We start from the raw sequence: 115,343 nt of genomic DNA, 5'->3' as shown, positions 1-115,343 counted from the left end.
TCCTGCTGGGTCCCGGCACCGCAGCGGCGCGCGGCGCCAGCCCACGCCGTGGACCGCGTGACGACGGACGGGAGGCGCGACACCGGCCGGCACCGCGCCTCCCGTCCGCCACCGCGCACGTCGCGGGCCGCACGCGCGACCGCGGGCAGCTAGCTGCCGACCCCCTCGACCACGCCCCACACGAGCGCGCCGACCGTCACCAGGGTGCCGAGCACCGAGACGATCGCCGCGACGACGCCGAGCCGTCGCCCGCGACCCGGCCGCACGATCGCGACCACGGCCAGGATCGACGCGATGAACTGGAACGGCCACCCGAGCACGAACACCGACGGCCAGCAGCTGCAGTACAGGCCGGTCAGGGCGAAGAACAGCGCGAGCAGGGCGATGCCGAGCCGGTTCGCGCCGGCGTCGTCCGGCTCGCCGCCCACGCTGTCGGCGCCGTCGTCGAGCGGGCCGCCCGGGTACGGGTTGTCGGGCCGGAGCGCCTGCAGTGCCCGGATCCGCTCGGCGTCGAGCGCACCGTCGCGGGCACGGGCGGCATCGGCCAGCGCGAGGACGTCGTTGCCGTGCCCCGCGGCCTCGTGCTGGGCGACGGCCCACGCGAAGAGCGCGCGCTGTCGGGGGTCCGATCGGGTCGCCGCGTCGACCGCCCAGCCGAACGTGGTGAGGAAGAGCAGGCCGCCGAACGCGGTCAGGAGCCCGCGTCCCGGTTCGTCGGGATCCGCCAGGAAGAGCACGACGCTGCACGCCACCATCCCGACGCCGAGCAGGGCCGTCGCCCAGATCTGGCCGCGCCAGTAGCCGTTGCCCGAACTCGCCCCCGCGGGTGTGGTCATGCAGCGACCCTAACGCCCCGGTGCGGATGCTCGAGGACTCTCACCCATTCCCAGTCCGTGCCGCGCCACGCGCGTGCTCGCCGCACCTACGCTCCGAGCGTCCGGTCATCCCCAGCGTCGAAAAGCGGCCCCGTGTCCTCGTACCTGCTCTGTTCACCGCCCGTCTACGGCCACCTCGCGCCCCTCGTCGACGTCGGACGTGCCCTCGCGGTGCGCGGCCACGACATCACCGTGCTGACCGGCACCAAGTACCGCGAGCTCGTCGTCGGCGCGGGGCTCCGGTCCGCTGCGCTGCCGGCCGACGTCGACTTCGACGACGCCGACCTGCAGGAGCGGCTCGCCGACGCCAGTGCGGCACGCGGGATCGCGGTCGTCCGCGAGGGCATCATCGCCATGTTCGTCCGGGCGATCCCGTCGCAGTACCGGGAGCTGACGGCGCTGCTGGCAGCGGGGCGCTTCGACGCGGTGCTCGGCGAAGCGTCGTTCACCGGGCTCGCGCCGTACCTGGCCCTGCCGCCCGCGGAGCGTCTGCCCGTGCTCGGGATCGCGACCACCCCGGTGACGCTCACCAGCGTCGACGCGGCACCCTTCGGCACCGCGCTCCCCCCGGGTCGCGGGCCGGTGGCTCGCGCGCGCAACCGACTGCTCACGGCGGCGCTCCACCCCGTCCTCACCCGGCCGCTGCGTCGCGCGGTGGACGCCGTGCTCGCCGAGGTGGGGGCACCGCCGTCGACGATCGACACCTTCGACTTCGCGTACCGCGCGTTCGACACCCTGTTCCAGATGAGCGTCCGGGAGCTCGAGTACCCGCGCCGCGAGCTCCCGGACACGGTCCGGTTCGTCGGTCCGGTCGTGGCCCGTTCCGCGCCGACCTCCGCGGCCGACCTGCCCGCGTGGTGGGACGACCTGGACACCGACACCCCGGTGGTGCTCGTCACCCAGGGGACCATCGACACCGTCGACCTCGGCCGGCTCCTCGCGCCGACCCTGCGCGCCCTGGCGGACGAGGACGTCCTCGTCGTCGCGACCACGGGAGGCCGCCCGGTCGACCAGCTCGAGCGCGCACTCGGCACCGCCCTGCCCGCGAACGCCCGGGTGGCGACCTTCCTGCCCTACGACCAGCTGCTGCCGCGGTGCAGCGTCGTCGTGACGAACGGTGGGTTCGGCGGGGTGCAGCGCGCCCTCGCGCACGGCGTCCCGCTCGTGGTGGCCGGGTCGACCGAGGACAAGCCGGAGGTCGCCGCCCGGGTGGCCTGGGCCGGGTGCGGGCGGAACCTGCGTTCCGGGACACCACGGCCTCGGGCGATCCGTCGGGCCGTCCTCGAGGTCCTCAGCACGTCGACCCACCGCGCCCGCAGCCGGCAGGTGGCGGCGTCGATCGCGGCCCTGCCGGACCCCGTCGACGTCATCGAGGCCGGGCTGGCGGCGGCCGTCGCCGCGGCCACCGCGGGCGGCACCCAGCGACGCTGACCCCGCCTGCCGGCCCACGTCGTGGGGCTGCACGGAGACGGACAGGAGGCGCGGTGCCGGCTGGCACCGCGCCTCCTGTCCGTCTCATCCCGCGTCGTCGGGCCCGGCGCCGACCCGCGGTGCCGCTGCGGACGCCGTCCGGATCCGGAGCGGCACCGTCCCGGCGACGTACCGGTCGTCGCCGGCCTCGAGCGGTCGGCCGTCCTCGGCGGTGCTCGACCGGCGGACCTGCAGGAGCGCCGCCCCGGGCCGCACCCCGAGGAGCGCGGCGTCGGCGTCGTCCGCCAGCAGCGCGTCCACGGTGGTGACGGCGGAGCCGACCCGGATGCCGAACCGGTCCTGCAGGGTCGCGGACACCGACGTCTGCCCGCCCGGGATCGTCCGGATGACCGCGGCGACCCACGGCGCGTAGGCGGTGCGCTCGAGCATGACGTCGACGCCGTCCAGGGAGCGCACCCGCGCGACGTGCAGGACGGGCTCGTCGGGCGCGGCGTGGAACAACCGCCGCTCGCTCATCGTGGCGGGGCGCTCCTCGACCGCCACCACCCGACCACCCGGCTCGTGTCCCCTGGCCCGAGCCAGCTGACCGAACGACTCGAGCGCGCCGGCGTCGTGGCCGAGCGTCGCGGTCCGGACACGCCAACGGGACCCCGGACGCGCCGTCAGCACCTGCCGGTCGCGGAGCAGACCGAGGGCATTCCGCACGGTGCCGCGCGCCACCCCGTAGTCGGCGGCCAGGTCGTGCTCGCCCGGCAGGAGCCCGGTGGCGTCGAACTCACCGCGGAGCACCCGGTCGGCGAGGTCCTCGGCGAGGTCCCGGAACAGTGGTCGCACCCCGTGATCCTCCCCCGCCCCAGCTCCACCTGTCCAGGTGCGTCGGAGTTCTGGTGGCAGCCACCCTGAGATGACAGGGTCCTGCCACGGCGCACCTGGACAGGTCGATCCCGATTCCACCGGACGCGTTCACCCCGCTGCCACGACCGGGCCAGGCACGGTTCAGCGCACCTCGTTGTCATGCTGACGGGTGCTCTTCCCCCGCAGCGCCCGCACTCCCCACCGATCTGGAAGGCCCGCGATGAGCACGAGGAAGCCCGAACACGGCGCACCCGACGTCAGCCTGGACGCCGCACCACCGCTGACCCCGGACGCCGCGTACACCGCAGCGGTCCGCCCCGGTCTGAGCCGCCGCACGGTCCTGGTCGGCGGCGCGGCGGCGATCATGGCCGGCGTCGCCGCAGGCTCCGCGTTCGGACCGGGCGCGGCCGACCGTGCCAGCGCCGCGACCGCCCGTGCCGTCCCCACCGGCACGATCGCCGACGTCAAGCACGTCGTCGTGCTCATGCAGGAGAACCGGTCCTTCGACCACTACTACGGCACGATGCCCGGGGTCCGAGGGTTCTCCGACAAGCAGGCGCTCGAGCTGCCGACCGGACACGACGTCTTCCACCAGCCGGCAGCGGCCCGCACCGACGGCGGCGCCATGCTGCCGTTCCGGCTCGACACCACGCGGTTCAACGCGCAGAACGCCGACGGCCTCGACCACTCCTGGGGTGGCGGGCACACCGCGTGGAACGGCGGGGCCTGGAACCGGTGGGTCGACGCGAAGAGCGCCCAGACGATGGGCTACTTCACGAGCGAGGACATCCCCTACCAGCGCGCACTCGCCGGCGCCTTCACGGTCTGCGACGACTACCACTGCTCGCTCAACGGGCCGACGACGCCGAACCGCCTGTACCAGTGGTCCGGCACGATCGACCCCCGCGGCACCCAGGGCGGACCGGCGACCGACAACCCGGCGGACTACGAACCGGTGTTCGCCTGGACCACCTACGCCGAACGCCTGCAGGCGGCCGGGGTCACCTGGAAGACCTACGCCAACGACGAGGTCGGCGACAGCTCCGCCGACCCCTACGTCGGCGACTACGGCGACAACCCGCTCTGGCTGTTCGAGCAGTACCACCGCGCCCTCGCATCCTCGGACCCCGCCCAGCAGGAGCTCGCCGCGCGTGCCGGGCTGCACGACGGGTGGAAGCCGAACTCCGGCAAGGGCCTCGACGTCACCCACCTGCTCAGCCAGTTCGGGCAGGACTGCGCGACCAACAGCCTGCCCACCGTGTCGTACGTCGTCGCCCCCTACGGCTGGAGCGAGCACCCCGCGGCCAGCCCGGACTACGGCGCCCACTACACGAACGCCGTCGTGCAGGCACTCTTCAGCAACCCGGACACCTGGGCCTCGACCGTCCTGCTCGTCAACTACGACGAGAACGACGGCTACTTCGACCACGTCGTCCCCCCGTTCGCCGAACCGGGCACCCCGGACGAGTACGTCGACGGCCTGCCGATCGGCATGGGTGCCCGCGTGCCGATGACCGTGGTGTCCCCCTGGAGTCGTGGCGGGTGGGTCAACTCGCAGGTGGCGGACCACACCTCCGTGATCCAGTTCCTCGAACACGTCACGGGGGTCCGCGAGCCGAACATCTCCGACTGGCGACGGACAGTCTCCGGCGACCTGACCAGCTGCTTCGACTTCAGTGCCCCCGACCCGAGCATCCCGGGCGCCGACGTCGTCCCCGGCATCGAGCAGACCCGCGCGCTGGTCGCTGCCGCCGACGCCGACCAGGCCAAGCCGCCCATCGAGGAACCCGCGATCGGCGCGCAGACGGTGCCCGTCGAGGAGCCCGGCACAGTCCGCCGTCGGCCCCTGCCCTACCGACAGCACGCGGACGCGACCGTCGACCACCGCACCGGTCGGGTCACCGTGGCGCTCGCGAACGACGGCCGCCAGGGCGTCAACTTCCTGGTGTACCCGAACACCGCGATGCCGTTCGCCGCCCACCCGAAGACCGTCCCCGTGGGAGCGAGCGCCGACTGGGTGTGGGACACCACGACGACCGGCGGCGCGTACGACGTCAGCGTCTACGGACCCGACCGGTTCCTCCGGCGCTTCGCCGGGACCGTCACGGTCGGCGGCCGGGCGACCGGTGGTGTCCCGCACGTCTCCGTCGTCCGGGACACCCGCGGCCGGCGAACCCTGCAGCTCCTGCTCGAGAACACCGGCACGGGCGAACTCCGCTTCGAACTCGTGGCCAACGACTTCGTCGAGCACCGCGAGACCGCGCACGTCCGTGGGTCCGGGCACAAGACGATGCACTGGCCGCTCGACGAGTGGGGCTACTACGACGTGGTCGTCACCGCGGACGGTGTGCCCGGGTTCCGGTACCGGTTCGCCGGGCGCGCGGAGCGCTGACGCGAGCCGACCCGTGGGGGTCGGCAGGGGCGGTCAGGCCGCGTCGACGACGAGACGGGAGGCCCGGTGCCAGCTGGCACCGGGCCTCCCGTCTCGTCTCGTGACCGTCTCACGTCCATCCCGCGTGCCGTCTCGCTTGCTGTCTCACGCGTCGGCGGCGGTCCCGGCGGGTGCGACCGGAGCGACCGGTGTCGCGGCTTCGGCGTCGGCTTGCGCCGCCTGCCGGGCGAGCACCCGGTCCAGGAAGCGTTCGACGAACGGCAACCCGATGACGACCGCACCGACGACGGCCGCGACGGGGACGATCACCGTCCAGCCGCGCAGGGTCGAGTAGATGGTGGCACCGAGGAAGGCCCACACCACGATCGTGAGCGGCCGGAGCGGGCCGACCGCCGCGTGCAGGTCCATCGCTTCGACGAGGGCAGGCAGGGCACGCCGTCCACGCAGCGTCAGCACGACCCCGATCACCAGGAGAGCAAGACTCCGGACGACACCGACCCACGCAACGTCACTGCCCGGATCCGCCAGCACGCGCTGGACGAACACCACCGACCCCAGGAGCCCGGCGGCGAACACGAAGACGATCACGAGGACGGTCAGCAGACGGAGGGAGCGGCGCACGAGGACTCAGCATAGGGACCCGTCGCGGCGGCCCGTCGCGGCGGCCCGTGCTCCGGTTCCGTTCCGGTTCCGGTCCCGTCCTAGGCGACGACCACCTTCGCGTTGATCAGGATGTCGTGCAGGTCCGGGCGGAGCGCCCCCTGCGACGTCGTCCGGACCTTCACGATGAGCGCGGCCCCGGGCTTCGCGAAGGCGCGCGCGACCGTCGCCGACCACGAACCGTCCGTGTTGTGCCCGGCGATCGACAGGAACTGCGCGGTCCCACCGGTCATCGTCGGCAGCAGCTGCTCCTCGAGTCGGTCGGCCGGGAGCCCCGCCGCCGTGAACAGCTGCTCGGTGGCGGCACGGTCCCCGATCGTCGGGTCGAGGTCGGTGAGCCGCTGCTGCGTGATGGTCGCCACGGAGCCGTCGGCGTTCGTGTACTCCCTGGACCCGCTGGTCGGGTCCTCGCCGGTCTGCTCCCAGCCGTCGAGTGCCGAGATCTCGAGCCCGAACGCGGGCAGGGTGCTCGACGAGAGCGCGGCGCCGTCCTCGAACGACAGGTCCTTCGTGGCAGCGTCGACGGTGGGTGCAGCCGACGGTGTCGGCGTCGGTGTCTGCGTGGGCGTCGACGACTGCGGTGCGGCCCGCTGCGTCCCCGGCGCCGTCGTGCCGGTGCCGGCGCAGCCGGAGAGTGCGAGCGCGACGATCGCCGCCGCTGTCCCCGCCGTGGTCATCCTGGATGTGATGGACATGTGGTTCCCCCTCGGATCCCGCCGTGCGCCCCGTGCACCGGTCGGTCCGACTCGGAGCCTACGGGTCCGATCGACGGCGCGCCGCTCGGGCTCGCGTATCAGCCGACCGGACCTGCGGTGTACATCGGTTCGGCGCCGGTCGTCACCGATGCCCGGACCCCGCCGCCGACCAGACGGACCGTCAGCGTCCCGCTGAGCGCCGTCGCCGACAGCGACACCCGTCCGTGCAGCGCCGCCCCGCGCGGCCAGCAGGCGCTCGTGCCCTCGAGTTGGTCGGCCGACGCGACGAGGCAGATCGTCGAACCGTCCCGACCGACCCCGGCCCAGACGTTCCACGGTGTCGCCGCGTCGTCGCCCGACAGCGATCGGTTCGTGAACACCAGACGGGTGCTCGAGCGTTCCATCGGCGTCGCGATCCCCGCTGGCGGCCGGTCGGTGACGGTCTGCGGCTGCTCGAACCGCCGGTCGATCGTCACCGCCCCGGCTGGCGGCGTGACGGTGTTCGTGGGGTCGACGGGGCGCGCCCCCAGCGACAGTCCGACCCCGGTCCCCGCGAAGAAACCGATCACGACGGCGGCTGCGCCGACGGTCCAGAGGACGCGGTGGTCGGAGCGTCGGATGCGAGCGGCTCGTCGGCGGACGCCGGCCAGGAGGCCCCTGCCGCGGTCGTCCGCATCCGTTCCGCGGTCGGCGGCTCGCGTTCCGTGCGCGTCGGCTGCGGGTGCGCGGTCGGCGGTTCGCGTTCCGTGCGCGTCGGCTCCGGGTGCGCGGTCGGCGCTGTGCGGGTCGGCGTTGTGCAGATCGGCGCCGGAGCGGGCGGCGAGGGCACTCCGCGCGTCGGCCGCGTCGGCCGGCGTGGACGCGGCTCCCCAGGCGATGCGTTCCAACCGCGCACGTTCGGCATCGGCGTCGGCGTCCTCGGTCGGGTTCATCGCGCTGGTCGCCCCGGCCCTGGACCGGTCACGAGTCCTTCCCTGCGTCCCGAGCACGCTTGCGGCTGTGCGCACGGGCAACGAGCACCGAGCCGATCTGCACGGCGACGAGGATGCCCCAGAGGACCGCCATCTCGGTGTGGAACCGGGACGGCTCCACGACGGCCAGCACCAGCCAGACCAGGGCGATCACCGCCCACCCCCAGACGAGCCACGGCAGGGGCTTGCCGATCAGCCGTTCGAGCAGAGTGCGTCGCTGCGTCTCGGTCATGGCGCTGACGCTACCGGACGCCGGGGTGATCGCCGAGGACCCGGGGTGCCGATCGGCTGGGTCCTACCGGATCTGGTGGCTGCCGATCCGGGAAGCGGGTCGAAGCGGTCAACCCGCCGACAGCTCGCGCCGTCAGGGTCAGCTCCGCACCGTGGACGGCCGCGATCATCGCGACGAGCGGCAGGCCGAGCCCGTGCCCGCTCCCGTCCGTCCGCGTGCGGTGGCGTCGTCGGAACGGCTCCGTCAACTCGTGCGCCTCGTCGGTCGGGATCACCTCGCCGTCGTTCTCGACCCGGAGCTCGGAGGACCGAGCGTCGAGCACCACCCGTAGGCTCCCGCCGGAGACGTTGTGGACCACGGCATTGAGGATCAGGTTGCCGACGAGTTGCCCGAGCAACGGTCGGTTGCCCAGCACGACGACGTCGTCGAGCTGCACCGACACGACGATCCGCCGGGCGAGGCGTTCTGCGTCCACCGCCAGCAGCGCGGCCGCGACCTCGTCGCGGAGCGACACCGGGCGTGCGTCGATGGGCTCGTCCCCACGTGCCAGGTCGAGCAGCGCCGTCGTCATGCGGATCATCTGGTCCGTGGTGACGAGCAGCCGTTGGAGGGTCTGCGTCCGGTTCGGCCCGTCGGGTGCGCGGAGGGCGACCTGGAGCATCGTCTTCATCGTGGCGAGCGGCGTCCGGAGTTCGTGCGAGGCGTTCGCCGCGAACCGCGACCGGCTGACGAAGGCGGTCTCCAGGCGGTCGAGCATCCGGTTCAGCGTCGCACCGACGTCGCGGATCTCGTCCGGTGGACCCGAGACGTCCACCCGGGCGTCCAGCGTGCCGGCACCGAGCCGGTCGGCGGTCGTGATGATGTCGCGCAGCGGGCGGAGGAGTCTGCCCGCGACGAGCCAACTGACGACACCACCGATGCCCCCGACCACGAGCAACGCCGGGACCGAGACGATGACGAAGAGGCGCAGGACGTCGTCGCGGCCGGTGATCTCGTACACGTCGTGGGTCGATCCGTAGGGGAACGGGCCCGCCGTGAACGCGTAGCCGGGCACGATGGCGAGGACTGCGAAGACGACCGCGAGCATGACGGCACTGGTCAGCAGGATCAGCGCCGTGTACGTCAGGGTGAGGCGCGCCCGGATCGACAGACGGCGCAGCGCGGCGATCCTCATGCTTCCGGACCCTCGTGCACAGGACCCGGCGCGACCGCGTACCCGACACCGGGCAGCGTCCGGATGGCGTCGGGACTGCCGAGCTTCTTCCGCAGCGTCGAGATGGTCAGCCGGACCGCGTTGGTGAACGGGTCAGCGTGCTCGTCCCACACCTGCTCGAGCAGCTGCTCAGCACTCACGAACCCGCCGTCGGCACGCAGCAGGACCTCGAGGACCGCGAACTCCTTGCGCCCCAGGCGCAGGTAGCGGCCGTCGCGGTAGGCCTCGCGTCGGAAGGGATCGAGCCGGAGACCAGCCGTCTCGAGGACCGGTGCGACCGCGCGACGTGCTCGACGGTTCAGCGCCCGGAGGCGTGCCACGAGCTCCTCGAAGTCGAAGGGCTTCCCGAGGTAGTCGTCGGCCCCGAGCTGGAGGCCGTGGACGCGCTCAGCGAGTGTCGTCGACGCCGTCAACATGAGGACGCTCGGTGCTTCCGGGTCAGCGACGATCCGGGCGCAGACGTCGTCCCCGTGCAGACCGGGGATGTCCCGGTCGAGCACGACCACGTCGTACGTGTGGACGGCCAGCTGATCGAGCGCGGCCAACCCGTCGCCCACCGTGTCGGCGGCGATCGCCTCGAGCCGCAGGCCCGCGCGGATCGCCTCCGCCAGGAACGGCTCGTCCTCCACCACCAGTACCCGCACGTCGCTCCTCGCTGCTCCGGCCGATCCGGACCCGGTCAGCACAGCAGATCGGATGTATGCGGAGCGTATGCGCTCGACCAGACGCCCGGCTGACGTGCCGACTGTTCCGATGAGGGCATGTCCAGAACCGACCCCGCGCTCGAGCACCCCGTCCTGCCGTCGTTGACCGGCCTGCGCTGGGTCGCGGCGTTCGGGGTGTTCGCCTACCACGTGCGGAACCTCCGGTACTTCGACGGGACCGCGCAGACGGCCCTGAGTGCCGTGGTCGGTAGCGGCGACACCGGCGTCTCGTTGTTCTTCATGCTCTCCGGCTTCGTCCTGGCCTGGTCGGACCGCGCGGACGACGACACCGCGGGACCGGTGCGAGCCGCACTGCGCTTCTGGGCCCGCCGTGCCGCGCGGATCTGGCCGCTCCACCTGGTCGCCGTCCTCGCCGCGATCATCGTGGCAGCGACACTTCTGCCGGGCATCCGGACGACGTCGCCGGCAGCCCTCGTGGCGAACGTCCTGCTCGTCAACGCCTGGCACGCCCCGTGGTGGCAAGCCGGGAACCCGGTGTCGTGGTCGCTGACCTGCGAAGCGTTCTTCTACCTGACGTTCCCGTTCCTCATCCAGCTGCTCCGTTCCGCGCACCCCGCCGTGCTCGCGGCCCTCGCCGCGCTGGCAGCCGTCCTCGTCCTGGTCGCGCCGGTGCTCGTGCCGCACCTGCCCGGTTCTCCGGTCCCGGCGAGCTGGCCACCGGCACGGTTCCCGGAGTTCCTGCTCGGTGCCCTCACCGCTGCCCTGGTGCGCTCGGGCGCCTGGCGCGGACCACGACTCGCGGTCCCCGTCCTGCTGACGGTCGCGGGCCTCCTCGCCGCAGACCTGCACCCCACGTCGCGCTTCGCACTGACCGGCTGCACGGTCGTGGGGTTCTCGCTGCTGCTGCCCGCGCTCGCCAGGGCGGACGTCGAAGGACGCACCACCGGCCTGTCGTCTCCGCTGCTCGTGCACCTGGGGACCAGGTCGTTCGCGTTCTACCTCGTCCATCTCCTGACGATCGACGCGGTGCTGGCCTTCCGACCCCCGGGCACGGCCGACGGAGACGTGACCAGCGTGCTCCTGACCCTGCTCGCCCTGGTGGCCGCACTCGCCGTCGCGTCCGTCCTGCACGACGCGGTGGAGGTCCCGGTGCGCCGGCTCCTGCTCCGCGGACTGCGGCCCGCTGCTCAACGTGGGCCGGAGGCCGGACGAACGGACCAGGGCTTCAGGCAGCTGATCCGCCCGACGGTCGCACGTTCCCGTCGGTGATCGACTGGCGGTACGCGTCGATCTTCCGTTCCAACGCGGCCAGGTGACGGAGCAGTTCACCCTGTCGCTCCAGCACGACCGCGTGGTGGCGCTCGAGGAGCGCGAGTCGTTCGGCGTCATCGGCACCGGCTCGGTACGCGGCCGCGTACTCACGCATCTCCCGCACGTTCATCCCCGTACCGCGGAGCATCACCGTCCCGGCGAGCCAGCGCAGCGCAGCCGTGTCGTACCGCCGCCATCCATCCGGACCACGCTCGGGCGCGGGCGCGATGCCTTCCTTCTCGTAGTAGCGGATCGTGTCGATGGTGATCCCGAGCACGTCCGCCGCGACGCCGATCGTCACCGGTTCGACGACGTGGACCTCGGGAAGCAGCACAGGGCGCAGTCTCGCACTTGACATGGTGTGCGCACCAGGGTGGATCGTCATCCTCGCCCGGGTCCTCCCCGGAGAAGAACGGAGCACTCCCGTGCAGCAACTCCCCCTCGGCTCGCAAGGCCTCGTCACGTCCGCACTCGGGCTCGGGTGCATGGGGATGAGTGCCTTCTACGGCGGTGCCACCGAAGCCGGGTCCGTCGAGACCATCCGCCGCGCACTCGACACGGGGATCACCCTGTTCGACACGGCAGAGGCGTACGGGCCGTTCGCGAACGAGGAGCTGCTCGGCCGGGTCCTCGGCGCCGACCGGGGCCGCGTGGTCGTCGCATCGAAGTTCGCCACCGACTTCGCCGACGACGGCACCCCGATCGGACTCGACGGGTCCCCCGAGCACGCCCGCCGCGCGATCGACCGCTCCCTCAGCCACCTCGGCACCGACCACGTCGACCTCTGGTACCTGCACCGCGCCGACCCGAACGTGCCGATCGAAGACACGATCGGTGCGATGGCTGAAGCCGTCACCGCCGGCAAGGCCCGTGCCATCGGCGTCTCGGAGACCTCCGCCGAGACCCTGCGCCGTGCGCACGCGACGTTCCCGATCACCGCGATCCAGTCGGAGTACAGCCTGTTCGAGCGTGACGCCGAACACAACGGCGTCCTCGACACCGCCAGGGAGCTCGGCATCGGGTTTGTGCCCTTCTCACCGCTCGGGCGGGGGTTCCTGTCCGGGAACATCACCAGGAAGGACGGCCTCCCCGCCGGCGACGCCCGACGGAACCTCCCCCGGTTCTCCGACGAAGCCATCGACGCGAACCTCCGCATCGTCGACGCACTCACGGTCATCGCAGACGAGAAGGGCGTCACCACGGCGCAGCTCGCCCTCGCGTGGCTGATCCGGGCCGGTACCGTGCCGATTCCCGGCACCACGAGGGCATCGCGTGTCGAGGAGAACGTCGCCGCTGCCGACGTGGTGCTCACCGACGGCGACCTGGATCGCATCGAGGCGGCCGCACCGCACGGTGTCGTCGTCGGCGCCCGCAACACCGAGGCCGGGATGGCGCGAGACCGCGGCTGACCGAGGTGCGTGGCGGGAGTGCTCACTGCACCCTGCTGCTCGGAGGTTCGTCGCGGATCAGGTCGACGGGTCGAACCGGTACATCCACGCCGCAGGTCCCCCACGGTCTCGCCGCGCCGTGAACGCTGCGCCGGGCAGGACGAACCGATCGCGGACGATGGATCCCACCCTGCCGAGCGTCTTGCTCGTGTCCAACAACTCCCCTTGGCGCGTGATGGCGCGCACACGCTGACCGCGTCGCTCGTGCATGTGGACCGCAAGGGTCGTTGCCGGCACGCCACTCGCCACCAGCGAACCGAGGATGACGGCGTCCTCGAGAGCGAGGGAAGCACCCTGCCCCGCCGTCGGAGGAATCGCGTGTGCCGCGTCCCCGACGAGGACCACCCGCCCGCATCCCCACCGCACCGGGCGCGGCGTGGTGCGCGACGCCCACACGTCCACGTCGGCCGAGCCCGCCAGCAGGGCAGGCGTCGGCAGGACGTCCCGCCCGACGAGACGCGGGAGCATCGCGACCCACTCGGCTCCGGTCATCCCGACTGCAGCTGAGGCGCCGCCGTCCACGGCGCTGAGCCGGGGGTTCGCGAACCACATGACGGTGGAAGCGTCGACCCGCAACGTGCAGACGAAGCAATCCCTGCCGAACCGGAACTGCAGGGTGCCTGCGGGACCGGTCTCGGATTCCGTGAGCCCGGTGCCGGAGGAACTGCCACCGATGTTGACGACGGGAGCCAGCACATCCGTCGGGGTTGCGCCACCGTGCTCGGGTCCGTGGCTCCCGAAGGTGCGTCGGACAGCGGAACCGATGCCGTCGGCGCCGACGACGATGTCTGCGGTGAACCGCTCGAGCGTCTCGGTGAGCACGCTCGCCCGGTCACCCTCGTCGACAGCGCTCAGCACCCGGGCGCCCTGGATGATCGTGATGCCCCGCTGTTCCGTGTCGGTCCGGAGGAGCCGGTGGAGATCGGCTCGTTGCAGCGAACGGGTCGCGCCCTCCTCCTGCTGGAGCCCGAGCGGGAGCTCCGCGGTCAGCCGCCCCTTCGGGTCGAAGGTCTGCAACCGCGGCGTCGGGACCCCGATCTTCGAGACGGCGGCGCCGAGACCGAGCGCACGGAGCGCTCCGACCCCGTTGCTGGCCACCTGCAACCAGGATCCGGCGTCGTCTGCAGCGCCGGTGCTCCGCTCGAGCACGATCGGGACGTGCCCTGCTCGGTGCAGCGCGATGGCTGTGGCGAGGCCTGCGACACCGCCCCCGACGACGATTGCGTGCATGCGATGAACCCGTTCGTCTCGTCACGGAAGTCGTCGCACTCGCGCCGGACCTGCCGGGGTTGCGCTCGTGAGACGATCGTATGACCGGACGCGACCAGGTGCGCTGAGAAGCGTTGCAGGCTCACTCGCTGGACAGCGCGCCGTCGGACTCCCGCGCCCTTCGATCGCCATCCGGCAAGGTGGATGCATGACCGACTCCGACCCGTCCACCGTCCACTTCCACCAGAAGCACCACGAAGCGATCATCAGCGGCGAGAAGGTCACCACCGTCCGGTGGAACGAATCCGTGCGGGTCGGCGATGCGACGTTCGTGTTCGACGACCACCCGGCTGCCGAACCGCTGGCCGGCACGATCACCGCCGTGCACCAGTACCGGCTCGACACCCTCACCGCAGAACAGGCGCGCCAGCCTCCTGAGACGGACATGCGGCTCTTCGGGCAGCAGCTCCGCGAGAACTACTACCCCGACATGCCGGACGATGCTGTCGTCGAGGTGGCCGAACTCTCGATCAAGCCCGCTCGATAGCCGTTCCGGCTGCGTGTCGTCGCGGTCCGCTGTCCGGGGATCGAGCGCGTGCGGAGCGCTGCGGGTCTCGGGAACCTGGCCAGCACCCCGACAACACGTCTCGCTCGCCGATCTGCTGGCGGCGGCCGGTAGCCGATCCGCTGCCGACACCGCGTCTCGATGTTCGGCGTGCCGGTTCGTCCTACGCTGGCGGTGTGGATGAGTGGTGGGATCTTGTGGACGCGGCCGGGGTGCCGACGGGTGGGACGTTCCGGCGCGGTGACGCGGGTTGGCCGGGTGGGTCGTTCCATCTGGTGGTCACGGTGTGCGTCCACCGGGCCGACGGAACCGTCCTGCTCACGCAGCGGGCGCCGACGAAGGAGTTCGCCTTCGGGTGGGAGTTCCCCGGTGGGAGCGCGTTCGCAGGCGAGACTGGTCGTGCAGCTGCGTGCCGAGAGCTGCTCGAGGAGACCAACGTCACCGTCGAGCCCGAGGCGCTGCGCCGCGTCGGCCGCTTCACGGAGGAGACGGCGCTCGTGGACCTCTTCGTCGTGCAGGAGCCGAGTGGGTCAGCGGTGCGAGCGGATCCTGCCGAGGTGATGGACTGGCGTTGGGTCTCCCTGTCGGAGGTCAGCACGCTTCGCACGAGCGGGGTGATGGCGGCCCCGTGGGGGCCGCGGCTGGATGCGCTGTGGCCCGCGGCGACGGCAACGATCCTGGCCGCCGACGACTCCCGAGAGCGCACGTCTCCGCCGCACGAGAGCTGGTGACACCCTTGCGCCAGGCCGGAGACCCTGATCGATCGACCTCGCCGCCTCACCGCCAGCTGACGAGAGACCGATCGACCACAGCTCGCGCACGCGCGATGTGACCACGCACGGTCGAGTGCGGCAGACCCAGCGCCTCGGCGATCTCGGCGTAGGACCGACGCTCGAGATGGCGCAACTCCCAACACCGTCGCTGCATCGGCGCCATACCGTCGATGACCCGCTGCGCGGCTGCGACCAGCAATGCTCGCTCCGCGACGGCTCCCGGGGCATTGTCGACAGATTCAGGAGCCGTCTCATCGAGTTGCGTCCGGTACCGCGTCGCAGCACTCCGGAGCCGATCGAAGCTCCGGCGTCGGACCGTGGTCACGAGCCACGCCGTGATCGCGTCAGCATCGCGCAGCGCTTCGAGATGGGTCCACGCGGCGATGAAGGTCTCCTGCACGACGTCGTCGGCTTCGCTGGACCCGCGCAGGATCCGCACGGCGATCGTTCGGAGCAGAGCAGCATTCCGCCCGACGATCATCGCGAACGCGCGATCGCCCACGGCGCCGGGAGCCACTCGCATCGGTGCCGCCGGCGGAGCGAATGCGTGCTGCTCCTTCACTGGGTTCCGTCGCCGGACCGGGGACTCGAGCACCCCGGTCGGGGCGGACGCGGTCTGCTGCAGTGTCGTCATCGACATACGGGTCCACTCCTCGGATCAATTGCGTGAGGATGTTTCGGACTCGTGGAGCAGGAGGGTGGGTGGGCGAAGGTCCCCAGTGCGAGGGCCAGGACGCCGGAACGACAACCGCTCGCTGCGGAAGCGCGGTCCGGAACCGGACGTTCTACCGAGGCAGAGAACGGGACCGCGGCGATCCGGTCGGCGACGCGGTGGATGCGGCGGCGATCGTCTACGAGCCGACGAGCCCCGTTGCCAAGGCGACGATCACACCGACGCCGGCGAACACTGCAACCAGACCCCCGACGATCGCGGCGAGCTGCTGGTCCTTGTTCATCCCCATGGTCGGAGCATACGAGTTCCGACCGCTCGGTCGTGGCCTTCGGTCTCTGTAACGGACCCTGCAGCACCGTGGTCCCGAGCCGGACTGCATGCGGTGTGGCGCAGCCCCAGCACGTTCTGGTCCGGCCTCGTGAGTGGGCCCTGCCGGGATCGAACCGACGACATCCACGGTGTAAACGTGGCGCTCTACCAGCTGAGCTAAAGGCCCTCACCACGATCCTAGAGTGTCAGCGCTCGATCGTCGTCGAACCGAGCAGGCACGTCACGACGTCCCGCACCGGGGTCGATCGCACCGGATCACGAGGCCAGGCACGTCGTCGTCCCGGTCGTCCGTCGCACCACCGGACAGCACGATCGGGGTGTCGTCGGCGGTCAGGCCGATCGCCAGGGTGCCGGTGCTCGACCGTGCGTCCTGCAGCGGCGGGAACCGGGCGATCGTCGTCTGCTCGGAACCGGTGCACCGCGCATCACGGCACGACAGGAGTCCCAGGGTGCCGCGTTCCTCGTCACGGACCGCGACGAGTGGCCGCCCCGATCGATCGATGACGAACGCCGGGAGCAGGTTCGTCGGCCCGTTCGGCGTGATGTCCGTGTGTGACGAAGACGAGCACGACGCATCCGCGCAGAACGTCAGCCGTTGGGTCGCGATCCCGTTCGACCGCGCGAGCACGACCGGGTTCCCGTCGCCGCCGATCGCCACCCGTGCGTCGTACGCCTCGTCCCACGCCCGGACCGGCTTGCCCGGCGGGATCGCGTGCGACAGGTCGCGGACGACGGGCTGGCCGCCGTCCGGGCGGAACGACACCAGCCGCAGGGCGGAGAAGGTCGGTGAACCAGCGTCGGTCTCGGACACCAGCGAGACCACGGCGGTGCCGTCCGGCGCGACGGCGACGTCCACGCCCTGGTGGTCCAGCGGCGGGATCCACGGCAGCGCCACCTGCCGAACCGTGTGTTCGACGCAGGACACGTCCTCGCAGAACACGGCGACCAGGTGCGAGCGTCCTTCCGGTTCACCGCCGCGGGCGATCCCGACCACGACCGGCCGGTCGCCGGAACTCGCGACTGCCACGTCGGTCATCCAGTAGCTGACGCGCCCCTGATCGGTGTCCACGATGTCGACGGCGGCGACCGTGGTGCGGCGACCTTCCGGGCGGTCCACGGCCGGCGCCTCGTCGGCGGAGTCACGCTTCTCCGCCCGTCTCCCCGCGGGCCAGGCGGCACCGTCCGACTTCGGTGCCACATCGAGTTGGTCCGCGCGTGAGTGCACGACTTCGAGCTCGTACTGCTGCGCGACCTCGCCGTCGAACCGCACCTTCCACTGGGCGGTGAGCAACCCGCCGTCACCCGCACTGCCGACCGCGGAACCGAGCGTCAGGCCGGGCATCTCGACGGGGGTGTCGCACGACGCGTCCCCACACATCCGCAGACGGCTGGGCGGCGTGTACGGCGCGCTCACGACAGCGGTCTGCCCTGCGACGTCGGCGATGTCTCCGCCGGAGATGGAGCGTGCGTCGACCGACGCGGCGTCGTACTGCACGACGCCGAGCGGATTGCTCGAGACGATCACCGCGAACACCACCGCCGGGACGAGCACCACGCCCGCTCCGACGAGTCCAGGCCGCGCCCGTCGTCCCCCGGCCACCGGGTCCGTCGTCAGCGGTGACCGAAGCCGACCGCCGTCGTTCCGTGTTGCGGCCCCGCGCACCGCGATCGCGACGACGACCAGGACCAGACCGGTCGCGGCGATGCAGCACCAGGCCACGACGACGCTGCTCCGGAGCGCCGACGGCGGCAACAGGCGCAGCAGCAGCAGGACGCCGACCCCGAGCACCGTCACCAGTGTCGCTCCCCCGACGAGCGCACGACGTGGCGTCGCCGTCGCCTCGTGTCCACCACGGACGATGACCCGACCAGATCCCCCGGCGCGACGGTAGGCCGATCGACGGGGCACACCGGCCACGACCAGCGCCCAGCCGAGCAGCAGCGGCGCCACGATGACGGCACCGACCGCCAGCAGCACGACGATCACGACGGTGCCCCATCCACCTCCCCGCCACCACACAGCGGTGGCCGTCACCACCGCCACCGCCACCAACGCGACGAGAGCGGCCTCGACGACGAGCCGCCAGTGGTGGACCGACCACCGCCAGGCGTCGCGCGGCCCCGCCACCGCATCGTCTGCGGCCGCGAGCACGACCACGGTGGCTGCGGTCACCCCGAAACCGATCCCGAGCGCCGCGATGACCGCGCCCACGGCGAAGAGGGGCGCAGGCACCCCGGTCCCGTCGAGGGCCGCGAACGCACCGTTCACCAGGGCGACCCGACCACCCGGTACGCCGAGCAACAGCACCACCCCGGCCAGCAACAGCCCGGCAGCGAACGGCACCCCGAAGGCGAACACCGCACGGCCACCGCTCCAGGCGATCAGCGGCACGGGTGGTGGGCCGTACTGCCGCCGCACCGCGGTCCCCGTCGATCCGGCGCCTGCGACACCCGTCCCCGGTCGTGCATCATCCATCTGCTCGTCCCCCTCCGACAGCGTCCGCCCATGCTGTCAGGTTCGACGGCACACGTCCAGAAGGTGACATTTCAGCCGTCAGCCCGCCCCGGTGCACGAGCGACCGACCCGAATGGTTTAGCCCAAACCTTACTTTCAACGATATGAAGCTCTACGCTTAACCCATGCAGCCCGAGCCCGTGTTCGCCGTGATCGTCGACCTGGTCGACTCCCGCACGCTCGCGGACCGCTCCGCAGCCCAGCACGACGTCGAGCGCGCGTTCGACAGTACCGCTGACGTCACCGCCCTCGATCCCATGCGCGCCACCGTCGGCGACGAGTTCCAGGTCATCTACGGCACGCTCACCGACGCGCTGCTGGCGACCACGGCAGCGACCCTCGCGCTCCCCCAGACGGTGCAGATCCGGCTCGGCATCGGCCGCGGACAGGTCCGGACGATCGGTACCGGCGGCGGCGGCCCCCTGCAGGACGGCCCCGGCTGGTGGTCGGCGCGGGACGCCATCAACGAGACCCACCGCCGCGAGGACGGCCGGACCGCGTTCCTCCGGTCCTGGTACCACGACGCGGACGACCGCCACGGAACGACGGAGCGCCTCGTGAACGCCTACTTCCTCGGTCGCGACCACGTCGTCTCGCGGCTCGCACCCCGCGCCCGCCGGATCGCACTCGGGCTCGTGCAGGGCCGGACGCAGGCGCAGATCGCCGCGGACGAGGGGATCAGCCCGTCGGCGGTGTCCCAGACCGTGCAGAAGTCGGGCGTGGCAGCCGTGGTCGAGGGCCTCCGCGTCCTCGGGGACGGGGGCCGCTGATGCTCGCCGGTGTCCTCCTCGCCCTCGTCGGGCTGGCCGACGTCGTCCGAGCACGGACCGGGACGGACGCGGCACCACGGCGCGTGCTGACCACCACCGTGATCGTCCTGCTCTGGGCCGCCGTGACGACGACGACGGTGCTCGGCCTCGGCCTCGCCGTCTGGTCGGCGCTCGTCACGGTCGTCCTCGCAGCCCTGTGGGTCGCGACCACGATCCCGGTGCGCTCCGGCGGAACCCCCGGCGGTCGGGATCGACCACTCCCCTGGCTCCGCCGCTCGGGGTCCTGGCCGGCCGTCCTGCTCGCGGTCGCCGTCGCCGTGCTGCTGCTCTGGGCGCCGGGCCCGGACGCGCCCGGCTTCGTGGCCGACTGGCACCGCGACGCCGGCCCGACGTTCGTCGGAGCCGTCCCGCTCGCAGCGATCGTCGCCGGCGTCGGCTCGGCGCTGTTCCTGGTCGACTCGGCCAACGTGGTCGTCGCCCAGGCGCTGCCACCGGGGCTGTCGTCCGACGCACGGCCCGACGCGGCGGCAGCGGCCGAGCAGACCCGCCGCAAGCGCTTCGGCTGGCGCCGCACCGCCAAGGCACCCGCGGCCGACGCAGCCGCAGCCGCAGCCGCGGACAGCACGGTCACCCTCAAGGGCGGACGCATGATCGGCCCAATCGAGCGGCTGCTGCTGGCCGGGTTCTCGTTGGCCGGCGCCTTCCCCGTCGTCGCCGCCCTGATCGCCGCGAAGGGGATCGTCCGGTTCCCCGAGATCCGCCGCGAGACGACCGGGTACCAGGCCGAGTACTTCCTGATCGGCAGCCTGGTGAGCTGGGCGATGGCCTTCTCCGCCGCCGGCATGTGCTGGTTGCTGGCACTGGGCTGACGAACGCACCCGGCCCCCGATGTCCGCAGGTACGCTCTCCTGCGTGAACGGTGTCGGAGTCGGTGTGCTCGACGAAGCCGGGCGGCTCCGCCTGCTCGGTGCAGGTGTGACGGGTGCCGCCTTCGCCGTCGTGCTGGTCATGCTGGTCCTGTCGTCGTGGACCGAGGCGACGACCACCGTCCTGGTCTCGGTCGGCATCCCGACCGCGACGGCCGGAGCCGCGATCGCCGTCGTCCTGCAGCGCCGAGCCTGGCGCGCCGAGGGCGGCTACGAACGGTCGATCGTCGTCCGCGAGTGGATCGCCGACGGCCAGGTGCCCGCCGGGGTGCCGGCAGACCAGTGGATCCCGCTCGTGCAGGCCCAGGCCGACCGCGAAGGCGCCGGCTGGGGCAAGGTCGTCCTCGGCGTGCTGTGGATCGCGATGACGTGGTCGATGCGCGACCAGCACGGCACGCTCATCACGACGATGCTCATCGTGCTCTGGAGCGCGATGGCCCTGTGGGCGGCCGTCTGGGTCATCCCCCGTGCCCGGGCAGCGCGAGCGCTCCTGCGTCGCGGCGTCTCCACGATCGGCTGAACCCCGCTCGGCTGAACCCCGCTCGTGCGCGCCTGACTACGCTCGGACCCATGCAGAGTCGCACCCTCGGCCGCACCGGCCGCTCCGTCTCCCCCATCGGCCTCGGCACCTGGCAGTTCGGCGGTGACTGGGGTCCGGTCTCCGAAGCCGACGCGAACGCCGTCATGGACGCCTCCGTCGAGTCGGGCGTCACCCTGTTCGACACCGCCGACGTCTACGGTGACGGCCGGAGCGAGCAGCTCATCGGCGCGTGGCGTGCCGCGAACCCCGACGTGCCGCTGACGATCACCACGAAGATGGGCCGTCGCGCCGACCAGGTCCCCGAGAACTACGTCGCCGCGAACTTCCGCGAGTGGGTCGACCGCTCCCGCCGGAACCTCGGTCAGGACACGCTCGACCTCGTGCAGCTGCACTGCCCGCCGACCCCGGTCTACGAGGACGACGCCGTCTACGATGCCCTCGACGCCCTGGTCGCCGACGGCTCGGTCGCCGCCTACGGCGTCAGCGTCGAGACCGCCGACCAGGCGCTCACCGCGATCGCCCGGCCCGGCGTCGCGAGCGTCCAGATCATCCTCAACGCGTTCCGGCTCAAGCCGCTCGACCGCGTGTTGCCGGCCGCTCTGGAGGCAGGGGTCGGGATCCTCGCGCGCGTCCCGTTGGCCTCGGGGCTGCTCTCCGGCAAGTACACGACCGACACGTCGTTCGCCGAGGGCGACCACCGCAACTACAACCGCCACGGCGAGGCCTTCGACCAGGGCGAGACATTCAGCGGCGTCGACTACGATGACGGCGTGCGCGCCGCCCAGACCTTCGCGGCGTCCCTGCCGGACGCCGTCTCCGTCCCGCAGGCAGCGCTCGCATGGATCATCGCGCAGGACGGCGTCACGGCGGCGATCCCGGGCGCACGCAACCCGGAGCAGGCGCGTTCGAACGCCGCTGCCGGCGACCTGCCGCCGATCGAGGGGCTCGACGCCACCGTCCGCGACCTGTACGACACGTGGTTCCGCGCGAGCGTCCACGACCGCTGGTGAACCTGCGGAGCGTCGCGGTCGCGGTGGCCGCACTCCTGCTGCTGTCCGGGTGCGCGGCGCCCGGAGCGGTGACCACCCGTGACGCTCCGCCGTGGCCACGCCCGACGGACCTGACGGCCCGCGCGGAGTCCGCCGGGCTGCACAACGTCTGGGGCGAACGGCTGGCCGAGCACGTGCACTCGCACCTGACGATCCTGGACGGCGACGAACCGGTGACCGTCCCGGCGAACATCGGTCACTCCGACGACCGCGAGTTCGCCGCCGAGATCCACACGCACGACACCTCGGGCATCGTGCACGTCGAGTCCCCGACGAAGCAGACGTTCACGCTCGGGCAGTTCTTCGACGAGTGGGGTGTCTCGCTCGGCCCGGAGCACGTCGGTGGCCTGCGCGGCGAACTGACCGTGTGGGTCGACGGGCACCGACGGATCGGCAACCCGCGATCGATCGAGCTGACGGACCTGCGGCAGGTCGTCCTCATCGTCACGACCGTGGGCGAGGTCCCCCGCCTGCCAGCTCCCTTCGACTGGCCGCCGCAGTACGACTAGCGCCGGAACCGGCTCGCTTCAGGCCTCCTTCGCAGCGACCCACGACAGGTCGAGGTCCCACTGCTCGACCGAGCCGGCCGGCAGCTGCCACACGTACTCGTTCTTGAGCTTCTTGCCGTCCTCACGGAACGGCCCCGTCCGGTACGGGTAGAACGCGACCGTCGGCAGTGTGCCGGGCGGGGCCGTGCGGATCGCGTTCGAGAAGTCCTTGTTCAACCGGCGGAGCTCGGCGATCACGGCGCCGCGAGCGGCATCGGCGTCGAACCCACCGGCGCCCGAGGCGAGCTGGAACGCGATGTGCAGCTGCCGGTCCCCGTGGTCGTCCTCGTAGCTGATCAGCCGGTGGTTCTCGACGGCTTCGAGCAGCTCCGGGTCGCCGTACACGACGTCCCGCACCACGTCGGGCGCGACGACGGCCCCGTTGTAGTCGACGGACAGGTCGGACCGGCCGTAGTGGAACAGCAGCGGCAGGTCGAGCTCGGCCTCGGCGGCGAGCGCCGCGTGCCCCGTCGCCCGCAGCACGGAGCGGAGTTCCTTCATCCGCACCACGTGTCCGCGGTCGTGGATGTTGTACCGGATGCGGGGGCTGATGTTCTCGGAGCGGGCGATCGTCACCACGAGTTCGCCGAGGTCGTTCGTCTCGATCAGGTAGCCGAACGGGTTGAACTGGAACACCATCGGGAGCACCCCGTACTCGCCCTGCTTGGTCAGGGCGGCGGAGAGTTCCGGTGAGGCGGCGATCGCCCGGCGGAGCTGCACGCTGAACGGTGTCTCGATGCCGAGGTTGATCTCGAGGTCGCTCGCCCCGTAGGAGCCGAGGACGGCCTGCGCGTACTGCTCGATGTGGGCGCGCATGTTCTCGCTGATGCCCTCGCCCCCGAACGCGGCGACGATCGTGTACTGGCTCCAGTCGAGCCGGTCGTCCTCGAACAGGGCCTTCAGGAACGGTGGGTAGCTGCAGATGATGTAGGTGAAGTCGGTGCCGAACTCGCGCATCGTCTGCACGATCTTGTCGCGGTCCGGGCCGATCGACTTGATCATGGAGGACTCGGTGAGCGAGGCGGTGACGTTCATCCCGGTGGCCCAGGCCCCGAGCGAGAAGGCGTTGAGCACGAACGGCTGTTTGGACAGGTCCTTCGCGGTGCGGGAGAACCCGAGCTGCAGCAGCTGTCGGGTGGCCTGGCGTTCGTCGGGGCCGCGCACCCAGCTGGTCGGGGTGCCGCTCGATCCGCTGGACTCGTCGACGACGACGCCGCGTCGGGGCAGGCGTCCGTCGATGCAGCGTTCGGGGATGCTCCAGCGCTTGACGTAGGAGTCCTTGTCCATCTCGGGCAGTCCGGAGATCGCCGCGGCGATCCCGCCGCGGGTGTCGAGCCTGGAGGCGCGTCCGGACTCCGCCAGGAACGCGCGGTAGGCGGGGACCCGCTTGGCGGCCCGTTCGGCGGTCCGCCAGGCGCGCCAGCGTCCGAGGGTCCAGCGGAGCGGCTCGATGCCGGGCGTGAGCAGGAGCTTGTGGGTGCCGACGCGGGGCATGAACAGTGCGACGAAGGTCTCGACCACCCACACCACCGTGAACACCGCTGCGCGCTTCACCGGGTCCCCCCGACGGTCATCGCTGCTGCGGGGCGGCGGTGTGCCAGGGGTGGTGGGTCGCTGTGTCCGAAGCGGAACAGCATCCAGGCCATCCGCCCGTCGGACTCGTCGACGCCCGCGCGTTCCACGAACGCGGCGTGTGACCGCGGGTTGGTGATCACGGTGCCGAAGGGGTGCATCGCGATGCCGCGTGCGGAGAACTCGAGCCAGATGCGCATGAAGACCCGGCCGGCCTCGACGTACTCGGCCGGGGTGCTGAACGGTCCTTCGAGCCAGGCGAGCTGTCGGACGCCCCGCATGGTGGACAGGTACACCCTGCGGAAGACCCCGCCGATGCCCGGTGCCTGCCAGAGTCCGCGGTGCTCCATGGCGAACCGGAGCACCGGGCCGGGCATGAGCATCGTCTCGGCGGACAGTCCGTCGCCGGTGGCCGCTGCCTGTCGCTTCGAGAACCGCAGCCAGTGCAGGATCTCGTCGTGCACGGCGTCGTGCTGCAGGTCGTCGAACAGGGTCTCCTGGTTGACGCGGACGATCTCGTCGACGGTGGCACGGTCGTCGGTGGTGCGGAAGCGTTGCCCGGCCGCCGAGGCGATGGCGGCTGCGGCCTCGATCGCGGTGGCGTCCACCAGGGTCGAGTCGTAGGGCCTGCGTGAGGTGCGCCGGGCGAGGAAGCCGGCCAGGGCCTCCCGGTCGTCGGCGGTGACCACGTGCGGACGCAACGTCACGGTGCCCAGCCGGTGCAGGTGGTCCTCGGCACCAGCGCCGAGCCGACCGAAGTCCATCTCGGCGTGGTCGAGCTGTTCCTGCACGGTGAACCCGTGCGCCCGTGCCACCACGTCGAGCCCGGCCAGGAACACCCCGGCGCAGACGTGCCCGAACGGGATGCCGAACGATTCCGCCGGCAGCCCCCGTCGCAGGTCGTAGAACACGGTCGCGGTGTGGTCGTCCTCGACGCGCACGACGATCGGTTGCGAGTTGTGCGGCGACGGGTAGTGCCGCGCGTCCTCGATGATGCCCGTCCACGGTGATGCCATCGTTCCCCCTCGGTGGTCCCTGGCGACGATCATACGAACCCCTGCCGTCCGCCATGCCCGTCGGGGCATGCACGGTGGAGGACTCCTGCGTACCCTGCTCCTCGTGCAGACCATCCGGACCGGGACCGACCTCGCCGCGGTCGAGGACGTCGTCGACGCCGTCGCGGCCCACGGCGAGCGGTACCTGGACCGCGTGTTCACCGTCCGGGAGCGCGCCGACACCGGTGACGACCCGGAGCGCCTGGCGGCTCGGTTCGCCGGCAAGGAGGCCGTGGTGAAGCTGCTCCGGCCGGCCCCGGACCAGGCGATCCCGCTGCGTGACGTCGCCGTCGTGCTCGACGCCGCCGGCGCCCCCACGGTCACGCTCTCCGGGGCGGCGGCAGCGCTGGCGGAGTCGATCGGGTGCGGCCCGATCGCGATCTCGCTGGCGCACGAACGGGGGCTTGCGGTGGCGACGGCGGTGGCCCTTTCCGAGTGGTGACCCGGGGCGCGTGACAGGGGTGCGGTTTCCCGCATCCGCACGGCGGTTTCCCGAGGGCTGTTCCTCCTTATGGTTGCCGTCATGGAACAGGACCCGAACCCCTCCAGCGCCACCGCGACGATCGCCGGACCGGCCACCGACCAGGCTGTCCGCCGCGCCCTCGCCGAGCACGGCCGGCTGACGGTCGACGCGTGGGACGTCGCGCCGATCGCCGACCTCTACGTCCTCGGCCTGACCTCGCACGCGACCGTCAACGTGATGCTCGCGGTGGAGTCCGAGCTCGACGTCGAGTTCCCCGACTCCGTGCTCAACCGGTCCACCTTCGCCAGCGTCGAGTCGATCACCGCCGCCGCGGAGCTCGCCGCGGAGCTCGCCTCGTGACCCTGGTCCTGCCGGCACCGTCGGTCGTCGACCGGTTCGACGAGCGTGCGAGCGCGGTGGCCGAGGTCGCCGCGCAGTTCGCCGACGAGGTCGACCGCGACGCCCGGCCCCCGCGTGAGGCCATCGCCGCGATGCGGGAGTACGGCCTGCTCGCGGCAGCGGTGCCGACCGAGCACGGTGGCGAGGGCGCCTCCGTGGCCGAGCTCTCGGCGATCGCGACCGAGCTCGGCCGGGCCTGTGCCGCGACCGGCATGGTGTTCGCGATGCACCAGGGCCAGGTCATGGCGCTCTGGCGGCACGGCGGCGACGGTGCCGGCGTGCTCGAGACCATCGAGGCCGTCCGGGGCGGGGCACTCGTCGCGTCGGCAACGAGCGAGCGCGGCGTCGGCGGCGACGCCCGGCGTTCCACCTGCTCCATCGAGCCGACCGACGACGGCCGGATCCGCCTGCGCAAGGACGCGCCGGTGATCTCCTACGCCACCGAGGCCGACGCGGTGTTCGTCACCGCGCGACGCGACCCGGACGCCCCGGCGTCGGACCAGCGACTGCTCATCTGCCGCACCGACACGATGGTCCTGTCGCAGACGTCGACCTGGGACACCTTGGGGCTCCGCGGCACCTGCAGCAACGGGTGGATCCTCGACACCGAGACGACGACCGACCGGGTGTTCCGCGACGACTACGCCGCGATCTCCGCCCAGACCGTCCTGCCGGTGTCGCACGTGCTGTGGGCCTCGGTCTGGCTCGGCATCGCCGTGTCGTCCGCCGAACGTGCCCGCAGCGCCGTCCGCAAGCAGGCCCGGGCAGCCGTCGGCACGACCCCGCCCGGTGCCCTCCGGCTCGCCGAGCTCCTGGTCGACCTGCAGGCGCTGGCCGACTCGGTGCGCCACGCCGCCGAACGGTTCGACGCCGCCGCCGACGACCCGGACGTGCTGGCCTCGAGCGCGTACGCCCTCGCCGCGAACGCCCTGAAGATCGGTGCGTCCGAGCGCGTCACAGACATCGTCACGAAGGCGCTGCGCATCGTCGGGATCGCCGGCTACGCCGCATCGGGTCCGATGAGCATCGCCCGCCACCTCCGAGACGCCCACGGTGCCGCCGTCATGGTGAGCAACGACCGTCTCCTGGGGAACGACGCCGACCTGGCCATCATGACGGGAGTGATCCTGTGACCACCACGGACACCACCACGCACACCACCGACGCCTCCACCGCGGACACCGCGGACACCGCGGACACCGCGGACACCGCCGGCACGGACACCGCCACGGCGCTCGACGCCGCCCGCGCCGCCCTCCGCGCCCGCCTGCTCACCGACGGCGTGCTCCTCGACCTCGGCACGCCCGGCCTCTACGGCCGCACCGGGGTGTTCGAGCGCGTCTCCGCCGCGGTCGACGCCGCAGCGGTCCGCAGCCAGCAGCACCTCGGCGCCGAGGTCCTGCGTTTCCCGCCGGTCGAGCCGCTCGCGTCGTTCGAGCGCACCGACTACATCGCGTCGTTCCCGGACCTCGCCGCGTCGATCTCCGGGTTCACCGGCGACGACCGCACCCACCGCGCGCTGCTCGCCGCCCGCGAGCGCGGGGAGCGCTGGGAGGGCTTCCTCGAGCCGGCCGACCTCATGCTCACCCCCGCTGTCTGCCACCCCGTCTACGGCCTCATCGGCGACACCGTGCCGCAGCAGGGCCGGTTCCTCGACGTCCTGGGCGACTCCTTCCGCCGGGAGCCCTCGCTCGACCCGATGCGCCTGCAGGCCTTCCACATGCACGAGTTCGTGCACGTCGGCACCCCCGCGTCCGCAGCGGCCCACCGCGACGGCAGCATCCCGGTGATGCGCGCCCTGCTCGAGTCGTTCGGGCTCGAGATCGACGTCGTCCCCGCCAACGACCCCTTCTTCGGCCGCGTCGGGCAGATGCTCGCCCGCAACCAGGTCGAGCAGGCCCTGAAGTTCGAGTTCGTGACGAAGGTCTACGGCGCCGACCACGACGCCACCGCGATCAGCTCCGCGAACCTGCACGAGGACCACTTCGGTACCTCGTTCGGCCTGCGCACCGAGGACGGGCAGGTGGCGCACAGCGCCTGCATCGCGTTCGGCCTGGAACGCATCACCATCGCCCTGTTCGCCGCCCACGGCACGGACCTCGACGCCTGGCCGGCGTCCGCCAGCGCCGCCCTGGCACTGTGACCACGCTGCACGGCTGGTCCGGATCGCCGGCGATCCGCGCCGCGGTCCAGCTCCCCGCCGCCGCGCGCGCCGGTGTCGTCATCTGCCCGCCGCTCGGGCAGGAGGGCGTCATCGCGTACCGCACGCTCCGCCTGCTGGCCGACCGTCTGGAGGCCCGTGGCATCGCCTCGGTGCGCTACGACCCGTCCGGACGTGGTGACGGCGCACCCGACACCACGTCCGACGCGCAGGTCCGGTCCGCGCGCCACGCCGCTGCGCTGCTCCGGTCGACGGGCATCCGGGACGTCGCGTTCGTCGGGCTGGCGTCCGCCGCACTCGTCGCCGCCGCTGCCGCCCAGACGACCGACGGCCTGCTCGTCTGGGACGCCCCGGCGTCCGGCAGGGGCTGGCTCCGCCGACAGCGTGCCCTGGCGACGATCACCATCGGGGCCGATCGGGTCGTCGACGGTGTCGAGAGCCTCATCGGCATCGAGGTCGACACCGACGAGGCCGCCGCACTGTCCGCCCTGGCGTTCGCTCCGCGCACCGGACCGACCGTCGCCCTCGTCCGTCCGGGTACCCGTGCGCCGAAGCCCCTCGGTGGCGTCGAGGTGACCGAGGTCACCGGCAGCCCGGAGCTGCTCGACGGCACGAGCATCCACGCCCGGATCCCCGGCACCGCCATCGACACCGCCGTCGCCTGGCTCGGTGCCTGGGCACCCACCGCTGCGGCACCCGTCGCCCCGCCCGAGCTCGACGAGGTCCTCGACGTGGACGGCCGCGTCTCGGAACGGATCGTCCGCCTGGGCCCCGAGCGGCTGTTCGCCGTCGAGACCGTGTCGTCCGCGCAGCACCACGACGCCCCGCTCGTCGTCCTGCACAACGGCGCCGCGGAGCACCGCGTCGGCGCCACCGACTACCAGGTCGGACTCGCTCGGGCCCTGGCACGCGACGGCGCTCGGGTGGTCCGCGTCGACCGCCGCGGCACGGGCGAGAGCAGCGCCGTGCACGAGGACGAGCGCAGCTTCCTGTTCGCCCAGGAGTGGGTCGAGGACCAGTCCGCCGTCGTCACCGCCCTCGGCGAACCCTCGGACCGTCTGGTGCTCGTCGGCATGTGCGCCGGTGCCTGGCTCGCGGGCCGCTCGGCCGAGGAGGCCCCACGCCTCGTGGTCGAGATCAGCCCGAACGACTACCGGCGGCATCCCGCGGCCCCCGGGAGCTACGAGGACGCCGTCCGCGCGATCGACGCCCCCTCACCGACGCGACTCTGGATCCGGCACCGCTACAACGCCCTGGTGCCGAAGGCCCTCCGCGACCGCATCGCCCGACGCGACCGGGTCGGCGGCGTCGTCGAGCACGTGCGCCCCCTCGTCGAGCACGGCACCGACGTGGTCGTGATCGTGGCCCCGGACGACGCCGCACTGTTCGACCGTCTCGGCGGGCAGAAGGCCGTGCGTCGCTACACCGGCACCGGCCGCCGTGGCGCCCTGTCGGTCGTGCGGGTCGAGGCCGGCGACCACTCGCTGTTCTCGCCCGTGATGCGGCAGGCGGTGCAGGCCGAGGTGCGCTCCCGCGTCGCGGCGACGTTCCCCGTGCCCGCCTGACGGCTGCCGACCGTGCGGCAGGCCGGCGTGCAGGAGCTCAGACGAACCCGAGCTCGTGCGCGACCGCGTCGGGACGCTCGACGTGGGCGAAGTGCCCGCACGCCTCCAGCAGCACCGTGCGGGTCTGCGGCACGAGCGCCCGCAGTGCGGCCAGGTCCGAGACGCGAGCGAACACGTCGTCGCGGCCCGCGATCGCCGTCACCGGGCAGGTGATCGCGCGCCACCGGTCGACGTCGTACGCCGCCGCCGACCGTGCCGCCTCGGTGAACTGCTCCGGCCGGAGCTCGTCCACGAAGGCTGCCAGGACGCTCGGGTCCAGGCGTCGCACGTGCGTGAACACCGGCGCCGCGACGAGTGGCAGCAGGCCGATCCGGGCGATCCCCCGGAGCAGCGGACGAGCGGCGCCACCGGTCACCGTCAGGCCGGCTCGCAGCAGGGTGAACGCCGGCAGGGTGCCGAGCGCCCGGACGGGGTGCCGAGCCGCACCGGCCGTCGCGACCGTCGTGCCGGACACCAGCGCGAGCGACCGGACCCGCTCGGGCGCCACCACGGCCAGGTGCAACCCGACGAACGCGCCCATGGAGTGCCCGACGACGTCGACCGCACCGAGGTCCAGTGCTCCGAGGACCGCGGTCACGGCAGCCGTGACGGCGTCGAGCCCGGGCGGACCGTCGGGGGCCGGCGAGGACCCCCAGCCGGGCAGGTCGACGAGCACCAGTCCGCGGGCACCGATGCCGTCCGCGGCGCGCAGCAGCGGGGTCCACGTCGACCAGGAGCCGGCGATGCCGTGCAGCAGCAGGAGCGGATCCGGGCCGACGCGGTGGTGCACCACCACTGGCCCGGTCGGGGTGTCGACGACCGTGCGGGTCAGGCCCCAGGCGCCGGGCGTGACGCGCACCGGGTACGGGGCGTAGCCGTCGGAGGCGACCCCGCGACCACGCGGGTCGGTGTCGATGGCGTGCACCGGGCCTCCTGTCCGACCGTCGACGCGGATGCGTCCGTCAGCAGGGATTCGGAACGCTAGCCGACGGGGACGGGTGCCGAGCAGGCGGCGAGCCGGTCGAGGGCCGCCTTGTACTCGGCCACGTCGCGCTGCAGGCCGGGCTCGGTGATGATCGAGGCCTTGATGCGGCCCTGCACGTCGATGACGAAGGTCGCGCGGGTGGCGAAGCCCTTGTGCTCGAGGAAGACGCCGTACTCCTTCGAGACCGCGCCGTGCGGCCAGAAGTCGGCGAGCAGCTCGAAGTCGTAGCCGTTCGTCTCGGCGAACGACCGCAGCGTCGCCTTCGAGTCGACCGAGATGCCGAGGAGCTCGATGCGCTGGTCCTGGAACATCGTGATGTTGTCCTGCAGGGTGCAGAGCTCGTTCGTGCACCCGGACGAGAACGCCAGCGGGAAGAAGACGAGTGCGACCGGGCGGTTGCCGCGGAAGTCGCTGAGTCGGACGTGCTCACCGAACTGGTTCGGGAGCTCGAAGTCCGGCGCGAGTGAGCCGATCTCCAGTGCCATCGCTACGTGTGCTTCTTCCTCGGGCGTGGGGTGTGCCCGTCGGGTCCGTGCGCCGCGGATCGCGTGTGCACGATCGGCCATGCTACGCCGACGACACGCGAATGCAAGCACCCGTCCACCTGCACGTCACCATCAGCATCAGCGTCGGTCCTGGGGCCTAGAGTGGACGGGGCCCCAGCCGGTCGCGACCCGACCACCGGAGCCACCATGTCCACCACCACGAGAACGAACGAGGTCAAGGGTGACGGTGAACGACCAGGACCCGTACAGCACCGGGGCGAACGACCAGGATCCGCAGGAGACCGCCGAATGGCGTGAGTCCCTGGACGGGCTGGTCCAGACCCACGGACACCAGCGCGGTCGCGAGATCATGCTGAGCCTGCTCAAGCGGTCCAAGGAACTGCACCTCGGTGTGCCGATGGTCCCGACGACGGACTACGTGAACACCATCGCGCCGGAGAACGAGCCGGAGTTCCCCGGCGACGAAGAGCTGGAGCGCCGGTACCGCCGCTGGATCCGCTGGAACGCGGCCATCACGGTGCACCGCGCGCAGCGTCCGGGCATCGCGGTCGGCGGGCACATCTCGACGTACGCGTCGAGCGCCGCGATGTACGAGGTCGGCTACAACCACTTCTTCCGCGCGCAGGACCACCCCTCCGGTGGCGACCAGGTCTTCTTCCAGGGCCACGCCTCCCCCGGCATGTACGCCCGCGCCTACATGGAAGGGCGCCTGTCCGAGGACCAGCTCGACGGGTTCCGGCAGGAGAAGTCGCACGCCGGCGGCGGCCTGTCCTCGTACCCGCACCCGCGCCTCATGCCGCACTTCTGGCAGTTCCCGACCGTGTCGATGGGCATCGGCCCGATCAACGCGATCTACCAGGCGCAGCAGGCCAAGTACCTGTCGAACCGCGGCATCAAGGACGCCATGGACCAGCAGGTCTGGGCGTTCCTGGGTGACGGCGAGATGGACGAGGTCGAGTCCCGCGGCCAGCTCCAGGTCGCTGCGAACGACGGCCTCGACAACCTGAACTTCGTCATCAACTGCAACCTGCAGCGACTCGACGGTCCGGTCCGTGGCAACGGCAAGATCATCCAGGAGCTCGAGGCGTTCTTCCGCGGTGCGGGCTGGAACGTCATCAAGGTCGTCTGGGGCCGCGAGTGGGACGACCTGCTCGCCCGCGACACCGAGGGCGCGCTCCTCAACCTGATGAACCAGACGCCGGACGGCGACTACCAGACGTACAAGGCCGAGAACGGTGCCTACGTGCGCGAGAACTTCTTCGGGCGCGACCCGAAGGCGCTCGAGCTCGTCCAGGACTACACCGACGACCAGATCTGGAACCTCAAGCGCGGTGGCCACGACTACCGCAAGGTCTACGCCGCGTTCAAGGCCGCGACCGAGCACAAGGGCCAGCCGACCGTCATCCTGGCGAAGACGGTCAAGGGCTACGGCCTCGGCCCGAGCTTCGAGGGGCGCAACGCGACCCACCAGATGAAGAAGCTCACGCTCGACAACCTCAAGCAGTTCCGCGACGAGATGCGCATCCCGATCTCCGACGCGCAGCTGGAAGAGAACCCCTACACGCCGCCGTACTACCACCCGGGCAACGACGACGAGGCGATCCAGTACATGCACGAGCGCCGTCGCGCGCTCGGTGGCTACGTGCCGGAACGTCGCACGAAGTACACGCAGTTCACGCTGCCGGACGACTCGAAGTACCAGGTCGTGAAGAAGGGCTCCGGCAAGCAGGAGGTCGCCACCACCATGGCGTTCGCCCGCCTGCTGAAGGACCTGCTGCGCTCGCCCGACTTCGGCGACCGCGTGGTCCCGATCATCCCGGACGAAGCACGCACGTTCGGCATGGACGCCTACTTCCCGTCGGCGAAGATCTACAACCCGAACGGCCAGCACTACACGTCCGTCGACCGCGAACTCCTCCTCGCCTACAAGGAGAGCCCGCAGGGCCAGATCATCCACGTCGGCATCAACGAGGCGGGCGCCCTGGCGGCGTTCACCGCGGTCGGTACCTCGTACTCGACGCAGGGCGAGCCGCTCATCCCGGTCTACGTCTTCTACTCGATGTTCGGGTTCCAGCGCACCGGCGACGCCATCTGGGCCGCCGGCGACCAGATGACCCGTGGCTTCATGATCGGCGCGACCGCCGGCCGCACCACGCTGACGGGCGAAGGCCTGCAGCACGCGGACGGCCACTCGCCGCTCCTCGCCACGACGAACCCGGCCGTCGTCTCGTACGACCCGGCGTACGGCTACGAGATCGGCCACATCGTCAAGGCCGGCCTCGACCGCATGTACGGCACGAACGAGGACGGCTCGCCGAAGCACGCCGACCCGAACGTCATGTACTACCTGACGGTCTACAACGAGCCGCTGGTGCAGCCGGCCGAGCCCGAGGGCGTCGACGTCGAGGGCATCCTCAAGGGCATGTACCTGCTCAAGCCGAGCGAGCACGACGGCCCGAAGGCCCAGCTGCTCGCGTCCGGTGTCGCCGTGCCGTGGATCCTCGAGGCGCAGCAGCTCCTCGCCGAGGACTGGGGCGTGTCGGCCGACGTGTGGAGCGTCACGAGCTGGGGTGAGCTGTACCGCGACGGTGTGGCCGCCGAGCAGCAAGCGTTCCTCAACCCGAACGAGCCGGCCCGCACGCCGTTCGTCACCGAGCGTCTGCTCGGCACCGAAGGACCGGTCGTCGCCGTGAGCGACTTCATGCACCTGGTGCAGGAGCAGATCCGTCCGTTCGTGCCGACCGACTACGCCACCCTCGGTGCCGACGGCTTCGGTTTCTCGGACACCCGTCCGGCCGCTCGCCGCTTCTTCCACATCGACGGCCCCTCGGTCGTCGTGCGGACGCTGCAGCAGCTCGCCCGCCAGGGCAAGGTCGACGGCGCGCTCGTCCAGCAGGCGATCGACAAGTACCGCCTGCACGACGTGACCGCCGGCACCACCGGCAGCGCGGGCGGCGAGAGCTGATCACCCCGTGACGACGGTCCGCCCGGACCACGAGAGCCAGGAGAGCGCGCGTGAGCGTGCGCTCTCCTGGCTCCGTCAGGTGTCCGGAGAACTCTCCACCGCGACCATCAAGCGGCTCGAGGACACCCTCCCCTGGTACAGCGAGATGCCACCGGGGCGCCGCTCCGCCGTGGGCCTCGTCGCCCAGGCCGGCATCACGTCGTTCATCAGCTGGCTCGAGGGCACTGCGTCGACGCCGTGGATCGCCGCGGCCGACGTCTTCGGGTCCGCCCCACGGGAGCTCCTGCGCTCGGTGAGCCTGCAGCAGACCCTGCAGCTCATCCGCGTCGTCGTCACCGTGGTCGAGGAACGCGCCGCCGACGACGAGATGCTGCAGGAGGCGATCCTCAAGTACTCCCGTGACATCGCGTTCGCGGCCGCCGACGTCTACGCCCGCGCGGCCGAGGCCCGGGGCCTGTGGGACGCCCGGCTCGAAGCCCTCGTGGTCGACTCGATCCTCTCGGGCGAGTACGACGACGAACTGCCGTCCCGCATCGCCGCCCTCGGGTGGCACGGGCACGGCGAGGTCGCGGTGCTCGTCGGCACCGCGCCGAAGCAGCTCGAGGTCGACCAGGTCCGTCGCACCGCACGGCACATGGACGCCGACGTGCTCGTCGGGGTCCAGGGATCGCGGCTCGTCGTGGTCATCGGTCGCGCCACCCCGCGTGACGACGTGCCCGAGGGCGAGGAGCCCGTCTCCTTCACGACCATCGCGCAGGCCCTCGAACCGCTGTTCGGCGACGGCCACCTGGTCCTCGGCAACGAGGTCCCCGGGGTCGTCGACGCCTCGACCAGCGCGAAGGCCGCCTTGGCCGGGTTCGCCGTCGCGCGTGCCTGGCGCGGTGTCCCCCGTCCGGCCCTCGCCGACGACCTGCTCCCTGAGCGCGCCCTGGCCGGTGACCCGCTGGCCCGCTCGGCCCTGGTCCAGCGCATCTACGTCCCGCTCAAGGACCAGTCGACCGAGCTCCTGCAGACGCTGTGGTGCTACCTGGACACCGGCCGCTCGCTCGAGGCCACCGCCAGGGAGCTCTTCGTGCACCCGAACACCGTGCGCTACCGCCTGCGCCGCGTCGCCGACATCATCGGCTGGGACGCCACGAACGCCCGGGACGCCCTGATCGTGCAGTCGGCGCTCATCCTCGGCGCGATGTCGGAGTCCGCGACCGGCCGTCGCCGCATCACACCCCGACGCTGACGCGCCGGGGCGTAGAGAACCGACAATGTCCCACCGGGATTCGTGTGGGAAGTCCACACGTGCCCTGCGGGGCGAGAACGCGAGGATTGTCCGGTGATCGTCGTCGTCGCGCCCGGACAGGGCTCCCAGACCCCCGGCTTCCTCGCCCCCTGGCTCGAGGACGCCACCGTTCGTGAACGCGTCGGGCAATGGTCGGAGTCGATCGGCGTCGACCTCGCCGAGCACGGCACGAACTCCGACGCGGACACCATCAAGGACACCGCGCTCGCACAGCCCCTCATCGTGGCCGCCGGCCTGGTGACCGCCGACGCACTGCTCGCCGAGGGCCGTCGTGCCCTGGTGGGCGGGGTCGCCGGACACTCGGTGGGCGAGTTCACCGCCGCCGCGGTCGCCGGGATCCTCGAGCCGACCGACGCCGTCGCCCTGGTCGCCGAGCGCGGCCGGGCCATGGCCGACGCCGCAGCGCTCGAACCGACCTCGATGGCCGCCGTCCTCGGTGGCGACGCCGATGCGGTCGCTGCCGCCCTCGCCGAGCACGGCCTGGTGCCCGCGAACCACAACGGTGGCGGCCAGACCGTCGTCGCCGGCGCCGCGGACGCCATCGCCGCCCTCGCCGCGGCTCCGCCCGCCAAGGCCCGGGTCATCCCCCTCGCCGTCGCCGGCGCGTTCCACACCCGCTACATGGCGCCCGCCGTCGAGCGGGTCGCACCGGTGGCGGCCGCCGCGGCCGTGCAGGACCCGACCCTGCCGATCTGGACCAACGCCGACGGCTCCCGGGTGGACGACGGCCGACGCTTCGTCGACCTGATGGTCCAGCAGATCGCGAACCCCGTGCACTGGGACGCGGTCATGGAGTCCTTCTCCGCCGCCGGCGTGACCGGCATCATCGAGCTCGCACCCGCCGGTGCCCTCGTCGGCCTGGCGAAGCGCGGCCTCCGCGGCACGCCGACCGTCGCCATCAAGACCCCCGACGACCTGCCTGCAGCGATCGACCTGCTGCAGCGCGCGGGCCAGGAAGCAGACGCAACCGCATGACCGACCCGACCACCCCGACGGACGCCCCCACGGGCCTCCCGACCGGATCCGCGCGCCCGCTGCTCCAGCAGCGCCGCGGCCACGAGTTCACCCGGATCCTGGCGTTCGGCGCCGCCCGCGGCGAGAACGTCGTGCCGAACGACGACCTCGTCGGCCCGATCGACTCGTCCGACGAGTGGATCCGCCAGCGCACCGGCATCATCACCCGCAAGCGTGCCGGCGAGGACGTCGAAGCCGTCGACCTCGCCGAGACCGCCGCACGCGAGGCGATCGAGAAGGCCGGCATCGAGCCGTCCCAGATCGGCGTCGTGCTCGTGAGCACCGTCACGCACACCGTCGCCACCCCGTCGATGGCGTCGCTGCTCGCCGAACGCATCGGTGCCACCCCGGCCGCCGCGTACGACATCAGCGCCGCCTGCGCCGGGTACGCCTACGGCATCGCCCAGGCCGACTCGTTCATCAAGTCCGGGCTCGCCGACCACGTGCTGGTCGTCGGGGCCGAGAAGCTCAGCGACGTCGTCGACCCGACCGACCGCTCGATCTCGTTCCTGCTCGGGGACGGTGCCGGCGCCGCCGTGATCGGCCCGAGCGACTTCCCGGGCATCGCCCCCACCATCTGGGGCTCGGACGGCTCGAAGTGGGACGCCATCGGCATGACCGCGACCTACAACGAGTGGGAGGCCGGTGCACCCCGCCCGACCATGCGCCAAGCCGGCCAGACGGTGTTCCGCTGGGCCGTCTGGGAGATGGTCAAGGTCGCCCGACAGGCGCTCGAGACCGCCGGGGTCCGCCCCGAGGACCTCGCAGCCTTCGTGCCGCACCAGGCGAACATCCGCATCATCGACGAGTTCGCCAAGCAGCTCGGCCTGCCCGAGACGGTGACGATCGCCCGCGACATCACCACCACCGGCAACACCTCCGCCGCGAGCATCCCGCTCGCCACGCACCGCCTGCTCGAGGAGCACCCGGACCTGTCGGGCGGTCTCGCCCTGCAGATCGGCTTCGGCGCTGGACTCGTGTTCGGCGCCCAGGTGGTCGTCCTCCCCTGATCCCACCCCGGTCGCGCACCCGCGCGACCGGTCCCCATCCCGACGAGCCTCCGCGCACCCGGACCCCGCGTGCCCTAGGCTGGTCAACGGTCAAACGACACCCCCCTTCAAGGAGAACACTCATGGCCCTGTCCAACGAAGAAGTCCTCGCCGGCCTGGCCGAGCTGATCAACGACGAGACCGGTATCGCCACCGACACCGTCGCCGCCGACAAGTCCTTCACGGACGACCTCGACATCGACTCCATCTCGATGATGACCATCGTGGTCAACGCCGAGGAGAAGTTCGACGTGAAGATCCCGGACGAAGAGGTCAAGAACCTCAAGACCGTCGGCAACGCGGTCGACTACATCGTCAAGGCCCAGGCCTGACACGAGCTTCCTGAGCGCCGCGGCCCGCGGACCCCTGCGGGCCGCGGCGCTCATCTTGTTCACCCCAACGAAAGAACACGTCGTCCCATGACCAAGAAGACCGTCGTCGTCACCGGGATCGGTGCGATCTCACCCCTCGCCGCGACCGCCCCGGACACCTGGGACGCGCTGCTCGCCGGCAAGTCCGGCATCACCCGCATCGAGGACCCCCGCTACGCCGACCTCGAACTCCCCGTGGAGTTCGCCGGCCAGGCGCGCACCTTCCTCACCGACCAGCTCACCCGCCCCGAGTCGAAGCGCCTCGACCCCTCGTCGCAGCTGTCGCTCGTCGCAGCGCGCGAAGCATGGGCCGACGCCGGCATCGACGACGAGTCGGTCGTCCCCGAGCGCTTGATCGTCGACTGGGCAACGGGCATCGGTGGCGTGAACACGCTGCTCGACGCCTGGGACACCCTGCGCGAGAAGGGCCCGCGTCGCGTCCTGCCGATGACGGTCCCGATGCTCATGGCGAACGGTCCCGCCGCCGCCATCGAGATGGAGTTCGGCGCCCGTGGCGGCGCCCGCACCTACCTGTCGGCGTGTGCCTCGTCGACCGAGTCGCTGGCCGAGGCCTACCGGCACATCGCCGACGGCGACGCCGACATCGTCATCACCGGTGGCGCCGAGGCCGCGCTGCACCCGCTCCCGCTGGCCGCGTTCGCCGCCATGCAGGCCCTGTCGCGCCGCAACGACTCCCCCGAGACCGCGTCGCGTCCCTACGACGTCACGCGTGACGGCTTCGTCCTCGGTGACGGCGCCGCGGCGCTCATCCTCGAGTCGAAGGAGCACGCCGAGGCCCGCGGCGCGACCATCTACGCCGAGGTCGCCGGCTCCGGCATCACCTCGGACGCCTTCCACATCACCGCGCCGGACCCCGAGGGCAGCGCCGCCGCCCGTGCGGTCCTGCAGGCCCTCGAGCACGCCGACGCGAGCATCGAGGACGTCGTGCACGTCAACGCGCACGCCACCTCGACCCCCGTCGGGGACGTCGCCGAGTACCACGCGATGCGTCGGGTCTTCGGCGACCACCTGGACAACGTCGTGGTGTCGGCCACCAAGGCGTCCACGGGCCACCTGCTCGGTGGTGCCGGTGCGATCGAGGCGGTCTTCACCGTCCTCGCGCTGCACAACCGCGTCGCGCCGCCGACGATCAACCTGCACGACCAGGACCCGGAGATCGTCATGGACGTCGCCCGCGAACCGCGTGCGCTGCCCGAAGGCGACCTGCTCGCCGTCAGCAACTCGTTCGGCTTCGGCGGACACAACGCCGTGGTCGCGTTCCGCAGCGTCTAGTCACGGCAGCACCTGCCAGGAGGCCCGTCCCGCGTCGTCGGGGCGGGCTTCCGTCGTTCCGGTGCCCGGGTCAGCCCCCCGTCCACACGCCGTCGTGTCGCTGCCGCGCCCTGGGAACGACGAGACGCCGCCGTATTCGGCGGCGTCTCGAGTCTGTGGCGGTGTCCGGGCGACACGCCGGCGTCCGGCGCACCCGACACGCCGGCGTGTGGCGAGTCCGGGTCAGCCGACGCGGTGCAGCCAGACGACCGGGTTGCCCTCGGCGGCGTGGCGGAAGGGCTCGAGCTCGTCGTCCCAGGCCTGCCCGAGGGCCAGTCGCAACTCACGGTGCAGTTCGAGGGCGTTGCTGCCCGCGACCTCCATCGCGTAGCGCACCCGGTCCTCGGGGATGACCATGTTGCCCGTGACGTCGGTCTGCGCGTAGAACACCCCGAGGTCGGGCGTGTGCATCCAGCGACCACCGTCCGAGGCGCTCGTCGGCTCCTCGGTGACCTCGTACCGCAGGTGCTCCCACCCGCGCAGGGCAGAGGCGATCGCGGCACCGGCACCGACCGCACCGGTCCACGTGAACTCGGTCCGACGCGCACCGTCCTGCGCGGGCTGGTCGAGCCACGAGAAGTTCACGGCGCGGTTCATCGCGCGACCTGCTGCCCATTCGACGTGCGGGCAGAGCGCGCGGGGTGAGGAGTGCACGTAGAGCACTCCTGTCGTCGTTCCGTTCACGGTTCCTCCGATACGTCAGGTGCGACTTCCCCATCGACCTGGTGCGGAGGATCCTGACCCGAGGGGCCACGGAACCATCGGTATGCGATTGTGATGTCCCGGCGGGACACGCCCATTATGCAGCGCCACGCCTGGGAACGGCAAGGACCCGACCGGGTTCAGTGCAGGACGGCACCGCTCGCGTCGACGGGGTGCCGCTCCCCCGCCGTGATCGGCACGGGGACACGGTTCTCCTCCGGAGGGATCGGGCAGGCGTACTGGTACGAGAACGCGCACGGCGGCAGGACCAGCAGGTTCCAGTCGAGCTCGACCGTGGACTCGGCGCCGGGGTCGTCGAGGTACAGGAACCGACCCATCGAGTAGCTGCTGCTCGGGTCGTCCTCGGCCAGGGCACTCGTGGCGTCCTGCACGATGAGCTGCAGTCTCGCGACTCCGCGGAACGCGGCCGACCGGACAGCGACGAACCGCACCGTGGCGCCATCAACGACGGTCTCGACGTGTCCGGCAACCGGCAGGGCGTCGCCGGCGGCGTCGCGGACGCTGCCACGGGCCTCCTGGCCGTCGTCCACCAGCGGGACGTACGTGCCGGACGTCACCCGGTCGCCGGACCGCGCGAAGCGGGCGATGTGCGCGAAGCGGGCGATCGCCTCGGACGACGGGTCCCAGACACGCAGGGTGTCGCCGGTGACGGTGCCGGCGAAGCCGTCCGGCAGCGCGACAGTGGACGGGACGACGGCGGTGTCCCCCGCGACCAGCACCGTCCCGTCGACCGGCACGCCGTCCACGACGATGCCGTCGGACGCCTCGGCCGTGACGGTGAGTCCGCCGGGCGCCGGAGCCCAGGTGCCGGGGACCGGCCAGACCGGCTGCGGGTGGTCGACGTGTTGCGCGTTCACCAGGGCGAGCGGTCCGCGAGCACTGCGCGCCCAGCGGTCACGTTCGTCGACGTGCTCGGCGAAGGCGGCGACCGCGGCGCTCGCGCCGTCGCCGCGCGTCACGACTGTTCCTGGCGGGGGTAGATGACCTTCTGCACGATGATGATGACCGACGCCGCGACGGGCAGGGCCACGAGTGCGCCGAGCACACCGCCGATGGTGCCGCCCGCGACGGCGGCGATGACCACGAGCGCACCGGGTACCTGGACCGCTCGCGACATGATGCGCGGCGAGATCAAGTAGGCCTCGACCTGCATGTACACCAGGTAGTAGATCGCCGCGGCGAGGGCGGTCGCCGGTGACGCGAAGAAGCAGAGCAACGAGATCACGATCGCGGCGGCCAACGTTCCGACGAGCGGGATGAGCGAACCGAGGAACGCGAACGACGCGAGCAGCACCGGCAGCGGCGCCCCGATGATGAGCAGGAAGAAGAAGCTGAGGATGCCGTTGATGAGCGCCTGGGACACCTGCCCGACGACGTAGCGACCGACCGCCTGCGTGATCTGCTCGCTCACGTCGATGAAGTTCTGACGACGCGACGCCGGGACGAACCGGTACGCCGCACGCTTCATGCCCCGCATCGACGCGAGGAAGTAGAGCATCAGGATGATGACGATGAGCGCCCCGGTGACCCCGGACAGGATCCCGCTGCCGACCGCCAGGATCCCGCCGCCGACACTGAGCAGGTTGCCCGGCTTCTCGACGAAGGACTGCAGCGACTGCAGCGCGTGGTCGATGTCGAACGACCCGGCGAACTGCTTCGACAGGTCCTGCACCCACTGCTGCTGCGAGATGTCCTGCACGATCTCGGGGAAGTTCTGGATCAGGTTCGACGCCTGGTCCACCAGGATCGGCACCACCGCGAACACGATGCCGGCGAAGGCCCCGAGCACCCCGACCACGACGATCGTGATGGCCGCCCACCGCGGGATGATCCGCTCGAGGAACGACACGAGCGGGTCGATGCCGAGCGCCAGGAACAGCGCGACCCCGATGTAGACCAGGACCGTGCTCAGCTCGTTGATGATCGACCCGGCGAGCAGGGCGACGAGGACCCCGATGGCGCCCATGAACCCCAGCCGGAACGCGTTCACGCGCACGCCGGTACCGCCACGGGTCACCTCGAAGGTGACGTTCGGTGTCGGTGCGTGGTCGTCCTGCGACGTGTCGCGCTTCCTTGGCATGTGCACGTAGGGCGGGCGGGACTCGAACCCGCGGATCGTTCGGTTATGAGCCGACTGCCTTGACCAGCTTGGCTACCGCCCCTCGCCGGAGGCCCTCAAGCCACCGGCTCACCACGATACAGCGACTCGAACGTCGACAGCGTGCGGTTGATGTCGTGTGCCTCGATCATGGCCAGACTGCGTTCCCGCATCGCGACGTAGTCGGACTCCGGGGCGGTGAGCACCGTCGTGAGCTTCGCTGCCAGGTCGTCCACGTCGCCCGGGGTGAACAGGTACCCGTTGCCGTCGATCAGGTGCGGGAGCGCCATCGAGTCGGCTGCGACCACGGGGAGCCCGGACGCCATCCCCTCGAGCGAGGAGATGCTCTGCAGCTCGGCCGTCGACGGCATCGCGAACACCGTCGCGTTGGTCAGGGCCTCCTGCTTGCGCTCGTCCGAGACGAAGCCCAGGAACCGCACGCGGTCCTCGAGCCCGAGCTCCTTCGCCAGTGCGGTGAGCTTCGGGATCATCTCGCCGTCGCCGACGATGGTCAGGGTCGTGGCCAGCTCGGCCGGCAGCAGCGCCACGGCACGGACCAGGACGTCGAGGTTCTTCTCCGGGGCGACCCGGCCCACGAAGACGATGTCGTTGTTCACCGGGCGCCCCTCGCGCGCGACGTAGCGGGACGCGTCGATGCCGCACGAGATCGCCAGGACCTGCTGGCCGGCGATGGCCTTCCGCAGGTAGTCGGCGGCCAGGTTGGTCGGCGTCGTGATCGTGTCGGCCAGCCGGTAGGTCTTGGCGGCGTCGCTCCACGCGATCTTCAGCGCGAGGGGCAGTGTCCACTTGCCGAACGGCGTGTACTCGAGCAGGTTCTCCGGCATGAAGTGGTTCGTCGCGATGACCCGGATGCCGCGGTCGTTCGCCTCGTGCACGATGCCACGACCGATGACCACGTGCGACTGGATGTGCAGCACGTCGGGCTTGACCGCGTCGAGGATCGGGGCGGTCCACTTCCGGACGCTCCACGGCCACACGAAGCGCAGCCACGGGTGCAGCGGCCACTTGTACGACTTCAGGCGGTGCACGACGAGGGTGACGCCGTGGTGCTCCTCGTCGAAGGTGCCGTAGTGGCGGCTCGACGCCGGGGCCACGATGTGCACCTCGTGCCCGCGCTCGGCCAGTCCGACGGCGAGCTGCTCGGCGAAGGTCGCGGCGCCGTTGACGTCGGGGGCGAAGGTGTCCGCTGCGATCAGCACGCGCAGCGGTCGGTGACCGCCCGTCGCACCCGTCGGTCCGGCGGTGGCGGTGGTGGCGTCTCCTGACACGGCTGAGTTCGTCCTCTCGTGGGCGATGGCTGGTCGGCTGTGACGCTATCGCACCGGGATCGACGGTCGCGTCAGCCGCGCGGATGAGCGCCGCGACCACCGGGCGCCGAGCGCCGAGCGCGCCGCGGCCGTCAGGTCCGGGTCTGGGGGTGGTGCTTGGCGAGCAGGAACACCCCGGTGATGGCGATGCCCGCGGCGACCACGAACCCCGCCACCGCGAACCACGGCGCCCCCGTTGCCTCGCCGAGCACGATCACGCCGATGCCGACCGCGACGATCGGGTCGATGACGGTCAGCCCCGCGATCACCAGGTCGGCCGAGCCGCTGGAGTACGCGTTCTGCACGAAGTACCCGCCGAGCGACGCCGCGACGACCACGCCGACGATGGCGAGCACGGTCAACCAGTCGAAGGTGTGGTTCACGAACCGGTTCAGCACCACCTTGGCCAGCGTCGCCACGAAGCCGTAGAGCACGCCGGCGCCGACGATGTAGTACAGGGCGTTCCGGCGCTTGGCGACCAGGCGGAACGACACGAGCACCAGCACCAGCACGACCGCCAGGATCACCAGCACGGTGACGAGCTGCTGGCGGGTGATCGCGCTCTCGTGCCCGACGAACGCCGCGATCCCGACGAAGATGCCGACACCGATGATGCACGTCCACACGGCACGACGAGCACGACGGCCGAGCGGGATCCCCGACGCACGCGACGAGAACCACGTCGTGATCACCAGCGCCACGGCACCCAGCGGCTGCACGACGATCAGCGGCGCGAACGTGATGCTGATGAGCTGCAGCACCACCGCGATGCCGAGCATGAGCGTGCCGAGCACCCAGTAGCCGCTCGAGACGAGCCCCACCACGTGGCGGACGCTCAGCCCCTTCGACTGCCGACCGAGACGCGCTTCGACCCGCTGCACCCCACGGCTCTGGAACTGCGCCCCGAGCGACAAGAACACGGCACCGACCAGGGCCACCGGGATCATCAGCGCCTGGAACGGCGTGAGGTTGCTCACGGCGTCGGGCAGCTGGAGGTCCGTCGTCACGCGTCGAGGCTACCGTCCCCCGCCGGATAACCTGGGTGAATGGCCGTTCTCCCGATCCGCATCACCGGCGAACCCGTCCTGCACGAGCGTGCAGCCGAGGTCACCGCGTTCGATGACGACCTCCGTTCCCTCGTCGCCGACATGCTCGAGACCATGGACCTGGCACCGGGCGTCGGCCTGGCCGGACCGCAGGTGGGCGTCGGCAAGCGCCTGTTCGTGTACTCCTACACCGACGACGACGACGTGCTGCACCGGGGCGCCGCCGCGAACCCCGTCCTGTGGACCACGCCCCCGGTCCCCGAGTCCGTCGAGGAGCTCGACGAGGACGAGGAGTCCGAGGGCTGCCTGTCGATACCGGGCGAGCGCTTCCCGCTCCGCCGCTCCGAGGGCGCCCTGCTGCGCGCCTCCGACGAGCACGGCACCCCGTTCGAGGTCGAGGCGCACGGCTGGCTGGCCCGCATCTTCCAGCACGAGTACGACCACCTGGACGGCTGGCTCTACGCCGACCGTCTCGTGCACCCCTACGGCAAGCAGGTCGCCAAGGCGATCCGCAAGAGCAGCTGGGGCGGCCCCGGCCAGTCCTGGCTGCCCGGTCGCGACCACCCCGAGGGCTGACGCCCGTCCCGCGGCCGTCGGTCGGTCGTGGGTCAGGCGGTCGGTCTGGAGGCCCGGGTCAGCCCCGGTACGCCGCCAGCGCGTCCCGCAGGCGGTCGGTCTCCGGGTGGCCCGGGCAGTACCGCAGGAGCCCCTCGGCCACGTGGGCACCGCGCTCGTCGGCGACCGCCGACGTCCACGGCGCCGAGTCGCGCACCGCGCAGGCGCTCGCGAGCTCGACCAGGGTCGCGTCACCGCGCGCCGCCGTCACCGCGGACTGCTGCTGGCTCGACGGCACCGAGCCGGTCAGCCGCTTCGCCGAGCAGTCGGCACGCGCGGCTTCCCACACCGCTGCGTAGGTCGTGTAGCTCGCGCGGTCAGCGCCGTCCCCGCCGCAGACGAACGCGAAGACGACCGGTGACGCGCCTGAACCCAGCCCGGTGTCCGAGCTCGTCGGGTCCTCGGACGCATCGGTGTCCGGACCGACGCTGCTGCAGCCGGTGAGCACCGCCGTCACCGCCACGACGACGCCCAGCAGGGCGGATCGAGGGGAACGAGAACGGTGCACCTGTGAACGCTAACAGCATCCGCCGGGTACCAGCCGCACGAGCGACGTCGGTCAGGGTGTCGGGCCGGTGACCGTGATCGTCGCGCGCTGGTCGAGCCGACCACCGCGGTCGGCATCGGTGCTCATCCGGCAGCGCACCTGGGTGGTGCCGACCGGAGCCTGCACGTCCTGTCGGACGCAGCTCGTCGACGACACCCCGCGCGGCAGGTCGAGCCGGATGGGCACGGTCACCGGCTTGCCGTCGGGGCTCTGCAGCGTCCGGTCGGCGAGTTCCAGTGGCGTCCCCGTGACGGTCAGACCGGCCAGCTTCGCCTTGCTCAAGTCGATGCCGTCGATCTGCGCCCCGCTGATGTCGGCGACCGTCAGGTCCGCGCTGCCCAGGTCGGCGTCACGCAGGTCCGCCCCCCGCAGGTCCGCGCTGTACAGGTCGACACCACGCAGGTCCGCTCCGCGCAGGTTCGCCCCCTGCAGGTCGGCGCCGTAGAGCACGCTGTCACGCAGGTCCGAACCGCGCAGGTCCGCGCCGTGCAGGTCGGCCAGACGCAGGTCGACGGTGGCGAAGCGCACACCGGCGAGGTCCTGTTCCGGGCAGGTCGTCACGGCACCCGGCTCGGGCGCCGTGCGGACCGTGCACGAACCGATCTGGCGTTCCCCGGCGCTGGTCCCCCCGGTTCGCGCGAAGGCCGCGACGCCGATGACGACGAAGAACAGGATGGTCAGGGCAGCCACGACGACGCCGCGGAACCGTGCGGCGCGGTTCACGAGCGCACCCCCGTGAGCCACTGGGGCAGGACGTCGCGGGCCCAGCTCGAGTACCAGGCCGCCGAGTTGGCGTACGGGAAGAAGGCGCTGATCGGGTTGTAGAAGACGAAGAGCACGACACCCACCACGATCACGACGACCCACGCCACGGTGGCTGCGCGCCCGTGCAGCCGTCGGATCCACGAGGCGAGACCGAGCAGCACCACGGCCGCGATCATCGGCAGCACCGGCAACAGGTAGCGGCCCGAGAACGCGAAGTCCTGCCGGAGGTTCACCGCGGTCGCGGCGTTGAAGCACAGCACCGCCACCGTGTAGGCGACGGGGACGGCTGCCAGCCACCACATGGCCGCGTTCCGGAGCACCCGGCGCATCTGGGTCATCGCGATCGCCACGGCACCGACGCTGGCGACGGCGCCGAACAGCACGACGGCGGTGTTCGGGCGCCAGGGCAGCGACGGACCCCAGAAGAAGAAGAGCGACCGGAAGTAGGTGGTGATCCACATCCAGAGGAAGGAGACCGGCCGGAACGGTTCGAGCGTGCCGGCGGCGACCTCGAGGTCGTGGGTCCGGACCGCGTTGTAGTTCCGACGGAAGATGCCGAAGTTCATGCACGCGTCGCGGCTGTGGATCTCGGCGCAGTCGGGGTTGAGTGCCCGGTAGACGAGCAGGTTCACACCGAAGCGCTCGAGCACCAGGGCGAGCAACGCGCCGCCGATCACCACCAGGACGACGGACCGCCACGGCCGTTCGCGGAAGCCCGAGACGGCTCGACGCACGGGGTGCCGGAGCCACGAGAAACCGTCGACGCGGTACCGGAACAGCACGGCGAAGAAGGCTCCGGCCAGCACGAGCGGCGCCTGGGAGTACTTGAACATGAGCGCCAGCATCGCGGTGACGACCAGCCACGCGAGCGTTCGCAGTCCACCGCCACGGGCGACCTTGACCGCGACGGCGGCGAAGAGGAAGAAGGCGGCCATCGACGGCGCGTCGTAACTGATGGTGGCGGCCTGCCAGGCGTAGCGGCCGGTGGAAGCGGTCACCACGGTGGCGAGCAGGCCGATCGCCGTCGGGACCCCGGCGTTCCGGAACATCGCACGGAGGGCGTACAGACCGGCCCCGGCAGCCAGGACGTCGATGCTCCGCAGCACCATCACGGTCTGTTCCAGGTGGAGCCCGAGCGCCTGCGTCCCCTTCGCCGGGAACGACATCAGGTAGTAGTAGAGGTACGCCGGGAAGCGCGTGACCTCGCCGAGCCACAGCTTCGACGCGTCGACGTCCTGCAGGAACGGGCCGGCGTTCCACGGGCGAGCCGCGTAGAGCATGATGTTGCCGATGTGCCGACGCTCGTCCGGGGCCGCCGAAGCAGGGACGTGGATCGTGACGGCGAACAGGAAGCCGACGAGCAGGAACGCCACGAGCACGACCACGAACGCGGTGCGTGAGGAGAGCACGCGGTTGGCCCGGTCCAGCAGACCCGTGGACCGGTCACCGGTCACACGTCCGGTGGCGGACTCGTGGGTCAACGACATCGAACAGTGGCCTTCCGTGGTTCTGGGTGCGCCCGCCCAGGCTAGCAGCGCGCCCCGCTGGGCCCGACGAGGGCATTCGGACCGTCGAGAACACAAAAGGTCCTCACCCCGAGGGGTGAGGACCTGTCGCTCCCCGAGTTGGACTCGAACCAACAACCTGCCGGTTAACAGCCGGCTGCTCTGCCAATTGAGCTATCGAGGATCACTGTCCGCTGGCGAAAGACGTGCGAACAACGGGTAACAGCATAGCAGGACCCTGAGGCCCGCCACCGCATCGGACACGCCGCCCGGGCGCGCCGCGCGGTGGGCGCCCGGAGTCAGTACCCGGCGACCGGGTCGACGACGCCGACGAAGCCCTCGCCGGCACCCCCGAGGAAGGCGGTGGTGTTGAGCCGGACGCGCTCGGCGAGCAGGGGCGCGACCATCTCCGGGGTGTCGGCCTGGTGCGGGGTGATGACCGCGCCGGGCTCGGACCAGAGCGGGTGGCCGTCGGGCAGCGGCTCCGGGTCGGTGACGTCGAGTCCCGCCGCAGCGATCTCCCCGGCACGCAACGCGGCGACCAGGGCATCGGTGTCGACGAGTCCGCCGCGCGCGATGTTCACGAGCCGAGCGGACGGCTTCATGAGCCGGAACTGCCGCTCGCCGAAGAGCTTCGCGGTGCCCGAGGTCATCGCCGCCGCGATCATCACGACGTCGGCGTCGGGCAGGACCTGGTCGAGTTCGTCGGTGGTGACGGTCCGAGCGGCTCCCGGGACGGGGTCGGGCGAGCGACGCACCACGGTGGCCTCGACGTCGAACGGCGCGAGCAGCCGGAGGTACTCGAGCGCGATCCCGCCGGCACCGATGACGACGACGTTCCGCCCGTACAGCGACACGCCCTCGGGCTCGGTCGCCCACGACGACGCACGGGCGCGCTGCTGCAGGACCCGGAGCGTGCCGAGGGTCAGTGCCAGTGCGTGCTCGGCGACGGGCTCCGCGTAGGCGCCCTTCGCCGAGGTGAACAGCACGCGGTCGCCGTGCTCCTGGATCAGGTGCGCGAAGGCGTCGACGCCGGCGAACGGCAGCTGGACCCAACCGACGCCGGGCACGGACGACAGGGCGTCGGCCAGGCCGGACGGGTCGTGGGGGTCGAGCCAGACGATCCCGCGGGTGTCGGCGTCGAGCGGCGCGACGGTCCCACCGGCCGCGGTGACGGCGTCCACGTGCAGGTCGGTCGGCTCGGGCAGCACGGCGACGGGACCGGCCTGCGGGGCCTCGACCGGCAGCGGCGCACCCGAGGTGGGGACGACGGCACGGTGGCCGCGCGGGCCCTGGGTCGGGGTGCTCATGCGTTCTCCTGACGGTCGGTGCGCGGGCCGGTGCCGGCGGCGAGCGGACGGCGCGGCGCGGACGAGCGGCGGGCCGTCGTCGGCGCCGGACGGCGCTTCACACCACGCGCCGCGGTCGACGCGAGGGTCTTCACGTAGGGGTCGACGGGGTTGTCGAGGACCTCGTCGAAGGTGCCGAGCCCGACGAGCCGGGCATCGGCCATCACGGCGACGCGGTCGGCCAGCGCACGGGCCTCGCGCAGGTCGCTCGACACGACGACGGCGGAGAACTGTCGTCCGCGCTGCAGGGTCGCCAGGGCCTCGAGCACCGACTGCCGCACCAGGACGTCGACGCCGCGCGCGGGCTCGTCCGCGACCAGCAGCTGGGGTTCGAGCACGAGCGCCTTCGCCAGGGCCACCCGCTGGCGCTGGCCGCTCGAGAGCTCCCACGTGTTCAGGCGCATCGTCCCGAGCGGCAGGTGCACGGCGTCGAGCAGCCGAGCCACGATGAGCCCTGCTTCACGCCGGTCGAACCGGCGGTCGCGTGCGTAGATCGGTTCGGCGACGGCCTCGCCGACGGTGAGGTCCGGGCTGAGCCGGTCTGCGCCGTCCTGCGGCAGGTAGCCGATCCGGCCGCTCAGCCGTTCGAGCTTGCGCGACGAGGGACGCAGGCCCCGGGTCTTCTGCCCGAGCACGGTCAGCTCGCCGCCGACGATGTGTCGGCGCAGCGCACCCTCGCCCTCGCCGTGGGATCCGAGCTGACCGGCGATGGCGGCGGCGAAGGTCGACTTGCCCGACCCCGACTCGCCGAGCAGGGCGAGGATCTCCCCCTGCCGCACCGACAGGCTCACGCCGTCGACGGCCCGGATGGACTCGCCCCCGCGTCCGCCCCGGTACTCGATCGACACGTCGTCCGCGACGACCGCCGGTCCGTTGACCGCGATCATGGGTCCCCTTCCACGCCGCCCCCTGGCGACGGTTCGCGACGGGCCGCCCTGGCAGGCCCGTCGTGCGTACAGCAGTGGAGGTGACCACCCTGGAGGCACGGCGTGCGTCGACGACGTCAGCCGGGCCTCCGGGGTGGGTCACGTCGGGTCAGGACCCGACGTTCTCCAGTCGCTCCAGCGTACGCCGTCGCTCCGCCTGCTCCGCTGGGTCGGGCACCGGCAGCGACGCGAGGAGTCGCTGCGTGTACGGGTGCTGCGGGGCGCCGAGGACCTCGGCCGTCGTGCCCGTCTCGACAAGGTCACCGCGGTAGAGCACGGCGATCCGGTCGGACAGCGCGCCCACGACCGCGAGGTCGTGGCTGATGAACAGCGACGCGAAGCCGAGGTCCTGCTGCAGTTCGAGGAAGAGCTCGAGCACCCGAGCCTGCACCGAGACGTCGAGCGCGCTCGTCGGCTCGTCGGCGATGAGCAGCTTCGGCCGGAGCGCCAGCGACCGGGCGAGCGACGCGCGCTGGCGCTGCCCACCGGAGAGCTCGTGCGGGTAGCGGTCGCCGTACGCTGCCGGCAGCTGGACGGCCTCGAGCAGCTCGTCGACCCGCTTGCGCGCGGCGCGGGGGCTCGAGACCTCCTTGTGCACGACCAGCGGCTCGGCGACGCACTCGGCGATCGTCAGCAGCGGGTTGAACGAGGTCGCCGGGTCCTGGAACACGAACCCGATGTCCTTGCGCAGGTGCTTGAAGTCGCGTTCGCGGTACCCGAGCATCTCCGCGCCGAGGACCGTGAGCGAGCCGCCCGTGACCTTCGTCAGACCGGCCATGGCGCGGCCGATGGTGGTCTTGCCCGAGCCGGACTCCCCCACCAGGCCGAGGACCTCACCGGGACGGATCGCCAGGTCGACGCCCTTGACGGCCTTGAACGCCGGCGAGCCGAGCCGGCCGGGGTACTCGATCTCGAGCCCCTTCGCCTCGACCAGGGGCGTGACGTCCTCGGCGATCGCGGCACGCCGGGCCATCCCGGTCGACGCTTCGAGCCGCGGCACCGCTGCGAGCAGCCGCTTGGTGTAGTCGGCCTGCGGCGTCGCGAAGAGCGCCGTCGCCGTCGCCTCCTCGACGATCTCGCCCTGGTACATCACGGCGACGCGGTCGGCCAGGTCGGCGACGACGCCCATGTTGTGCGTGATGACGACGATCGCCGTGCCGAACTCGTCGCGGCACCGGCGCAGCAGGTCGAGGATCTCGGCCTGCACCGTGACGTCGAGCGCGGTCGTGGGCTCGTCGGCGATGATGACGCTCGGCTCCAGGGCAAGGGCGCTCGCGATCACCACGCGCTGCTTCTGCCCACCGGAGAACTGGTGCGGGTAGTGGTCGACGCGGGTCTCGGGGTCGGGGATCCCGACGCGACCGAGGTAGTCGATGGCCTTCGCCCGTGCTTCCTTCCTGGACACGCCGCCGTGGGCACGGAGCCCCTCGGCGATCTGCCACCCGACGGTGAAGACCGGGTTGAGCGCGGTCGACGGCTCCTGGAACACCATCGCCCCGGCCGTTCCGCGCAGGCTGCGGAGCTTCTGCGCGCCGACGCTCACCACGTCGGTGCCGTCGAGCAGCACCGCGCCGCCGAGTGTCGCCGTCTCCGGCATGAGCCGCAGCATGCTGCGGGCAGTGACGGACTTGCCGGAGCCGGACTCGCCGACCAGGGCGAGGACCTCGCCGGGGCGGACGTCGAGGCTGACGCCCTTGACCGCGTCGACGGCGCCGCCGTCGGTCGCGAAGGTGACCGTCAGGTCGTCGACGACGACGACGGGTTCGGTGGTGGTGTCGCCCGGTTGCAGGCGGGTGGTCGGGGTCATGCGCCCGTCCCTTCCGTGTCGTTCCGCGTGTCGGGCGCTGCGTCGGCGTCGGGCGATGCCTTGCCGTCGGGGGTGTGGCGCGCGTCGCGCGCTGCCTCGGTGCCGCGCGCGTCGCTCGTCGACACCAGCTGCTTCAGCCGTCGGCGTGCACGCAGGCGGGGGTCGGAGATGTCGTTCAGGCTCTCGCCGATGAAGGTCACGCCGAGCACGAGCACCACGATCGCGACACCCGGGTACACCCCGGTCCACCAGACGCCGCTCGCGACGTCGGAGAGCGCGCGGCTGAGGTCGTAGCCCCACTCGGCGCCGGACGTCGGGCCGATGCCGAACCCCAGGAAGCCGAGCCCGGCCAGGGTCAGGATCGCGTCGCTCGCGTTGAGCGTCAGGATGAGCGGCAGGGAACGCGTCGAGTTCCGCAGGACGTGGCGCGTCATGATGCGCCACGGGTTCGTGCCCATCACGCGCGCCGACTCGACGAAGGCGTCGTTCTTCAGCCGGACGGCCTCGGCACGGACCACGCGGAAGTACTGCGGCACGTAGACGACGGTGATCGAGATCGCCGCGGCGATGATGCCGCCCGAGTAGCTCGAGTTGCCGCCGGAGATCACGATGGACACGATGATCGCGAGCAGCAGCGACGGGAACGCGTAGATGGCGTCGGCCACGACCACCAGGACGCGGTCGAGCCAGCCGCCCAGGTACCCGGAGACCATGCCGAGCAGGACGCCGACGATGATCGAGACGATCACGGCGACGATGACGACGAGTACGGCCGTGCGGGCGCCGTAGAGCACGCGGCTGAACACGTCGAAGCCGCCGACCGTGGTGCCCCAGATGTGCTCGGCGCTCGGTTCGCCAGTGCGGGGGAAGCTCTCGCCGTCCGCGCCCTGCAGCTGGCCGAAGCCGTACGGGGCGAGGAGCGGGGCGAACACCGCGACGAGCAGGTACAGGGCGCAGATGACGACGCCGACGATGAGCATCGCGCGCTGCCAACCGGTGCTCTTGCGGAGCTGGACCACCACCGGGAGCCGCTTCCAGAGCGGCTCGTGGCGGTCGACGAGGGTGGTGTCGGCCATCGTCAGAACCTCACTCTCGGGTCGATCAGGGCGGCGACGACGTCGACGATGAAGTTGGTCACCGCGACGATCACCGCCAGCATCGCGACGATGCCCTGCACCGCGACGAAGTCACGGGCCGACAGGTACTGGTTGAGTTCGAAGCCCAGGCCGCGCCACCCGAAGGTCGTCTCGGTGAGCACCGAGCCGCCCAGGAGCATCGCGATCTGCAGCCCCATCACGGTGATGATCGGCACGAGCGCCGGACGGAACGCGTGGGTGCGCACCAAGCGCGACTCGCGCACACCGCGGGACCGGGCGGCGTCGACGTACTCGGAGCCGAGCGACCCGATCATGTTCGCGCGCACCAGGCGCAGGAAGATGCCGGCGGTGAGCAGGCCGAGCGTCAGCGCGGGCAGGACGGCGTGCTGGAGCACGTCACCGATGACCTCGGCGTTGCCGGTGCGGAGCGCGTCGACGATGTAGATCCCGCTCGCGCCGGGGATGCCGTCGAGGATGAGCGACACCCGGGTCGACGCGCGGTCGCCCAGGGGCAACCAGTCGAGCCACACCGAGAAGACGAGCTTGAGCAGCAGGCCGCCGAAGAACACCGGGGTGGCGTAGGTCAGGATCGCCAGCGCACGGAGCAGCACGTCCGGCCACTTGTCGCGGGTGTACGCGGCGAGCATGCCGAGCGGGATGCCGAGCACCAGCGCGACGATGAGCGCGTAGAACACGAGCTCCGCGGTCGCGCCGCCGTACGTGACGATGATGTCGGTGATCGGACGGTTGTCCGTCGACGAGGTGCCGAAGTCACCGCGCAGGATGTTGCCGAGGTACTCGAAGTACTGCACGAGCACCGGTCGGTCGTACCCGGCGGCGTGCAGGCGTTCCTGCAGCTGGCTCGGCGTGAGCCGGCCGCCGACCGACGCGGTGATCGGGTTCCCGATGACGCGCATCAGGAAGAACACGAGCGTCACCAGGATGAAGACGGTCGGGATGATGAGGAGGAACCTGACGAGGATGTACCGGCCGAGTCCGCCGCCACTGTTCTTGGCACTGCGTTGTGCCTGTGGCTTGGTGGGATCGGTGCCGTTCACGTCCTGCGTTGCCTCGGGAGCGCTGAGGGTCACGGGGTGGGTGCCTTTCGTCGCCGTTGCACAGGCACGCGGGCGTCCCTCGTGGGAACGCCCGCGGCCTGCACGTGGGGCTTGGTGCTACTTGCTCAGGGTGGCGTACCGGAACTTGAACGAGGCGTCGAGGGTCAGGCCCTTGACGTCCTTGCCGGCGACCGCGACGGACTTGCCCTGCAGCAGCGGCAGCGTCGAGATCTGGGTGGCCTCGCGTTCCTGGGCCTGCTCGATCAGGTCAGCACGCTTGTCCGGGTCGGACTCGGCCTGCTCCTTCGCGATGAGGTCCTGGATCTCCGGGTCGTCGTAGTGGTTCTGGACGAAGTTCTCCTTGGTGAAGAACGGCGACAGGTAGTTGTCGGCGTCGGAGAAGTCCGGGAACCAGCCGAGCTGGTAGACGGGGTAGGCGTCCTTGGTGCGCTCCTGGGCGTAGGTCGTGTAGACCGTCGACTGGATGTTGACGGTGAACAGGCCGGAGTCCTCGAGCTGCTGCTTGAGCAGCGCGTACTCGTCGTCCGACGCCGAACCGTAGTGGTCGGGCGCGTACTGGATGTCGAGCTGCACCTTGCCCGTGACGCCGGCGTCCGACAGCGTCTTCTTCGCCTTGGACACGTCTGCGCCGCCGTCGCCGTCGCCGTACATCTCCTTGAACGGCTGGACTGCGCCGGTCAGGCCGTCCGGGACCATCGAGTACAGCGGGGTGAAGGTGTCGTTGTAGACCTCCTTCGCGAGCTGGGCACGGTCGACGACGTCGGCAGCGGCCTGACGCACGGCCAGGGCCTTCGCCTCGTCGGCGTCGTCCTGCCCGGTGCCGAACGGCTGCGTCTTGAAGTTGAAGACCACGTAGCGGATCTCGCCGCCGGGGCCGTCGGTGACCTTGAGGGAGTCGTCTCCCCGCAGGTCAGAGATGTCGGTCGGCGTCAGGGAGCGGTACGCCACGTCGACGTCGCCCTTCTGCACGGCGAGCTTGAGGTCGGTCTCCTTGGTGTAGTAGCTGGCGGTGACCTCGTCGGTCTTCGCCTTGCCGAGCAGGCCGTCGTACTTCGGGTTCGTCTTGTACTGGATCGTGTCGTTCTCCTTGTAGGAGCTGATCTGGTACTGCCCGGCGAAGGCCTTGCCCTTGACGATGTCGTCGGCACTGGTGAGCTTCGTGGCGCTGAAGACGTCCTCGTCGACGATCGGACCCGCGGGGCTCGAGAGCACCTGCGGCCAGGTCTGGTCGGCGTGGTCGAGGTTGAACACCACGGTGGTGTCGTCCGGGGTGTCGATGCTCTTGAGGTTGGCCAGCAGCGACTGCGGACCGTTCTCGTTGTTGATCTTCAGTTCGCGGTCGAACGAGAACTTCACGTCGCTCGACGTGAGCTTGTTGCCGTTGGCGAACTCGAGCCCGTCCTTGAGGGTGACCTCGTAGGTGGTCGGGTTCGTGAACTCCGCCTTCGTGGCGATGTCCGGCTCGACGTCCGGGCTCCCCACGGGTGTGTTCATCAGGAACGGGAACACCTGGTTCTGCACGGCGAAGGAGCCGTTGTCGTAGGAACCGGCCGGGTCGAGGGACGTGATCTTGTCCGTCGTCCCGATGCTCAGGCCGTTCAGTTCGGTGTCACTCACGCTGCTGCTCGCGCAGCCGGTCAGCACCAGCGCCGTCGCTGCTGCACCGGCGCCGAGCGCGATGCCGCGCTTGCCCCACTTGGTCACGGATGCCATGTCCGCTGCCTCTCTGGTCATGATTGCAAGAGTCCTGTGCCGGAGGGTGGAACGTCTGTGTGCCCGGCCAGGAACGCTCATTGGTATCACCCTGTCACGGAACAGAACGAACCGGGGGCGATTTGTTTACACCGCTGTAATGCACGGGCTGATCGCGTGATGCATGATTCCGCCGGAGTCGAGCGGCGCGTCACGCACGAAAGTTGCGTGGTGCAACCTGGGTGTTCGGGCGCTCGAGGTCGCACGGACTGCCGGTTGTTGGTCCGTCGTGCACCGGTTCCCGCGACCTCGTCGAGGTGCACGCCCGCCCGGAGGCTCGTCCCCCTCCCGCCACGCCCCGCACCCCCGCCGACCGGTCACGACTCCCCGCCCGCCCCACCCCGCGCGGTCACATCCCGTCGGCCGGACCCCGACCAGCCGACGGTCTGCGACCACTCGACGCCTCACGCACGGCACGTCCTGACCACGCGCGGACCCCCCGGGGCCGCACGGACCGCCGCCCGCGGGCCCGCCACGCGACAGTTCACGCGCCCCCGGCGACGCACGCGCGCGTGTCGTGACCTCGCCCCGCCCGCACACCCCGCGCACCCCGGCCGGGAGGCCCGTCCCGGCGCCGCCGATTCCTCCCACCCCCGCCCACTGGTCACGACTCCCCGCCCGCCCCACCCCGCGCGGTCACGTCCCGTCGGCCGGACCCCGCCCAGCCGACGGTCTGCGACCACTCGACGCACCACGAGCGGCACGTCCTGACCACGCCCCGCACCCCCGCCGACCGGTCACGACTCGCCGCCCGCCCCGCCCCGCGCGGTCAGGTCCCGTCGGCCGGACCCCGCCCAGCCGACGTCCTGCGACCACTCGACGCCTCACAAGCGGCACGTCCTGACCACGCAAGAACCCCCGGGGCCGCACGGACCGCCGCACGCAGGCCCGCCGCGCGACAGTTCGTGCGACCACGGCGACGCACGCGCGGCGTGTCGTGCGATCGGACGCGGGCACGTCGGCTCGCCCCGGCCACAAGCCGCGCGACGAGCGGCTAGGACGCCTCGGCGTCGGCGCGCAACCGCATCCGCTGCCCGTCGATGTCGACGAGCTGCCGCTGGATCTCGGCGCGACGCTCGGCCTGCTCGTGCGGGTCGGCCCGCTGCAGCTGCCCCAGCAACGAGGCCTTGCGGGCGAGCAGGTCGCGCTCGACCAGGGCCACGACGATGCTCCGGCAGTACGCCGCCAGGTCCTCCGCGTTGCGCGCTGGGATCGGCGCGAGAGCGAGCTCGTGGGTCAGGGTGCGCAGCGGCGCGGGCACGTCGGCGAGCAGCCGGTCGAGCCAGTCCCCCGCACCGATGACGTCGACGTTCGCGACGACGGCGTCCCGCACCGCGGCGAGCATCGGGGTCGAGAACGTGGCCGACGCAGCGAGTCCGAGCATCGGTGCCCCGACGGACGTGGGCTGCTGCACCATCGCCATCACCGCGTCGCGCTCCATGCGGCTGATGGGGTCGTTCGGCAGCGAGCGGATCCCGGCGACGGGCTCGTCGGGGGTGTCGGCTGCGTCGGTGCCGGTTCCGGCACGGCCGTCGCGCCCCGAGCCTGCGGACCGATCGTCCTGCCCGGACCCCGCACGGCGTCGAGCGGTCTCGACCGACCGACGGACCTCGGGGATCTCCATGCCGAGCCACCCGGCGAGTTCGCGCACGTAGCCCTGCGTCAGCGAGCGGTCACGGATACCGGCGAGCACGGGCGCGGCCGCACGCAGGGCACCGACGCGCCCCTCGACGGTCTCGAGGTCGTGGCCGTCCAGAGTGCGGCGGATCATGAACTCGAACATCGGGCGCTTGTTCGTGACCAGTCGGCGGATGGCGTCGTCACCGCGCGCCAACCGGAGGTCGCACGGGTCGAGTCCGCCGGGCGCGACGGCGACGTAGGTCTGCGCCGCGAAGCGCTGTTCCTCCGCGAAGGCACGCGAGGCGGCACGCTGCCCGGCTTCGTCCGGGTCGAACGTGAACACGACCTCGCCGTTGGCGTTCGGGTCGGCGCCCGCCAGGTCACCGAGCATCGGCCGCAGCACCTTGATGTGGTCGACCCCGAACGACGTGCCGCAGGTGGCGACCGCGGTCGTGACGCCCGCGACGTGGCAGGCCATCACGTCGGTGTAGCCCTCGACGATGACGACCTGCTTCTGCTTCGAGATGTCGCGGCGGGCGAGGTCGAGGCCGTAGAGGACTTGGCTCTTGTGGTAGATCGGGGTCTCGGGCGTGTTGAGGTACTTGGGGCCTTTGTCGTCCTCGAGCAGGCGGCGCGCGCCGAACCCGATGGTGGCTCCGGTGACGTCCCGGATCGGCCACATCAGGCGCCCGCGGAACCGGTCGTACGGCGAGCGGTCGCCCTGGCTGACGAGACCGGCGGACACGAGTTCTTCCATCGTGAAGCCGCGCCCGCGCAGGTGGTCCTTGAGCATGTCGTAGGACTTCGGGGCGAAGCCGACGCCGAAGTGCTGGGCGGCCGAAGGGTCGAACCCGCGCTCCCCCAGGAACCGGCGGGCGGGGTCGGCGGCAGCCGTGGTGAGCTGCCCCGTGAAGTACTCGAGCGCGGCTTCGTTCGCGGAGATCAGCCGTGCGCGGGTGTTGTAGTCGGTGCGCGGCCCGTCGCCCTCTTCGTAGTGCAGGGTGTAGCCGATCTTCGCGGCCATGCGCTCGACGGCCTCGGCGAAGGTGGTGTGGTCCTGCGCCATGATGAAGCTGAAGACGTCGCCGTCCTCGCCACAGCCGAAGCAGTGGTAGCGGCCGACCTGGGGCCGGACGTGGAACGACGGGGAGCGTTCGTCGTGGAAAGGGCAGAGGCCCTTCATCGACCCGACGCCCGCGTGCTTCAGCGTGACGTAGTCGCCCACGACGTCGGCGATGTTGACACGCGAGCGGACCTCGTCGATGTCGTTCCGCGCGATCCTGCCAGCCACCCCTCGATCCTAGTTCGTGGGACCGACGTCGGCGGACCGGTCAGACGGCGATGTGGACCGGTTCACGGTCACCCACCACCAGACGTCGGTGCCAGGCGAAGGCGCCCTGGTCGGTCAGGCTCGCGACCTGGTCGACGACGGCGCGCAGTCGGCCGGCGTCGTCGTCCGCGGCGTGCCAGTCGGCGGCGAAGCCCGGCTCGAGGTCGGACGCACCGGTCGCCGCCAGCGCGTCGAGGAGTTCGGTGAGCACGCGGCGCTGGTCCTCGTACACGGGCTGACGGTCGCCCTGGGTCATCACGAAGGCCGCGACGATGCCCTTGAGCACCGCGATCTCCCCGATGATCTCGGGTGGGGTGACGACCGACGCGGCGAAGCGCACGAGCGACCCCGAGGCGTAGGACTCGCGGGTGGCGGCCGTCGCGGTGCGCGCGAAGCGTCCGATCAGCTGCGACGTCAGGTTCTTCAGGCGTGCGGCGTCACGGCGGGAGCCGTCGTACGCGGTCATCCACAGGGGCAACGCACGCAGGCGGTCGAACGCCTCGAGCAGCTCGTCGCGGCTCAGGTCGTCGCCGACCCACGCGTGCATGGCGGTCACGATGTCGTTCTCGCCGACGCGGTCCCCCAGGGCCGCGACGTCGATGAACCCGGCGACGACGGCGTCCTCGAAGTCGTGCACGGAGTACGCGATGTCGTCGGCGAGGTCCATGACCTGCGCCTCGATGCACCGCTGACGACGCGGAGCACCGGCGCGGAGCCACTCGAAGGCGTCGTGGTCGTCGTCGTAGAAGCCGAACTTGGTGCGCCCGGACGACGACTCCGACACCCCCTGCGCAGCGGGCCACGGGTACTTGCAGCTGGCGTCCAACGATGCGCGGGTCAGGTTGAGCCCGAACGGACGGTCGACGTCCGCGCCGGGCCGGACGCCGTAGACCTTCGGCTCGAGCCGCGTGAGCAACCGGAGCGTCTGCGCGTTGCCCTCGAACCCACCGATGCCGCTCGCCCAGGCGTTCACCGCGGTCTCGCCGTTGTGCCCGAAGGGCGGGTGTCCGATGTCGTGCGCCAGGCAGGCGGTGTCGACCACGTCGGGGTCGAGCCCGAGCGAGTCGGCGAGCTCGCGACCGACCTGCGCGACCTCGAGCGAGTGGGTCAGCCGGTTGCGGGCGAAGTCGAGCCCCGCGGTCGGGCTGAGCACCTGGGTCTTGGCGGCCAGACGCCGGAGCGCGCTGGAGTGCAGCAGTCGGGCGCGGTCACGGGCGAAGTCCGAGCGGCGGTTGCCGTGCTCCTCGGGGAGCCAGCGCTCCGCGTCGGCCGGGCCGTACGAGGCGGTGGCGCTCATCCGCCGCTGTGGTGCAGTTCGGCGGCGGCCAGGACCTTGCGGAACTCGGAGTCGACGTCGCGGCTCTCGAGCCAGCGGTCGGGCAGGGCGGTGCGCTTGGGGTGACCGGCACGACCGCGCGGCCCCTCGGCGTCGGCACCCGGGTACGGCGCGTCGTGGTCGAGCTGGCCGAGGAAGTCGTCGATCTCCTGCAGGCTCGACGCCATCGCCAGGCCGGACCGGACGTCGCTGCCGATCGGGTACCCCTTGAAGTACCAGGCCACGTGCTTGCGGATGTCGCGGCAGGCGTGTTCTTCGTCGCCGAAGAACTCGACGAGCAGCTCGGCGTGCCGGCGGAACCCGTCGGCGACCTCGCCCAGGGACGGCATGTAGCGCAGGCCCTCGCCACGGAACGCCGCGGCCAGGTCGCCGAACAGCCACGGGCGGCCGAGGCAGCCACGCCCGACGACCACGCCGTCGGCGCCGGTCTCGTCGATCATCCGGAGGGCGTCGGCGGCCGACCAGATGTCCCCGTTGCCGAGGATCGGGATGTCGGTCACCGTCTCCTTCAGCGTGGCGATCGCCGACCAGTCGGCGTGCCCGGAGTAGTGCTCGTTCGCGGTGCGGGCGTGCAGCGAGACCGCGGCGACCCCGGCGTCACGCGCGATGCGGGCGGCGTCGAGGTAGGTCAGGTGGTCCTCGTCGATGCCCTTGCGCATCTTGACGGTGACGGGGACGTCGCCCGCGGCGCGCACGGTCTTGGTGACGAGTTCGCGGAACAGGTCGAGCTTCCAGGGCAGGGCCGCGCCGCCGCCCTTGCGGGTGACCTTGGGCACCGGGCACCCGAAGTTCAGGTCGATGTGGTCGGCACGGTCCTCGCCCACCAGGATCGACGCCGCTTCGGCCACGGTGTTCGGCTCGACGCCGTACAGCTGGATCGACCGCGGGGTCTCGGACTCGTGGTGCTGGATGAGCTGCATCGACACGGGGGTCCGTTCGACGAGCGCCCGCGAGGTGATCATCTCGCACACATAGAGCCCGGCGCCGTACTCGCGGCAAAGCCGGCGGTACGCCATGTTCGTGATCCCGGCCATCGGCGCGAGCACGACCGGCACGTCGACCTCGATCGGGCCGATGCGCAGGGGGCCGCCGACTCGCGAGGCGGGTGCTTGTGTGATCGTCATACCTGACCCATCTTCCCACGTCGGTGCACGCCGGTAGCGTTCTCCACATGACGACCGACGCCAGCACCCGGTTCGACGCCGACGCCCAGGCCCGCGGCCTGCCGGTCGAGGTGGTCGAGCGACCGGCCGCGGACTCCCTGCACCAGGCCGCCGAACTGCTCGGCATCGAACCCGGTGACATCGTCAAGACCCTGGTGGTGAAGCGCCACGACGGCGGCTTCCTGCTCGCCCTGGTGCCGGGCGGGCGCAGCATCGCCTGGAAGAAGCTGCGCACCGTCGTCGGGGTCAACAAGCTCTCGATGCCCGACGCTGCCACCGCGCTCGGCGCGTCCGGCTACGAACGCGGGACCATCACGCCGATCGGCGCCACGGGTGACCTGCCGGTGTACGCCGACGAGCGCATCGTCGGACGCAGGGTCGCCCTGGGCGCCGGACGCCACGGCGCGAGCGCCTTCGTGGACGCGGACGCACTCGTCGCCGCCTACGGCGCGACCGTCGCGGACATCACCGACGAAGAACCGCAGCGCGACTGATCGGCCTGGCGACCGACGGATCGCGCCCCCGCACAGCCGTCGCGCCCCGCAGGGTCGGGGCGCAACGACCGCACGGGGGCGCGGGACCACCAGCGCGCGACGCGCGACCGACGGAAGCGTCAGTCCGGCACCTCGGTCCAGTCGCCCTCGGCACCGGCGAACGATCCGGCGTCGATCAGGCACGAATCACCATCGCAGACCGGCGCACCGCCGGCCGTGACCAGCGTGAGCAGGCCGGGGCGCGCCTCCAGACCGGAGATCGCACCCGGGACCGACGGGGCGGACGGGAGGCCCGCCCCACCCCCGACGGTGGCCGTCGCGTCCGTCATCGGGTCGCCGCCACGTCCGCGCTCGCGTCGTCCGCAGCGCGCTCGGCCGCCGAGGCGACCTCGTCCGGCGTGGTCTCGCGGAGCGCGACCACCTGGCGGAGCACCTGCTCGAACGCCGAGGGGTCCTGGGCACCGGAGACGCCGTACTTACCGTCGATCACGAAGAACGGCACGCCGTTGATCCCGTAGGCCTGCGCCTGGGCCTGGTCGGCACGGACGGCGGCGAGCTGGGCGTCGTCGCGCAGGGTGCTGAGGACCTCGTCGCGGTCCAGGCCGATCTCCGCCGCCAGGTCGGCCAGCGAGGACTCCTGGCCGACGTGCTCGCCGCGCTCGAAGTAGGCGGTGAACAGGCGCTCGACCATCTCGAGCTGCTTGCCGTGCTGCTTGGCGAGGTGGATGACCTGGTGGGCCTTCACGGTGTTGGTGTGGTGCATCGCCTCGAAGTCGTAGTCGAGCCCGACGCCCGCGGCGATCGCCGTGACCTGGTCGAGCATCTGCTGCGCCTGGTCGACGGGCATGCCCTTGTGGCCGGACAGGAACTCGGCCTCGGTCCCCTCGAAGTCGACGGGGGTGTCCGGACTCAGCTCGAAGGAGTGGTACTCGACCTCGACGGGACGGCCCTCGGTCGAGGCGCCGAACGCGGCCACACCGGCCTCGAACTTGCGCTTGCCGATGTAGCACCAGGGGCAGGCGATGTCCGACCAGACATCGACCTTCACGGAGTCGTTCATGCTGACCCCAACGCGCTCGTGCGCCGCGCATTCCCGTCGCCGGCAGCAGAACACCGGTGTTCGCAGGTCGAACACCCGATTGCGGGTGTGCAACGCACGAACACCGGTGTCTTGCGGAGCCGCGGAACCCCTACGCGCCGAGCAACCGCTGCGCGAGGTACCCCTGCAGCTGGTCGAGCGAGACGCGCTCCTGGCCCATGGTGTCGCGCTCGCGCACCGTGACGGCCTTGTCCTCGAGCGTGTCGAAGTCGACCGTGATGCAGAACGGCGTGCCGATCTCGTCGTGGCGACGGTAGCGACGGCCGATCGCGCCGGCGTCGTCGAAGTCCACGTTCCAGTTCTTGCGCAGGTCGTCGGCCAGGCCGCGGGCGACGGGCGAGAGCTGCTCGTTGCGCGACAGCGGCAGGACGGCGGCCTTCACCGGGGCCAGGCGCGGGTCGAGCCGCAGGACGGTGCGCTTGTCGACGCCGCCCTTCGCGTTGGGCGCTTCGTCCTCGTGGTAGGAGTCGAGCAGGAACGCCATGAGCGCACGGGTCAGGCCGAACGACGGCTCGATGACGTAGGGCACGTACTTCTCGTTGGCGGCCTGGTCGAAGAACCGGAGGTCCTGGCCGGACGACTCGATGTGGTTGTTCAGGTCGAAGTCGGTGCGGTTCGCGACGCCCATCAGCTCGCCCCACTCCGAGCCGGTGAAGCCGAAGCGGTACTCGATGTCGGCGGTGGCGTCGGAGTAGTGCGCCCGCTCGCCGTCCGGCACGTCGAAGCGACGCAGGTTCTCGGGGTCGATGCCGAGGTCGGTGTAGAACGCGACCGAGTCGGCGATCCACTGCTCGTAGTGCTCCCCCGCCTCGGCCGGCGGCACGAAGTACTCGATCTCCATCTGCTCGAACTCGCGGGTGCGGAAGATGAAGTTGCCGGGCGTGATCTCGTTGCGGAACGCCTTGCCGACCTGGCCGATGCCGAACGGGGGCTTCATGCGGCTGGTCGTCACGACCTGCTCGAAGTCGACGAAGATGCCCTGCGCGGTCTCGGGGCGCAGGAAGTTCAGGCCCTCTTCGGACTCGACCGGGCCGAGGTACGTCTTGAGCATCCCGGAGAACTCGCGGGGCTCGGTCCACTCGCCGCGGGTGCCGCAGTTCGGGCAGGCGATCTCGGCCATGCGGCCCTCGGGGTCGCGGCCCTTCTTGGCGACGAACGCCTCGATCAGGTGGTCCTCGCGGAAGCGGTGGTGGCAGTGCAGGCACTCCACGAGCGGGTCGGTGAAGGTCGCGACGTGGCCGGAGGCCTCCCACACCTTGCGGGGCAGGATCACCGCGGAGTCAAGGCCGACCATGTCCCCGCGGCCTCGGACGAACCGCTGCCACCACTGGCGCTTGATGTTCTCCTTGAGCTCCACACCGAGGGGCCCGTAGTCCCACGCGGAGCGGGAGCCTCCGTAGATCTCACCCGACTGGAAGACGAAGCCGCGGCGCTTGGCCAGGGCGATGACGCTGTCGAGACGGGAGGGCTGTGCCAAAGGGTGCTCCAGAGGTCGCCGAGCTGGGTGCTCGGTGCGGAAACGGTCCGGGCAAGACTACCGGCGATCGTCGGCCGGGAGGCCCGCCCCGCGTCCGCCCGCCGCGCTCACCTGGCCGACGTGGTCGGCCCCACCCCGCCGAGCGCGGCCGCGACGTCGGTCACGTCCGACTCGTCGTTCCACAGGTGGAACGCGATGCGCAGCCGACCGGCACGCCCCGAGGCGGTGAGCCCGGCGGCGGTGAGGGCCCGCAGGGCCGAACCGTCGGCGTCCGCGAACGTCACGATCGCCTGCCCGTCGCCCTGCCCGTCGCCCTGCCGAGGCGACCCCAGGGCGTCGCACAGCCGGTCCGCGAGACCGGTGGCGTGCCTCCAGACCGCATGCTGGTCGAGCGCGACCGCGTGCTCGAGCGCGGCCACGGCGCCGGGCCACGCCTGCCAGGCCGGGGAGACGTCGAAGCGGCGGGCGTCGTCGGCCAGGTGCATGGCGGGTCCGTAGCAGGAGGACCACACGTCCGCTCCCGCGTACCAGCCGGCCTGCACCGGGCGGAGCCGGCCGAGGGCGGTGTCGGAGAGCGTCATGAAGGCGACGCCGCGCGGTGCGCAGAGCCACTTGTAGGTGTGCGTGAGCGTCACGTCGAACGGTGCGGCGTCGACGGGCAGGACGCCGGCGGCCTGCGTGAGGTCGCAGAGGGTCAGGGCACCGACGCGTCGCGCGGCGGCGACGACCGGGTCGGGGTCTGTGACCACACCGGTGGCGGACTGCACCGCGGACCACGCGACCAGGGCCGTGTCGGGTCCGACCGAGGCGGCGAGCCGGTCCAGCGGGACGCTCCGGACCCGGATGCCGCGGTGCGCCTGCGCGAGGAACGGGAAGACGACCGAGCTGAAGTCGCCGTCGGGGACGACCACCTCGGCACCGTCCGGCAGCGCGTCGGCGACGACGGCGGCCATCACCGAGGTCTGCGAACCGGTCGCGACACGCTCCGCGGGGACGCCGACCAGCGCGGCGAAGAGCGTGCGGCCTTCCTCGACCAGGGCCCCGTACCGGGCCGGTGAGGTCTCCGCACGGGACCACGCGTCGAGGTCGGCTCGCTGGGCGGCGAGGGTGCCGCGGGTCGGCAGGCCAGCGGTGCACGCCGCCAGGTAGCCACGGCCGGCCGGGAAGGAGTCCATGCGGACAGCGTCCCGGTTCCCACCCCATCACACCAGGGCCGGCTCGTTGTGCCACCGATAACATTGCGTGATGGACGAGATCGATCCCCAGCTGCTCCGGGTCCTGCGCGCCGTGGCCGACGGCGGGTCGATCACCCGCGCCGCCGCCGCGATCGGGTCGAGCCAGCCCGCCGTCAGCCAGCTGGTGGCCCGGGCCGAGCAGCGCCTCGGGCACGCGCTGGTGCTGCGGGGCGGACGCGGGGCCACACTCACCCACGCCGGCCAGGTGCTCGCGGACCACGCCCTGCACGTCCAGGCCGCACTCACCGCCGCGCGCGAGGACCTGGACGCCGTCGGCGGGCTCAGCCGCGGTCGGGTGCGCCTCGCCGGGTTCCCGAGCGCGTCCTCGGCGCTCGTGCCCGCCGTGCTCGCCCGGCTGGCGGCGACGGCACCGGGCGTGACGACCTCGTACGTCGAGGTCGAACCGCCCGAGGCGCTCGACCTGCTGCGCGGCGGTGCGGTCGACGTCGCCCTCACGTTCACCTACGTCGGGGACGAGATCGGGTCGGCACCGGACCCCGGGCTCGTCACCCGTGCGCTCGGGCGCGATCCGCTCGCCCTGGTGACGCCGGTCGAGCCGGGAGGCGCGGAACGACTCCGCCCCGTCGGCTCCACCGTCGTGGACCTCGCGTCCCACCACGACGCCCGGTGGATCGGAGGCTGCCCGCGCTGCCGAGGCCACCTGCTCGCCTCGTGTGCGAGCGCGGGGTTCACGCCGGACATCGTGCTCGAGACGGACAACGCGGCCGCGGTGGTGGGACTCGTCGCCGCGGGGCTCGGGGTGGCGCTGCTCCCCCGGCTGGCACTCGCGACGACGGTCATCCCCGCGGGTGTCGCGATCGATCCGGTGGACGACGACCTGGCCCGACGCGTCGAGGTCGTCGTGGCGCGCGGGGCCGAGCGGGTCCCCAGCGTGCTGGCCGCGCTGGACGCCGTGCGGTCGGCGGCGCACCTGCTCGACGGGGCGCTGCCGGGCTGAGGTGTGGCGCGCAGCCGAGTCTCGGCTGCGCGGACATTCCGCGCCGCTCAGACGGCGCAGCCTGTCCGCGGATCCGAGACTCGGCCCCGGCCCGGCGTCCGCCTCGGCTCGGGCTACGCCGTCGGGGTGTCGACCGCGCCGCCGTAGCGACGGTCGCGGCTGGCGTACTCCTCGATCGCACCCCACAGGTCGGTGCGGCGGAAGTCCGGCCAGAGCCGGTCGAGGAACACCATCTCGGCGTAGGCGGACTGCCAGAGCAGGAAGTTGCTCGTGCGCTGCTCGCCGGAGCTCCGGAGGAACAGGTCGACGTCGGGCATCTCCGGCACGTACAACCGCTTCGCCAGGGCCTTCTCGGTGACCTGGCTCGGCTTCAGGCGACCGGCTGCGACGTCCTCGGCCATGCCCTGCACCGCGTCGACGATCTCGTTCCGGCCACCGTAGTTCACGCACATCGTCAGCGTGAGGACATCGTTGCCCGCCGTCATGCGCTCCGCGGTCTCGAGCTCGTCGATGACGCTCCGCCACAGCCGCGGACGCCGGCCCGCCCACCGCACCTTGACGCCCCACTGGTGCAGTTGGTCGCGGCGCCGACGGATGACGTCGCGGTTGAAGCCCATCAGGAACCGGACCTCTTCCGGGGAGCGCTTCCAGTTCTCCGTCGAGAACGCGTACGCCGACACGTGCCCGACGCCGATCTGGATCGCGCCCGCGACGACGTCGAGCAACGACGCCTCGCCCGCCTTGTGCCCCTCGATCCGGGTCAGACCGCGGCCGTTCGCCCACCGGCCGTTGCCGTCCATGACGATCGCCACGTGCTCCGGCACGAACCGGGCCGGGATCGCCGGGGGCGTCTCGCCGGTCCAGTCGATCGGGCGGAACGGTTCGACGTCGTCGGGGCGGCGGGGGCTCATGCGGTGGGGGCTCCTTCGACAGCGGGATCGGGGTCGGGCACGGCGGGTGCCGGGGTCGAGGCCACCGCGCGCGCTGTCGCCTCGGGTCCGCCGTGGGTCTGGGGCACGGGCATCGGGTGCTCGGAGCGGTCGACGTGCGGCAGGGACCGGAGCGATCGTTCCAGGTGCCACTGGGCGTAGGCCGCGACCACGCCGGAGGCCCGCGAACGCGTCCGCTCGTCGGTGGCGTCCACCGTCGCCCAGTCACCCGCCAGCAGGGAGCCGAGCACACCGAGCGTCGCCGGGTCGAGCCGGGGAGTCCCCGGGGGCGCCGCACGGTCGGCGACGACACCACCGAGCTGCACCACGAAGGCCGAGTGCGGGCCGGGCTCCCCCGTCACCGCGCAGTCGCTGAACGAGGGCGCCCACCCTGCGATGCTCATCGCGCGGAGCAGGTACGAGTCGAGGGTCGCGCTGGACTGGTGTTCGCCGCGGGACAACGAGCGGAGCGCCCCGACGAGCAACAGGTACTGCTGGAGCCCGGCGTCGGCCTCGCTCAGTCGGTCGGCGGTCTCGACCATGGCGCTGGCCGCCGTGTACGCGCCGTAGTCGGCGACGATCTGGGCCCCGTACGCACCGAGGGACTCCGCCTGGGTGACGATGTCGAGCGACCGGCCCTCGTAGAACTGGGCGTCCACGACCATGAACGGCTCGAGCCGGCTGCCGAACTTCGACGCCGTCCGCCGCACGCCCTTGGCCACCGCGCGGATCTTGCCGTGCTGCCGCGAGAGCATCGTGACGATGCGGTCGGCTTCACCGAGCTTGTGGGTGCGCAACACGACGCACTCGTCCCGGTACAGCGGCATGACCCCAGTATCCCCCGCCCCGCCGACAGCCGCGTGCGGTGCGGGGCGGGGCGGGGCACTGCGACAAGACGCCGTCGTCTTCGCCGGACGCCGCGCACTCGTCGAGACGCCGCGACTTCCGGAGGCGCCTCGGCAACACGACGGCGTCTTGCGTCAGGCAGTGAACGTGCGCACAGACGGGAGGCGCGGTGCGGGACGGACCCACACCTGGGCCCACACCGGCCGGTACCTGGTCGACGCGCCAGCGGCGATCAGGCCGTGCCCGGTGGGGAGCCTCCTGTCTGGTTGCGTCTCAGGCGGAGACGAGCTCCGGCGCGTCTGCTCCGGCCGCGGCACCCGCGCGCACCGCGCGGTTCACCGCGGACACGATCGCCTTGAGCGACGCCGTCGAGATGTCGGCGTCGATGCCGACGCCCCACAGGCGCACGCCGTCGACGTCGAGCTCGACGTAGGACGCGGCCTTGGCGTCACCGGAGGCGCTCATCGTGTGCTCGGAGTAGTCGTACAGGGTGACCTGGACGCCCTGCTCGGCGAGCACCTTCAGGAACGCGTCGATGGGACCGGTGCCGACGGCCTCGGCCGTGACCGCGCCCTCGTCGACCCGGAGAGCCACGGACAGCGAGGTCGTGCCCTCGAAGTCGCTCGACGTCGCCGTCTTGGTGAGCTCGTAGCGGCCCCACTTCTCGTCGTCGATCGACGCGGGCAGGTACTCGTCCTGGAACACGTCCCAGATGCGCTGCGACGAGAACTCGCCACCCTCGGTGTCGGTGTGCCGCTGGACGACGCCGGAGAACTCGATCTGCAGCTTGCGGGGCAGGTCGAGGGCGTGGTCGGTCTTGAGCAGGTACGCCACACCGCCCTTGCCGGACTGCGAGTTGACGCGGATGACGGCCTCGTACGACCGGCCGATGTCCTTCGGGTCGACGGGCAGGTACGGCACCGCCCACGCGATCTCGTCGATGTCCTTGCCCGCGGCGGCGGCCTTCGCCTTCATCGCCTCGAAGCCCTTGTTGATGGCGTCCTGGTGCGAGCCGCTGAACGCCGTGTACACCAGGTCACCCGCCCACGGCTGGCGCTCGGGCACCGGCAGCTGGTTGCAGTACTCGACGGTGCGCTTCACCTGGTCGATGTCGGCGAACGAGATCTCCGGGTCGATGCCCTGCGTGAACAGGTTCATCCCGAGGGCGACCAGGTCCACGTTGCCGGTGCGCTCACCGTTGCCGAACAGGCAGCCCTCGATGCGGTCGGCGCCGGCCAGGTAGCCGAGCTCGGCGGCGGCGACCGCGGTGCCGCGGTCGTTGTGCGGGTGCAGCGACAGGATGACGTCCTGGCGGTGGGCGAGGCGGCGCGACATCCACTCGATCGAGTCCGCGTAGACGTTCGGCGTGGCCATCTCGACGGTGGCGGGCAGGTTGATGATGACCTTGCGCTCGGGCGTCGGCTCGAAGACCTCGAGCACGGCGTTGCAGATCTCCAGCGCGACCTCGAGCTCGGTGCCCGTGTAGGACTCCGGCGAGTACTCGTAGTAGATCGTCGTGTCGTGCTGCAGCGTCGCCTCGGCAGCCTTGCACAGCTTCGCGCCGGTGACCGCGATGTCCACCACGCCCTGCACGTCGGTGCGGAAAACGACCTCGCGCTGGACGATGCTCGTGGAGTTGTACAGGTGGACGATGGCCTGCTTCGCGCCGTCGATCGCTTCGTAGGTGCGCTGGATGAGGTGCTCACGCGCCTGGGTCAGCACCTGGATCGTGACGTCGTCGGGGATCGCGCCCTCGTCGATCAGCGACCGGACGAAGTCGAAGTCGGTCTGCGAGGCGCTCGGGAACCCGACCTCGATCTCCTTGTAGCCCATCCGGACGAGGAGGTCGAACATCGCGCGCTTCCGCTCGGCGTCCATCGGGTCGATGAGGGCCTGGTTGCCGTCACGCAGGTCGACGGCACACCAGCGCGGGGCCTTGTCGATGCGCTTCGTGGGCCACGTGCGGTCCGGCAGCTCGACGGCGATCTGCTCGTGGAAGGGGACGTACTTGTGGATCGGCATCCCGGAGGGCTGCTGCGTGTTCTGCATCGTTCTTCGCTTTCGTCGCGGGTTCGTGAGCCGGTGTTCGTGGGCTCTGGTCAGTGCGGCCACGACGGACTCCGCGACGAGGTGGGCCGGAGTGTCAGGCCTCGTCGCGGCAGCGAAGGAGGAGCAGTGCGGAGTACATCGGGACCCACGGTAGCACCGGAGCAGCGGGCTGGCGCAAGCGTGTGACGCAGGACCTCGGCGCGCTCGAGCGGGGATGCAGGCTGGCGTGCCGAGCGGGTTGCCGAGTGGCTCCGAGCAGCTCCGAGCGGTCACGACATGCCGCGGGTCGGTCGCCGAGTGGTCACGTTCTGTCGCCCGGACCGCGTCCAGACGACAGTTCGAGACCACTCGGCGGACGTGAGCGGCGTGGCCGCGCCGTGCAGAGGACGTCGGCGTGACGCCACGACGAGACGGGAGGCCCGGTGCCAGCTGGCACCGGGCCTCCCGTCTCGTCGTGTGGTGCGCCGACGGCGCCGGGTCAGTCGACCGCGAGCGCCTCGGTCGGCGGGACGCGCATCGCGCGGCGCACCGGGGCGATGGTCGCGACGACCGCCAGGACCAGCGCGCCGACCACCACGATGCCGATCGTCAGCGGTGGGAGCACCGGCGACACGGGAGTCCCGAGCGAGCCGAGGAGCGTCTGCCCGCCGACCCAGCCGTACAGGGTGCCGAGCGCGAGACCCGAGACGACGGCCGCGACGACCATCTGCACCGCCTCGGTGACGATCATCCGGCGCACCTGGGCACCGGTCAGGCCGAGCACGCGGAGCAGCCCGAGTTCGCGTCGACGCTGGAGCACCCCGAGTGCCAGGGCGTTCACGACCCCGACGGCGGCGATCACGGCGGAGAACCCGACGATCACGCTGACGACGGCGTTGATCTGCACGAACAGGTCACGCTGCGCCTCGATCATCGCCGGTGTGGCACTCCCCTCGCTCAACGCGCGCATCTGGGTCTCGAGCACGTGCTGCATGATCCCGAGCGCCACCGCGAAGGTGACGAGCAGGGTGACACCGATGACGAGCCCGATGGTCGCCCGCGAGGACCGCCCCGGCGCCCGCATCGCGTTGCGCCCGGCGAGCAGGACCACCGGGTCGTGCGAGCCGATGCGCCCGATGAGCTGCAGCACGGGCGGCATCACGATCGTCGCCCCGACCGCGACCCCGGCGAAGGAGACGAACCCGCCCAGCGCCGCCGGCAGGACCGCGACCGGGGACACCGAGCTGACGGCGAGCCCGAGCGCCATCAGCAGCGCACCGCCGGCCATGAGCACGATCGCCCAGACCTTGCGGGCGGTACCGGACCGGACGTCGTCGTGGCTGGGCTCGACGGACGACGAGAGCGCTTCGAGCGGGGTGACGGTGAGCACGCGACGCGACCCGGAGGCGAAGGCGCACCAGGTGGCGAGGACGACGGCAACGACCGGCAGGACGAGCTCCCACGGCACGTACGTGTACTCGGTGTCGGGCAGGACACCGTTGCCCCGCAGGACGACGACGAAGAGTGCCGAGAGTGCGGTCCCGACGACGGCACCGATGACCCCGCCGAGCACGCCGACGACCAGACCTGTCCGGGTGATCCGCGCACGGAGCGTGGCTCCGGTCGCCCCGATGAGCCGCTGCAGCGCGATGATCCGGGTCTGCCCGGCGATCAGGGTGGCGCAGGTGTTCGCCGTGACGATCGCGCCGACGTAGAGCGCGATGCCGAGGAACAACCACCCGACCACGGACAGGATCGCCTTGATCGGCCCGAGGTCGGCGACGCCGGCTGCTCGGAGCGCTTCGGTGACGATGCCCGGTGCGATGACCAGGGCGGAACCGAACGTGGTGCCGAGGGCGGCGACCAGGACGGTGGGGGCGAAGGAGCGGACGCCGTTCACGCTGCCGCCTCCATCCCGAGCATCGTGGTGGAGATCGCGCCGGCGTCCATCGCCGGGCGGTCGGCGACGATCCGGCCGTCGGCCAGGAACAGGATGCGGTCGGCGTTCGCGGCGGCCACCGGGTCGTGCGTGACCATGACGACGCTCTGGCCCCATTCCTGCACGGCACCGCGCAGGATCGACAGGACGTCGCGACCCGTGCGGGAGTCGAGGGCACCGGTCGGCTCGTCGGCGACGACCACCGCCGGTCGCGAGGCGAGGGCCCGCGCGATGGCGACGCGCTGCTGCTGCCCGCCGGAGAGCTGGTGCGGCCGGTGGGTCAGCCGGTTGCCGAGTCCGAGCATCTCGACCAGACGGTCGATCCAGGCGGTCTCTTCGCGCGAGGGCTTGTGCCCACCGAGCAGGAACGGCAGCCGGATGTTCTCGCTGACATCGAGCGTCGGGACGAGGTTGAACGACTGGAAGACGAAGCCCAGTCGGCGACGGCGCAGCTCGGTGAGGTCCTTGTCGCCCAGCGCCGTGATGTCGACGCCGTCGATGTGGATCCGGCCGGTGGTCACGGCGTCGAGGCCGGCCGCGACGTGCATGAGCGTCGACTTGCCGGACCCGGACGGCCCCATCACCGCGGTGAACTCCCCCGCGCCGATGTCGACGCTGACGTCGTCGAGCGCGGTGACGCGTCGGGCGGCGTCGCCGTAGTGCTTGGACACGTGGTCGAGGCGGATGATCGGAGCGTGGCTGGTGGTCATGCATCCACGATGGCCGCCGCCGGCCCCGTCACGCGTCGCTCGGACGGCTCCTGTGGATCGTCCGCTCGGCTCGGTTGTCTGTGGAGGGGTCATCCGTCGGGATGACCCGGCGTCAGTCGGCCTTGGTGACGAGCCCGTGTTCGTGGGCGAAGACGACGAGACGGACCCGGTCGCGGAGCTCGAGCTTCGTCAGGACCCGCGAGATGTGCGTCTTCACGGTCGCCTCGCTGACGTACTCGTGCTGGGCGATCTCGCTGTTGCTGAAGCCGCGGGCGGCCAGGTCGAAGATCTCGCGCTCACGCGGGGTGAGGTCGGAGAAGGCCGCGGGCACCGCAGCGGCGCGTCCGACCGAGTCGTCGTACCGTCGCAGGAGCTCACGGGTCGCCGAGGCGGCGAACACCGCGGTGCCGGCGTGCACGGTGCGGACCGCGGCGAGCAGGAACTCGGGGTCGGCGTCCTTGAGCACGAACCCGCTCGCTCCGGCACGGATGGCCTTGGCGGCGGCCTCGTCGAAGTCGAACGTCGTCAGCACGAGGACCTTCGCGCCGTCGGTGCCGGACTGCTCGACGATGTGGCCGGTCGCCGTGATGCCGTCCATCACGGGCATCCGGACGTCCATCAGCACCACGTCGGGGCGGGTCCGGCGGACGAGCTCGACCCCCTCGGCCCCGTCGCCGGCCTCGCCGACGAACCGCAGGTCGGGCTGCGAGTCGATGAGCATCCGGATGCCGGTGCGGAAGAGCGCTTGGTCGTCGACGAGGGCAACGCGGATCGCGTGCTCGTCGGTCGGGGTCGTGGTCATCGGGCGCTGCGCTCCTGCTCGGTGGGGGTGATGCGACCGCGGGGCATCTGCCCACTGGCCGGGACGGTCGGCATCCGGACGGCGACCGCGAAGTCGTCGCCCCGGGCTCCTGCGGTCATCGTGCCACCGGTCATCACGGCGCGCTCGCGCATGCCGACCAGTCCGTGGCCCGTGCCCGGGCCGCGGACGCCGTCGTCGGCTCGGCGGTTCACGACGGCGATCTCGACCGTGTCCGGTCGGTAGGTAAGAGCGGCGTGCACCGGACTGCCCGGCTCGCCGTGCTTGTACGCGTTCGTCAGGCTCTCCTGCACGATCCGGTACACCGCGAGCTGCGTGGTGGTCGGCAGCCCGCCGGGGTCGCCCTCGCGCTCCACCCGGACGTCGAGCCCGAGCTGGCGCATCTCGTCGACGAGCCGGTCGATGTCGTCGATCTCGGGCGTCGGCGCGGTCCCCTGCTCGTGCCGGAGCGCGCCGAGGAGTTCACGGACATCACCGAGCGCCCGCCGGGCGGTGGTCGAGATGGTGCTGAGCGCTTGATCGGCGACGGCGGGGTCGGCCTTCAGCGCGTACCGGGCACCGTCGGACTGCGCGATGACGACCGCGAGCGAGTGGGCGACGATGTCGTGCATGTCGCGGGCGATCCGGACACGCTCCTGCTCGACGGCCACGGCCCGGTCGGCCCGCGCGGCGTCACGCTCGGCGAGCAGCTGGGCTTCGCGGCTCATGCTCGCCGACCGACGGGTCCGGACCACGAGCCCGGCGAGCCAGGGCAACAGGAGCAGGAGCAGGACGACGGCGAAGAACGAGAACGTGACCTGCAGCGACTCCTGCAGCGGGGTCGAGGCGGTCTCGTACGTGAGCCGGTTCTGGTAGTCGTCGAAGCCCAGGTAGGCCGCCGCGGTCACCGAACCGACGATCGCCGACACGAGTCCGGCCAGCCGCACACGACGGCTGCCGTACGCACTCGTGGTGTACATCACGCCGGCGATGAACGCGTTCGAGACGTCCGGCACCTGCAGGGTGACCATCTCGAAGACCGCGAACACCCACGCCACGGTCAGTGCCAGCCCCGGTGACGACCGACGGAGCGCCAGGGCGGCGGTCATGCCGACGACCGTGATCACCGACAGCGGACCGTCGATGCCGCGCCCGCTGGCGATCAGCACGAGGCCGCCGAGCAGCACGGCGATCACCAGGTCGGTGATGACCTGCGCACGGAGCATAGGACGGAACACCCGTCCACGGTACGGCGGACCGCTCACCAGCGCGTCCCTCGCCCGGATGACCCGGGCTGCAGGGGTCCGACGATCAGAAGCCGAGGCGTCCGAGCTGCTTCGGGTCACGCTGCCACTCCTTGGCCACCTTCACGCGGATGTTCAGGTAGACGTGCCGGCCACCGAGCAGCGACTCGATCTCGACGCGGGCCCGCGAGCCGACGTCCTTGAGACGCTCGCCCTTGTGCCCGATGACGATCGCCTTCTGACTGTCGCGCTCGACGAACAGGTTCGCGAAGATGCGCAGTGGCCCGTCGGCGTCGTCGTCCTCGTCGGGTTCGACGATGTCCTCGATGACGACGGCCAGCGAGTGCGGCAGCTCGTCACGGACACCTTCGAGCGCCGCCTCACGGATGAGTTCGCCGATGCGCTCCTCGTCGGTCTCCTCGGTCACCGCGCTCGAGTCGTACAGCTGCGGAGACTCGGGCAAGAGGCTCGTGACGACGCCCAGCAGGTCTTCGAGCTGCATGCCCCGTGTGCCCGAGGTCGGCACCACGGCGTCCCAGTCGCGGAGCTTCGAGACGGCCAGCAGCTGCTCGCCGACGCGGTCCTTCGAGGTGCTGTCGATCTTGGTGACGATCGCGATCTTCTTGGCGCGCGGGTACTGGTCGAGCGTGTCGTTGATGAACCGGTCGCCGGGACCGACGGGTTCGTTCGCCGGCACGCAGAACCCGATCACGTCGACGTCGCCCAGCGTGGACTGGACGAGGTCGTTCAGCCGTTCGCCGAGCAGCGTGCGCGGACGGTGCACGCCCGGCGTGTCCACGATGATGACCTGCCCGTCGGGCCGGTGCACGATCCCGCGGATGGCACGCCTGGTGGTCTGCGGCTTCGACGACGTGATCGCGACCTTCTCGCCCACCAGGGCGTTGGTCAGCGTCGACTTGCCGACGTTCGGACGGCCGACGAACGAGACGAAGCCCGCGCGGTAGGGCTTGTCCGAGCCGGCTGGGGTGGTGTCGGGGTCGGTCATGCGTGCGTGGTTCCCGTCGTGGTGGTTTCGGCGTCGTCGAAGGCGTCCTCGACGTCGGCCAGGGCATGGGTGCGCTCGGCGAGCACGGTGATCAGGTGGCGGCGCTTGCCCTCGACACGGTCGGCGGTCAGGACGACGCCGGACACGGTGACGGTCTCGCCGGACACGGCAAGGTGTCCGAGCTCCTTGGTGAGCAGCCCACCGGCGGTGTCGACGTCGTCGTCGTCGAGCTCGATGCCGAACAGGTCGCCGAGCTCGTCGACCGGCAGTCGTGCGGAGATCCGCCACACACCCGGCTCGACCTCGGTGCGGTCGACGACGGCGCGGTCGTACTCGTCGGAGATGTCGCCGACGAGCTCCTCGATGAGGTCCTCCATGGTCACGAGTCCGGCGACTCCGCCGTACTCATCGACCACCAGCACCAGGTGGTTCTTGGCGAGCTGCATGTGCCGCAGGGTGTCGTCGGCGTGCTTCGACTCCGGCACGAACTCGGCGGGGCGGAGCAGCCGGCTGACCCGCTCACCACGGGACGCCGGCCGCTCGTACAGCGACCGCGCGACGTCGCGGAGGTACAGGACACCGCGCACGTCGTCGCTGTCCTTGCCCGTGACCGGCATGCGGGAGACACCGGCGGCGAGGAACTGCTCCATGGCCACGCCGAGGGTGTCCGCGCCGTCGACGGTGAGCATGTCCGTCCGCGGCACCATGACCTCACGCACCAGGGTGTCGCTGAACTCGAACACCGAGTGGATGAGCTCGCGGTCCTCGTCCTCGAGCACGTTGCTCTCGGTGGCCTCGTCGACCAGGGAGAGCAGCTGTTCCTCGCTCGACACCGTGGACGCGCTCCGGCCGCGGCCGGGGGTGACCCGGTCGCCGATGTGGACGAGCAGCCCGGCGAGCGGTCCGAGAACGATGCGCACCCCGCGGACGATGCCGCCGGTGGCACCGATGAGCCGCTCGGCGTGGGCCCGCCCGACACTCCGCGGGCTCGACCCGACCAGCACGAACGACACCGCGGTCATGATCGCGGCGGAGACGACGAGCGCCACCCACCAGCTGTCGAAGGCACGCACCAGGGCGATCGTGACGAGCACAGCAGCGGCCGTCTCGGCCAGCACCCGGAAGAAGTTCAGCGCGTTCACGTGCGCGCCGACGTCGTCCGCGATCGCCTCGATCGACCGACGGCGCTTGTTGCCCCTGGCGATCTCCTCGAGGTCGGCTCGGGACACCACGGAGAGCGCGGCGTCGCTCGCGGCGAGGAGCCCGCCGAGCACGACGAGTCCCAGCGCCACCGCGAGGAGTCCGGCGACGACGACCATCGGCTACCGCCCTCGGTGCTGGGCGGCGAAGGCGGTCAGGATCTCGCCCTGGATGCCGAACATCTCGGCCTTCTCGTCGGGTTCGGCGTGGTCGAAGCCGAGCAGGTGCAGGATGCCGTGGCAGGTGAGCAGGAGCATCTCGTCGGTGCTCGAGTGCCCGGCGGTCTTCGCCTGCTCCTCGGCCACCTGCGGGCAGAGCACGATGTCGCCGAGCAGTCCGGCCGGCGTCGGGTCGTCCTCGGTGCCGGGCCGCAGTTCGTCCATCGGGAAGCTCAGGACGTCCGTCGGGCCGGGCTCGTCCATCCACCGCACGTGCAACTGCTCCATCGCGCCCTCGTCGACCAGCACGATCGCGAGCTCAGCGTCGGCGTGGACGTGCATGGCGTCCAGGGCGAACGCGGCGAGCCGCTGGATCGCGGCCTCGTCCACCTCGACGCCGGACTCGTTGTTGAGCTCGATGCTCACCGGTTGCCTCCTCGGGCGTCGTTCTGGGGGTACGGGGGCCGTGCGCGGTCCTGCGGCGGGCGCCCACGACGCTCGGCGCGGTTGGCGCCGTCGGGGTTGCCGACCGGAGCGGTTCCGCGGCCGCCGGGGCGCTGGCCGGCCTGCTCGGCGAGGCGCTCTTCGTCGTAGACCGTGTAGGCGTCGACGATCCGACCGACGAGGGTGTGGCGGACCACGTCCTCGCTGCCGAGACGGGCGAAGTGGATGTCCTCGACCTGGTCGAGGATGCGGGTCACGAGCCGGAGACCGGACACGTTGCCCGGCAGGTCGACCTGGGTGATGTCACCCGTGATGACCATCTTCGAACCGAACCCGAGACGGGTCAGGAACATCTTCATCTGCTCGGGCGTGGTGTTCTGCGCCTCGTCGAGCACGACGAACGAGTCGTTCAGGGTCCGACCACGCATGTACGCCAGCGGGGCGACCTCGACGGTGCCGGCCGCCAGGAGCTTCGGGACGAGCTCCGGGTCCATCATCTCGTTCAGGGCATCGTAGAGCGGCCGCAGGTAGGGGTCGATCTTGTCGGTGAGCGTGCCCGGCAGGAAGCCGAGCCGCTCGCCGGCTTCAACCGCGGGACGCGTCAGGATGATCCGGTTGACCTCGCGCCGCTGCAGCGCCTGCACGGCCTTCGCCATCGCCAGGTAGGTCTTGCCGGTCCCGGCCGGGCCGATGCCGAACGTGATCGTGTGCTCGTCGATGGCGTCGACGTAGGCACGCTGCCCGTCGGTCTTCGGCCGGACGGACTTGCCGCGGCTCGAGACGATGGGGGTGCCGAAGGTGTCGGACGGCTTGCGGTCGTCGTCGAGGATCCGTGCGGACATCGGGATGTCGGACGGGCCGATCTCCTGCCCGCGCTTGACCATGCCGACGAGCTCGTCGACGAGCGCCTTCGCGCGGGCGACGTCGCGTTCGGGGCCGGTCAGCGTGACCTCGTTGCCACGGACGACCACCCGGACACCCGGGTACTGGCGCTCGACGGTCTTGAGCAGTCGGTCCTGGGGGCCGAGCAGCTGCACCATGGCGATGCCGTCGACCTGGAGCGAGACGGAGACGGGCTGTTCGTCGGCGGCGGTGGGCTGTGCTGGTTCGTTATCCGGCAAGGGTGCCTTCCTGCAGTTCACCTGCGAGTACGTGCGCGTGCACGTGGAACACGGTCTGACCGGCGGCTTCGCCGGTGTTGAAGACGAGTCGGAACTGGCCGTCGGCGCGCTCGTCGGCGATGCGCTGCGCCGTGGCGACCACGTGGGCCAGGAGGTCGGGGTCCCCCGCGGCGAGCTCCGCGACGTTCGCGTACTGCTCCGTCTTGGGCACGACGAGCACGTGGACGGGGGCCTTGGGCGCGATGTCCTCGATCGCGATGACACGGTCGTCCTCGGCGACGATGGTCGCCGGGATCTCGCGCGCGATGATCTTGGAGAAGACGCTGGGCGTGCTGGTGCTCATGGCTCCATCGTAGGACGCGTCCGACGGCGGGGTCCGGCTCACCAGCGGCCCAGTCGCGCCTGCAGGACAGCGAGTGCCGCCGGTCCTGCGGTGGAGGTGCGGAGCACGCTGTCGCCGAGTCGGACACGCACCGCACCGGCGGCCTCGAGCCGGTCGAGCTCGGCACCGTCGATGCCGCCTTCGGGTCCGACGACGAGCGCGATGTCCTCGGCGTCCGTCGGTGGTTCCCAGGTGGCGAGCCGCACGGTCGCGGTGGGGTCGAGCAGGACGAGTGCGGTCCCTGCTCCGAGGGCCGACACGAGCTGGCCCGTCGTCGCGAGCGGTGCCACCGCAGGGACGCGCGGACGGATTGCCTGCTTCGCCGCCTCGTGCGCGATGGCGGCCCACCGCGCACGACCCTTCTCGACCTTCGCGCCGTCCCACCGGGAGACACTGCGCACAGCCGACCACGGCACCACCCGGTCGACACCGATCTCGGTCGCCGCCTGCACGGCCATCTCGTCGCGGCCGCCCTTCGCCAGTGCCTGCACCAGCGTCAGCGACGGACGCGGTGCGTCCTGGTGCTCGAGGGTCTCGACCGCGAGCTCCAGCGTGTCCTTGCCGAGTGCCGTGACCGGTCCGGACACCACGGTGCCCCGACCGTCGGCGATCCGCAGGACCTCGCCGACCCGGACCCGCGCGACGGAGACCGCGTGCCGGCCCTCGGCGCCGTCGAGCGACACCGTGTCGCCGACGACGACGTCGAGCGAGTCGACGAGGTACAGCGACGCCATCAGTGGTTGAAGAAACGGTCGCGGAGCTTGCCGAACATGCCCTGCTGGAACCGGGCGAGCTGCGGAGCCGTCGTCTTGTGCGACTTCGCCAGCTGCTCGACCAGCTGCCGTTCCTTGTGGGACAGCTTGGTCGGGGTGACGACCTGCACGCCGACCCGCAGGTCACCGCGGCCGTTCCCGCGCAGCTTCGTGATGCCGCGGTCCTTGATGACGAGGACGTCGGCGCTCTGCACACCGGGTCGGATCTCGAGCTCGACCGGACCGTCGAGGCCGTCGATGGTGGTGGTCGTGCCGAGGACGGCGTCGGTCATGCCGACCTCGAGCGTGGCCAGCAGGTCGTCACCGTCGCGGCTGAAGACGTCGTCGTGGCGCACGCGGATCTCGAGGTACAGGTCACCGGACGGGCCACCGGCCGGACCGACCTCGCCCTGGCCCGGCATCTGCAGCCGCAGTCCGGAGTCGACGCCGGCGGGGACGTCCACCGGTACGGTGCGACGGGCGCGGACGCGGCCCTGGCCCTGGCAGGTCGGGCAGGGGCTCGGGATGACGGTGCCGTACCCGCGGCAGGTGCCGCACGGGGCGCTCGTCACGACGTTGCCGAGGAGCGACCGGACCTGGCGCTGGATGTGCCCGGAACCGCCGCAGATGTCGCACGTGCGCGGGCTGGTGCCCGGTGCGCAGCAGGAGCCGTGGCAGGTCTCGCACAGCACGGCCGTGTCGACCTCGACGTCCTTGTGGGTGCCGAAGACGACCTCGTCGAGGTCGACCTCGATGCGGAGCAGGGCGTCCTGCCCCCGTTCGGCACGGCTGCGGGGGCCGGAGCCACGTCCGCCGCCACCGCCACCACCGAAGAAGGCGTCGAAGATGTCGCTGAAGCCGCCAGCACCGCCTCCGAAGGGGCTGTCGGCCTGCGGTCCGGCGTCGTACCGGCGTCGCTGCTCGGGGTCGCTCAGCACGTCGTACGCGTGCGTCACGTCCTTGAAGCGCTCGGCGGCGTCGGGTGCCGGGTTCACGTCCGGGTGGAGCTCACGCGCCAGGCGGCGGTAGGCCTTCTTGATGTCGGCATCGGAGGCGTCTCGCTGGACGCCGAGGACGTCGTAGTGGTCTGCCACGTATCCCTCAGTCGGTTGGGTTCGGTCGGTTGGTCAATGTTCGCCCAGGAGTTTGGACAGGTACCGGGCGACGGCCCGGACGGCCGCCATGTTCGTGCCGTAGTCCATCCGGGTCGGTCCGAGGACGCCCAGTCGGGCCACCTCGCCACCGGCCAGGTAGCCGCCGGCGACGATGCTCGTGGCGTCGAGCCCGTACTCGGCGTTCTCGACGCCGATGCTGGCCGCCACCGCGATGTCGTCCACCTGCATCTCCCCGAACAAGCGGAGCAGGGTGACTTGTTCCTCGATCGCTTCGAGCACGGGGAAGAGGCCGCCGGAGAAGTCCTGCTCGCTCTTCGCCAGGTTCGCCGCACCGGCCATCAGCAGGCGGTCCTGCCGGTTCGCAGCGACCTGCTCGATGAGCGTGGCGACGACGACCCCGCCGAGCGTCTGGGCGTCGGGGCGGAGCTGCTGCGGCACGGCCCGGAGTGCGGTCGGGACGTCCTGCAGCAGGAGCCCCACCGTGGCGCCGTTCACCACGGTGCGGAGTTCGCCGAGCGAGTCCTCGTCGAGCGCGACGTCGGTCTCGACCACGCGCTGCTCGACCCGGGCGGTGTCGGTGATGAGCACCACCATCAGCCGGGCGTCACCGAGCCGCACCAGCTCGACGTGCTGCACGCGGGCGCGCACCATCGACGGGTACTGCACCAGGGCGACCTGGTTCGTGAGCTGGCTGAGCAGCCGGACGGTGCGCCCGAGGACTTCGTCGAGGTCGTTCGGGGCGCCGAGGAAGGTCTCGATGGCGTGCCGCTGCGCGCTGGAGAGCGGACGGGCACCGGCGAGGTGGTCCACGAAGAGGCGGTATCCCTTGTCGGTCGGTACGCGACCGGACGAGGTGTGCGGGGCCGCGATGAGCTGTTCGTCCTCGAGCAGGGCCATGTCGTTGCGGATGGTCGCGGCGCTGACCCCGAAGGCGTGCCGCTCGACGATGGTCTTCGACCCGACGGGTTCACGCGACGCCACGTAGTCGCGCACGATGGCCTTGAGGACCTCGAGGCTGCGTTCACTGACCACGAGCGTCTCCTTCCCGATCGACCTGGCACTCGGACGTGTCGACTGCTGATCCTACGCCCGACCGCTGACGGCCCGGGACTTCCGGGCGGTCGGCCGATACGCTTCCGCCATGACCTACGGACAGCAGCCCGGCGGCCCTTCCGACCAGCAGCCCGGCGGGCCGCAGCAGCCCGGCGGGCCGCAGCAGCCCGGCGGGCCGCAGCAGCCCGGCGGGCCCCAGCAGCCCAGTGGCCCCCAGCAGCCCGGGGGCCAGTACGGCCCCGGCCCCGGCGGGCCGCAGCAGCCCGGCGGCCCCCAGTACCCCGGCGGGCCCCAGTACCCCTCCGGGTACACCCCGCCCCAGCCGATGAGCCCCGAGGACCAGCGCCTCTGGGCGACGCTGACGCACATCGGCGGCATCTTCTTCACCGTGGTCGCACCGCTGGTGGCCTACCTGGTCCTGCGCGACCGCGGCGGCTTCATCCGCGAGCACACCCGGGTCGCCCTGAACTTCCACATCACGATGGCGATCGCCTACGTGGTCGGTTCCCTCACCTCGGTGTTCGGGGTCGGGCTCCTGATCATCTTCGCCGCGGGCATCGTGTCGCTGATCTTCAGCATCATGGCCGCGATCGCCGCGAACCAGGGCCAGTTCTACCGCTACCCGCTCTCGATCGAGTTCATCAAGCAGTAAGCGGCACGCACTCGGCAGCAAGCAGTGCGCACGCCGCTCAGTCGAGCAGCTCCCGCACCACCGCGTCGGCGAGCAGCCGACCCTGCAGGGTCAGGTCGATGCGTCCCCGCACCGCGGCCGACCCGTCCACGAGCCCGCGTGCGATGAGGCCGGCGACCCGGCCACGGGCCTCCTGGCGGATCTCGCTCGTGGCGAGCTCCCCGCGGACCCGCGCGGCGAGCAGCAGGCGCTCGACGTACCGCGTCTCGTCGTCGATGGTCTCGCGGCCGGCGGCCGGCGACTCCCCCGACAGCACCCGGTTCGCGTAGGCGGCCGGGTGCTTGACGTTCCACCAGCGGGTACCGGCGACGGCGGAGTGCGCACCGGGGCCGACGCCCCACCAGTCGTGGCCCTTCCAGTAGGACAGGTTGTGGCGACTCGCGTGCCCGTCGCCGCGCGCCCAGTTCGAGACCTCGTACCAGGAGTAGCCGGCGTCGCCGAGCACCTGGTCGGCGAGCTCGTACATGTCGGCGGCCAGGTCGTCGTCGGGGGCGGGGAGCTCACCGCGGGCGACCATGCGGCCCATCGCGGTGCCGTCCTCGACGATGAGCGAGTAGGCCGACACGTGGTCGGGCTCGCACGCGATCGCGGCGTCGAGCGAGGTCCGCCAGTCGGCGAGCGACTCCCCCGGCGTGGAGTAGATCAGGTCGAGCGAGACGTCGAGCCCCTGCTGCTTCGCGAGGTCGACGACGACGGGGACCCGCAGGGGGTCGTGCGTTCGGTCGAGCGTGGCGAGCACGTGCGGCACCGCGGACTGCATCCCGTAGCTGATCCGGTTGAACCCGCCGGCCCGCAGGGTCTCGAGCGACGCCGCGTCGACGGAGTCGGGGTTCGCCTCGGTGGTGACCTCGGCCCCGGGCAGGATGCCCCACGTGTCGTCGATCGCCCGCAGGATCATCGCCAGGTCGGACGCCGGCAGCATGGTCGGGGTCCCGCCGCCGAAGAACACGGTCGACACCGGGCGCCGCGGCACGCCGGAACGGTCGAGCACGGTCGCGGCCCACTCGATCTCGCGCACGGCGTGGCCGGCGTAGTCGTCGCGACGGACGCCGCGGAGCTCGGAGGCCGTGTAGGTGTTGAAGTCGCAGTAGCCACAGCGCACACGGCAGAACGGGACGTGCACGTAGACGCCGAACGGGACGTCACCGGCGGCGGGAGCAGCGCCGGGGCCGGTGGCGGGGCCCGCTGCCGCCCACGGCGTGATCAGGCCGTCCGCGGGTGCTGGATCGGCGATCGGGAGAGCACTCGGCATGGAGTCCATTGTCCGTCATGATGGGAGCCATGGAGCACCATCCCGTCCCCACCACGGTCCTGTGGGACATCGACGGCACCCTCGTGATGAACGCGTCGTCCCCGGGCAACCTCTACCACCTGGCCCTCGAGCGGGCGGTGGGCCGCGACCTCACCCTGCGGGTGGGGCACCAGCACGGCCGGACCGACGCCGGACTCATCGCCGAGCACGTGCGCGCCCACGCGTTCGAGGACACCCTGATCCCCACGGTCAGTCGGCACCTGCACGACCTGACCGCCGAACGGCACGCCTCCGGCGACCACCGCAGCCCCGTCCCCGGAGCGAAGGCGCTCCTGACCCGGTTCGCCGAGCTCGGGTGGCGCAACGGGCTGCTCACCGGCAACTCGGAGTACCGCGCCCGGGTGAAGCTCACCGGCGCCGGGTTCGACCCCGACGGCTTCGACTGGGAGCACTCGTACTTCGGCGACACCGAGGTCGATCGGGCGGGGGTCACCCACCGTGCCGCCGCCGACCTGGTCGGCACCCGGGCGGTGATCGTCGGCGACACCCCGCGTGACGGCGAGGCAGCCGACGCCGCCGGCATCCCGTTCCTGGCCGTGGCGACCGGCATCTACGACGTCGACGCGCTCCGGCACACGAACGCCGTGACGGTCGCGCGCGACTGCCAGCAGGACGCGGCGCTCATCGAGGACGCGATCGCCGCGCTCCCGCCGCTGCGCTGAGCAGTGGCCGGACGCGCCCGGCGCGACGGCCACGACCCACGCGCGTCGCGCCCGGCGCGACGGCAACGACCCCCGCGCGACAGGCGCGGCCCCGGCGCGACAGGCGCGCCCCGGCGCCTAGTCGCCCCGCAGTGCCGCCAGGTACTTCTCCGCCATGACCTTCTGCTGCCGGCGTACGAACGGCGCGACGAAACGCCACTTCGCGCTCGACGGCTGCGAGAACTGCCGGATCTGCAGCCACACCGAGCCGTCCTGGGTGCGCTCGACGACGAACGACTCCTCGCCGGAGAGCGGATGCCCCTCGAGCGTGCCGTACGCGAAGCCCTTGCGGTCGTGCTCGTCGATGATCGACACGACCCGCACCGGTGCCAGCACGGTCTGCCCGAAGGCGTGGATCGTCAGGGTCGCGCTCGTGCCCGCCGTCAGCAGCGGTGTGCCGTCCGGTGCGAACTTCTCGACCCGGGGCGTCCCGATGGACGCCGGAGCGATCGGCACGCCGTCGTCGTCGAAGGTCACCGGGTTGTACCGGACCTCGTCGTCGTCGGGCTGCTCCTCGACGCGGACCCGCACGCCGCTGCGCTCCTGGATCTGCCACGTCAGTGCCTGCACCACGGCGGTCTCGAACCGCTGGTCGCCGTGTCCGATCCGCGCGCGCGACTCGGCCGGGGTGAAGCCCTCGGGCGGGTAGGTCATGAGGTCCGACGCCTGGGTCGCCCCCACCGCGCCGTACGTCAGGGCGGTCCGGTAGCTCCCGCGGATGCTCATGCCGCCATGCTACTTGGGCGGGCCGCCCCGGATCGAACCGATCCCCTCTCAGCTCCGCCCGACCGGCGCGGCGCCGGTGCGCCCCGAACTGGAGGCCCGACAAGCGCCCGCCACGCGGCTATCGTCAGCAGGTGCCCCACACCACCCCCGCCCGCCCGCGGTCCGTCGACCGCCGGACCGCCGCCCTCGCCGTGCTCACGCTCGTCGCGTTCGGCCTGGCGGCCGCCGCCCGGGTGCTGGTGGACGTGACGACCTCGGCTGCGGCGTCCCCCGCCCGGTACGCCGCCGTCGCACTCGCCCCCGAGGCGTGGACCGGCTTCGACACCGCGAACGTCATCGCCGCCGTCGGGGCCAGCTGTGCCGGCGCCGGGGTGCTGCTGTTCGGTGCCGCACTGGTGTCCGCGGTGCGTCGTCACCCGGGCCGACGGCTCCCGCTCGCCCTCGCGGTGGTGACCCTCGCGATGGTGGTCGGCGCCGTGGCCGCCGGGGTCACCTCGGGCCGACAGACCGACTTCGACGCGGCTGCCCACTGGGCCATCCTGCGGACCGCACTGGCGGGACTGGCCGCGGCGAGCCTCCCGGCCCTCGGCCTGGCCGCCCTGCGGGCCCGCGCCCGCCGCACCGGCTGAACCGGCGCTACTTCTTCTTCTCTTCGACGTCGCCGGAGAGCGCCGCGATGAAGGCTTCCTGCGGGACCTCGACCCGACCGATGGTCTTCATGCGCTTCTTGCCCTCCTTCTGCTTCTCGAGGAGCTTGCGCTTGCGGGTGATGTCACCGCCGTAGCACTTGGCCAGGACGTCCTTGCGCATGGCGCGGATGCTCTCGCGGGCGATGATGCGGGCGCCGATGGCGGCCTGGATCGGCACCTCGAACTGCTGGCGCGGGATGAGCTTGCGCAGCCGCTCGGTCATGAGCGTGCCGTAGGCGTACGCCTTGTCGCGGTGCACGATCGCACTGAACGCGTCGACCTGGTCGCCCTGCAGCAGGATGTCGACCTTGACGAGGTCGGCGGCCTGGTCGCCGGTGGGCTCGTAGTCGAGCGACGCGTACCCCTGGGTCTTGCTCTTCAGCTGGTCGAAGAAGTCGAAGACGATCTCGCCGAGGGGCATCTCGTAGCGGATCTCGACGCGGTCCTCGCCGAGGTACTCCATGCCGAGCAGGGAGCCACGGCGCTGCTGGCAGAGCTCCATGATCGCGCCGACGTAGTCCTTCGGGGCCAGGATCGCGGCGCGGACCATCGGCTCGCGGACCTCGACGATGCGCCCGGTCGGGAACTCCGAGGGGTTCGTGACCTCGGTCACGGCGTTGTCCTCGGTCGTGACCTCGTAGATCACGCTCGGGGCGGTGGTGATGAGGTCGAGGCCGAACTCGCGGGACAGCCGCTCGGTGATGATCTCGAGGTGCAGCAGCCCGAGGAACCCGCAGCGGAACCCGAAGCCGAGCGCGACCGAGGTCTCCGGCTCGTAGACCAGTGCGGCGTCGGAGAGCTTGAGCTTGTCGAGCGCTTCACGGAGCACCGGGTAGTCGCTGCCGTCGATCGGGTACAGGCCCGAGAACACCATCGGCTTCGGGTCGGTGTAGCCGGGCAGTGCCTGGGTCGCCGGCTTCTGCGCGCTGGTGACGGTGTCGCCGACCTTCGACTGGCGGACGTCCTTCACGCCGGTGATCAGGTAGCCGACCTCGCCGACCGACAGGCCCTTGGTGGGCTTCGGCTCCGGGCTCGAGACCCCGATCTCCAGGATCTCGTGCGTCGACTTGGTCGACATCATCTGGACCTTCTCGCGGGGCGAGATGGTGCCGTCGATCATGCGGACGTAGGTGACGACGCCGCGGTAGCTGTCGTAGACCGAGTCGAAGATCATCGCGCGGGGCGCGGCCTCGGCGTCGCCGACGGGGGCCGGCACGCGGCGGACCACCAGGTCGAGGAGCTCGGACACGCCGACGCCCGTCTTGCCGGAGACCCGGAGGACGTCCTCGGGCTTGCCACCGATGAGCTGCGCGAGCTCGGCGGCGTACTTGTCCGGCTCGGCCGCGGGCAGGTCGATCTTGTTGAGGACCGGGATGATCTCGAGGTCGTTCTCGAGCGCCAGGTACAGGTTCGCGAGCGTCTGCGCCTCGATGCCCTGCGCGGCGTCGACGAGCAGGATCGCGCCCTCGCACGCCGCCAGGGACCGCGAGACCTCGTACGAGAAGTCGACGTGCCCGGGGGTGTCGATCATGTTCAACGCGAAGGTCTCACCGTCGAGTTCCCACGGCATGCGGACGGCCTGCGACTTGATCGTGATGCCGCGCTCGCGCTCGATGTCCATGCGGTCGAGGTACTGCGCACGCATCGCGCGGTCCTCGACGATGCCGGTGATCGACAGCATGCGGTCGGCCAGCGTCGACTTGCCGTGGTCGATGTGCGCGATGATGCAGAAGTTGCGGATCGCGTCGGCCGGGGTCGCTGCGGGCTCCAGCGGAGCGGATGCTTGTGGGCTCACGGTTCCTCAGGTGGGTCGGACGGTCGCAACAGTCTCCCACGCTTCACCCGCCCTGGAGGCACGGCGCGCATCCGCCACGCACGGTGCGCGGTTGATCCGCTTCCGGTGCGCTCTCGCGTCGGCGTGCTGGACCCCGCACGGTGCGAGGTCGGCGGGTCCGTGCGCCGTTGACCCCCCGGTGACCGGATGCTGCTCGGCACGGGGCGAGCAGCCTCGCACCAGGTGGAGGACTGCGTTCCGTGCGCCGTCCTGCCGACCGGCACCGGGCCTCCCCGCCGTGTGGACCGCGTCAGACGGCCGCGCGCGCCGGAGCCGGCAGCGCGCCCAGGCCGCGCCGCAGGTCGTCCGCAGTGGCTGCGAGGCAGACGCGGATCCACCCCTCGCCGGAGCGTCCGAAGGCGCTGCCCGGCGCGACGGCGACCCGTTCACGCTGCAGGAACCCGAGCGCCCACTCGGCGATGTCGCCGTCGGAAGCGTGCGACATGTCGATCCACAGGTAGAACGCCCCGCGCGGGTCGAGGTACCGGATGCCGGCGGCGTCGAGCGTCTCCTTCGCGACCTCGAGGTTCGCGCGGTAGTGCTCCCGGGCGTCGCGCACCGCGGAGTGGTCCCCCACGATCGCCGCGAGGGCCGCGTACTGGTCGGGTTCGGCGACGCAGCTGATCATCGCCTCCTGCGTGGTCCGCATCGTCGCACCGAGCCCCTTCGGCGTGACGAGGTACCCGACACGGACACCGGTCATCGCGTACGTCTTGCTGAGCGAGAACGCCGAGAACACGCGGTCGTCCTCGTCGAGCGCGGCCAGGCTGACGTGGCGGGTGCCGTAGGTGAAGTACTCGTAGACCTCGTCGCTGATCACCCAGAGGTCGTGCCGCTTCGCGAAGGCGAGGAGCGCACGGAGGGTCTCCTCGCCGAACACCGAACCGAGCGGGTTCGACGGCGAGTTCACGACGAGCACCCGGGTGCGTTCGGTGACGCTCGCCTCGAGGGCCGGCAGGTCGGGCTCGAACCCGTGCTGCGGCTCCAGCCGGTACGGCACCGGCGTCGCCCCGATGATGTGGGCGTTCATCGTGAACGTCGTGTAGCCGGGGTCCGGCACGAGCACCTCGTCACCCGGGCTCAGGGTCAGCGTCATCGCCTGGAACAGCGCCTGCGTCGCGCCGATCGTCATCCAGATCTGCTCGAGGTCGGCCTCGATCCGGTTCTCACGGCGGAGCTTGTCGCGGACGGCCTCGCGGAGCGGCGCGATCCCGCCGTTCGGGGTGTACCCGGTGCGGTCCTCGGTCCACGCACGACGGGCCGCCTCGCCGATGTGCGGCGCCACCGGGACGTCCGGCTCGCCGATCACGAGCATCGTGACGTCGGTGCCGCTCGACTGCAGCAGGGCCGCCTGCTCGAAGACCCTCCGGATGCCGGAGGCGGGCACGGTGTCGATGCGCGGTGCGAGGGAGGGCATGTCCGTCACGCTATCCGCTGCGTGTTGCCACAGCGTTTCGGCGCGGTCGGCCGCGGGCTTCCGCCGATCCGGCGGAGTTTCGTGCTTTGGTGGCGGCCCCGCGGCCTGGTAGTGTTGGTGGCTGGCTTCCGCGTTCCCCGCCCACGGGTGGAACGCGATGCGACCAAGGGCCCCTCTACCCTGCGGTCGCGCCCACCCGTACGAGACGAGCAGGAGCAATTCATGGCGAACATCAAGTCGCAGATCAAGCGCATCAAGACCAACCTCAAGGCCACCGAGCGCAACAAGGCGTACAAGTCGGAGCTCAAGACGCACATCCGTCGTGCCAACGACGCCGTCGCCGCCGGTGACAAGGACAAGGCCGTCGCGGCCCTGGCCCTGGCGTCGAAGAAGCTCGACAAGGCCGTGAGCAAGGGTGTCATCCACAAGAACCAGGCCGCGAACCGCAAGTCGGCCATCGCGAAGAAGGTCTCGTCGCTCTGACGCCCTGACCCTTCTGGTACGAAGGCCCCGCACCGTTGGTGCGGGGCCTTCGTCGTGCGTGGGGCGCTGTGCGCGCTGCGCGCGTGTGGTTCGCTTCGTGAGCAGAAACGGTCGGGTCGCGATGGCGGACCCGACCCCTTCTGCTCACGAAACGCCGGCTGATCGGCGCGGGAAATCCGGGAGGCGCGACTCGCCTCAGCGGGGCTCGCCGCGTCGCGCGATGGTGCGGACCATGACCTCGAGCGCGTAGTGCGCGTCGCGCGAGCCGCCCTTCACCGCGGTGTCCGCCTCGGCGATGCTGATGATCGCGTTCGCCAACCCGGACTCGCTCCAGCCGGCGACGTCACGCTGTGCGCGCTGCACCTGCCACGGCGCCATGCCGAGCGCCGAGGCCGCCTGCCCACTCGGGCCCCGGAACGCGCTGACCTTCGCCATCGTGCGGATCTTGCTCGCGAACGCGGCGACGATCGGCACGGGGGCTTCGCCGGTGGCCAGGGCGTGTCGCAGCTCGACGATCGCCGGTGCCGAACGACCCGCGAGCGCGATGTCGGCGACCTTGAACGCGTTCGTCTCGACGCGGCCGCCGTAGTACTTGTCGACGACCTTGTCGGTGATCTCCTCGGCCTCGTCCGCCAGGAGCTGCCGGCACGCCGCGGCCAGTTCGGCGAGGTCGTCGGCGAACGCGGTCACCAGGGTACGGACGGCGGACAGGGCGATCCGGCGTCGTGCGGCCCGGAACTCGGCGTTCACGAAGTCGATGCGGTCGGTCTCGCGCTTGAGCTCGTCGCAGAGCACCTCGACCCCGCCGCCGACGCCGCTGCGGATCGTGTCGAGGAGCTTCTTGCCGCGCATGCCGCCGCCGTGCCGGAGCACCAGGGTGACGTCGTCGGCGGGGGCCTGCAGGTACGAGATCGTCTCGGTGATGAAGGCGTCGGTGCACTTCTCGACGTTGGTCACCTGCACCAGTCGCGGCTCGCCGAACAGCGACGGGCTGGCGAGGGTGGCGAGCAGCCCGGGGGCGTACTGGTCGGCTTCGAGGTCGTGCACCTCGAGCGCGGGGTCCTCGCCCTGCAGCAGGTCCTTCAGCACACCGCGGGCGCGGTCGGCGAGGAACGCTTCGGGCCCGGTGATGAGCACGACGGGCGCCGGACGGATCCCCGACCAGGGCACCTGGTCGATCTTCGCTGCGGCGCGCGCGGGCTTCTTGGCGGCCATGTGGTCCTTCCGGTGGTGCCGGCCCGGACGGTGCCGGGTCGAGTGGTGCACCGTCGATCCTACGGGCGGCCGCCGACGGCGAGCGTTCCGTCCACACCCGCACCTCGTCGGCGCCGGACCGAGCGAGCACGACGGTTCCGCGCTGATCGGTGCGGAGCGGCAGCGTGCCGGCGGCATCGAGCACGTCGAGGGCCGACGCGGTCGGGTGCCCGTACGTGTTGTCCGCGCCGACCCCGATCAGCCCGACGCGCGCGGCGAGCCCCCGGTAGAGCTGCGGGTCCTGGTCCGCCGAGCCGTGGTGCGCCACCTTCACGACGTCGATCGGCCCCGCCGGCAGTCCCCCGGAGTTCCGGAGCCGGCGTTGCGACGACTCCCCCAGGTCACCGAGGAAGACCCCGGTCAGACACACGGCGCAGGCACTGCCGTCAGCCGGCCCGGTGACCAGCACGATGCTCGCGTCGTTGCCGGCGTCACGGGTGCCGGCCAGGGGCCACGCGACCCGCCAGGCGAGCGGCCCGAGGGTGCCGGAGACCCGGTCGTCGGCGGTCCGGACGTCCACACCCGCGCGCCGCAGGTCGTCGACCACCCGGCCGTCCGACGCGCGGCCGACGGGTCCGACCAGGGCGGTCTCGACCGTGTCCGCCACGGCTCCCACCGCGCCGACGTGGTCGCGGTCGAAGTGCGTCAGGACGAGCAGGTCGATCCGGCTGATCCCGAGCAGGTCCAGGCACGCCAGGAGCCGTTCCTCGTCGTCGCCGGTGTCCACGAGGGCAACGGCGTCGTCGCCGCGGAGCAGCACGGCGTCACCCTGCCCGACGTCGCACGCGGCCACCGACCAGTCGCCGGGGACGGAGCCGCGCACCACGAGCACCGGGACGGAGACCGCTGCGACACCGACCACGAGCACGGACCCTGCGGCGAGCAGCATTCGGGAGCCGATCCGGCCCCGGACCAGCACGGCCGTCGCGATGCAGCCGCACACCAGCACGGCGGCTGCCACACCGAGCACTCCGGCCGGCCACGGCGCCGAGGCGTGCGGCAGGGCGGCCGCCCCGTGCGCGATGCCCCCGACGGCAGCAGCGGGCACCCACGCGACGGCCGCGAGCGCCTGGGCACCCGCCGGCCACACCGGTGCGACGGTGCACGCGGCGAGTCCGATCACCGTGACGACCGGCGCGAACGGCTCCGCCAGCAGGTTCGCCGGCACCGCGTAGGTCGGGAGCGCTGCCGACAGTGGGATCGTCACGGGCCAGCACGCCACCTGGGCCGCCACGGGGATCGCCAGTGCGGCGGCGACCGGCGGCCACACGCGACGCGCCAGCAGCTCGGTGAGCGGTGGGCCGAGCACCACGATGCCGCTCGTGGCGAGCACGGACAGGGCGAACGCGAACGACCGCGCGAACCAGGGATCCATCACGAGCATGCCGATCGCGGCGAGTGCGATGAGCGGCACGCCCCGCACGGGTCTGCCGGCGAGGTGCACGACCAGCACCACGATCGCCATCACCGTCGCCCGGACGATCGAGGGGTCGGGCCGCACCAGGACGACGAACGCCAGGAGCACCACGACGGCCACCGCGGCCCGGAGCCCGCGCGGCAGCCGGCAGGCGCGGCCGAGGACGACCACCAGCCCGACCACCACGGCGCAGTTCGCCCCGGACACCGCCGTCAGGTGCGTCAGCGCCGAGGTCTCCATCGCCGCCTCGGTCCCCGGGTCGAGGCCGGAACGGTCGCCGATCGCCAGTCCCCGCAGCAGTGCCGCCCCCGGCTGCGGCAGGTCGGCCGTGGCCCGGACGAACGCCTGTCGGGCGGTGTCGGTGGCGCCGAGCAGCCCGGTGGCGGGCTCCGATGACGGTGTCCCACGCAGGAACGCCACGAAGGCGGTCGCCGATCCCGGTTGGTCGGGCTGCACGGCGGCGGACCCGGTGACCCGAGCCCCGGCCGCCAGCACGGCACCGGGTGCGTCACCGTGCAGGTCGGGCACGAGCCGGACGGGCGCACGGAGTCCGTCGAGCCCGTCGGCGCGCACGAGCGTCGCGGTGACGGAGCGGTCCCCCGGCACGAGGTCGCGGGACAGCACCGCCTCGACCTCGACGCGCCCGGCGTCCGGACCGGCGACGAGGGCACGCAGTCCCTCCGGGGCCCGTCGGGAATCCCCCACGGTGACCGACACCGCGAGCAGCGTGGCCAGCGCCCCGGCGACGAGGACCAGCCCGGCGACGCCCCGCACGGCCCCGCCGCAGCGTCGCGTGCGGAGCGCGATGCCGCTCACACCGGTCACGAGCACGGCGACCCCGGCGACCACCGGGGCGACGTGGGGCGCTCCGATGAGCAGGGCGGTCAGGATCCACACGACGGCGACGGGCGCCGCGACCCGCAGGTCGATCGCGCTCGGTGCGAGCTGCACGCGCGCCTCAGACCCGCACGCGATCGCGCAGCTCGGCGAACCGCACGTCACCGATCCCGCTGACGTCGAGCAGGTCCTCGACCGAGCCGAACCGACCGTGCTCGTCCCGCCAGGCGATGATCCGTCGGGCCAGCCCGGGGCCGATGCCGGGCAGGGTCTCGAGGGCGGCCTGGTCGGCGGTGTTCAGATCGACGACCGACCCCTCGGCCCCGGTCTCGCCAGCCCCGGTGGCGGCGTCGGTGTCGCCTGCTGACCCGGCGGTGCCACCTCCCGTCACCGGTCCGAGCGCCTCGGGCACCTCCTGCTGGCCGACCCGCGGCACGTACAACCGCTCGCCGTCCGTCAGCACCCGGGCCAGGTTCAGGCGGTCGAGGTCGGCGTCGTCCGTCGCCCCACCGGCACGTCGAACGGCGTCACCGACACGACTCGCTGCCGGCAGCTCGACCACACCGCTCCGCCGCACCGCACCGAGCACGTGCACCACGACGTGCCCGGCACCAGGAGCGGACGGAGCAGCACCGGCAGACGGTGACGGCGCGCCTGACTCCCCACCCGCGTCGGCCGTCTGCGCCCCACGCACGACGACCCCACCGGTTCCCCCGGTCCCCTCGCCGCCACCCGACACCAGCGCCCCGACGAGCACCACGACGACGGCGACCACCACCACGACCGCCGCCAACACCACGGCTGCCCGTGGTGACAGCGCAAGGCGGGACCACCAGGGTCCGGAGGGCGACGGGGACGACATGCCCCGAACGCTACGGAGCCCGGCCGGTCGGCCGGGCTCCGGAGGTCACACCCGTGGACGGGTGCCGCGAACGCCCCTGCTGTGAGGGACGACGCCAGCGACGGTCGCTACCCCTTGATGGCGATGTTCACGAGCTTCGGAGCCCGGACGATCACCTTCACGATCTCGCGGTCGCCGATGTACCGCTGCACGTTCGCCGAGGACCGCGCCAGCTGCTCGAGCTCGTCCGCCTCGATCGACTTCGACACCTCGAACGAGTCACGCACCTTGCCGTTGACCTGCACGACGGCCGTCAGGGTCTCCTGCACGAGCAGCGTCGGGTCGGCCTTCCGCCAGCCGTACGTGGCGACGGTGGCCTCGTAGCCCAGCCGCTCCCACATCTCTTCGCCGGTGTAGGGCGCGAAGACGCTCAACGCGAGGGCGATGGTCTCGACGGCCTCACGCACGGCGGGGTCGCCGGCGCCGGGGCCGCTGTCGATCGCCTTGCGGGTGACGTTCACCAGGTCCATCAGTCGTGCGATCACGACGTTGAACTTGAACGCCTCCATCATGCCGGGGGCGTCGGCGAGGAACCGGTGGGTGACCTGGCGGAGTGCCCGGTCCCCGTCGGCCCGCACGGCGTCGCGCGACGACGTGACGTCGAGCGCCAGCCGGTACGCGCGCGCCAGGAACCGTGCCGACGCGGACGGGGAGACGTCCTCCCAGTTGATGTCGTCCTCGGGCGGACCGGCGAAGCCCATCACCAGGCGGATCGCGTCGACGCCGTTCGCGTCGAGCTCGTCACCGAGCGAGACGCCACCCTTCGACTTCGACATCTTCGAGCCGCCGGACAGCACCATGCCCTGGTTGAGGAGCGCCGAGAACGGCTCGGTGAAGTCGAGGTACCCGAGGTCGAACAGGACCTTCGTGACGAAGCGGGCGTAGAGCAGGTGCAGGATCGCGTGCTCGATGCCGCCGATGTACTGGTCGACCGGGGCCCAGCGCCGCGCGGCAGCCGGGTCGAACGCCTGGGTGTCGTCCTGCGCCGACAGGAACCGCAGGAAGTACCACGACGAGTCGACGAAGGTGTCCATCGTGTCGGTGTCGCGGAGGGCCGGGGTGCCGTCGACGGGGTTCGGGACGTTCACCCAGTCGGTCGCGCCGCCGAGGGGCGAGGTGCCCTTCGGCTTGAGGTCGAGGCCCTCGGTGTCGGGCAACACGATCGGCAGCTGGTCCTCGGGCACCGGGTGCTCCGTGCCGTCGGCGCCGTGGATGATCGGGATCGGGGTGCCCCAGAAACGCTGGCGCGAGATGAGCCAGTCGCGCAGGCGGTAGGTCTTGGCGGCACGGCCGGTGCCGCGCTCCTCGAGCAGGGCGATGGCCGCGGTGATGGCGTGCTGCTTCGACATGCCGTCGAGCGGCCCGGAGTTGATCATCCGGCCCTGACCGGTCAGCGCTTCGCCGGTGGCGACCGGGTCGAGGGTCGGTACGTCGAAGTCGTCGAGCGTCGCACCCTCGGGGATGACCGGGATCGCGCCGGTGACGGCGGCGTTGGTGTCGACGACGACCTTGACGGGCAGGTCGAACGCCCGCGCGAAGTCGAGGTCGCGCTGGTCGTGTGCGGGCACCGCCATCACGGCGCCGTGCCCGTAGTCGGCGAGCACGTAGTCGGCGGCCCAGATCGGCAGGCGCTCCCCCGTCAGCGGGTGGATCGCGGAACGGCCGAGCGGCACACCGGTCTTCGGGCGGTCGGCGTTCTGCCGGTCGATCTCGGACGTCTTCTGCGTCGCCGTCAGGTAGGCGTCGAAGTCGTCACGGACGGAGGACGGCACCGACGGGTCGGCGACCAGCTCGGCCGCCAGGTCGGAGTCCGGTGCGACGACCAGGAACGTGGCCCCGTGGATCGTGTCCGGGCGGGTGGTGAAGACCGTGACGGGCTCGTCACGGCCCTCGATCACGAAGTCGACGTCCGCGCCGACCGAGCGTCCGATCCAGTTGCGCTGCTGCGCGATGACCTTCGCCGGCCACCGCCCCTCGAGCTGGTTCAGGTCGTCGAGCAGCCGGTCGGCGTACTCGGTGATCTTGAAGTACCACTGCGTGAGCTTCTTCTTGACGACGACGGCGCCGGAGCGGTCCGAGGTACCGTCGGCGAGGACCTGCTCGTTCGCGAGCACGGTCTGGTCCACCGGGTCCCAGTTGACCCAGCTGTCCTTGCGGTAGGCCAGGCCCTTCTCGTACATCTTCAGGAACAGCCACTGGTTCCACTTGTAGTACTCGGGGTCCGAGGTGTGGATCTCGGTGGTCCAGTCGAACGACGGCGCGTAGCGCTTGAAGGACGCCTTCTGCTGCTCGATGTTCGCGTAGGTCCAGTCCTTCGGGTCCACCCCGCGCTTGATCGCCGCGTTCTCGGCGGGCAGCCCGAACGAGTCCCATCCGATCGGGTGCAGCACGTTGAAGCCCTGCTGGCGCCAGTAGCGCGCGACGAAGTCACCGAGCGCCCAGTTCTCGGCGTGCCCCATGTGCAGGTCGCCGGACGGGTACGGGAACATCTCGAGGATGTACTTGCGCGGACGGGTGTCGTCGAGGTCCGTGGTGAAGAGCCCGAGCGCTTCCCAGCGGGGCTGCCACTTCTCCTGGATACGACGGAAGTCGTAGGCGTTCGGGTCCTCGGCGTGCTGGTCGGTGGTCACGGTCGTCAACGATACAAGCCGGGAGGCCCGTCCCGCGTCCGCCCGTCGGCTCACCCGGCGAGCAGGCGTCCGTCCCGCATCCGCAGGGTGCGGTCGACCAGGTCCGGCGCCACCGGGACGTGCGACACGATGACGACCGACCGACCCGCTGCGCGGGCGGTGGTGACGAGGTCGCGGAGCACCGAGTCGCCGAGGTCGGGGTCGACGTCGGCGGTCGGTTCGTCGAGCACCAGCACCGGGAACGCGTGCAGCAGTGCTCGGGCCAGGGCGAGCCGGTGCGCCTGCCCGCCGGACACGAGCACGCCGCGTTCCCCCACCGAGGCGTCGAGCCCACCCCGTCGGACGACCCAGTCCCCCAGGCCGACCCGGTCGAGCACGGCGAGGAGCTCGTCGTCGGTGGCGGTCTCGCGGGCGAAGAGCAGGTTCTGCCGCACCGACTGGTCGAACACGAACGGGTCCTGTTCGATCAGGCCGACACGGGCCCGCACGGCGTCCGGGTGCATCGTCCGCGCCTCGACGCCGTCGAGCGTGTAGGAGCCGTCGTGCTCCACGAACCGGACGAGCGCGTCGACGAGCGTGGACTTGCCGGCGCCGCTCGGCCCCTGCAGGACGACGACCTCGCCGGGGGTGAGCGTGAACGAGACCCCGTCGACCGCCGGCTCGGCGGCCCCGGGCCAGCGGACGGTCAGGTCCTGCACGGCGAGCGTGACCGACCCCTCGACCACGAGCGACGCCGGGTCGGCGTCCTCGTCGGGCTCGGGGACGATGCCGGCGGGCACCTCGGCGGGCACCACCTGCTCGACCCGGTCGGCGGCAGCACGTACCCGGCGGAGCGTCAGGACGGCGAGCGGGACGGTCCCGACGACCTCGAAGAGCGCGAGCGGCACGAAGACCGCCAGGGCCCAGAGCGGACCGACGAGCGCACCCGACACGACGGCAGGGGCACCGACGGCGAGGATCCCGATCACCGCACCGCCACCGACCAGTCCGACCAGGGCACCGACGAGCGACTCGACCGTGCCGCGGCGCCGGACGGCCCGGGTGACGCCGGCATCGAGCCGGGCGATGTGCGCGAGCCGTTCGTCGAGGGTGCCGTAGGCGGCGAAGACGTCGAGCGTGCGGACGGTGTCGAGCACGAGGTCGGCGACACGACCACGATCGGCGGCGGTCTCGCGGTCCGAGCGCTCGGCGATCGACCGGGTGACGATCGTGCCGATCAGGGCAGCGACCGCCAGCGCGAGGACGAGCACGAGCGCGGCCGGCACCGACACGAGCGCCACGGCGACGACCGACAGCACCGCGACGACCCCGGCGGACACGAGCGGGCCGACGACGCGGATCGGCAGGTCCTGCAGCCGGTCGGTGTCGGTCACCAGGCGCGTCATGAGGTCTCCGCGACCGGTGCGGCCGAGCCCGGCGGGCGCGATCGACGCGAGCCGCCGGTACATCTCGGTCCGCACCACGGCCAGTTGCCGGAACGAGGCGTCGTGCCCGGCGAGCCGGTCGACGTAGCGCAGCACGGCGCGCCCCAGCGCGAACGCACGCACGCCGACCATCACGAGCGTCAGGTACAGGATCGGCGGGTGCTCGGCGGCGCGGGTGATCAGGTAGCCACTGGCGGCGAGGAGCGCGACGGCGCAGACGGCGCTGAGCGAGCCGGCGGCGACCGCCTTCGCCCAACCCGACCCGTGCGGCATCGCGAGCCGCAGGACGGAGCCGCCACGGGCCTCCCGGCTCATGCGCGCACCCCCCTGCGGACCGTCACGGATCCGCCGACCGCGATGTCCACGCGGACGTCGGCCGCGGCGACGACCGCCGGTCGGTGGCTGGCGACCACGACGACGGCGCCGCCGGCCGCCAGGCCACGGACGGCAGCGACGACGCGCGCCTCGGCCTCGGCGTCCAGTGCGGACGTCGGCTCGTCGAGCAGCACGAGGGGTGTGGCGGCGCGGCGTACGCGGTACAGCGCGCGGGCGACGGCGACGCGCTGCGCCTGGCCACCGGACAGTCCGCTGCCACCGGCGCCGACCGGGAGGCCCGGGTCGAGTCCCAGCCCCGCGTCGCCCAGGGCGGTGCGCACGTCGGCGTCGTCCGGGGTCGCGCTGAGCGCGACGTTCTCGGCGATCGTCCCGCGCACGAGACGTGGCCGCTGGTCGGCCCAGGTGGTGCGCTCGGCGACGGATGCGCTGGCCGGGCCGGGCACGGTGACGGTGCCGTCGTGGGGCAGGACACCGCGGAGCGCGGCGATGATGCTGGACTTGCCGGAGCCGCTCGGGCCGGCGAGCACGACGACGGTGCCCGGTTCGGCGTGCAGGTCGAACGGCCCGATCACGACGTCGGGGCGGCGGACGGTGAGCCCGCGGACGTCCAGGGCGGTGGCGGCTTCGGCGCCGTCGGTGTCGGTCTCGCTCCCGCCGCTGTGCACCCGGATGCTGCGGCCCGGGGCCGGGGCCGGGGCGTCACCGTCGTCGGCGTCGTCCGCCAGGACGTCGAGCACCGCGGCCGACGCCTCGACGCCGTCCTGGGCGGCGTGGAAGTCCGCGCCGACCTGGCGGATGGGGGCGAAGGCCTCGGGTGCCAGGACGAGCACGAACATCGCGGCGCCGAGGCCGAGCGAGCCGTCCACCAGGCGGATGCCGATCGAGACGGCGACCAGTGCGACGGACAGGCTCGCGGCGAGCTCGAGCGCGAAGCCGCTCACGAAGGACAGCCGGAGCACGCCGATCGTGCCGCGGCGGTACTCGTCGGTGACCGCCCCGATGCGACCGACCTGGCGGCGCGCACGACCGAAGACCTTGAGCGTGGCGAGCCCCTCGACCGCTTCGGTGAAGGCGCCACCCAGCTTCGCGAGGGCGTCCGACTGCTTCCGCTGCAGCGACTGCGTGGCCAGGCCGATCAGGATCATGAAGACCGGGATCACCGGCAGGGCGAACAGGATGATGAGCCCGCTGGTCAGGTCGCCCAGGCCGATCGCGACCAGGAGCACCGGCGTCGCGATCGCGGTGAGCGCGAGCTGCGGCAGGTACCGGCCGAAGTAGGCGTCGAGGGCGTCGAGTCCGGGGCCGAGCGTCGTGGCGAAGCCGGCGCTCGACCGGCCGGCGAGCCACGACGGACCACGCTCGGCGGCACGGGCGAGCACCGTCGTGCGCATCTCGCTCTTCACCTTCGCCGCGGCGCGGGCTGCCAGGTCGTCGGTGGCCCACGCCGCCACTGCCCGCAGGACGAACGCCCCGCCGAGCAGGGCGAGTGCCTGCCCGAACGCGGCCGGCACCGTGCCGTCGTGCACGGCGTCGACCCCGAGGGTGACGGCCGCGGCGATCCCCCACGCGATCCCGATGGTCGCGAGCGTGCGCAGGACCCCCGTGCCGGCGGCCGCGACGATGAAGCCGCGCGCGGTCCGGGACAGCCGCAGGAGTCGGGGGTCGAGGGGCTTCATCGTCGGATGCCTAGTGCGCTGCCGCGGTGATCTGGGCGCGGGAGACGCGCTTGCGGAAGATCCAGTAGGTCCAGGCCTGGTAGGCGAAGACCAGCGGCACGAAGATCAGCGCGACCCAGCTCATCACGCTCAGCGTGTACGACCCGGACGAGGCGTTGTACACGTTCAGGCTGTTCGCGACGTCGTTCGAAGCGGGCATCACGTCGGGGAAGATCGCCGTGAACATCGCGAGCACGATCGCGGCGATGGTGACCGCCATCAGGGTGAAGGCGCGTCCCTCCTTGCCCCAGGCGTTGCAGAGCACCGCGAGCACCAGGGCCAGGGCGGCGACCACGGAGAGCACCAGCGAGGCCGGGGTGGCGCGGACGAAGGCCATCGACACCAGGAACGTGGCGCCGACGACGATCGTGACGATGCCGGCCCGGGTCGCCAGGCGCTTGGCGCGTTCGCGGATCTCGCCCTCGGTCTTCAGCGCGACGAAGACGACACCGTGGGTGAAGAACACCAGCAGCGTCGCGGCACCGGTCAGCAGGGCGAACGGGTTGAGCAGGTCGAAGAACGTGCCGGTGTAGTTGTGCCCGGCGTCCATCGGGATGCCACGGACGACGTTGCCGAACGCGACGCCCCACAGGAACGACGGCACGGCGCTGCCGACGATGATCATCAGGTCGAAGCGGCGCTTCCACTCGAGGTGCTTGTTCTGGTGCCGGTACTCGAACGACACCCCTCGGGCGATGAGCGCGGCGAGGATGAGCAACAGCGCCAGGTAGAACCCGGAGAACATCGTGGCGTACCACTCCGGGAACGCCGCGAACAGGCAGGCGCCGGCCACGATGACCCAGGTCTCGTTGAGGTCCCAGACCGGGCCGATGGTGTTGATCAGGACCCGACGGTCGGTGTCGTCCTTGCCGAGGAACGGCAGGGACATGCCGACACCGAAGTCGAATCCGTCGAGGACGAAGTAGCCGACGAAGAAGACGCCGACGATCGCGAACCAGAGAACGGGGAGATCCATCAGGCAGCGTCCATTTCTAGTAGACCGTCACTTCGTGCTTGACCTCGCCGGTCTCCTCGTCGACCTCGTCCGGGTCGGCGGGGCCTTCTTGCGCGACCTTCTTGATGAGCTTGAACTCGACGACGGCCAGCGTGCCGTAGATCGCGGTGAAGACCAGCAGCGAGATGAGGACCTCGAGTCCGGTCACGTTCGGGGAGACGCCGTCCTTCGTCCGGAGCAGCCCGAACACGAGCCACGGCTGGCGGCCCATCTCCGTGAAGACCCAGCCGACGATCATCGCGGCCATCGGCAGCGGCGCCGTCCAGGTGGCGATGCGCCACACCCAGCGCTGCGTCGGGAACCGGCCCTTGCGGGTCAGCCAGAGTCCGACGAGCGAGACCATGACCGCACCGACGCCCAGGGCGATCATCCAGCGGAACGACCAGTAGGTGACCCAGATGATCGGCTTGTAGTCGCCGGGGCCGTAGACCTGGGTGTACTGCGCCTGCAGGTCGTTGATGCCCTCGACCGTGCCGTTGAACGTGTGCGTCGACAGGAACGACAGCAGGTACGGCACCCGGATCGAGAACAGCTCGTGGACGCCGTCGGGGGTGCCCAGCGTGAAGATCGAGAACGATGCGTCCTTGCCGGTGGCCGTGTTGTACAGCGCCTCGGCCGACGCCATCTTCATCGGCTGCGTGTCGACCATGGTCAGACCGAGCTGGTCGCCGGTCAGGACGGTGAGCGCCCCGGCCGCGAGCATGGTCCACATGCCGAACTTCAGCGCCGGCATCATCGTCTCGAGGTTCTGGTTGCGGGCCAGGTGGTAGGCAGCGACCGAGATGATGACCGCCGCGGCGACCATGAAGCAGGCGAAGAGCGTGTGCGGGAACGCGGCCAGCGCGACCTTGTTGCCGAGCACCGCCCAGATGTCGGTGAGCTCGGCGCGCCCCTTGGCCTCGTTCATCGCGAAGCCGACCGGGTGCTGCATGAACGCGTTCGCCGCGATGATGAAGTACGCCGACATGATCGTGCCCGCGCTGACGCACCAGATGCTCGCCAGGTGCAGGGCCTTCGGCAGGCGGTCCCAACCGAAGATCCAGATGCCGATGAACGCCGCCTCGAAGAAGAACGCCAGGATGCCCTCGAGCGCGAGCGGTGCGCCGAAGACGTCACCGACGAAGCGCGAGTAGTTCGACCAGTTCATGCCGAACTGGAACTCCTGCACGATGCCCGTCACGACGCCCATGGCGAAGTTGATGAGGAAGATCCGTCCGAAGAACCGCGTGAGCTGCAGGTAGTGCGCGCGGCCGGTGCGGTACCAGGCGGTCTGGAACACGGCCACCACGGCCGCCATGCCGATCGTCAACGGGACGAAGAGGAAGTGGTAGATGGTCGTCAGACCGAACTGCCACCGCGACAAGAGGAGCGGATCGAGGAGGTCGTTCATGCGGCGTTTCCGAGACGGGTGGCCGCGCGCTGTTCGTGCACGTCAGTTGCTTCCTGTGGAACGGATACATCAGGTGTCACAGCCCTTGGGACACCCCAACGCTATCGCGACGTCCGTCGATTCGACAACTTGTAGAACCCTCGCGTGCACAAACGTGCAAAGCCCCTGCACGGCACAACCGTGCGGCACGGATGTTCGCTTCGCCCGGTCCGGAAACGACGACAGGCGCCGGGTGGACACCCGACGCCTGTCGCTTCGTTCGTGGAGCTGTGGCTACAGCAGACCCTCGGCCTTGAGCCAGTCCTCGGCGATGGTGGACGCCTTCTCCTTGTCGGCCGTGCTCTTGGTGTTGAGCTCGATCAGGGCATCCGTCGTGAGCTTCTCGTTGACCGAGTCGATCGCGTCGGCAGCCTTCTCGTTGACCTTCTTCGAGACGACCGGCACCACGTTCTGCGGCAGGATCAGGTTCTCCGGGTCCTTCAGCGTGACGAAGCCGTTCGCCTTGATGCTCGGGTCGGCCGTGTAGATGTCAGCCAGCTGGACGGTGTCGTCCTTGAGCGCCTTGACGGTCAGGGCGCCGCCGCCGTCCTCGATCGCCTTGAAGTCGACGTCGACGCCGTAGACCGACTTGAGCCCCTTCGGCCCGTACGGCCGCGTCTGGTTCTCGGAGTTGGCACCCACGGTGAGCTTCTCGTCGACGTTCTTCAGGTCGGCCAGGCTCGTGACGTCGTTGTCCTCGGAGAACTTCTTCGTGACGGTGTAGCTGTCCTGGTCGGTCGCCTCGGCTTCGTCGAGGACGCGGAGGCCCTTCGGCAGGGCCTTGTCGAGTCCGTCGTCGATCTGGTCGGCGGTCTTCGCGTCGGAGTCCTTGTCGAAGTACTGCAGCAGGTTGCCGCTGTACTCGGGCATGACGTCGATGGCGCCCTTCTCGAGCTGCGGGATGTAGACCTCACGCTGCCCGATGTTGAAGTTGCGCTTGACCTCGAAGCCGTCCTTCTCGAGGACCTGGGCGTAGAGCTCGGCGATGATCTCGTTCGAGTAGTACTGCTGCGAGCCGACGACGATGGTCTTCGAGTCGGACGAGTTGCTGGAGCCGCTGTCGAGCGGGTCGCTCGACGCGCAGCCGGCGAGGGCGGCGACGACGCCCACCGCCATCGCGGCGGCGACTCCGGCGCGGATCTTGGGTGCTGTGATCACGAGGGATTTCCTTCCGGGAGTGGATTGCGGGCTCGCTCTCGCGACCCCTGACGCTGTCGGGCCGACGGGTCCGCGGTGCCCTTCGGCACCGCCGCCCGCTGCAGCACGGCGAACACGATCTCGAACGCGATCGCGAGGGCGATCACGAGGATGGAGGCGCCGAGCATCTCGGCGTAGTCCTGGGTCTTCAGGCCGAGGAAGAAGTAGCCGCCGAGGCCACCGGCCCCGACGTACGCGGCGAGCGTGGCGGTCGCGACGACCTGCAGCACCGCTGCGCGGATCCCACCGATCAGGAGCGGGAGCCCGAGTGGGATCTCGACCTTCCACAGGATCTGCCACCCGGTCATGCCCTGGGCCTTCGCGGCGTCGACGACACCGGGGTCGACGGACTCGATGCCGGAGTAGGCACCGGCGAGCACCGACGGGATCGCCAGGATGACGAGCGCGAGCAAGGGTGCCTGCAGCCCGATGCCGAGCAGCAGGCCGAAGAGCGAGAGCACACCGAGCGTCGGGAGCGCACGCACCCCGCCGGAGACGGCGATCGAGACGCCGCGTGCTCGGCGGGTGTGCCCGATCGCGTAGCCGACCGGCACCGCGATGACCGCCGCGATGAGCACCGCGAGCAGGGTGATCCACACGTGCTCCCACACGCGCGTGGGGATGCCGTTGTAGCCGCCGTAGTTCGTGGGGTCGAACACCCACGCGAAGGCCTGTCCGATGATCACGAGGAGACCTCCGCTGCTTGCAGGACCCGACGGGACTGACGACGCGACACCGAGCTCGTGCGGGTCCACGGCAGCACCAGTCGCCCGAGCAGCACCAGCAGGCCGTCGATGGCGAACGCGAGCACGAGCACCATGACGATGCCGGAGAGGATCTCTTCGTAGATCCCGCGCCCCAGGCCGTCGGTGAAGAGCAGGCCGAGGCTCGGGATCCCGAGGACCGCGCCGACCGTGGTCAGCGAGATCGTGGAGACCGCGACGACCCGGAGCCCGGCCAGCAGCACCGGACCGGCGAGCGGGAGTTCCACCCGGAAGAAGCGCTGCGCCGGCGAGTAGCCCATGGCGGTCGAGGCGGACTTGGTCTCGGCGTCGACCGAGGTCAGCCCGTCGACCGTGGACCGCACCATGAGTGCGAGGCCGTACAGGGTCAGGCCGATGACGACGTTGATCGGGCTCTGCAGGCCGGTGCCGATGATGCCCGGCAGCGCCACGAACAGGGCGAGCGACGGGATCGCGTACAGCAGACCGGCGAGGGTCACGATGCTGCTCCCCACCCCGGACGCGAAGCGCGACCCACCGGGCCGCTGCAGTCGGACGACCAGCCACCCGATGGGGATCGACAGCAGGAACGCCACGATGATCGGCGGGATCGCGATCGCGAGGTGGGAGACCGTGTTGTCCCAGATCGTGTCGAGGTTCGCCAGCACCCACTTCACCGGGTGCCCCCACCCTGCGCCGGAGCACCCGGTGCGTCGTGCGACGCTCCGGCCTCTGCTGCTCGGGTGTCGGACTGGGGCACGGCCTGGGCGGCGTCGACGACCCCGACGGGGCCCGTCAGCACACCGGCTGCACGCCCTTCGCCGTCGACGACGATCGGACCGGTCGGGGTCTGCTCGACCCGCAGCGCACGGCGCCCGCGGCCTGCGCCGATGAACGTCGCGACGAAGTCGTCAGCGGGTGCGGCGAGGATCTCGGCCGGCGTCCCCTGCTGGGCGATCTCGCCGCCCTTCTTGAGGATGACGACCTGGTCGCCGAGCTTGAACGCCTCGTCGATGTCGTGCGTCACGAACACGACGGTCTTGCCGAGCTCGCGCTGCAGCCGGATGAGTTCGTCCTGCAGGTCGTTGCGCACCAGGGGGTCGACGGCCCCGAACGGCTCGTCCATGAGCAGGATGTTCGGGTCGACGGCGAGCCCGCGGGCGACCCCGACGCGCTGCTGCTGGCCGCCGGAGAGCTGCGACGGGTAGCGGTCGGCGAACGCGCGGTCGAGTCCGACGGTGTCCATGAGTTCGAGGGCACGCTTGCGGGCATCGGCCTTGGAGACGCCGGTCAGCAGCGGGACCGTCGCGATGTTGTCGACGACCTTGCGGTGCGGCAGCAGTCCGGAGTTCTGCATGACGTACCCGATGTGGCGACGGAGCTCGACGGGGTTGATCCCGGCGACGTCCGACCCGTCGATCTCGACGGTGCCGGAGGTGGGGTCGACCATGCGGTTGATCATGCGGAGCAGCGTGGTCTTGCCGCAGCCGCTGGATCCGACGAAGACGGTGGTGGTCCGGGACGGGATGACCAGATCGAAGTGCTCGACCGCAGTCGTGCCGTCCGGGTAGGTCTTGCGCACCGAGCGGAACTCGATCATGGGGTGCCCTTCTGTTCGGAGGTAGCCCGACTTCGGATGAGAGTACCCGGGGGTGCCGACATCGGTTCGGTCGCGACGCCGCGTGACGGGTTCCGGACGACCGGGCGATCGTGGGACCACCACCGGTTCAGCGCGATGTGTCGGGGGACGACGACGCCCGCGCCTCCTGTTCGGAGGACACGGGCGGGTCGGTTCGGTCACCGGCGTGTCGCGCCGGTTCGACGGGGTCGTCAGGAGGCGGCGATCACCGATTCGAGGTGGGCGCGGTTCATCCGGCGGTACTCCTCGATCAGCTCGGTGTCGGGGTGCTCACGGTCGCGGTGTGCCCGCGCCAGCACCGCGTGACCGGACTCGGCGAGGACGACCCAGGCACGGGTGACGTGCTCGTCGTCCGGCAGACCGAAACGGTCGCGCATGATCTGGCCCACGGCTGCGCCGAGCGCACCCATGCGGTCTTCCGCGTCACCGGTCCCGGTGTCCGCCGGGTCGCCGAACCGGATCGCCCGGAAGCCGGGCTCGGTGCGGTACATCTCGGCGGTCAGGTCGATGAGCGCGTCGTTGGCGTCCTGCCAGGTCTCGGCGCCGCTGGCGTCGAGCGCCTCGACGAAGCGGGCGGCGAGCCGCTGGGTGCAGCGGATCGCGAGCGCCTCGACCACGGCGATGCGGTCCGGGAAGTACCGGTAGACGGTGCCGATCGACGCCCCCGCGCGCTCGGCCACCATGGCGGTCGTGAGCCGCTCGAACCCGATCTCGTCGATCACCGCGGCAGCGGCGTCGAGGAGGCCGGCGAGGCGCGCCGAACTGCGGGCTTGGACCGGCTCGTTCCTGAGCAGTGATGATCCCCCCGGCAGAGCGTTCGTTACCTCGGTGACGAGCACGTGTTCTCCTCTTGCGCTCCAGCGCGGTTCGTTGGCGTGACGGGGACAACTTTCGCAGAACGGACCTGGAACGTGGCTGCGACTCACCAGTTGCGACGCACCAGTTCTGTCCAGCGCGCGGGTTTCGTCAGCCGCCCGTGGGAGGATGACGCCATGCCCGACCCGACGCCCCACGAGCCGTCGTTGGCCGAGCCGCTCCTGCACCGCGCGGCCCGCATCGAGGACGCCGTCCAGGAGTTCCGCGAGCACCGTGCACGCCGCCGCGGCCTGGTCCCCACGGTGGTCCCGTACACCGGCTACGGCGCACCCGGATGGGTCCGCATCCTCTGCCGCGTGCTGCTGACGCGCCGCGGTCTCGCCTCCGACGTCTCCTACGCCGGCGTCCGCGGCTGGAAGAGCTTCACGAGCGTCGCCGTCGACCACGCCGAGGTCACCGTCACCGCCGGCGGGGTCTCGCACGTGGTGCAGACCGACCGTGGCGGCGTCGTCGACACCATCGTCCCGATCGACCTCGAGCCCGGCTGGCGCACGGTGCGACTCTCGGCGGGTGGCGGGCGTGACGTCGAGGCCGACGTGTTCGTGGTGCACCCGGACACCCGCTTCGGGCTGCTGTCCGACATCGACGACACCGTGATGGTCACCTCGCTCCCCCGCCCCATGCTGGCCGCCTGGAACTCCTTCGTGCTCACCGAGCACGCCCGCCGCCCGGTACCCGGCATGTCCGTGCTCTACGAGCGGATCCTGGCGCAGCACCCCGGTTCGCCGACCGTGTACCTGTCGACCGGGGCGTGGAACGTCGCGCCGACGCTGCAGCGCTTCCTGTCGCGCAACATGTACCCGTCCGGCACGCTGCTGCTCACCGACTGGGGCCCCACCCACGACCGGTTCTTCCGCAGCGGCCAGCTGCACAAGCAGCAGAACCTGCGGCGGCTCGCCCAGGACTTCCCGGACATCCGCTGGCTCCTGGTCGGCGACGACGGGCAACACGACGAGAGCCTCTACGGCGACTTCTCGCGGGAGCACCCGGACAACGTCGCGGGCGTCGCCATCCGGCAGCTGTCCACGAGCGAAGCGGTCCTGGCCGGTGGTCGTTCGCGGGCGCAGGAACGCTCCCGCGACTCCTCGGCGCCGTGGGTCTACGCCCCGGACGGCGCCGGGCTCTGGAGCGAGCTCGCGCGCATCGGCATCATCGATTCCGACGCCTCCGAACCGGCCTGAGCGACCCCTCACAACGGTCTCGGCCAGGGCCACCCGTCGCGGACCGCGGCGCACGGCCAGCGGGTGTTCGATCGGTCCATGAGCACCGAGCCGGAAGCACCGCCCACCCCGCCGAACCGCATCGAGGACCACGCCCTGATCGGCGACACCGGGACCGCCGCCCTGGTCGGCCGGGACGGCACGATCGACTGGGCCTGCCTGCCGCGCTTCGACAGCTCGTCGACGTTCGCCTCGCTGCTCGGCACCGAGGACCACGGACACTGGACCCTGCGCCCCGTCGACGGTGACGCCACCGCGCGGTGGCGGTACCGCGGGGACACGCTCGTGCTCTCCACCGTCTGGACCACCCGTGACGGCGTGGTCGAGGTCACCGAGTTCATGCCCGTCGGGGCGCACCGGCCGTCGATCGTGCGCCGCGTCCGCGGCCTCCGCGGCACCGTCGAGATGCGCCAGACGCTCCGCATCCGGTTCGACTACTCACGCGCCCTGCCGTGGATCCGGCAGATCGGGGACGACGACGAACCGGCGCTCCTCGCGACGGCCGGCCCCGGCTCGGTGATCGTGCGCGGGCCGCGGTTCCGTGCCGACGACCACCGGCACACCGCCGTCACGACGATCCACGACGGCGACGTGCTCGACACCGTGCTCACCTGGTACCCGTCGCACCGCGAACCGCCGGAACCCCTCGACGTCGACGCGGCCCTCGCCCACACCCTGTCGTGGTGGACGGGATGGACCGCGCCCGCACAGACCCCCGGCCGGTACGCGGCCGCCACCCGCCGGTCGCTGGTGTTCCTCCGCGCGATGACCCACGGTGAGACGGGTGGCGTCGTCGCCGCCGCGACCACGGGCCTGCCCGAGGACCCCGGCGGCGAACGCAACTGGGACTACCGCTACGTGTGGCTCCGCGACGCGTCCCTCGCGCTCGCCTCGCTCATCGCCCACGGGTACCGGGACGAGGCCACGCACTGGCGGGGCTGGCTGCTGCGGGCCATCGCGGGCGACCCCGCGGACGTGCAGATCATGTACGGGATCGCCGGCGAACGCGAACTGCCCGAACGCGAGATCCCCGAGTTGCCCGGGTACCTCGGGTCGACCCCGGTCCGCATCGGCAACGGTGCCTCGACGCAGTACCAGGGCGACGTCTTCGGCGAGGTCCTGTCCGCGCTGCACGACGCCCGCGAGCTCGGGGTCGAGGAGAACGCCGACTCATGGGCGCTGCAGCGGGCCCTGCTCGGCTACGTCGAGGAGCACTGGCAGGAGCCGGACAACGGCATCTGGGAGATGCGCGGTCCGCGCCGCAGCTTCACGCACTCACGGGTGATGATCTGGGCCGCCTTCGACCGTGGGGTCGCCGCGGTCGAGGAGTTCGGCCTCGAGGGTCCCGTCGACCGTTGGCGGACGTTGCGCGACACGGTGCGCGCCGAGATCGAGGAGCACGGCTGGAACGCCGAGCGCGGATCGTTCCGCCAGCACTACGACACCGACGAGGTCGACGCCAGCCTGCTCGTCCTGCCGCAGGTCGGCTTCTGCCGCGCCGACGACCCCCGGATGACCGGCACGGTGCGCGCGATCGAGGAGGACCTGCGGGTCGGGGACGACGGCCTCGTGCTCCGCTACCGCACGACCGCGGGCTTCGACGGCCTGTCGGGCGCTGAGCACCCGTTCCTGGCGTGCTCGTTCTGGCTGGTGGAGCAGTACGCCGCCTCGGGCCGCGTGGACGACGCCGAGCGCCTGATGGACGTGCTGGTCGGGTACGCGAACGACGTCGGCATGCTCTCCGAGGAGATCGACGTCGCCACGGGCCACCACATCGGCAACACCCCGCAGGTGCTGTCGCACCTCACCCTGGTGTCGGCGGCCGACGCCATCGAGCGCGCCCGGGGAGCCGCCGTCGGACACCGCACACGGTTGTCCGTGCACGACGGGGGCACCCGCTCGTGGACCGGCGAGGGTGAGCGAGCCGGCTCCCCCGCGTGACGCGTCGCTCCACCCCGCGAAGACGCCGTCGTCGTCGCACCACGCCTCGACAACGTCGAGACGCCGCCGGAGCTGGCGGCGTCTCGACAACGTCGAGACGCCGCCGGAGCTGGCGGCGTCTCGACGACACGACGGCGTCTCGCGGTGCTCTGCACGCGACCCACAGACAGACGGGAGGCCCGGTGCCAGCTGGCACCGGGCCTCCCGTCCGTCGGGGCGTCCGTTCAGGACGTCGAGAACGCGTCCGTCAGGACGACGACTCCCAGTCCGCCGGGCCGCGCGAACCGGCGCGGTACTCCTCGAGCGGGACCTCGTCGGCCTTCCAGGCGGCGACGACCGGCTCGACGATCTCCCAGCAGCGCTCGGCCACGTCGCCGCGGATGGAGAGCAGCGGGTCGTCGTGGAAGATGCCGTTCAGGACCTCGCCGTACGGGGTGAGCTCGCCGTCGCTGAACGACGACGACAGGGTGACCTGCCCCATCTCGAACGGGTTGCCGCCACCGTTGGCCGACACCGTCAGCTCGATCTCGTCCGGGTTCAGGACGATGCGGAGCGTGTCGGTCTTCGGGCGACCGCTGAGGCCGGAGGGCAGGCGCGTGACCGGCTTGAAGGTGATCAGCACCTCCTTGCGGCTGGCGCCGAGGGCCTTGCCGGAGCGCAGCGTGAAGGGGACGCCGGCCCAGCGGGCGGTGTCGACCTCGACCGAGATCTCGGCGAGGGTCTCCGTCTGGCGCGACGGGTCGACGCCGTCCTCTTCCTGGTACGAGGGCAGTTCCTTGCCGTCGATGGTGCCGGCCGTGTAGACCGCACGGCGGGACGCGATCTTCGCGTCGTCGCCCTTCAGACGCGTGGAGCGCAGGACCCGGGCGAGCGACGAGCGGAACTCGACCGCGTCGATCGCGGACGGGGCGTCCATCGTGACCAGGCCGAGGATCTGCAGCAGGTGCGACTGGATCATGTCGACCATCGCGCCGGCCTCGTCGTAGTACTGGGCGCGGTTCTCGAGACCGAGGGTCTCGTCGTAGAAGACGTCGACCTTCTCGATGTTCTCGGCGTTCCAGATCGGCTCGAACAGGCGGTTCGCGAAGCGCAGACCGATGATGTTCAGCACCGTGGTGCGGCCGAGGAAGTGGTCGGTGCGGTGCACGCGGTCCTCGGGGACGAGCTTGAGCACCGTCTCGTTGAGGGCCTGGGCGCTCGCGACGTCGGTGCCGAAGGGCTTCTCGAAGGCCAGGGTCGTGCCCTCGGGGAGCTCGACGTGCTGGAGCGCCTCGCAGATGTCGGAGGCGATCTGCGGCGGGAGCGCGAAGTACAGGATCGGCTCGGAGTCGGCCGCGGCCAACAGCGCCTCGAGGTGCTTCGGGTCGGTGGGGTCGCCCTGGATGAACTGCGTCGACTCGATGGTCGCGTCGACCTCCGGCCCCTTGACGTCCTGCGACGCGAAGGACTGCGTGACGATGTCCTTCCACTTCTCGGGGCTGCGCTCGCTGCGGCCCGTGCCGATCAGCTGCACGGGGACGGCACGGCCGCTCTGCAGGAACGTGCCGAGGCCCGGCAGGAGCAGGCGGGAGGCGAGGTCGCCCGTCGCGCCGAAGATGATGAGGGTGCGCTTGTCGGTCACCTGAGGTGACTCCTTTCGCTGTGGTGGGAGGTCCGCTCCAGTCAAGTCGCGGGCGGGCCCGTTTGTTCCGGATCCGAACCGGAGATCTGTGCCCGGACGCACTTCGGGCGGCACCGTTCTGGTGCCGCCCGAAGTGTCAGGTGCGCTGCAGCGCCGGGTCAGTGCCCGAAGTTGCCGCGGTAGTACTCGTAGACCCAGCCGACCAGGGTGATCGCCACGAGGACGAGACCGATCGGGACGATCCAGAGGCCGGCTGCCACGCCGAGGAAGCACACGGCGACCGCGGCGGCCAGCAGGATGGGCCACCAGGACCACGGGCTGAAGTGCCCGAGTTCGGCGTCGCCGTCCTCGATGTTGGCGTCCGGGCGGTCCTCGGGCAGGACGCCGCCCTGCGACGACATCACCTTGCCGAGGTAGAAGGCGATGAACGCCGACATGATGCCCGTCAGGCCGATCGCCACGGTGCCGACCCACTCCGGGTGACCGTAGTAGAGCATCGCCCAGATCGTGTACGCGGCGTCCGCGAGGATGAAGAACCCGAAGAGGATCCAAAACAGGTTGGTGTTCGCGCGCATGGCGTTACTTCACCTCGCCCTTCGCGGCGTCGTAGGTCGGGGCATCGGGGGCGTCCTTCGCAGGACCGACACCGATCGGCACACCGGCCTCGGGGTGGTTCAGGTCGAACGCCGGGGACTCCGAACGGATGCGCGGGATCGACGTGAAGTTGTGGCGCGGCGGCGGGCAGGAGGTCGCCCACTCGAGCGAGCGGCCGTAGCCCCACGGGTCGTTCACAGCGACCTTCGGTGCGTTCCGAGCGGTCACGTAGACGTTGAAGATGAACGGCAGGAACGAGATCGCGAGGATCATCGAGCCGATCGTCGACAGCTGGTTCATCCACGTGAAGCCGTCGTTCGGCAGGTAGGTCGCGTACCGACGCGGCATGCCGATGACGCCCAGCCAGTGCTGGATGAGGAACGTGGTGTGGAACCCGATGAACAGGAGCCAGAAGTGGATCTTGCCGAGACGCTCGTTGAGCATCTTGCCGGTCCACTTCGGCCACCAGAAGTAGAAGCCGGAGAACATCGCGAACACGACGGTGCCGAAGACCACGTAGTGGAAGTGCGCGACGACGAAGTACGAGTCGGACACGTGGAAGTCGAGCGGCGGCGACGCCAGGATGACACCGGTCAGACCACCGAACGTGAAGGTGATCAGGAACCCGAGAGCCCAGAGCAGCGGGGTCTCGAACGTGACCGAACCGCGCCACATCGTGCCGACCCAGTTGAAGATCTTCACGCCGGTTGGGACCGCGATGAGCATCGTCATGAGCGAGAACCACGGGAGCAGGACGCCACCGGTGACGTACATGTGGTGTGCCCACACCGTGACCGACAGGGCCGCGATCGAGATGGTCGCGTACACCAGGGTCTTGTAGCCGAAGATCGGCTTGCGGCTGAACACCGGGAAGACCTCGGACACGATGCCGAAGAACGGCAGCGCGATGATGTACACCTCGGGGTGCCCGAAGAACCAGAACAGGTGCTGCCAGAGCAGGGCCCCGCCGTTGGCCGGGTTGAAGATCTGGGCGTTGAACACACGGTCGAGACCGAGGCCGAAGAGCGCCGTCGCGAGGACCGGGAAGGCCATCAGGACGAGGAGCGCGGTCACGAGGGTGTTCCACGTGAAGATCGACATGCGGAACATGGTCAGACCCGGGGCACGCATCGTGATGATCGTGGTGATGAAGTTCACCGCACCGAGGATCGTCGAGAAGCCGGTCATGCCCAGGCCGAAGACCCAGAGTGTCCCGCCGAGCCCTGGTGTGAACGTCGTGTCACTCAGTGGCGCGTAGGCGAACCAGCCGAACGAGGCAGCGCCCTGCGGGGTGAGGAAGCCGCCGACCGCGATGAGCGAACCGAACAGGTAGAGCCAGAAGGCGAACCCGTTGAGTCGCGGGAAGGCGACGTCGGGCGCACCGATCTGGAGCGGCATGATCGCGTTCGCGAAGCCCGAGAACAGCGGCGTCGCGAACATCAGCAGCATGATCGTGCCGTGCATCGTGAACAGCTGGTTGTACTGCTCCTTCGTCGCGACCACGTGCAGGCCGGGTTCGAAGAGCTGGGCACGGATCACGAGGGCCATCACACCTGCGAGCAGGAAGAAGACGAACGACGCGATCAGGTACATGTACCCGATGGTCTTGTGGTCGGTGGAGGTGATCCACCGGACGACGATGTTGCCCTTCCGGCCCACCTTCGACGCCTGGAAGTCTGGCGAAGCGGTCTGGGTCGGTTGGCCGACGAGTGACGTTGTCATCTGACGAGCCCCTACTTGTTCTCGCTGGACGCCTCGACCGGCGCCTTGTTGTTCGGTTCGTTGGTGTTGGTGTTGTACTCGTTGCCGAGCAGGCCGACCTTGCCCTGGTCCTTCAGGGTGCCGAGGTACGCCTCGTACTGGGCCGGCGTGACGACCTTCACCTGGAAGAGCATCAGCGAGTGGTACTCACCGCAGAGCTCCGCGCACTTGCCCTGGTACGTGCCGAGCTTCTCCGGGATGAAGTACTCCCAGTTGGTCTTGCCCGGGAGCATGTCCTTCTTGTACAGGAAGTCGATGACCCAGAAGGAGTGGTCGACGTCGCGCGACGAGAGTTCGATCGCGACCTTCTTGCCCTTGGGCAGGTAGAGGGTCGGCAGCTGCGACTCGTCGATCGCGCCCTTGGCGTTCTCTTCTTCCTGGGCCTGGATGCCCTGGTAGTAGACGCTCTCTTCGGGGTTGTCCTTGTTGATGTAGTTGAAGTCCCACGCCCAGCGCTTGCCGTACACGT

General features: G+C 71.3%; 103 protein-coding genes, 3 tRNA genes and 1 pseudogene (1 of these 107 only partly in view). 31 read left to right on the top strand and 76 right to left on the bottom strand.

The features are described 5' to 3' along the window. Positions 1-149 precede the first annotated feature (149 nt). The gene (locus ACL00U_RS07510) at positions 150-836 is read right to left on the bottom strand and encodes a hypothetical protein (RefSeq protein WP_412874012.1); all 687 of its coding nucleotides are present in this window, start codon (positions 834-836) and stop codon (positions 150-152) included. Positions 837-968: 132 nt separating this feature from the next. Here ACL00U_RS07510 and ACL00U_RS07505 point away from each other — a divergent pair, with 132 nt between their 5' ends. Next, the gene (locus ACL00U_RS07505) at positions 969-2,306 is read left to right on the top strand and encodes a nucleotide disphospho-sugar-binding domain-containing protein (protein WP_412874011.1); all 1,338 of its coding nucleotides are present in this window, start codon (positions 969-971) and stop codon (positions 2,304-2,306) included. 84 nt (positions 2,307-2,390) lie between these two features. Here the strand turns inward: ACL00U_RS07505 and ACL00U_RS07500 are convergent, their stop codons facing one another. After that, complete coding sequence (locus tag ACL00U_RS07500) at positions 2,391-3,140, bottom strand: GntR family transcriptional regulator (RefSeq protein ID WP_017885707.1); 750 nt, start codon at positions 3,138-3,140, stop codon at positions 2,391-2,393. Between the two features lie 241 nt (positions 3,141-3,381). Here ACL00U_RS07500 and ACL00U_RS07495 point away from each other — a divergent pair, with 241 nt between their 5' ends. After that, positions 3,382-5,553 (top strand): phosphocholine-specific phospholipase C, encoded by a 2,172-nt coding sequence (locus ACL00U_RS07495; protein ID WP_412874010.1) that lies wholly within the window; start codon positions 3,382-3,384, stop codon positions 5,551-5,553. A gap of 144 nt (positions 5,554-5,697) precedes the next feature. On the opposite strand, the gene ACL00U_RS07490 is transcribed toward ACL00U_RS07495, so the two are convergent. From ACL00U_RS07490 to ACL00U_RS07465, 6 genes are all read right to left on the bottom strand, one after another. After that, complete coding sequence (locus ACL00U_RS07490; protein ID WP_056068362.1) at positions 5,698-6,174, bottom strand: hypothetical protein; 477 nt, start codon at positions 6,172-6,174, stop codon at positions 5,698-5,700. A gap of 80 nt (positions 6,175-6,254) precedes the next feature. After that, positions 6,255-6,908, bottom strand: coding sequence for a hypothetical protein (locus ACL00U_RS07485; RefSeq protein ID WP_159556418.1), 654 nt, complete (start codon positions 6,906-6,908; stop codon positions 6,255-6,257). 98 nt (positions 6,909-7,006) lie between these two features. Beyond that, positions 7,007-7,840, bottom strand: a complete 834-nt coding sequence (locus ACL00U_RS07480) for a hypothetical protein (RefSeq protein ID WP_071251457.1) — start codon at positions 7,838-7,840, stop codon at positions 7,007-7,009. Between the two features lie 28 nt (positions 7,841-7,868). Further along, the gene (locus ACL00U_RS07475; protein ID WP_056068356.1) at positions 7,869-8,111 is read right to left on the bottom strand and encodes a hypothetical protein; all 243 of its coding nucleotides are present in this window, start codon (positions 8,109-8,111) and stop codon (positions 7,869-7,871) included. Between the two features lie 10 nt (positions 8,112-8,121). Beyond that, complete coding sequence (locus ACL00U_RS07470) at positions 8,122-9,285, bottom strand: sensor histidine kinase (protein WP_412874009.1); 1,164 nt, start codon at positions 9,283-9,285, stop codon at positions 8,122-8,124. Then, positions 9,282-9,968: a response regulator transcription factor gene (locus tag ACL00U_RS07465; RefSeq protein ID WP_040418670.1), complete on the bottom strand. Its 687-nt coding sequence runs from the start codon at positions 9,966-9,968 to the stop codon at positions 9,282-9,284. Before ACL00U_RS07465 ends, ACL00U_RS07470 begins: the two co-directional genes overlap by 4 nt. 117 nt (positions 9,969-10,085) lie before the next feature. Here ACL00U_RS07465 and ACL00U_RS07460 point away from each other — a divergent pair, with 117 nt between their 5' ends. Continuing rightward, on the top strand, positions 10,086-11,258 hold the full coding sequence (locus tag ACL00U_RS07460) for an acyltransferase family protein (RefSeq protein ID WP_412874008.1): 1,173 nt from the start codon (positions 10,086-10,088) through the stop codon (positions 11,256-11,258). On the opposite strand, the gene ACL00U_RS07455 is transcribed toward ACL00U_RS07460, so the two are convergent. Then, positions 11,215-11,634, bottom strand: a complete 420-nt coding sequence (locus ACL00U_RS07455; protein ID WP_056068351.1) for a MerR family transcriptional regulator — start codon at positions 11,632-11,634, stop codon at positions 11,215-11,217. The two genes, ACL00U_RS07460 and ACL00U_RS07455, sit on opposite strands and share 44 nt — an antisense overlap. 91 nt (positions 11,635-11,725) lie before the next feature. Between ACL00U_RS07455 and ACL00U_RS07450 the strand changes: the two genes are divergently transcribed. Further along, entirely contained in the window at positions 11,726-12,709 is a 984-nt protein-coding gene (locus ACL00U_RS07450) for an aldo/keto reductase (RefSeq protein WP_017885717.1), read from the top strand. A 57-nt stretch (positions 12,710-12,766) separates the two neighbouring features. Here the strand turns inward: ACL00U_RS07450 and ACL00U_RS07445 are convergent, their stop codons facing one another. Then, entirely contained in the window at positions 12,767-13,978 is a 1,212-nt protein-coding gene (locus tag ACL00U_RS07445; protein ID WP_071251454.1) for an FAD-dependent oxidoreductase, read from the bottom strand. Positions 13,979-14,165: 187 nt separating this feature from the next. Between ACL00U_RS07445 and ACL00U_RS07440 the strand changes: the two genes are divergently transcribed. Then, a complete protein-coding gene (locus ACL00U_RS07440; RefSeq protein WP_071251453.1) occupies positions 14,166-14,504 on the top strand; it encodes an ASCH domain-containing protein in 339 nt (112 codons plus the stop codon). Positions 14,505-14,698: 194 nt separating this feature from the next. After that, complete coding sequence (locus ACL00U_RS07435) at positions 14,699-15,253, top strand: NUDIX domain-containing protein (protein WP_412874007.1); 555 nt, start codon at positions 14,699-14,701, stop codon at positions 15,251-15,253. 46 nt (positions 15,254-15,299) lie between these two features. Here ACL00U_RS07435 and ACL00U_RS07430 read toward each other — a convergent pair whose 3' ends face one another. The 3 genes from ACL00U_RS07430 to ACL00U_RS07420 all read right to left on the bottom strand — a co-directional run bounded on the left by ACL00U_RS07430 (position 15,300) and on the right by ACL00U_RS07420 (position 18,774). After that, entirely contained in the window at positions 15,300-15,857 is a 558-nt protein-coding gene (locus tag ACL00U_RS07430; protein WP_167578278.1) for an RNA polymerase sigma factor, read from the bottom strand. 534 nt (positions 15,858-16,391) lie between these two features. Continuing rightward, positions 16,392-16,464, bottom strand: a tRNA-Val gene (locus ACL00U_RS07425). A gap of 54 nt (positions 16,465-16,518) precedes the next feature. Continuing rightward, positions 16,519-18,774, bottom strand: a complete 2,256-nt coding sequence (locus ACL00U_RS07420) for a hypothetical protein (protein ID WP_412874006.1) — start codon at positions 18,772-18,774, stop codon at positions 16,519-16,521. Positions 18,775-18,938: 164 nt separating this feature from the next. On the opposite strand from ACL00U_RS07420, the gene ACL00U_RS07415 reads away from it, so the two are divergent. The 5 genes from ACL00U_RS07415 to ACL00U_RS07395 are packed head-to-tail and all read left to right on the top strand — an operon-like array spanning position 18,939 to position 22,608. Then, the gene (locus ACL00U_RS07415; protein ID WP_412874005.1) at positions 18,939-19,583 is read left to right on the top strand and encodes a SatD family protein; all 645 of its coding nucleotides are present in this window, start codon (positions 18,939-18,941) and stop codon (positions 19,581-19,583) included. Further along, positions 19,583-20,452: a hypothetical protein gene (locus ACL00U_RS07410; RefSeq protein ID WP_412874004.1), complete on the top strand. Its 870-nt coding sequence runs from the start codon at positions 19,583-19,585 to the stop codon at positions 20,450-20,452. The genes ACL00U_RS07415 and ACL00U_RS07410 overlap by 1 nt, the downstream gene beginning before the upstream one ends. 43 nt (positions 20,453-20,495) lie before the next feature. Continuing rightward, positions 20,496-21,029, top strand: a complete 534-nt coding sequence (locus tag ACL00U_RS07405) for a hypothetical protein (protein WP_140447963.1) — start codon at positions 20,496-20,498, stop codon at positions 21,027-21,029. A gap of 50 nt (positions 21,030-21,079) precedes the next feature. Continuing rightward, positions 21,080-22,060 carry an aldo/keto reductase gene (locus ACL00U_RS07400; protein WP_042538995.1) on the top strand — a complete coding sequence of 327 codons (981 nt, stop codon included), beginning with the start codon at positions 21,080-21,082 and terminating at the stop codon, positions 22,058-22,060. Next, positions 22,057-22,608: a hypothetical protein gene (locus tag ACL00U_RS07395; protein WP_052481782.1), complete on the top strand. Its 552-nt coding sequence runs from the start codon at positions 22,057-22,059 to the stop codon at positions 22,606-22,608. Before ACL00U_RS07400 ends, ACL00U_RS07395 begins: the two co-directional genes overlap by 4 nt. Positions 22,609-22,626: 18 nt before the next feature. Here ACL00U_RS07395 and ACL00U_RS07390 read toward each other — a convergent pair whose 3' ends face one another. Together ACL00U_RS07390 and ACL00U_RS07385 are read right to left on the bottom strand one after the other, a co-directional pair. Continuing rightward, positions 22,627-24,201, bottom strand: a complete 1,575-nt coding sequence (locus ACL00U_RS07390) for a phenylacetate--CoA ligase family protein (protein WP_236559504.1) — start codon at positions 24,199-24,201, stop codon at positions 22,627-22,629. Continuing rightward, positions 24,198-25,235, bottom strand: a complete 1,038-nt coding sequence (locus tag ACL00U_RS07385) for a hypothetical protein (protein ID WP_071251441.1) — start codon at positions 25,233-25,235, stop codon at positions 24,198-24,200. Before ACL00U_RS07385 ends, ACL00U_RS07390 begins: the two co-directional genes overlap by 4 nt. Positions 25,236-25,338: 103 nt before the next feature. Between ACL00U_RS07385 and ACL00U_RS07380 the strand changes: the two genes are divergently transcribed. From ACL00U_RS07380 to ACL00U_RS07360, 5 genes are all read left to right on the top strand, one after another. Next, complete coding sequence (locus ACL00U_RS07380; RefSeq protein WP_175470742.1) at positions 25,339-25,716, top strand: holo-ACP synthase; 378 nt, start codon at positions 25,339-25,341, stop codon at positions 25,714-25,716. 81 nt (positions 25,717-25,797) lie between these two features. Next, positions 25,798-26,097, top strand: coding sequence for an acyl carrier protein (locus ACL00U_RS07375; protein ID WP_071251437.1), 300 nt, complete (start codon positions 25,798-25,800; stop codon positions 26,095-26,097). After that, complete coding sequence (locus ACL00U_RS07370; RefSeq protein ID WP_284761130.1) at positions 26,094-27,269, top strand: acyl-CoA dehydrogenase family protein; 1,176 nt, start codon at positions 26,094-26,096, stop codon at positions 27,267-27,269. The genes ACL00U_RS07375 and ACL00U_RS07370 overlap by 4 nt, the downstream gene beginning before the upstream one ends. Next, positions 27,266-28,279 (top strand): amino acid--[acyl-carrier-protein] ligase, encoded by a 1,014-nt coding sequence (locus tag ACL00U_RS07365; protein ID WP_412874003.1) that lies wholly within the window; start codon positions 27,266-27,268, stop codon positions 28,277-28,279. The genes ACL00U_RS07370 and ACL00U_RS07365 overlap by 4 nt, the downstream gene beginning before the upstream one ends. Continuing rightward, positions 28,276-29,862, top strand: a complete 1,587-nt coding sequence (locus ACL00U_RS07360; RefSeq protein ID WP_194590586.1) for an alpha/beta hydrolase — start codon at positions 28,276-28,278, stop codon at positions 29,860-29,862. The genes ACL00U_RS07365 and ACL00U_RS07360 overlap by 4 nt, the downstream gene beginning before the upstream one ends. 37 nt (positions 29,863-29,899) lie before the next feature. On the opposite strand, the gene ACL00U_RS07355 is transcribed toward ACL00U_RS07360, so the two are convergent. Both ACL00U_RS07355 and ACL00U_RS07350 read right to left on the bottom strand, forming a co-directional pair. Continuing rightward, the gene (locus ACL00U_RS07355; protein ID WP_412874002.1) at positions 29,900-30,826 is read right to left on the bottom strand and encodes an alpha/beta fold hydrolase; all 927 of its coding nucleotides are present in this window, start codon (positions 30,824-30,826) and stop codon (positions 29,900-29,902) included. 56 nt (positions 30,827-30,882) lie between these two features. Beyond that, positions 30,883-31,371: a peroxiredoxin gene (locus ACL00U_RS07350; protein WP_017886715.1), complete on the bottom strand. Its 489-nt coding sequence runs from the start codon at positions 31,369-31,371 to the stop codon at positions 30,883-30,885. A gap of 241 nt (positions 31,372-31,612) precedes the next feature. Here ACL00U_RS07350 and aceE point away from each other — a divergent pair, with 241 nt between their 5' ends. The 6 genes from aceE (at position 31,613) to ACL00U_RS07320 (ending at position 39,378) form a co-directional block, all read left to right on the top strand. Beyond that, the gene (gene aceE / locus ACL00U_RS07345; protein ID WP_017886714.1) at positions 31,613-34,357 is read left to right on the top strand and encodes a pyruvate dehydrogenase (acetyl-transferring), homodimeric type; all 2,745 of its coding nucleotides are present in this window, start codon (positions 31,613-31,615) and stop codon (positions 34,355-34,357) included. Positions 34,358-34,364: 7 nt separating this feature from the next. After that, positions 34,365-35,591: a PucR family transcriptional regulator gene (locus ACL00U_RS07340; protein ID WP_017886713.1), complete on the top strand. Its 1,227-nt coding sequence runs from the start codon at positions 34,365-34,367 to the stop codon at positions 35,589-35,591. Positions 35,592-35,684: 93 nt separating this feature from the next. Next, positions 35,685-36,626 carry an ACP S-malonyltransferase gene (locus ACL00U_RS07335; RefSeq protein ID WP_159556448.1) on the top strand — a complete coding sequence of 314 codons (942 nt, stop codon included), beginning with the start codon at positions 35,685-35,687 and terminating at the stop codon, positions 36,624-36,626. Continuing rightward, positions 36,623-37,675, top strand: a complete 1,053-nt coding sequence (locus tag ACL00U_RS07330; protein ID WP_017886711.1) for a beta-ketoacyl-ACP synthase III — start codon at positions 36,623-36,625, stop codon at positions 37,673-37,675. Before ACL00U_RS07335 ends, ACL00U_RS07330 begins: the two co-directional genes overlap by 4 nt. 122 nt (positions 37,676-37,797) lie before the next feature. After that, positions 37,798-38,046, top strand: a complete 249-nt coding sequence (locus tag ACL00U_RS07325) for an acyl carrier protein (protein ID WP_017886710.1) — start codon at positions 37,798-37,800, stop codon at positions 38,044-38,046. A gap of 87 nt (positions 38,047-38,133) precedes the next feature. Then, positions 38,134-39,378, top strand: a complete 1,245-nt coding sequence (locus ACL00U_RS07320; protein WP_017886709.1) for a beta-ketoacyl-[acyl-carrier-protein] synthase family protein — start codon at positions 38,134-38,136, stop codon at positions 39,376-39,378. A 222-nt stretch (positions 39,379-39,600) separates the two neighbouring features. Here ACL00U_RS07320 and ACL00U_RS07315 read toward each other — a convergent pair whose 3' ends face one another. The 6 genes from ACL00U_RS07315 to ACL00U_RS07290 form a co-directional block, all read right to left on the bottom strand. After that, positions 39,601-40,101, bottom strand: coding sequence for a DUF3145 domain-containing protein (locus ACL00U_RS07315; protein ID WP_031259468.1), 501 nt, complete (start codon positions 40,099-40,101; stop codon positions 39,601-39,603). A 158-nt stretch (positions 40,102-40,259) separates the two neighbouring features. After that, positions 40,260-41,099: a DUF1684 domain-containing protein gene (locus ACL00U_RS07310; RefSeq protein ID WP_412874001.1), complete on the bottom strand. Its 840-nt coding sequence runs from the start codon at positions 41,097-41,099 to the stop codon at positions 40,260-40,262. After that, positions 41,096-42,220: an AI-2E family transporter gene (locus tag ACL00U_RS07305; RefSeq protein WP_017886706.1), complete on the bottom strand. Its 1,125-nt coding sequence runs from the start codon at positions 42,218-42,220 to the stop codon at positions 41,096-41,098. The genes ACL00U_RS07310 and ACL00U_RS07305 overlap by 4 nt, the downstream gene beginning before the upstream one ends. A 7-nt stretch (positions 42,221-42,227) precedes the next feature. Beyond that, positions 42,228-42,302 (bottom strand) — tRNA-Ile (locus tag ACL00U_RS07300). 13 nt (positions 42,303-42,315) lie between these two features. Continuing rightward, positions 42,316-43,527, bottom strand: coding sequence for a glycosyltransferase (locus tag ACL00U_RS07295; RefSeq protein WP_042539008.1), 1,212 nt, complete (start codon positions 43,525-43,527; stop codon positions 42,316-42,318). Positions 43,528-43,658: 131 nt separating this feature from the next. Continuing rightward, positions 43,659-44,573 (bottom strand): hypothetical protein, encoded by a 915-nt coding sequence (locus ACL00U_RS07290; RefSeq protein ID WP_017886704.1) that lies wholly within the window; start codon positions 44,571-44,573, stop codon positions 43,659-43,661. Between the two features lie 39 nt (positions 44,574-44,612). Here ACL00U_RS07290 and def point away from each other — a divergent pair, with 39 nt between their 5' ends. Next, complete coding sequence (gene def, locus ACL00U_RS07285) at positions 44,613-45,188, top strand: peptide deformylase (RefSeq protein WP_412874000.1); 576 nt, start codon at positions 44,613-44,615, stop codon at positions 45,186-45,188. A gap of 58 nt (positions 45,189-45,246) precedes the next feature. Here def and ACL00U_RS07280 read toward each other — a convergent pair whose 3' ends face one another. The 13 genes from ACL00U_RS07280 to dusB all read right to left on the bottom strand — a co-directional run bounded on the left by ACL00U_RS07280 (position 45,247) and on the right by dusB (position 61,464). Then, positions 45,247-45,735 (bottom strand): hypothetical protein, encoded by a 489-nt coding sequence (locus tag ACL00U_RS07280; protein ID WP_140447958.1) that lies wholly within the window; start codon positions 45,733-45,735, stop codon positions 45,247-45,249. A 51-nt stretch (positions 45,736-45,786) separates the two neighbouring features. After that, entirely contained in the window at positions 45,787-46,497 is a 711-nt protein-coding gene (locus ACL00U_RS07275; RefSeq protein ID WP_262117457.1) for a pentapeptide repeat-containing protein, read from the bottom strand. Then, positions 46,494-48,026 (bottom strand): hypothetical protein, encoded by a 1,533-nt coding sequence (locus ACL00U_RS07270; RefSeq protein WP_159556454.1) that lies wholly within the window; start codon positions 48,024-48,026, stop codon positions 46,494-46,496. Before ACL00U_RS07270 ends, ACL00U_RS07275 begins: the two co-directional genes overlap by 4 nt. A gap of 129 nt (positions 48,027-48,155) precedes the next feature. Then, positions 48,156-48,228: transfer RNA gene (locus tag ACL00U_RS07265), tRNA-Asn, on the bottom strand. Positions 48,229-48,343: 115 nt separating this feature from the next. Next, on the bottom strand, positions 48,344-49,354 hold the full coding sequence (locus ACL00U_RS07260) for a D-isomer specific 2-hydroxyacid dehydrogenase family protein (RefSeq protein WP_017886699.1): 1,011 nt from the start codon (positions 49,352-49,354) through the stop codon (positions 48,344-48,346). Then, positions 49,351-50,280, bottom strand: a complete 930-nt coding sequence (locus ACL00U_RS07255) for an ATP-binding cassette domain-containing protein (RefSeq protein ID WP_017886698.1) — start codon at positions 50,278-50,280, stop codon at positions 49,351-49,353. Before ACL00U_RS07255 ends, ACL00U_RS07260 begins: the two co-directional genes overlap by 4 nt. Before the next feature lie 148 nt (positions 50,281-50,428). After that, positions 50,429-52,126, bottom strand: coding sequence for an ABC transporter ATP-binding protein (locus ACL00U_RS07250; protein ID WP_262117455.1), 1,698 nt, complete (start codon positions 52,124-52,126; stop codon positions 50,429-50,431). Then, positions 52,123-53,202 (bottom strand): ABC transporter permease, encoded by a 1,080-nt coding sequence (locus ACL00U_RS07245; RefSeq protein ID WP_042539014.1) that lies wholly within the window; start codon positions 53,200-53,202, stop codon positions 52,123-52,125. Before ACL00U_RS07245 ends, ACL00U_RS07250 begins: the two co-directional genes overlap by 4 nt. 2 nt (positions 53,203-53,204) lie before the next feature. After that, positions 53,205-54,281, bottom strand: a complete 1,077-nt coding sequence (locus tag ACL00U_RS07240) for an ABC transporter permease (protein ID WP_082046916.1) — start codon at positions 54,279-54,281, stop codon at positions 53,205-53,207. Positions 54,282-54,398: 117 nt separating this feature from the next. After that, positions 54,399-56,015 (bottom strand): ABC transporter substrate-binding protein, encoded by a 1,617-nt coding sequence (locus ACL00U_RS07235; RefSeq protein WP_017886694.1) that lies wholly within the window; start codon positions 56,013-56,015, stop codon positions 54,399-54,401. 1,033 nt (positions 56,016-57,048) lie between these two features. Beyond that, positions 57,049-58,965, bottom strand: a complete 1,917-nt coding sequence (dnaG, locus tag ACL00U_RS07230) for a DNA primase (protein ID WP_262117454.1) — start codon at positions 58,963-58,965, stop codon at positions 57,049-57,051. A 40-nt stretch (positions 58,966-59,005) separates the two neighbouring features. Next, a complete protein-coding gene (locus ACL00U_RS07225) occupies positions 59,006-60,301 on the bottom strand; it encodes a deoxyguanosinetriphosphate triphosphohydrolase (protein WP_017886692.1) in 1,296 nt (431 codons plus the stop codon). After that, a complete protein-coding gene (gene dusB, locus ACL00U_RS07220; RefSeq protein WP_017886691.1) occupies positions 60,298-61,464 on the bottom strand; it encodes a tRNA dihydrouridine synthase DusB in 1,167 nt (388 codons plus the stop codon). The genes ACL00U_RS07225 and dusB overlap by 4 nt, the downstream gene beginning before the upstream one ends. A gap of 47 nt (positions 61,465-61,511) precedes the next feature. Between dusB and ACL00U_RS07215 the strand changes: the two genes are divergently transcribed. Continuing rightward, positions 61,512-61,997, top strand: a complete 486-nt coding sequence (locus tag ACL00U_RS07215; RefSeq protein WP_017886690.1) for an aminoacyl-tRNA deacylase — start codon at positions 61,512-61,514, stop codon at positions 61,995-61,997. A gap of 119 nt (positions 61,998-62,116) precedes the next feature. Here ACL00U_RS07215 and ACL00U_RS07210 read toward each other — a convergent pair whose 3' ends face one another. The 4 genes from ACL00U_RS07210 to ACL00U_RS07195 form a co-directional block, all read right to left on the bottom strand. Continuing rightward, a complete protein-coding gene (locus ACL00U_RS07210) occupies positions 62,117-62,326 on the bottom strand; it encodes a hypothetical protein (RefSeq protein WP_017886689.1) in 210 nt (69 codons plus the stop codon). Continuing rightward, entirely contained in the window at positions 62,323-63,057 is a 735-nt protein-coding gene (locus ACL00U_RS07205; RefSeq protein ID WP_214520059.1) for a DsbA family oxidoreductase, read from the bottom strand. Before ACL00U_RS07205 ends, ACL00U_RS07210 begins: the two co-directional genes overlap by 4 nt. A 130-nt stretch (positions 63,058-63,187) precedes the next feature. Then, positions 63,188-64,573 carry a glycine--tRNA ligase gene (locus tag ACL00U_RS07200; RefSeq protein WP_412873999.1) on the bottom strand — a complete coding sequence of 462 codons (1,386 nt, stop codon included), beginning with the start codon at positions 64,571-64,573 and terminating at the stop codon, positions 63,188-63,190. A 107-nt stretch (positions 64,574-64,680) separates the two neighbouring features. Beyond that, positions 64,681-65,748: an aminotransferase class V-fold PLP-dependent enzyme gene (locus ACL00U_RS07195; protein ID WP_071251403.1), complete on the bottom strand. Its 1,068-nt coding sequence runs from the start codon at positions 65,746-65,748 to the stop codon at positions 64,681-64,683. 70 nt (positions 65,749-65,818) lie between these two features. Here ACL00U_RS07195 and ACL00U_RS07190 point away from each other — a divergent pair, with 70 nt between their 5' ends. After that, complete coding sequence (locus ACL00U_RS07190; protein ID WP_071251401.1) at positions 65,819-66,766, top strand: LysR family transcriptional regulator; 948 nt, start codon at positions 65,819-65,821, stop codon at positions 66,764-66,766. Positions 66,767-66,879: 113 nt separating this feature from the next. Here ACL00U_RS07190 and ACL00U_RS07185 read toward each other — a convergent pair whose 3' ends face one another. The 15 genes from ACL00U_RS07185 to hrcA all read right to left on the bottom strand — a co-directional run bounded on the left by ACL00U_RS07185 (position 66,880) and on the right by hrcA (position 82,471). Next, positions 66,880-67,677 (bottom strand): isoprenyl transferase, encoded by a 798-nt coding sequence (locus ACL00U_RS07185; protein WP_412873998.1) that lies wholly within the window; start codon positions 67,675-67,677, stop codon positions 66,880-66,882. Then, complete coding sequence (gene recO / locus ACL00U_RS07180; RefSeq protein WP_042540155.1) at positions 67,674-68,522, bottom strand: DNA repair protein RecO; 849 nt, start codon at positions 68,520-68,522, stop codon at positions 67,674-67,676. The genes ACL00U_RS07185 and recO overlap by 4 nt, the downstream gene beginning before the upstream one ends. Positions 68,523-68,814: 292 nt before the next feature. Beyond that, the gene (gene leuA / locus ACL00U_RS07175; protein WP_017886682.1) at positions 68,815-70,590 is read right to left on the bottom strand and encodes a 2-isopropylmalate synthase; all 1,776 of its coding nucleotides are present in this window, start codon (positions 70,588-70,590) and stop codon (positions 68,815-68,817) included. Positions 70,591-71,068: 478 nt separating this feature from the next. Beyond that, positions 71,069-72,469, bottom strand: a complete 1,401-nt coding sequence (locus ACL00U_RS07170) for an FtsX-like permease family protein (RefSeq protein ID WP_412873997.1) — start codon at positions 72,467-72,469, stop codon at positions 71,069-71,071. Next, on the bottom strand, positions 72,466-73,218 hold the full coding sequence (locus tag ACL00U_RS07165; protein WP_017886680.1) for an ABC transporter ATP-binding protein: 753 nt from the start codon (positions 73,216-73,218) through the stop codon (positions 72,466-72,468). Before ACL00U_RS07165 ends, ACL00U_RS07170 begins: the two co-directional genes overlap by 4 nt. 112 nt (positions 73,219-73,330) lie before the next feature. After that, positions 73,331-74,020: a response regulator gene (locus ACL00U_RS07160; protein ID WP_412873996.1), complete on the bottom strand. Its 690-nt coding sequence runs from the start codon at positions 74,018-74,020 to the stop codon at positions 73,331-73,333. Next, positions 74,017-75,255, bottom strand: a complete 1,239-nt coding sequence (locus ACL00U_RS07155; protein WP_412873995.1) for a sensor histidine kinase — start codon at positions 75,253-75,255, stop codon at positions 74,017-74,019. The genes ACL00U_RS07160 and ACL00U_RS07155 overlap by 4 nt, the downstream gene beginning before the upstream one ends. A 73-nt stretch (positions 75,256-75,328) precedes the next feature. Then, on the bottom strand, positions 75,329-76,267 hold the full coding sequence (gene era / locus ACL00U_RS07150; protein ID WP_042540163.1) for a GTPase Era: 939 nt from the start codon (positions 76,265-76,267) through the stop codon (positions 75,329-75,331). Next, positions 76,264-77,586, bottom strand: a complete 1,323-nt coding sequence (locus tag ACL00U_RS07145; RefSeq protein WP_017886676.1) for a hemolysin family protein — start codon at positions 77,584-77,586, stop codon at positions 76,264-76,266. The genes era and ACL00U_RS07145 overlap by 4 nt, the downstream gene beginning before the upstream one ends. A gap of 3 nt (positions 77,587-77,589) precedes the next feature. Further along, entirely contained in the window at positions 77,590-78,051 is a 462-nt protein-coding gene (ybeY, locus tag ACL00U_RS07140; RefSeq protein WP_017886675.1) for an rRNA maturation RNase YbeY, read from the bottom strand. Beyond that, the gene (locus ACL00U_RS07135) at positions 78,048-79,190 is read right to left on the bottom strand and encodes a PhoH family protein (RefSeq protein ID WP_042540165.1); all 1,143 of its coding nucleotides are present in this window, start codon (positions 79,188-79,190) and stop codon (positions 78,048-78,050) included. The genes ybeY and ACL00U_RS07135 overlap by 4 nt, the downstream gene beginning before the upstream one ends. Next, positions 79,180-79,533 carry a histidine triad nucleotide-binding protein gene (locus tag ACL00U_RS07130; protein ID WP_017886673.1) on the bottom strand — a complete coding sequence of 118 codons (354 nt, stop codon included), beginning with the start codon at positions 79,531-79,533 and terminating at the stop codon, positions 79,180-79,182. The genes ACL00U_RS07135 and ACL00U_RS07130 overlap by 11 nt, the downstream gene beginning before the upstream one ends. Positions 79,534-79,571: 38 nt before the next feature. After that, positions 79,572-80,306 carry a 16S rRNA (uracil(1498)-N(3))-methyltransferase gene (locus ACL00U_RS07125; RefSeq protein WP_042540167.1) on the bottom strand — a complete coding sequence of 245 codons (735 nt, stop codon included), beginning with the start codon at positions 80,304-80,306 and terminating at the stop codon, positions 79,572-79,574. Then, positions 80,306-81,418 carry a molecular chaperone DnaJ gene (dnaJ, locus tag ACL00U_RS07120; RefSeq protein ID WP_017886671.1) on the bottom strand — a complete coding sequence of 371 codons (1,113 nt, stop codon included), beginning with the start codon at positions 81,416-81,418 and terminating at the stop codon, positions 80,306-80,308. Before dnaJ ends, ACL00U_RS07125 begins: the two co-directional genes overlap by 1 nt. A 33-nt stretch (positions 81,419-81,451) precedes the next feature. Continuing rightward, positions 81,452-82,471, bottom strand: coding sequence for a heat-inducible transcriptional repressor HrcA (gene hrcA, locus ACL00U_RS07115; RefSeq protein WP_017886670.1), 1,020 nt, complete (start codon positions 82,469-82,471; stop codon positions 81,452-81,454). 109 nt (positions 82,472-82,580) lie between these two features. Between hrcA and ACL00U_RS07110 the strand changes: the two genes are divergently transcribed. Continuing rightward, positions 82,581-83,144 carry a DUF4870 domain-containing protein gene (locus ACL00U_RS07110; protein ID WP_307858773.1) on the top strand — a complete coding sequence of 188 codons (564 nt, stop codon included), beginning with the start codon at positions 82,581-82,583 and terminating at the stop codon, positions 83,142-83,144. Between the two features lie 37 nt (positions 83,145-83,181). Here the strand turns inward: ACL00U_RS07110 and hemW are convergent, their stop codons facing one another. Beyond that, positions 83,182-84,435 carry a radical SAM family heme chaperone HemW gene (gene hemW, locus ACL00U_RS07105; RefSeq protein ID WP_031259452.1) on the bottom strand — a complete coding sequence of 418 codons (1,254 nt, stop codon included), beginning with the start codon at positions 84,433-84,435 and terminating at the stop codon, positions 83,182-83,184. A gap of 29 nt (positions 84,436-84,464) precedes the next feature. Between hemW and ACL00U_RS07100 the strand changes: the two genes are divergently transcribed. Beyond that, entirely contained in the window at positions 84,465-85,157 is a 693-nt protein-coding gene (locus ACL00U_RS07100) for an HAD family hydrolase (protein ID WP_071251394.1), read from the top strand. A 117-nt stretch (positions 85,158-85,274) separates the two neighbouring features. On the opposite strand, the gene ACL00U_RS07095 is transcribed toward ACL00U_RS07100, so the two are convergent. Further along, entirely contained in the window at positions 85,275-85,922 is a 648-nt protein-coding gene (locus ACL00U_RS07095) for a DUF1990 family protein (RefSeq protein ID WP_017886666.1), read from the bottom strand. 131 nt (positions 85,923-86,053) lie between these two features. Between ACL00U_RS07095 and ACL00U_RS07090 the strand changes: the two genes are divergently transcribed. After that, positions 86,054-86,551, top strand: a complete 498-nt coding sequence (locus ACL00U_RS07090; protein ID WP_194590605.1) for a hypothetical protein — start codon at positions 86,054-86,056, stop codon at positions 86,549-86,551. A gap of 7 nt (positions 86,552-86,558) precedes the next feature. Here ACL00U_RS07090 and lepA read toward each other — a convergent pair whose 3' ends face one another. Both lepA and ACL00U_RS07080 read right to left on the bottom strand, forming a co-directional pair. Beyond that, the gene (gene lepA, locus ACL00U_RS07085) at positions 86,559-88,406 is read right to left on the bottom strand and encodes a translation elongation factor 4 (RefSeq protein ID WP_056068283.1); all 1,848 of its coding nucleotides are present in this window, start codon (positions 88,404-88,406) and stop codon (positions 86,559-86,561) included. Positions 88,407-88,695: 289 nt separating this feature from the next. Further along, on the bottom strand, positions 88,696-89,862 hold the full coding sequence (locus tag ACL00U_RS07080) for a pyridoxal phosphate-dependent aminotransferase (RefSeq protein ID WP_071251390.1): 1,167 nt from the start codon (positions 89,860-89,862) through the stop codon (positions 88,696-88,698). Between the two features lie 222 nt (positions 89,863-90,084). Here ACL00U_RS07080 and rpsT point away from each other — a divergent pair, with 222 nt between their 5' ends. Next, on the top strand, positions 90,085-90,345 hold the full coding sequence (gene rpsT, locus ACL00U_RS07075) for a 30S ribosomal protein S20 (protein ID WP_017886662.1): 261 nt from the start codon (positions 90,085-90,087) through the stop codon (positions 90,343-90,345). Between the two features lie 195 nt (positions 90,346-90,540). Here the strand turns inward: rpsT and holA are convergent, their stop codons facing one another. From holA to ACL00U_RS07010, 13 genes and pseudogenes are all read right to left on the bottom strand, one after another. Beyond that, positions 90,541-91,560 (bottom strand): DNA polymerase III subunit delta, encoded by a 1,020-nt coding sequence (gene holA / locus ACL00U_RS07070; protein ID WP_214563136.1) that lies wholly within the window; start codon positions 91,558-91,560, stop codon positions 90,541-90,543. A 349-nt stretch (positions 91,561-91,909) separates the two neighbouring features. Further along, positions 91,910-93,256, bottom strand: a pseudogene (locus ACL00U_RS07065) (ComEC/Rec2 family competence protein); the annotation flags it as partial. A 718-nt stretch (positions 93,257-93,974) separates the two neighbouring features. Continuing rightward, the gene (locus ACL00U_RS07060; protein ID WP_071251384.1) at positions 93,975-94,715 is read right to left on the bottom strand and encodes a ComEA family DNA-binding protein; all 741 of its coding nucleotides are present in this window, start codon (positions 94,713-94,715) and stop codon (positions 93,975-93,977) included. A gap of 107 nt (positions 94,716-94,822) precedes the next feature. Then, a complete protein-coding gene (gene leuS, locus ACL00U_RS07055) occupies positions 94,823-97,384 on the bottom strand; it encodes a leucine--tRNA ligase (protein ID WP_412873994.1) in 2,562 nt (853 codons plus the stop codon). A 50-nt stretch (positions 97,385-97,434) separates the two neighbouring features. Then, on the bottom strand, positions 97,435-99,123 hold the full coding sequence (gene cydC / locus ACL00U_RS07050) for a thiol reductant ABC exporter subunit CydC (protein WP_042537310.1): 1,689 nt from the start codon (positions 99,121-99,123) through the stop codon (positions 97,435-97,437). Further along, the gene (gene cydD, locus ACL00U_RS07045; RefSeq protein ID WP_262117443.1) at positions 99,120-100,820 is read right to left on the bottom strand and encodes a thiol reductant ABC exporter subunit CydD; all 1,701 of its coding nucleotides are present in this window, start codon (positions 100,818-100,820) and stop codon (positions 99,120-99,122) included. Before cydD ends, cydC begins: the two co-directional genes overlap by 4 nt. Positions 100,821-100,830: 10 nt before the next feature. Further along, entirely contained in the window at positions 100,831-101,835 is a 1,005-nt protein-coding gene (gene cydB, locus ACL00U_RS07040) for a cytochrome d ubiquinol oxidase subunit II (protein WP_017886655.1), read from the bottom strand. Positions 101,836-101,851: 16 nt separating this feature from the next. Beyond that, positions 101,852-103,264 (bottom strand): cytochrome ubiquinol oxidase subunit I, encoded by a 1,413-nt coding sequence (locus tag ACL00U_RS07035; protein ID WP_017886654.1) that lies wholly within the window; start codon positions 103,262-103,264, stop codon positions 101,852-101,854. A 273-nt stretch (positions 103,265-103,537) separates the two neighbouring features. After that, positions 103,538-104,461, bottom strand: coding sequence for an ABC transporter substrate-binding protein (locus tag ACL00U_RS07030; RefSeq protein WP_017886653.1), 924 nt, complete (start codon positions 104,459-104,461; stop codon positions 103,538-103,540). Then, complete coding sequence (locus ACL00U_RS07025) at positions 104,458-105,186, bottom strand: ABC transporter permease (protein WP_017886652.1); 729 nt, start codon at positions 105,184-105,186, stop codon at positions 104,458-104,460. The genes ACL00U_RS07030 and ACL00U_RS07025 overlap by 4 nt, the downstream gene beginning before the upstream one ends. After that, the gene (locus ACL00U_RS07020) at positions 105,183-105,899 is read right to left on the bottom strand and encodes an ABC transporter permease (protein ID WP_262117442.1); all 717 of its coding nucleotides are present in this window, start codon (positions 105,897-105,899) and stop codon (positions 105,183-105,185) included. Before ACL00U_RS07020 ends, ACL00U_RS07025 begins: the two co-directional genes overlap by 4 nt. Continuing rightward, on the bottom strand, positions 105,896-106,822 hold the full coding sequence (locus tag ACL00U_RS07015) for an ABC transporter ATP-binding protein (protein WP_017886650.1): 927 nt from the start codon (positions 106,820-106,822) through the stop codon (positions 105,896-105,898). Before ACL00U_RS07015 ends, ACL00U_RS07020 begins: the two co-directional genes overlap by 4 nt. A 230-nt stretch (positions 106,823-107,052) precedes the next feature. Continuing rightward, positions 107,053-107,700, bottom strand: coding sequence for a TetR/AcrR family transcriptional regulator (locus ACL00U_RS07010; protein WP_017886649.1), 648 nt, complete (start codon positions 107,698-107,700; stop codon positions 107,053-107,055). A 153-nt stretch (positions 107,701-107,853) separates the two neighbouring features. Here ACL00U_RS07010 and ACL00U_RS07005 point away from each other — a divergent pair, with 153 nt between their 5' ends. Continuing rightward, a complete protein-coding gene (locus ACL00U_RS07005) occupies positions 107,854-108,918 on the top strand; it encodes an App1 family protein (RefSeq protein ID WP_042537314.1) in 1,065 nt (354 codons plus the stop codon). A 78-nt stretch (positions 108,919-108,996) separates the two neighbouring features. Then, a complete protein-coding gene (locus ACL00U_RS07000) occupies positions 108,997-110,898 on the top strand; it encodes a glycoside hydrolase family 15 protein (protein ID WP_262117440.1) in 1,902 nt (633 codons plus the stop codon). Positions 110,899-111,145: 247 nt separating this feature from the next. On the opposite strand, the gene ACL00U_RS06995 is transcribed toward ACL00U_RS07000, so the two are convergent. From ACL00U_RS06995 to coxB, 4 genes are all read right to left on the bottom strand, one after another. Then, entirely contained in the window at positions 111,146-112,519 is a 1,374-nt protein-coding gene (locus ACL00U_RS06995; protein ID WP_017886646.1) for a glucose-6-phosphate dehydrogenase, read from the bottom strand. Positions 112,520-112,677: 158 nt separating this feature from the next. Then, positions 112,678-113,094 (bottom strand): cytochrome c oxidase subunit 4, encoded by a 417-nt coding sequence (locus ACL00U_RS06990; protein WP_017886645.1) that lies wholly within the window; start codon positions 113,092-113,094, stop codon positions 112,678-112,680. Between the two features lie 4 nt (positions 113,095-113,098). After that, on the bottom strand, positions 113,099-114,835 hold the full coding sequence (gene ctaD, locus ACL00U_RS06985) for a cytochrome c oxidase subunit I (RefSeq protein ID WP_017886644.1): 1,737 nt from the start codon (positions 114,833-114,835) through the stop codon (positions 113,099-113,101). 11 nt (positions 114,836-114,846) lie between these two features. Beyond that, positions 114,847-115,343, bottom strand: partial view of a cytochrome c oxidase subunit II gene (gene coxB / locus ACL00U_RS06980; RefSeq protein ID WP_031259441.1) — the 3' portion only. The gene runs 406 nt beyond the window's last position; the window shows 497 of its 903 coding nt (coding positions 407-903); its start codon lies beyond the right edge, outside the window — the gene reads right to left on this strand; the stop codon is at positions 114,847-114,849.

This window comes from Curtobacterium poinsettiae, from assembly GCF_047226435.1.
In the GTDB taxonomy this organism is placed as follows: domain Bacteria; phylum Actinomycetota; class Actinomycetes; order Actinomycetales; family Microbacteriaceae; genus Curtobacterium; species Curtobacterium poinsettiae.
The sequence above is the reverse complement of the archived record's forward strand: the minus strand, read 5'-3'. Positions and strand labels throughout refer to the sequence as shown.

What these genes read in the sequence shown, in the direction of transcription:
- ACL00U_RS07460 (WP_412874008.1), top strand. Translation starts at nt 10,086, where the DNA reads ATGTCCAGAACCGACCCCGCGCTCGAGCACCCCGTCCTGCCGTCGTTG.
- ACL00U_RS07440 (WP_071251453.1), top strand. Translation starts at nt 14,166, where the DNA reads ATGACCGACTCCGACCCGTCCACCGTCCACTTCCACCAGAAGCACCAC.
- dusB (WP_017886691.1), bottom strand. Translation starts at nt 61,464, where the DNA reads ATGACGATCACACAAGCACCCGCCTCGCGAGTCGGCGGCCCCCTGCGC.
- ACL00U_RS07095 (WP_017886666.1), bottom strand. Translation starts at nt 85,922, where the DNA reads ATGAGCATCCGCGGGAGCTACCGGACCGCCCTGACGTACGGCGCGGTG.
- ACL00U_RS07320 (WP_017886709.1), top strand. Translation starts at nt 38,134, where the DNA reads ATGACCAAGAAGACCGTCGTCGTCACCGGGATCGGTGCGATCTCACCC.
- ACL00U_RS07100 (WP_071251394.1), top strand. Translation starts at nt 84,465, where the DNA reads ATGGAGCACCATCCCGTCCCCACCACGGTCCTGTGGGACATCGACGGC.
- ACL00U_RS07375 (WP_071251437.1), top strand. Translation starts at nt 25,798, where the DNA reads ATGGAACAGGACCCGAACCCCTCCAGCGCCACCGCGACGATCGCCGGA.
- ACL00U_RS07060 (WP_071251384.1), bottom strand. Translation starts at nt 94,715, where the DNA reads ATGTCGTCCCCGTCGCCCTCCGGACCCTGGTGGTCCCGCCTTGCGCTG.
- ACL00U_RS07015 (WP_017886650.1), bottom strand. Translation starts at nt 106,822, where the DNA reads ATGATCGAGTTCCGCTCGGTGCGCAAGACCTACCCGGACGGCACGACT.
- ACL00U_RS07190 (WP_071251401.1), top strand. Translation starts at nt 65,819, where the DNA reads ATGGACGAGATCGATCCCCAGCTGCTCCGGGTCCTGCGCGCCGTGGCC.
- recO (WP_042540155.1), bottom strand. Translation starts at nt 68,522, where the DNA reads ATGCCGCTGTACCGGGACGAGTGCGTCGTGTTGCGCACCCACAAGCTC.
- ACL00U_RS07445 (WP_071251454.1), bottom strand. Translation starts at nt 13,978, where the DNA reads ATGCACGCAATCGTCGTCGGGGGCGGTGTCGCAGGCCTCGCCACAGCC.
- rpsT (WP_017886662.1), top strand. Translation starts at nt 90,085, where the DNA reads ATGGCGAACATCAAGTCGCAGATCAAGCGCATCAAGACCAACCTCAAG.
- ACL00U_RS07110 (WP_307858773.1), top strand. Translation starts at nt 82,581, where the DNA reads ATGACCTACGGACAGCAGCCCGGCGGCCCTTCCGACCAGCAGCCCGGC.
- leuA (WP_017886682.1), bottom strand. Translation starts at nt 70,590, where the DNA reads ATGCAGAACACGCAGCAGCCCTCCGGGATGCCGATCCACAAGTACGTC.
- ACL00U_RS07035 (WP_017886654.1), bottom strand. Translation starts at nt 103,264, where the DNA reads ATGAACGACCTCCTCGATCCGCTCCTCTTGTCGCGGTGGCAGTTCGGT.
- ACL00U_RS07410 (WP_412874004.1), top strand. Translation starts at nt 19,583, where the DNA reads ATGCTCGCCGGTGTCCTCCTCGCCCTCGTCGGGCTGGCCGACGTCGTC.
- ACL00U_RS07350 (WP_017886715.1), bottom strand. Translation starts at nt 31,371, where the DNA reads ATGGCACTGGAGATCGGCTCACTCGCGCCGGACTTCGAGCTCCCGAAC.
- ACL00U_RS07215 (WP_017886690.1), top strand. Translation starts at nt 61,512, where the DNA reads ATGACGACCGACGCCAGCACCCGGTTCGACGCCGACGCCCAGGCCCGC.
- ACL00U_RS07000 (WP_262117440.1), top strand. Translation starts at nt 108,997, where the DNA reads ATGAGCACCGAGCCGGAAGCACCGCCCACCCCGCCGAACCGCATCGAG.
- ACL00U_RS07415 (WP_412874005.1), top strand. Translation starts at nt 18,939, where the DNA reads ATGCAGCCCGAGCCCGTGTTCGCCGTGATCGTCGACCTGGTCGACTCC.
- ACL00U_RS07235 (WP_017886694.1), bottom strand. Translation starts at nt 56,015, where the DNA reads ATGGCATCCGTGACCAAGTGGGGCAAGCGCGGCATCGCGCTCGGCGCC.
- ACL00U_RS07420 (WP_412874006.1), bottom strand. Translation starts at nt 18,774, where the DNA reads ATGGATGATGCACGACCGGGGACGGGTGTCGCAGGCGCCGGATCGACG.
- ACL00U_RS07195 (WP_071251403.1), bottom strand. Translation starts at nt 65,748, where the DNA reads ATGGACTCCTTCCCGGCCGGCCGTGGCTACCTGGCGGCGTGCACCGCT.
- ACL00U_RS07385 (WP_071251441.1), bottom strand. Translation starts at nt 25,235, where the DNA reads ATGGCATCACCGTGGACGGGCATCATCGAGGACGCGCGGCACTACCCG.
- ACL00U_RS07225 (WP_017886692.1), bottom strand. Translation starts at nt 60,301, where the DNA reads ATGAGCGCCACCGCCTCGTACGGCCCGGCCGACGCGGAGCGCTGGCTC.
- ACL00U_RS07130 (WP_017886673.1), bottom strand. Translation starts at nt 79,533, where the DNA reads ATGAGCACCAGCACGCCCAGCGTCTTCTCCAAGATCATCGCGCGCGAG.
- ACL00U_RS07160 (WP_412873996.1), bottom strand. Translation starts at nt 74,020, where the DNA reads ATGACCACGACCCCGACCGACGAGCACGCGATCCGCGTTGCCCTCGTC.
- ACL00U_RS07165 (WP_017886680.1), bottom strand. Translation starts at nt 73,218, where the DNA reads ATGACCACCAGCCACGCTCCGATCATCCGCCTCGACCACGTGTCCAAG.
- ACL00U_RS07205 (WP_214520059.1), bottom strand. Translation starts at nt 63,057, where the DNA reads ATGAACGACTCCGTGAAGGTCGATGTCTGGTCGGACATCGCCTGCCCC.
- ACL00U_RS07080 (WP_071251390.1), bottom strand. Translation starts at nt 89,862, where the DNA reads ATGCCCTCCCTCGCACCGCGCATCGACACCGTGCCCGCCTCCGGCATC.
- ACL00U_RS07255 (WP_017886698.1), bottom strand. Translation starts at nt 50,280, where the DNA reads ATGATCGCGGTCAACGGACCGGCGGTCGTCGCGGACGACGTGTCGATC.
- ACL00U_RS07470 (WP_412874009.1), bottom strand. Translation starts at nt 9,285, where the DNA reads ATGAGGATCGCCGCGCTGCGCCGTCTGTCGATCCGGGCGCGCCTCACC.
- ACL00U_RS07485 (WP_159556418.1), bottom strand. Translation starts at nt 6,908, where the DNA reads ATGTCCATCACATCCAGGATGACCACGGCGGGGACAGCGGCGGCGATC.
- cydD (WP_262117443.1), bottom strand. Translation starts at nt 100,820, where the DNA reads ATGAAGCCCCTCGACCCCCGACTCCTGCGGCTGTCCCGGACCGCGCGC.
- ACL00U_RS07495 (WP_412874010.1), top strand. Translation starts at nt 3,382, where the DNA reads ATGAGCACGAGGAAGCCCGAACACGGCGCACCCGACGTCAGCCTGGAC.
- ACL00U_RS07270 (WP_159556454.1), bottom strand. Translation starts at nt 48,026, where the DNA reads ATGTCGTTGACCCACGAGTCCGCCACCGGACGTGTGACCGGTGACCGG.
- ACL00U_RS07250 (WP_262117455.1), bottom strand. Translation starts at nt 52,126, where the DNA reads ATGACCCCGACCACCCGCCTGCAACCGGGCGACACCACCACCGAACCC.
- ACL00U_RS07400 (WP_042538995.1), top strand. Translation starts at nt 21,080, where the DNA reads ATGCAGAGTCGCACCCTCGGCCGCACCGGCCGCTCCGTCTCCCCCATC.
- ACL00U_RS07245 (WP_042539014.1), bottom strand. Translation starts at nt 53,202, where the DNA reads ATGGCCGACACCACCCTCGTCGACCGCCACGAGCCGCTCTGGAAGCGG.
- era (WP_042540163.1), bottom strand. Translation starts at nt 76,267, where the DNA reads ATGACCGACCCCGACACCACCCCAGCCGGCTCGGACAAGCCCTACCGC.
- ACL00U_RS07510 (WP_412874012.1), bottom strand. Translation starts at nt 836, where the DNA reads ATGACCACACCCGCGGGGGCGAGTTCGGGCAACGGCTACTGGCGCGGC.
- ACL00U_RS07210 (WP_017886689.1), bottom strand. Translation starts at nt 62,326, where the DNA reads ATGACGGACGCGACGGCCACCGTCGGGGGTGGGGCGGGCCTCCCGTCC.
- cydC (WP_042537310.1), bottom strand. Translation starts at nt 99,123, where the DNA reads ATGAGCCGGGAGGCCCGTGGCGGCTCCGTCCTGCGGCTCGCGATGCCG.
- ACL00U_RS07475 (WP_056068356.1), bottom strand. Translation starts at nt 8,111, where the DNA reads ATGACCGAGACGCAGCGACGCACTCTGCTCGAACGGCTGATCGGCAAG.
- ACL00U_RS07185 (WP_412873998.1), bottom strand. Translation starts at nt 67,677, where the DNA reads ATGAGCCCCCGCCGCCCCGACGACGTCGAACCGTTCCGCCCGATCGAC.
- ACL00U_RS06990 (WP_017886645.1), bottom strand. Translation starts at nt 113,094, where the DNA reads ATGCGCGCGAACACCAACCTGTTTTGGATCCTCTTCGGGTTCTTCATC.
- ACL00U_RS07480 (WP_071251457.1), bottom strand. Translation starts at nt 7,840, where the DNA reads ATGAACCCGACCGAGGACGCCGACGCCGATGCCGAACGTGCGCGGTTG.
- hemW (WP_031259452.1), bottom strand. Translation starts at nt 84,435, where the DNA reads ATGCCGAGTGCTCTCCCGATCGCCGATCCAGCACCCGCGGACGGCCTG.
- ACL00U_RS07125 (WP_042540167.1), bottom strand. Translation starts at nt 80,306, where the DNA reads ATGGCGTCGCTGTACCTCGTCGACTCGCTCGACGTCGTCGTCGGCGAC.
- ACL00U_RS07330 (WP_017886711.1), top strand. Translation starts at nt 36,623, where the DNA reads ATGACCGACCCGACCACCCCGACGGACGCCCCCACGGGCCTCCCGACC.
- ctaD (WP_017886644.1), bottom strand. Translation starts at nt 114,835, where the DNA reads ATGACAACGTCACTCGTCGGCCAACCGACCCAGACCGCTTCGCCAGAC.
- ACL00U_RS07260 (WP_017886699.1), bottom strand. Translation starts at nt 49,354, where the DNA reads ATGAGCACCCCGACCCAGGGCCCGCGCGGCCACCGTGCCGTCGTCCCC.
- ACL00U_RS07325 (WP_017886710.1), top strand. Translation starts at nt 37,798, where the DNA reads ATGGCCCTGTCCAACGAAGAAGTCCTCGCCGGCCTGGCCGAGCTGATC.
- def (WP_412874000.1), top strand. Translation starts at nt 44,613, where the DNA reads ATGGCCGTTCTCCCGATCCGCATCACCGGCGAACCCGTCCTGCACGAG.
- holA (WP_214563136.1), bottom strand. Translation starts at nt 91,560, where the DNA reads ATGGCCGCCAAGAAGCCCGCGCGCGCCGCAGCGAAGATCGACCAGGTG.
- ACL00U_RS07005 (WP_042537314.1), top strand. Translation starts at nt 107,854, where the DNA reads ATGCCCGACCCGACGCCCCACGAGCCGTCGTTGGCCGAGCCGCTCCTG.
- ACL00U_RS07305 (WP_017886706.1), bottom strand. Translation starts at nt 42,220, where the DNA reads ATGCCAAGGAAGCGCGACACGTCGCAGGACGACCACGCACCGACACCG.
- ACL00U_RS07145 (WP_017886676.1), bottom strand. Translation starts at nt 77,586, where the DNA reads ATGGTCGTCGTCGCCGGACTCCTCGCGGTGGCGCTGGGACTCGTCGTG.
- cydB (WP_017886655.1), bottom strand. Translation starts at nt 101,835, where the DNA reads ATGGATCTCCCCGTTCTCTGGTTCGCGATCGTCGGCGTCTTCTTCGTC.